The organism is Pseudomonas protegens, assembly GCF_013407925.2.
GTDB classification, from domain to species: Bacteria; Pseudomonadota; Gammaproteobacteria; order Pseudomonadales; family Pseudomonadaceae; genus Aquipseudomonas; species Aquipseudomonas fluorescens_AP.
Genome location: NZ_CP060201.1, coordinates 3,272,919 through 3,386,215, shown reverse-complemented (window position 1 = coordinate 3,386,215; position 113,297 = coordinate 3,272,919). Strand labels below are relative to the sequence as shown.

At 64.9% G+C, this 113,297-nt stretch carries 101 protein-coding genes and 2 pseudogenes (1 of these 103 only partly in view); 51 read left to right on the top strand and 52 right to left on the bottom strand.

The annotated features are described in order from the left end of the window. The 10 genes from GGI48_RS15600 to GGI48_RS15555 form a co-directional block, all read right to left on the bottom strand. Positions 1–825 carry the 5' portion of a peptidoglycan DD-metalloendopeptidase family protein gene (locus tag GGI48_RS15600; RefSeq protein WP_103740613.1) on the bottom strand. Its footprint begins 72 nt before the window's first position, so 825 of the gene's 897 nt are visible here — the first part of the coding sequence; its start codon is at positions 823–825; the stop codon falls past the left edge of the window. Between the two features lie 61 nt (positions 826–886). Continuing rightward, positions 887–1,201 carry a helix-turn-helix domain-containing protein gene (locus GGI48_RS15595; RefSeq protein WP_016964955.1) on the bottom strand — a complete coding sequence of 105 codons (315 nt, stop codon included), beginning with the start codon at positions 1,199–1,201 and terminating at the stop codon, positions 887–889. Further along, positions 1,194–1,529: a type II toxin-antitoxin system RelE/ParE family toxin gene (locus tag GGI48_RS15590; RefSeq protein ID WP_047306656.1), complete on the bottom strand. Its 336-nt coding sequence runs from the start codon at positions 1,527–1,529 to the stop codon at positions 1,194–1,196. The genes GGI48_RS15595 and GGI48_RS15590 overlap by 8 nt, the downstream gene beginning before the upstream one ends. A gap of 452 nt (positions 1,530–1,981) precedes the next feature. Continuing rightward, a complete protein-coding gene (locus tag GGI48_RS15585; protein WP_179599073.1) occupies positions 1,982–2,932 on the bottom strand; it encodes a response regulator in 951 nt (316 codons plus the stop codon). Positions 2,933–3,098: 166 nt separating this feature from the next. After that, positions 3,099–3,860: a phosphate signaling complex protein PhoU gene (gene phoU, locus GGI48_RS15580; protein WP_016964958.1), complete on the bottom strand. Its 762-nt coding sequence runs from the start codon at positions 3,858–3,860 to the stop codon at positions 3,099–3,101. Positions 3,861–3,974: 114 nt separating this feature from the next. Continuing rightward, on the bottom strand, positions 3,975–4,808 hold the full coding sequence (gene pstB / locus GGI48_RS15575; RefSeq protein ID WP_016964959.1) for a phosphate ABC transporter ATP-binding protein PstB: 834 nt from the start codon (positions 4,806–4,808) through the stop codon (positions 3,975–3,977). 180 nt (positions 4,809–4,988) lie between these two features. Further along, positions 4,989–6,659, bottom strand: a complete 1,671-nt coding sequence (gene pstA / locus GGI48_RS15570) for a phosphate ABC transporter permease PstA (protein WP_016964960.1) — start codon at positions 6,657–6,659, stop codon at positions 4,989–4,991. A gap of 15 nt (positions 6,660–6,674) precedes the next feature. Next, a complete protein-coding gene (locus tag GGI48_RS15565; RefSeq protein ID WP_179599071.1) occupies positions 6,675–8,960 on the bottom strand; it encodes an ABC transporter permease subunit in 2,286 nt (761 codons plus the stop codon). Positions 8,961–9,182: 222 nt separating this feature from the next. Continuing rightward, positions 9,183–10,166 carry a phosphate ABC transporter substrate-binding protein PstS gene (locus tag GGI48_RS15560; protein WP_016964962.1) on the bottom strand — a complete coding sequence of 328 codons (984 nt, stop codon included), beginning with the start codon at positions 10,164–10,166 and terminating at the stop codon, positions 9,183–9,185. A 261-nt stretch (positions 10,167–10,427) separates the two neighbouring features. After that, the gene (locus tag GGI48_RS15555; protein WP_181956979.1) at positions 10,428–11,726 is read right to left on the bottom strand and encodes an MFS transporter; all 1,299 of its coding nucleotides are present in this window, start codon (positions 11,724–11,726) and stop codon (positions 10,428–10,430) included. Positions 11,727–12,120: 394 nt separating this feature from the next. Here GGI48_RS15555 and GGI48_RS15550 point away from each other — a divergent pair, with 394 nt between their 5' ends. Further along, positions 12,121–12,525, top strand: a complete 405-nt coding sequence (locus tag GGI48_RS15550) for an acyl-CoA thioesterase (RefSeq protein ID WP_003229628.1) — start codon at positions 12,121–12,123, stop codon at positions 12,523–12,525. Positions 12,526–12,583: 58 nt separating this feature from the next. Next, on the top strand, positions 12,584–13,483 hold the full coding sequence (locus GGI48_RS15545) for a D-hexose-6-phosphate mutarotase (protein WP_179599069.1): 900 nt from the start codon (positions 12,584–12,586) through the stop codon (positions 13,481–13,483). Positions 13,484–13,698: 215 nt separating this feature from the next. On the opposite strand, the gene GGI48_RS15540 is transcribed toward GGI48_RS15545, so the two are convergent. The 5 genes from GGI48_RS15540 to GGI48_RS15520 all read right to left on the bottom strand — a co-directional run bounded on the left by GGI48_RS15540 (position 13,699) and on the right by GGI48_RS15520 (position 17,644). Then, positions 13,699–14,235: a DUF3299 domain-containing protein gene (locus GGI48_RS15540; protein ID WP_047306661.1), complete on the bottom strand. Its 537-nt coding sequence runs from the start codon at positions 14,233–14,235 to the stop codon at positions 13,699–13,701. A gap of 140 nt (positions 14,236–14,375) precedes the next feature. Next, the gene (locus GGI48_RS15535; RefSeq protein ID WP_016967062.1) at positions 14,376–14,621 is read right to left on the bottom strand and encodes a GlsB/YeaQ/YmgE family stress response membrane protein; all 246 of its coding nucleotides are present in this window, start codon (positions 14,619–14,621) and stop codon (positions 14,376–14,378) included. Positions 14,622–14,729: 108 nt separating this feature from the next. After that, on the bottom strand, positions 14,730–15,812 hold the full coding sequence (locus GGI48_RS15530) for a 5-(carboxyamino)imidazole ribonucleotide synthase (RefSeq protein ID WP_016967061.1): 1,083 nt from the start codon (positions 15,810–15,812) through the stop codon (positions 14,730–14,732). Between the two features lie 11 nt (positions 15,813–15,823). Further along, the gene (purE, locus tag GGI48_RS15525; RefSeq protein WP_016967060.1) at positions 15,824–16,315 is read right to left on the bottom strand and encodes a 5-(carboxyamino)imidazole ribonucleotide mutase; all 492 of its coding nucleotides are present in this window, start codon (positions 16,313–16,315) and stop codon (positions 15,824–15,826) included. 414 nt (positions 16,316–16,729) lie between these two features. After that, positions 16,730–17,644, bottom strand: coding sequence for a LysR substrate-binding domain-containing protein (locus tag GGI48_RS15520; RefSeq protein WP_179599067.1), 915 nt, complete (start codon positions 17,642–17,644; stop codon positions 16,730–16,732). Positions 17,645–17,825: 181 nt separating this feature from the next. Between GGI48_RS15520 and aspA the strand changes: the two genes are divergently transcribed. The 19 genes from aspA (at position 17,826) to GGI48_RS15425 (ending at position 40,735) form a co-directional block, all read left to right on the top strand. Beyond that, on the top strand, positions 17,826–19,250 hold the full coding sequence (gene aspA, locus GGI48_RS15515) for an aspartate ammonia-lyase (protein WP_016967058.1): 1,425 nt from the start codon (positions 17,826–17,828) through the stop codon (positions 19,248–19,250). 481 nt (positions 19,251–19,731) lie between these two features. Continuing rightward, positions 19,732–20,085, top strand: coding sequence for a DUF6124 family protein (locus GGI48_RS15510; protein ID WP_016968693.1), 354 nt, complete (start codon positions 19,732–19,734; stop codon positions 20,083–20,085). 631 nt (positions 20,086–20,716) lie between these two features. Beyond that, positions 20,717–21,070, top strand: coding sequence for a DUF6124 family protein (locus tag GGI48_RS15505; RefSeq protein WP_016968693.1), 354 nt, complete (start codon positions 20,717–20,719; stop codon positions 21,068–21,070). A 184-nt stretch (positions 21,071–21,254) separates the two neighbouring features. Next, on the top strand, positions 21,255–21,980 hold the full coding sequence (locus GGI48_RS15500; RefSeq protein WP_179599065.1) for a hypothetical protein: 726 nt from the start codon (positions 21,255–21,257) through the stop codon (positions 21,978–21,980). 98 nt (positions 21,981–22,078) lie between these two features. Then, positions 22,079–22,738: a hypothetical protein gene (locus GGI48_RS15495; RefSeq protein ID WP_179599063.1), complete on the top strand. Its 660-nt coding sequence runs from the start codon at positions 22,079–22,081 to the stop codon at positions 22,736–22,738. A 35-nt stretch (positions 22,739–22,773) separates the two neighbouring features. Next, complete coding sequence (locus tag GGI48_RS15490; RefSeq protein ID WP_179599061.1) at positions 22,774–23,793, top strand: beta-ketoacyl-ACP synthase 3; 1,020 nt, start codon at positions 22,774–22,776, stop codon at positions 23,791–23,793. Beyond that, positions 23,793–24,800: an NAD(P)-dependent oxidoreductase gene (locus tag GGI48_RS15485; protein ID WP_179599059.1), complete on the top strand. Its 1,008-nt coding sequence runs from the start codon at positions 23,793–23,795 to the stop codon at positions 24,798–24,800. The genes GGI48_RS15490 and GGI48_RS15485 overlap by 1 nt, the downstream gene beginning before the upstream one ends. Next, the gene (locus tag GGI48_RS15480; RefSeq protein WP_179599057.1) at positions 24,797–25,651 is read left to right on the top strand and encodes an MBL fold metallo-hydrolase; all 855 of its coding nucleotides are present in this window, start codon (positions 24,797–24,799) and stop codon (positions 25,649–25,651) included. Before GGI48_RS15485 ends, GGI48_RS15480 begins: the two co-directional genes overlap by 4 nt. Continuing rightward, positions 25,641–26,999 (top strand): F390 synthetase-related protein, encoded by a 1,359-nt coding sequence (locus tag GGI48_RS15475; RefSeq protein WP_179599055.1) that lies wholly within the window; start codon positions 25,641–25,643, stop codon positions 26,997–26,999. Before GGI48_RS15480 ends, GGI48_RS15475 begins: the two co-directional genes overlap by 11 nt. Next, complete coding sequence (locus GGI48_RS15470) at positions 26,987–28,141, top strand: ATP-grasp domain-containing protein (protein WP_179599053.1); 1,155 nt, start codon at positions 26,987–26,989, stop codon at positions 28,139–28,141. Before GGI48_RS15475 ends, GGI48_RS15470 begins: the two co-directional genes overlap by 13 nt. Beyond that, the gene (locus GGI48_RS15465) at positions 28,138–29,277 is read left to right on the top strand and encodes a hypothetical protein (protein ID WP_179599051.1); all 1,140 of its coding nucleotides are present in this window, start codon (positions 28,138–28,140) and stop codon (positions 29,275–29,277) included. Before GGI48_RS15470 ends, GGI48_RS15465 begins: the two co-directional genes overlap by 4 nt. Beyond that, a complete protein-coding gene (locus GGI48_RS15460) occupies positions 29,274–30,290 on the top strand; it encodes an aromatic ring-hydroxylating dioxygenase subunit alpha (RefSeq protein WP_179599049.1) in 1,017 nt (338 codons plus the stop codon). Before GGI48_RS15465 ends, GGI48_RS15460 begins: the two co-directional genes overlap by 4 nt. Positions 30,291–30,720: 430 nt before the next feature. Continuing rightward, positions 30,721–32,160, top strand: coding sequence for an alanine/glycine:cation symporter family protein (locus GGI48_RS15455; RefSeq protein ID WP_016967122.1), 1,440 nt, complete (start codon positions 30,721–30,723; stop codon positions 32,158–32,160). 104 nt (positions 32,161–32,264) lie between these two features. After that, the gene (locus GGI48_RS15450; RefSeq protein WP_179599047.1) at positions 32,265–33,266 is read left to right on the top strand and encodes an asparaginase; all 1,002 of its coding nucleotides are present in this window, start codon (positions 32,265–32,267) and stop codon (positions 33,264–33,266) included. Positions 33,267–33,417: 151 nt separating this feature from the next. After that, positions 33,418–34,410 (top strand): AraC family transcriptional regulator, encoded by a 993-nt coding sequence (locus GGI48_RS15445; RefSeq protein ID WP_179599045.1) that lies wholly within the window; start codon positions 33,418–33,420, stop codon positions 34,408–34,410. Between the two features lie 71 nt (positions 34,411–34,481). Beyond that, positions 34,482–36,404: an ankyrin repeat domain-containing protein gene (locus tag GGI48_RS15440; protein ID WP_260620666.1), complete on the top strand. Its 1,923-nt coding sequence runs from the start codon at positions 34,482–34,484 to the stop codon at positions 36,402–36,404. Between the two features lie 100 nt (positions 36,405–36,504). Next, positions 36,505–38,427, top strand: a complete 1,923-nt coding sequence (locus GGI48_RS15435; protein ID WP_409565390.1) for an ankyrin repeat domain-containing protein — start codon at positions 36,505–36,507, stop codon at positions 38,425–38,427. Positions 38,428–38,590: 163 nt separating this feature from the next. Further along, positions 38,591–39,622: a histone deacetylase family protein gene (locus GGI48_RS15430; protein ID WP_179599043.1), complete on the top strand. Its 1,032-nt coding sequence runs from the start codon at positions 38,591–38,593 to the stop codon at positions 39,620–39,622. A gap of 12 nt (positions 39,623–39,634) precedes the next feature. Next, complete coding sequence (locus GGI48_RS15425; protein ID WP_016967117.1) at positions 39,635–40,735, top strand: polyamine ABC transporter substrate-binding protein; 1,101 nt, start codon at positions 39,635–39,637, stop codon at positions 40,733–40,735. Positions 40,736–40,905: 170 nt separating this feature from the next. Here the strand turns inward: GGI48_RS15425 and GGI48_RS15420 are convergent, their stop codons facing one another. Together GGI48_RS15420 and GGI48_RS15415 are read right to left on the bottom strand one after the other, a co-directional pair. After that, positions 40,906–42,117 carry a YeeE/YedE family protein gene (locus tag GGI48_RS15420; protein WP_179599041.1) on the bottom strand — a complete coding sequence of 404 codons (1,212 nt, stop codon included), beginning with the start codon at positions 42,115–42,117 and terminating at the stop codon, positions 40,906–40,908. 40 nt (positions 42,118–42,157) lie between these two features. Beyond that, on the bottom strand, positions 42,158–43,696 hold the full coding sequence (locus GGI48_RS15415; protein ID WP_179599039.1) for a PLP-dependent aminotransferase family protein: 1,539 nt from the start codon (positions 43,694–43,696) through the stop codon (positions 42,158–42,160). A gap of 104 nt (positions 43,697–43,800) precedes the next feature. Here GGI48_RS15415 and GGI48_RS15410 point away from each other — a divergent pair, with 104 nt between their 5' ends. Genes GGI48_RS15410 through GGI48_RS15400 form a run of 3 tightly spaced genes read left to right on the top strand, consistent with a single transcriptional unit; the run spans position 43,801 to position 45,592 of the window. Continuing rightward, complete coding sequence (locus tag GGI48_RS15410) at positions 43,801–44,424, top strand: FMN-binding negative transcriptional regulator (RefSeq protein ID WP_179599037.1); 624 nt, start codon at positions 43,801–43,803, stop codon at positions 44,422–44,424. A gap of 30 nt (positions 44,425–44,454) precedes the next feature. Next, positions 44,455–44,901 carry a GNAT family N-acetyltransferase gene (locus tag GGI48_RS15405; protein ID WP_103740634.1) on the top strand — a complete coding sequence of 149 codons (447 nt, stop codon included), beginning with the start codon at positions 44,455–44,457 and terminating at the stop codon, positions 44,899–44,901. 19 nt (positions 44,902–44,920) lie between these two features. Further along, positions 44,921–45,592 (top strand): GNAT family N-acetyltransferase, encoded by a 672-nt coding sequence (locus GGI48_RS15400; protein WP_179599035.1) that lies wholly within the window; start codon positions 44,921–44,923, stop codon positions 45,590–45,592. A 66-nt stretch (positions 45,593–45,658) separates the two neighbouring features. Here GGI48_RS15400 and GGI48_RS15395 read toward each other — a convergent pair whose 3' ends face one another. Next, positions 45,659–46,558 carry a homocysteine S-methyltransferase family protein gene (locus GGI48_RS15395; RefSeq protein ID WP_179599033.1) on the bottom strand — a complete coding sequence of 300 codons (900 nt, stop codon included), beginning with the start codon at positions 46,556–46,558 and terminating at the stop codon, positions 45,659–45,661. Positions 46,559–46,668: 110 nt separating this feature from the next. On the opposite strand from GGI48_RS15395, the gene GGI48_RS15390 reads away from it, so the two are divergent. Continuing rightward, on the top strand, positions 46,669–47,490 hold the full coding sequence (locus GGI48_RS15390) for an ABC transporter substrate-binding protein (RefSeq protein ID WP_179599031.1): 822 nt from the start codon (positions 46,669–46,671) through the stop codon (positions 47,488–47,490). Continuing rightward, the gene (locus GGI48_RS15385; protein WP_016966288.1) at positions 47,487–48,323 is read left to right on the top strand and encodes an amino acid ABC transporter permease; all 837 of its coding nucleotides are present in this window, start codon (positions 47,487–47,489) and stop codon (positions 48,321–48,323) included. Before GGI48_RS15390 ends, GGI48_RS15385 begins: the two co-directional genes overlap by 4 nt. Before the next feature lie 80 nt (positions 48,324–48,403). Here GGI48_RS15385 and GGI48_RS15380 read toward each other — a convergent pair. From GGI48_RS15380 to GGI48_RS15365, 4 genes and pseudogenes are all read right to left on the bottom strand, one after another. Then, positions 48,404–48,670, bottom strand: a pseudogene (locus GGI48_RS15380) (helix-turn-helix domain-containing protein); the annotation flags it as partial. Further along, on the bottom strand, positions 48,667–49,941 hold the full coding sequence (locus GGI48_RS15375; protein WP_179602013.1) for a HipA domain-containing protein: 1,275 nt from the start codon (positions 49,939–49,941) through the stop codon (positions 48,667–48,669). The gene GGI48_RS15375 and the pseudogene GGI48_RS15380, both read right to left, overlap by 4 nt. A 270-nt stretch (positions 49,942–50,211) precedes the next feature. Then, on the bottom strand, positions 50,212–52,020 hold the full coding sequence (gene oadA / locus GGI48_RS15370; RefSeq protein WP_047306687.1) for a sodium-extruding oxaloacetate decarboxylase subunit alpha: 1,809 nt from the start codon (positions 52,018–52,020) through the stop codon (positions 50,212–50,214). A gap of 98 nt (positions 52,021–52,118) precedes the next feature. Continuing rightward, a complete protein-coding gene (locus tag GGI48_RS15365) occupies positions 52,119–53,534 on the bottom strand; it encodes an acetyl-CoA carboxylase biotin carboxylase subunit (RefSeq protein ID WP_047306688.1) in 1,416 nt (471 codons plus the stop codon). A 190-nt stretch (positions 53,535–53,724) separates the two neighbouring features. On the opposite strand from GGI48_RS15365, the gene GGI48_RS15360 reads away from it, so the two are divergent. Next, a complete protein-coding gene (locus tag GGI48_RS15360; RefSeq protein ID WP_179599029.1) occupies positions 53,725–54,687 on the top strand; it encodes a LysR family transcriptional regulator in 963 nt (320 codons plus the stop codon). Here GGI48_RS15360 and GGI48_RS15355 read toward each other — a convergent pair. The 3 genes from GGI48_RS15355 to GGI48_RS15345 form a co-directional block, all read right to left on the bottom strand. Beyond that, complete coding sequence (locus GGI48_RS15355) at positions 54,629–54,841, bottom strand: PA3496 family putative envelope integrity protein (protein ID WP_016966283.1); 213 nt, start codon at positions 54,839–54,841, stop codon at positions 54,629–54,631. The two genes, GGI48_RS15360 and GGI48_RS15355, sit on opposite strands and share 59 nt — an antisense overlap. A gap of 185 nt (positions 54,842–55,026) precedes the next feature. Beyond that, positions 55,027–55,893 (bottom strand): transcriptional regulator HexR, encoded by an 867-nt coding sequence (gene hexR / locus GGI48_RS15350; protein ID WP_011064325.1) that lies wholly within the window; start codon positions 55,891–55,893, stop codon positions 55,027–55,029. A gap of 167 nt (positions 55,894–56,060) precedes the next feature. Next, positions 56,061–58,925, bottom strand: a complete 2,865-nt coding sequence (locus GGI48_RS15345) for an EAL domain-containing protein (protein WP_179599027.1) — start codon at positions 58,923–58,925, stop codon at positions 56,061–56,063. A 247-nt stretch (positions 58,926–59,172) separates the two neighbouring features. On the opposite strand from GGI48_RS15345, the gene uvrD reads away from it, so the two are divergent. The 4 genes from uvrD (at position 59,173) to GGI48_RS15325 (ending at position 63,515) form a co-directional block, all read left to right on the top strand. Next, positions 59,173–61,356 carry a DNA helicase II gene (gene uvrD / locus GGI48_RS15340; protein WP_016966281.1) on the top strand — a complete coding sequence of 728 codons (2,184 nt, stop codon included), beginning with the start codon at positions 59,173–59,175 and terminating at the stop codon, positions 61,354–61,356. Positions 61,357–61,473: 117 nt separating this feature from the next. Further along, positions 61,474–61,914 (top strand): EamA family transporter, encoded by a 441-nt coding sequence (locus GGI48_RS15335; protein WP_047306691.1) that lies wholly within the window; start codon positions 61,474–61,476, stop codon positions 61,912–61,914. A 181-nt stretch (positions 61,915–62,095) separates the two neighbouring features. Then, positions 62,096–62,971: a Tim44 domain-containing protein gene (locus tag GGI48_RS15330; RefSeq protein ID WP_047306692.1), complete on the top strand. Its 876-nt coding sequence runs from the start codon at positions 62,096–62,098 to the stop codon at positions 62,969–62,971. A 136-nt stretch (positions 62,972–63,107) separates the two neighbouring features. Further along, on the top strand, positions 63,108–63,515 hold the full coding sequence (locus GGI48_RS15325; protein ID WP_007927598.1) for an SMI1/KNR4 family protein: 408 nt from the start codon (positions 63,108–63,110) through the stop codon (positions 63,513–63,515). Positions 63,516–63,568: 53 nt separating this feature from the next. Here GGI48_RS15325 and GGI48_RS15320 read toward each other — a convergent pair whose 3' ends face one another. After that, positions 63,569–65,332: a cation:proton antiporter gene (locus GGI48_RS15320; protein WP_016966279.1), complete on the bottom strand. Its 1,764-nt coding sequence runs from the start codon at positions 65,330–65,332 to the stop codon at positions 63,569–63,571. Between the two features lie 287 nt (positions 65,333–65,619). Here GGI48_RS15320 and GGI48_RS15315 point away from each other — a divergent pair, with 287 nt between their 5' ends. Together GGI48_RS15315 and GGI48_RS15310 are read left to right on the top strand one after the other, a co-directional pair. Beyond that, positions 65,620–66,105, top strand: a complete 486-nt coding sequence (locus GGI48_RS15315; RefSeq protein WP_016966278.1) for an acyl-CoA thioesterase — start codon at positions 65,620–65,622, stop codon at positions 66,103–66,105. Between the two features lie 264 nt (positions 66,106–66,369). Further along, on the top strand, positions 66,370–67,764 hold the full coding sequence (locus GGI48_RS15310; RefSeq protein WP_016966277.1) for an APC family permease: 1,395 nt from the start codon (positions 66,370–66,372) through the stop codon (positions 67,762–67,764). Between the two features lie 21 nt (positions 67,765–67,785). Here GGI48_RS15310 and pdxY read toward each other — a convergent pair whose 3' ends face one another. Next, on the bottom strand, positions 67,786–68,658 hold the full coding sequence (gene pdxY / locus GGI48_RS15305) for a pyridoxal kinase PdxY (RefSeq protein ID WP_016966276.1): 873 nt from the start codon (positions 68,656–68,658) through the stop codon (positions 67,786–67,788). A gap of 117 nt (positions 68,659–68,775) precedes the next feature. Between pdxY and GGI48_RS15300 the strand changes: the two genes are divergently transcribed. After that, entirely contained in the window at positions 68,776–69,168 is a 393-nt protein-coding gene (locus GGI48_RS15300) for a DUF3301 domain-containing protein (protein ID WP_060841807.1), read from the top strand. A 7-nt stretch (positions 69,169–69,175) separates the two neighbouring features. Here GGI48_RS15300 and GGI48_RS15295 read toward each other — a convergent pair whose 3' ends face one another. The 4 genes from GGI48_RS15295 to dksA form a co-directional block, all read right to left on the bottom strand. Beyond that, a complete protein-coding gene (locus tag GGI48_RS15295) occupies positions 69,176–70,138 on the bottom strand; it encodes a GTP-binding protein (protein ID WP_179599025.1) in 963 nt (320 codons plus the stop codon). A 106-nt stretch (positions 70,139–70,244) separates the two neighbouring features. Then, a complete protein-coding gene (locus tag GGI48_RS15290) occupies positions 70,245–70,952 on the bottom strand; it encodes a DUF1826 domain-containing protein (RefSeq protein ID WP_016966273.1) in 708 nt (235 codons plus the stop codon). Further along, positions 70,952–72,160, bottom strand: coding sequence for a zinc metallochaperone GTPase ZigA (gene zigA, locus GGI48_RS15285; protein ID WP_016966272.1), 1,209 nt, complete (start codon positions 72,158–72,160; stop codon positions 70,952–70,954). Before zigA ends, GGI48_RS15290 begins: the two co-directional genes overlap by 1 nt. Before the next feature lie 30 nt (positions 72,161–72,190). Continuing rightward, entirely contained in the window at positions 72,191–72,595 is a 405-nt protein-coding gene (dksA, locus tag GGI48_RS15280) for an RNA polymerase-binding protein DksA (protein ID WP_103740644.1), read from the bottom strand. A 120-nt stretch (positions 72,596–72,715) separates the two neighbouring features. Here dksA and GGI48_RS15275 point away from each other — a divergent pair, with 120 nt between their 5' ends. Beyond that, a complete protein-coding gene (locus GGI48_RS15275; protein ID WP_047306698.1) occupies positions 72,716–73,096 on the top strand; it encodes a hypothetical protein in 381 nt (126 codons plus the stop codon). A 116-nt stretch (positions 73,097–73,212) separates the two neighbouring features. Here GGI48_RS15275 and GGI48_RS15270 read toward each other — a convergent pair whose 3' ends face one another. Further along, a complete protein-coding gene (locus GGI48_RS15270) occupies positions 73,213–74,436 on the bottom strand; it encodes an N-acetylmuramoyl-L-alanine amidase (RefSeq protein ID WP_179599023.1) in 1,224 nt (407 codons plus the stop codon). A 128-nt stretch (positions 74,437–74,564) separates the two neighbouring features. On the opposite strand from GGI48_RS15270, the gene folE2 reads away from it, so the two are divergent. From folE2 to GGI48_RS15235, 7 genes are read left to right on the top strand one after another with little or no spacing between them, the layout of a single operon-like run. Beyond that, on the top strand, positions 74,565–75,458 hold the full coding sequence (gene folE2, locus GGI48_RS15265) for a GTP cyclohydrolase FolE2 (RefSeq protein WP_103740647.1): 894 nt from the start codon (positions 74,565–74,567) through the stop codon (positions 75,456–75,458). Beyond that, positions 75,458–76,126 (top strand): metal ABC transporter ATP-binding protein, encoded by a 669-nt coding sequence (locus GGI48_RS15260; RefSeq protein ID WP_179599021.1) that lies wholly within the window; start codon positions 75,458–75,460, stop codon positions 76,124–76,126. Before folE2 ends, GGI48_RS15260 begins: the two co-directional genes overlap by 1 nt. Then, entirely contained in the window at positions 76,126–76,992 is an 867-nt protein-coding gene (locus tag GGI48_RS15255) for a metal ABC transporter permease (protein ID WP_179599020.1), read from the top strand. The genes GGI48_RS15260 and GGI48_RS15255 overlap by 1 nt, the downstream gene beginning before the upstream one ends. An 11-nt stretch (positions 76,993–77,003) precedes the next feature. Beyond that, positions 77,004–77,888: a metal ABC transporter substrate-binding protein gene (locus tag GGI48_RS15250; protein WP_179599018.1), complete on the top strand. Its 885-nt coding sequence runs from the start codon at positions 77,004–77,006 to the stop codon at positions 77,886–77,888. Beyond that, on the top strand, positions 77,885–78,328 hold the full coding sequence (gene hisI / locus GGI48_RS15245; RefSeq protein WP_016966265.1) for a phosphoribosyl-AMP cyclohydrolase: 444 nt from the start codon (positions 77,885–77,887) through the stop codon (positions 78,326–78,328). The genes GGI48_RS15250 and hisI overlap by 4 nt, the downstream gene beginning before the upstream one ends. Then, a complete protein-coding gene (locus tag GGI48_RS15240) occupies positions 78,318–78,878 on the top strand; it encodes a DapH/DapD/GlmU-related protein (protein ID WP_016966264.1) in 561 nt (186 codons plus the stop codon). The genes hisI and GGI48_RS15240 overlap by 11 nt, the downstream gene beginning before the upstream one ends. 2 nt (positions 78,879–78,880) lie before the next feature. Further along, positions 78,881–80,215: a dihydroorotase gene (locus GGI48_RS15235; RefSeq protein WP_179599015.1), complete on the top strand. Its 1,335-nt coding sequence runs from the start codon at positions 78,881–78,883 to the stop codon at positions 80,213–80,215. Positions 80,216–80,290: 75 nt separating this feature from the next. On the opposite strand, the gene GGI48_RS15230 is transcribed toward GGI48_RS15235, so the two are convergent. Beyond that, positions 80,291–80,815: a DUF3617 domain-containing protein gene (locus GGI48_RS15230; RefSeq protein WP_016966262.1), complete on the bottom strand. Its 525-nt coding sequence runs from the start codon at positions 80,813–80,815 to the stop codon at positions 80,291–80,293. Positions 80,816–80,947: 132 nt separating this feature from the next. On the opposite strand from GGI48_RS15230, the gene cls reads away from it, so the two are divergent. Further along, complete coding sequence (cls, locus tag GGI48_RS15225; RefSeq protein ID WP_179599013.1) at positions 80,948–82,387, top strand: cardiolipin synthase; 1,440 nt, start codon at positions 80,948–80,950, stop codon at positions 82,385–82,387. 19 nt (positions 82,388–82,406) lie between these two features. On the opposite strand, the gene cfaB is transcribed toward cls, so the two are convergent. The 8 genes from cfaB to hflK (GGI48_RS15185) all read right to left on the bottom strand — a co-directional run bounded on the left by cfaB (position 82,407) and on the right by hflK (GGI48_RS15185) (position 91,694). Continuing rightward, entirely contained in the window at positions 82,407–83,594 is a 1,188-nt protein-coding gene (gene cfaB / locus GGI48_RS15220) for a C17 cyclopropane fatty acid synthase CfaB (RefSeq protein ID WP_047306704.1), read from the bottom strand. A gap of 84 nt (positions 83,595–83,678) precedes the next feature. Continuing rightward, positions 83,679–84,467, bottom strand: a complete 789-nt coding sequence (locus tag GGI48_RS15215; RefSeq protein WP_179599011.1) for a DNA-binding domain-containing protein — start codon at positions 84,465–84,467, stop codon at positions 83,679–83,681. Next, positions 84,458–85,303 (bottom strand): DUF692 domain-containing protein, encoded by an 846-nt coding sequence (locus tag GGI48_RS15210; protein WP_179599009.1) that lies wholly within the window; start codon positions 85,301–85,303, stop codon positions 84,458–84,460. Before GGI48_RS15210 ends, GGI48_RS15215 begins: the two co-directional genes overlap by 10 nt. Before the next feature lie 66 nt (positions 85,304–85,369). Continuing rightward, entirely contained in the window at positions 85,370–85,621 is a 252-nt protein-coding gene (locus GGI48_RS15205) for a hypothetical protein (RefSeq protein ID WP_179599007.1), read from the bottom strand. 139 nt (positions 85,622–85,760) lie between these two features. Continuing rightward, positions 85,761–87,662 carry a cation-translocating P-type ATPase gene (locus GGI48_RS15200; protein WP_103740654.1) on the bottom strand — a complete coding sequence of 634 codons (1,902 nt, stop codon included), beginning with the start codon at positions 87,660–87,662 and terminating at the stop codon, positions 85,761–85,763. Continuing rightward, positions 87,659–88,717, bottom strand: a complete 1,059-nt coding sequence (hflK, locus tag GGI48_RS15195) for a protease modulator HflK (protein WP_179599005.1) — start codon at positions 88,715–88,717, stop codon at positions 87,659–87,661. Before hflK (GGI48_RS15195) ends, GGI48_RS15200 begins: the two co-directional genes overlap by 4 nt. Next, positions 88,714–89,754 (bottom strand): protease modulator HflC, encoded by a 1,041-nt coding sequence (gene hflC / locus GGI48_RS15190; protein ID WP_016966254.1) that lies wholly within the window; start codon positions 89,752–89,754, stop codon positions 88,714–88,716. Before hflC ends, hflK (GGI48_RS15195) begins: the two co-directional genes overlap by 4 nt. Beyond that, the gene (gene hflK / locus GGI48_RS15185; RefSeq protein ID WP_179599003.1) at positions 89,751–91,694 is read right to left on the bottom strand and encodes a protease modulator HflK; all 1,944 of its coding nucleotides are present in this window, start codon (positions 91,692–91,694) and stop codon (positions 89,751–89,753) included. The genes hflC and hflK (GGI48_RS15185) overlap by 4 nt, the downstream gene beginning before the upstream one ends. 245 nt (positions 91,695–91,939) lie before the next feature. On the opposite strand from hflK (GGI48_RS15185), the gene GGI48_RS15180 reads away from it, so the two are divergent. The 6 genes from GGI48_RS15180 to GGI48_RS15155 are packed head-to-tail and all read left to right on the top strand — an operon-like array spanning position 91,940 to position 97,689. Beyond that, positions 91,940–92,563 carry a CDP-alcohol phosphatidyltransferase family protein gene (locus tag GGI48_RS15180; protein ID WP_016966252.1) on the top strand — a complete coding sequence of 208 codons (624 nt, stop codon included), beginning with the start codon at positions 91,940–91,942 and terminating at the stop codon, positions 92,561–92,563. A gap of 10 nt (positions 92,564–92,573) precedes the next feature. Then, on the top strand, positions 92,574–94,331 hold the full coding sequence (locus GGI48_RS15175; protein ID WP_179599001.1) for a bifunctional alpha/beta hydrolase/class I SAM-dependent methyltransferase: 1,758 nt from the start codon (positions 92,574–92,576) through the stop codon (positions 94,329–94,331). After that, positions 94,331–95,677: a phosphatase PAP2/dual specificity phosphatase family protein gene (locus tag GGI48_RS15170; RefSeq protein ID WP_103742453.1), complete on the top strand. Its 1,347-nt coding sequence runs from the start codon at positions 94,331–94,333 to the stop codon at positions 95,675–95,677. The genes GGI48_RS15175 and GGI48_RS15170 overlap by 1 nt, the downstream gene beginning before the upstream one ends. Further along, the gene (locus GGI48_RS15165; RefSeq protein WP_179598999.1) at positions 95,667–96,122 is read left to right on the top strand and encodes a hypothetical protein; all 456 of its coding nucleotides are present in this window, start codon (positions 95,667–95,669) and stop codon (positions 96,120–96,122) included. The genes GGI48_RS15170 and GGI48_RS15165 overlap by 11 nt, the downstream gene beginning before the upstream one ends. A 9-nt stretch (positions 96,123–96,131) precedes the next feature. Beyond that, positions 96,132–96,755: a lysophospholipid acyltransferase family protein gene (locus GGI48_RS15160; protein ID WP_016966248.1), complete on the top strand. Its 624-nt coding sequence runs from the start codon at positions 96,132–96,134 to the stop codon at positions 96,753–96,755. A 1-nt stretch (position 96,756) separates the two neighbouring features. After that, entirely contained in the window at positions 96,757–97,689 is a 933-nt protein-coding gene (locus GGI48_RS15155) for a phosphatidate cytidylyltransferase (RefSeq protein WP_179598997.1), read from the top strand. 185 nt (positions 97,690–97,874) lie between these two features. Here GGI48_RS15155 and GGI48_RS15150 read toward each other — a convergent pair whose 3' ends face one another. Then, positions 97,875–98,348: an Lrp/AsnC family transcriptional regulator gene (locus tag GGI48_RS15150; protein ID WP_016966246.1), complete on the bottom strand. Its 474-nt coding sequence runs from the start codon at positions 98,346–98,348 to the stop codon at positions 97,875–97,877. 160 nt (positions 98,349–98,508) lie between these two features. On the opposite strand from GGI48_RS15150, the gene GGI48_RS15145 reads away from it, so the two are divergent. Next, the gene (locus GGI48_RS15145; RefSeq protein ID WP_181957158.1) at positions 98,509–99,123 is read left to right on the top strand and encodes a LysE family translocator; all 615 of its coding nucleotides are present in this window, start codon (positions 98,509–98,511) and stop codon (positions 99,121–99,123) included. A 171-nt stretch (positions 99,124–99,294) separates the two neighbouring features. Here GGI48_RS15145 and GGI48_RS15140 read toward each other — a convergent pair whose 3' ends face one another. The 9 genes from GGI48_RS15140 to GGI48_RS31070 form a co-directional block, all read right to left on the bottom strand. Continuing rightward, a complete protein-coding gene (locus GGI48_RS15140; protein WP_179598995.1) occupies positions 99,295–101,445 on the bottom strand; it encodes a hypothetical protein in 2,151 nt (716 codons plus the stop codon). Further along, the gene (locus GGI48_RS15135; RefSeq protein ID WP_179598993.1) at positions 101,432–102,634 is read right to left on the bottom strand and encodes a DUF3142 domain-containing protein; all 1,203 of its coding nucleotides are present in this window, start codon (positions 102,632–102,634) and stop codon (positions 101,432–101,434) included. Before GGI48_RS15135 ends, GGI48_RS15140 begins: the two co-directional genes overlap by 14 nt. 182 nt (positions 102,635–102,816) lie before the next feature. Beyond that, complete coding sequence (locus tag GGI48_RS15130) at positions 102,817–104,856, bottom strand: pyridoxamine 5'-phosphate oxidase family protein (protein ID WP_179598991.1); 2,040 nt, start codon at positions 104,854–104,856, stop codon at positions 102,817–102,819. Positions 104,857–104,879: 23 nt separating this feature from the next. Continuing rightward, complete coding sequence (locus GGI48_RS15125; protein WP_016963510.1) at positions 104,880–105,509, bottom strand: glutathione S-transferase family protein; 630 nt, start codon at positions 105,507–105,509, stop codon at positions 104,880–104,882. A gap of 126 nt (positions 105,510–105,635) precedes the next feature. Next, entirely contained in the window at positions 105,636–106,538 is a 903-nt protein-coding gene (locus tag GGI48_RS15120) for a LysR family transcriptional regulator (RefSeq protein WP_016963509.1), read from the bottom strand. Between the two features lie 42 nt (positions 106,539–106,580). Further along, on the bottom strand, positions 106,581–107,903 hold the full coding sequence (locus GGI48_RS15115; protein ID WP_016963508.1) for an AAA-associated domain-containing protein: 1,323 nt from the start codon (positions 107,901–107,903) through the stop codon (positions 106,581–106,583). Positions 107,904–107,917: 14 nt separating this feature from the next. After that, entirely contained in the window at positions 107,918–109,660 is a 1,743-nt protein-coding gene (locus GGI48_RS15110; protein WP_179598989.1) for an ABC transporter permease subunit, read from the bottom strand. Positions 109,661–110,212: 552 nt separating this feature from the next. Next, positions 110,213–110,533 carry a hypothetical protein gene (locus GGI48_RS15105; protein ID WP_179598987.1) on the bottom strand — a complete coding sequence of 107 codons (321 nt, stop codon included), beginning with the start codon at positions 110,531–110,533 and terminating at the stop codon, positions 110,213–110,215. Between the two features lie 894 nt (positions 110,534–111,427). Further along, on the bottom strand, positions 111,428–111,802 hold the full coding sequence (locus tag GGI48_RS31070) for a hypothetical protein (protein WP_218872806.1): 375 nt from the start codon (positions 111,800–111,802) through the stop codon (positions 111,428–111,430). A 296-nt stretch (positions 111,803–112,098) separates the two neighbouring features. Here GGI48_RS31070 and GGI48_RS15095 point away from each other — a divergent pair, with 296 nt between their 5' ends. Beyond that, positions 112,099–112,281 carry a hypothetical protein gene (locus tag GGI48_RS15095; protein ID WP_179598983.1) on the top strand — a complete coding sequence of 61 codons (183 nt, stop codon included), beginning with the start codon at positions 112,099–112,101 and terminating at the stop codon, positions 112,279–112,281. A 126-nt stretch (positions 112,282–112,407) separates the two neighbouring features. Here the strand turns inward: GGI48_RS15095 and GGI48_RS31530 are convergent. After that, positions 112,408–112,563: pseudogene (locus GGI48_RS31530) on the bottom strand (hypothetical protein); the annotation flags it as partial. Positions 112,564–113,297: the final 734 nt, after the last annotated feature.

The window sequence follows — 113,297 nt, the reverse complement described above, 5'->3', positions numbered from 1 at the left end:
CCCCAGCCCGGTATTGCGCTGCACCACGAAATGCAGGTGCGGCCCGCTGCTGTTGCCGGTGTTGCCCGACAACCCCAGCGGGCTGCCCACCGCCACCCGCTGCCCTTCCCGCACGCTGACCGAACCTTGCTTGAGGTGCAGGTACACGCCCATGGTGCCGTCATCGTGCAGTACCCGGACGAAGTTGCCCGCCGGGTTGTCGCCCCGCCCGTTCTGGGCATTCTCGGTCTTGACCACCACCCCGCCACGGGCGGCAATGATCGGTGTACCCACCGGCATGGCGATGTCCATCGCGTAGCGGCTCCTGGGCCCGAAATGGCTGTATTGGCCATTGGCCCCCTGGGTCAGGCGAAACGGCCCGCCACGCCAGGGCAACGGGTAGCGGTAGGCCTGGGTGGCCTCTGCCGGGTCGCCCAGGGAGTAACGGAACCGGGGCACATAACTCAGGGGCTGATCGGCGTTAATCGCCGTGAGCAGCGCCAGACGCTGCCTGCTGCGGGCCGGCAGCACCTGACGGATGGGGCGCCCGGGTGCACCCTTGACGTTGCGCAGGGCGGCAAAGCCCAGCTCGATCTCCACCGGCGCATACAGGTCATTGCGTACATACAGCGCATCCACGCCCTTTTGCTTGTGGATATCCAGGCGCACCTGACGCTCCAGGTGCTCTTCCATACGGTCGTGAAACACGAACGCCTGGGCTCCCGGCGAAGGCCGGTCGCTGTAGGACACCACGCCATCGGCGTCGACGGATTTGTAGACGGTCATCGCCGCCAGCGACGTGGCCAGCAGGGACAGTCCGCACAACAGCAGCAGGCGCACAAACATTGGGCAGCTTCTTGGCAGGTGATGCAGCCACGCTAACAGCCGGATATGCAGCTTGTGTGAATCAGGCCGGCACCAGGGGTTCCAGGCCTGGCCCATCGAAGCGCAGATCCACCCCCAGATGGGCCGCCTCCGAGAGGTTGACCAGGGCATCGAGGGAGAACTTGTTGATCTTGCCGCTGAGCACGTCGTTGAGCCGTGGCTGGGTGATATTGAGACGCTTGGCGGCCTCCTTCTGCGAGAGGCCCCAGGCTTGCACGGTCTTGCCCAGTTCGAGCATCAGCTTGGCCCGCAGGCGCATGTTGGCGGCTTCCTGGGGAGTGGCCTCAAGGGCATCCCAGACACTGGTGAACCGCTGAGTAACCGGTGAATCAGTCATGGCGTGAACCTGCTTCCTGATATCTGGCGCGAGCCAGTTCGATATCCCGCGCTTCGGTCTTGCGGGTGGTCTTGCGCACCGCGTGCAGCACATAGATGGCCGCGGGCCGCCTGACCACATAGAACACCCGAAACGCCCCTGAATCCTCATGGATCCTGATCTCGAAAACGCCCGGGCCAATGGTTTTCACCGACCTGCAATCGTAGGGCTGTTCACCCTGCTGCAGCAGATCCAGCTGGAAACCGGCGGCCCGCCGGGCATCTTCAGGGAACGCCCTGAGATCCCGCAGCGCGCTCCCGACAAACACCACATCCTTGTGCCTGGGCATCGAACCTCTCCTGTTAATGACCAGGAACAAGGCTAATCAACATGGCCAGGACCGGCCGCGCCGGGTTGTTTCAAGGCATGGCCGCAAGCGCTGAAAGACACGGAGCGCTCTGTGCAATCTATATCCAAACAGATATAAATCAAGAGCAAAAAGATCAATCGGACGTACGGCAGAAAGTACCGAGGGGTACGGCGAGGGCCTTGTGGCTTGAGGGTTACGGCCTAGGTTGCGAGTGGTTCGCTCGATAGCGGGATGGCGCGGCAGGCCGCCTCAGCGCAAGGCAAAAATCCGCAACGGGAAAAGTGTTTTCCGCAGGTTTCCGCAGCCTCGATCCTCGGAGGAGCCGGCTTGCCGGCGAAGAGGCCCACAAGCCTTGTGTTGCTCTTGCGGACGCTTTCGCTGGCAAGCCAGCTCCTACAGCAAGCCAGCTCCGACAAAGCGGACTGGGAGGATCAGGCGCCGGGAACGAAATGCTTCTGCGCGGTGCCGCGGGCGATCAGGCGCGAGATGTAGTCGAGCTTTTGTGCGTCCTGGTCGACGAAACGGAAGGTCAGCTGCAGCCACTCGCTGTCCGGCTTGGGCTCCAACGCCACCACCGCATGCAGGTAGCCATTGAGCCGCGCCACTTCGGCGTTGTCGCCCTGCTCCAGGTCCAGCACCGCGCTTTCCAGCACCTGCGGCAGGCTGTCGGTGCGCTTCACCACCAGCAACGCTTCCTTGATGCTCAGGGCCTTGATCACGCACGGCTGGTTGCCGCTGGACAACCGCAGTTGACCCTGGCCACGACCGCCACTGGCCGCTGCCGCGGGCGTCGGGGCCTTGACCGGAGGGCTATTGAGCAAGCCGCGTGCCGGTGCCGCGGCGGTGGCCGGCGCTGCGGCCGCTGGTTTGGCGAACGGATTGACCGGAGCGGAAGCCGCCCCCACCGCCGCCGGCTTGCCACCGGTCAGGGCGCTCAGGGAGTCATTGCCGAAGGCCGAGTTCATCTTGGTCGGCGCGCTGTTCATCAAGGTGTCGAGCTTGCCGACCTTGTTCAGCGCCTGCTTGACCTTGGTCAGCAGCTGTTCGTTGGTGAAAGGCTTGCTCACATAACCGGAAACCCCGGCCTGGATCGCCTGCACCACGTTTTCCTTGTCGCCCCGGCTGGTGACCATGACGAACGGCATGGACTTCATGGACTCTTGCTCACGGCACCAGGTCAGCAGCTCAAGGCCGGACATTTCCGGCATTTCCCAATCGCACAGGACCAGGTCGAAGGCTTCGCGGGCGAGCATCGCCTGGGCCTTCTTGCCGTTGATCGCGTCTTCGATCTTGATGCCAGGGAAGTAGTTGCGCAGGCACTTCTTCACCAGGTCACGAATGAACGAAGCGTCATCCACCACCAACACACTTACCTTACTCATCGACCACCCCTTTAAAAATCCCGGCAAGCATAACGCTGGCTGATGGCACTTTGCCAAAACTCTTCAGTCACGCCGGGACTTTTCGTTCGCGGGTGCTGCTTTTCAATTTTGAGGCGCCCAAACAAAAACGCCCGGCCAAAGGGCCGGGCGCTCTTCTAGGGCACTCTTACTTATCGTCAGCTTGATCCGGAACATTAGCGGATTCGCCACTTGTGCCTTCAACTTCTTCCTTCATGCGCTTGAGTCCCAGATGGCGCACATCGGTGCCGCGCACCAGGTAAATCACCAGCTCGGAAATGTTGCGCGCGTGATCGCCGATCCGCTCCAGCGAGCGCAGCACCCAGATAATGCTCAGAACCCGCGAGATAGAGCGCGGGTCTTCCATCATGTAGGTGGCCAGCTCGCGCAACGCGGTCTTGTACTCGCGATCGATGATCTTGTCGTACTGGGCCACGGAAAGTGCCAGGTCGGCATCGAAGCGGGCAAACGCGTCGAGGGCGTCGCGCACCATGTTGCGCACCTGGTCGCCGATGTGCCGCACTTCCACGTAGCCGCGCGGGGCCTCGCCCTCTTCGCACAGCTGGATGGCCCGGCGGGCGATCTTGGTGGCTTCGTCGCCGATGCGCTCCAGGTCGATCACCGACTTGGAGATGCTGATGATCAACCGCAAGTCGGAAGCCGCCGGCTGGCGACGGGCGAGAATGCGCAGGCATTCCTCGTCGATATTGCGTTCCATCTGGTTGATCTGATCGTCGATCTCGCGCACCTGCTGGGCCAACCCGGAGTCGGCTTCGATCAGCGCGGTGACCGCGTCATTGACTTGTTTCTCCACCAGCCCGCCCATGGCCAGCAGGTGGCTGCGCACCTCTTCCAGCTCGGCATTGAACTGCTGGGAGATATGGTGAGTAAGGCCTTCCTTCGAAATCATCGTGTTCGCTCCGCGAAAGTTGCAAGCTTCAAGCCGCAAGCTTCAAGCAGTTAAATATTGATCCGGATACCGCCGCTGTCTTGCCGCTTGAAGCCTGCGGCTTGCAGCTGCTTTCTAGCCGTAACGCCCGGTGATGTAGTCTTCGGTCTGCTTCTTCGCCGGGTTGGTGAACAGGGTGTCGGTATCGCCGAATTCCACCAGCTTGCCCATGTACATGAACGCGGTGTAGTCGGACACCCGCGCCGCCTGCTGCATGTTGTGGGTCACGATGACGATGGTGAACTTGGATTTCAGCTCGTAGATCAGCTCTTCGACTTTCAGGGTCGAGATCGGGTCCAGGGCCGAGCAGGGTTCGTCCAGCAGCAGCACTTCCGGTTCCACGGCGATGGTCCGGGCAATCACCAGACGCTGTTGCTGACCGCCGGACAGGCCCAGAGCCGAGTCGTGCAGGCGGTCCTTGACCTCATCCCACAGCGCCGCACCCTTGAGCGCCCACTCCACGGCTTCGTCGAGCACGCGCTTCTTATTGATGCCCTGGATACGCAGGCCGTAGACCACGTTTTCGTAGATGGTCTTGGGGAACGGGTTGGGCTTCTGGAACACCATGCCGACCCGACGACGCAGCTCGGCCACGTCTTCGCCCTTGCGGTAGATGTTGTTGCCGTAGAGGTTGATGGCACCCTCTACGCGGCAGCCGTCCACCAGGTCGTTCATGCGGTTGAAGGTGCGCAGCAGGGTCGACTTGCCGCAACCGGACGGGCCGATGAAGGCGGTCACGCGCTGCTTGGGGATGTTCATGCTGACGTCGAACAGCGCTTGTTTCTCGCCGTAGAACAGGCTCAGGCCGGGCACTTCGATGGCCACGGTTTCCTGTTCCAGGCTCAGGCTCTGCTTGTCGCGGCCCAGGGCGGACATGTTGATGCCATGGGTATGAGTTTCGTGTTGCATGGGCTCACTCCGTTCGTAGCTGCAAGTTGCAAGCTACAAGCTTCAAGTTGTGCGCAAGCTGCTGATCGCGGCTTGCCGCTTTGGGCTCGCTACGCTGGTAGCCGCAAGTTGCAGGCTACGAGCTTCAAGTTACACGCAAGCGGTTTGCCGCTAGAGGCTTGCCGCTTGCCACTGTTCTTCTTAGCTGTCCAGCGCCTTGTACTTCTCGCGCAGGTGGTTACGGATCCACACCGCCGACAGGTTCAGGGTGGCGATCACCAGCACCAGCAGCAGCGCGGTGGCGTACACCAGCGGCCGCGCGGCCTCGACGTTGGGGCTCTGGAAGCCGACGTCGTAGATGTGGAAGCCCAGGTGCATGATCTTCTGGTCCAGGTGCAGGTACGGGTAGTTGCCGTCCAGCGGCAGCGACGGTGCCAGTTTCACCACGCCCACCAGCATCAGCGGCGCCACTTCACCGGCGGCGCGGGCCACCGCGAGGATCATGCCGGTCATCATCGCCGGGCTGGCCATCGGCAGGACGATCTTCCACAGCGTCTCGGCCTTGGTCGCGCCCAGGGCCAGGGAGCCTTCACGCACGGTGCGGGGAATCCGCGCCAGGCCTTCCTCGGTGGCCACGATCACCACCGGCACCGCCAGCAGCGCCAGGGTCAGCGAGGCCCAGAGCAGGCCCGGGGTGCCGAAGGTCGGCGCCGGCAGGGCTTCGGGGAAGAACAGGCGGTCCACGGAACCGCCCAGCACGTAGACGAAGAAGCCCAGGCCGAACACCCCGTAGACGATGGCCGGAACCCCCGCCAGGTTGTTCACCGCGATGCGGATCACCCGGGTCAGGGCGTTCTGCTTGGCGTATTCGCGCAGGTAGACCGCCGCCAGCACGCCGAACGGGGTGACGATCATGGCCATGATCAGGGTCATCATCACGGTGCCGAAAATCGCCGGGAAGATGCCGCCTTCAGTGTTGGCTTCACGGGGGTCGTCGCTGAGGAATTCCCAGACCTTGCTGAAGTAGAAGCCGATCTTGGTGAACGTGCCCATGGCGTTCGGCTGGTAGGCGTGCACCACCTTGCCCAGGCCGATCTCGATTTCCTTACCGTTGGCATCGCGAGCGGTCAGGCTGTCGCGGTTGAACTGGGCGTGCAGGTCGCTCAGGCGTGCCTCGATCTCCTGGTAACGGGCATTGAGCTCGGCGCGCTCGGCGTCCATGTCGGCCTGGGCGGCGGGGCTCATCTTGCCGTCCAGTTCCAGCTTGCGACCGTGCAGGCGGATACGTTCCAGACCGGCGTTGATGGCACCGATGTCGGATTTTTCCAGGGTCTTGAGCTGGGCCGCCAGCTGGTTCACGCGGTTGATCCGCGCTTGCAGCTCGGGCCAGGCGGCTTCGCCTTCGGCGATCACCTTGCCGCTTTCCTTGACGTTGACCAGGTAGCCGTAGAAGTTGCCCCACTCACGGCGCTCGATGGCCATCAGCTCCTTGGGGTAGCTCTGGTTGGTCAGCCACTCGCCGACGATCCAGGTGAAGTCGTTGCCGTTCAGGTCACGGTTGCCGACCTTGATCAGCTCGCGGGTCATGAACTCCGGGCCCTGGTCGGGCACCGGCAGGCCGGCACTCTTCAGGCGCGCCCGGGGCACTTCTTCCTTCTGCACCACTTCACCGATGACCAGGTGGTTGGCCTGGCCCGGCACGTCATAGCTGGCGTGCACCAGGTCGGCCGGCCAGAAGTGGCCGAGGCCGCGCACGGCGATCACCGCCAGCAAACCGATGGTCATGATGACCGCGATGGACACCGCGCCACCGCTGATCCAGACGCCCGGGGCGCCGCTCTTGAACCAGTCTTTTAGGGAGTTCTGTTTCACAGACTTCTACCTTTCTTAAAGCGACGAGTATTTCTTGCGCAGACGCTGACGGATCAGCTCGGCGAGGGTGTTCATGACGAAGGTGAACAGCAGCAGCACCAGCGCCGAGAGGAACAGCACGCGGTAGTGGCTGCCGCCGACTTCCGATTCGGGCATTTCCACCGCGACGTTGGCGGCCAGGGTGCGCAGGCCTTCGAACAGGTTCATTTCCATGACCGGGGTGTTGCCGGTGGCCATCAGCACAATCATGGTTTCGCCCACGGCGCGGCCCATGCCGATCATCAGTGCCGAGAAGATGCCCGGGCTGGCGGTGAGGATCACCACCCGCGTCATGGTCTGCCACGGCGTGGCGCCCAGGGCCAGGGAGCCCAGGGTCAGGCCGCGCGGCACGCTGAACACGGCGTCTTCGGCGATGGAGTAGATGTTCGGGATTACCGCAAAACCCATGGCCAGGCCGACCACCAGGGCGTTGCGCTGGTCGTAGGTGATGCCTAAGTCATGGGAGATCCACATGCGCATGTCGCCGCCGAAGAACCAGTTCTCCATGAACGGGCTCATGTACAGCGAGAGGAAGCCGACGAAGATGATCACCGGGATCAGGATCGCGCTTTCCCAGCCGTCCGGCACTTTCAGGCGCAGCGACTCCGGCAGGCGGCTCCAGGCGAAACCGGCCACCAGGATGCCGATCGGCAGCAGGAGCAGCAGGCTGAAGATGCCCGGTAAGTGGCCCTCGACATAAGGCGCGAGGAACAGCCCGGCGAAGAAGCCGAGGATCACCGTCGGCATCGCTTCCATCAGCTCGATCACCGGCTTGACCTTGCGGCGCATGCCCGGGGCCATGAAGTAGGCGGTGTAGATCGCCGCCGCCACCGCCAATGGCGCCGCCAGCAGCATGGCGTAGAACGCCGCCTTCAGGGTGCCGAAGGTCAGCGGCGAGAGGCTCAGCTTGGGTTCGAAATCGGTGTTGGCCGCGGTGGATTGCCAGACGTACTTAGGCTCGTCGTAGTTCTCGTACCAGACCTTGCTCCACAGCGCGCTCCAGGACACTTCCGGGTGCGGGTTGTCGAGCAGCAGCGGTTGCAACTTGCCGCCGGCCTCGACGATCACCCGGTTGGCCCGTGGCGACAGGCCGAACAGGCCCTGGCCGTCCACCACCTGGTCCACCAGCAGGGTGCGATGGGCGGTGCTGTGGAACACCCCGAGCTTGCCGGCGGCGTCCAGGGCGACGAAGCCCTTGCGGCGCTCTTCGGCGGTGATTTCCACGATCGGCGCGGTGCCCATCTGGAAGGTGCGGATCTGCTTCAGGCGCAGCTCGCCGTCCGGGTCGCGGGCCATGAACCATTGGGCCAGGCCGCCCTTGGAAGTACCGATGATCAGCGAGATGCCGCCCACCAGCTGGGTGCTGGCGGTGACTTCAGCGCTGGCGTCTTCCAGCAGTTTGTAGCGACCGTTGAGGCTCTTGTCGCGCAGGCTGAACACGTCGGCCTGGGCCCGGCCATTGATCACATACAGCCATTGCTGGCGCGGATCGATGTACATGGCCTTGACCGCCTCGGTCATCTGCGGCAGCTCGATGCGGTTCTGCTCGCTGGTGACCTCGCCGGTCATCATGTTCTCTTCGCGGGTCAGCTTCAGCACATGCAACTGCGCACCGGTGGAACCGGCGATGATCAGCGACGAATCGGTGGCGTTGAGATTGACGTGCTCCAGCGCGCCACCCTGCTCGTTGAGGGTGATCGGGGTGTCGCCGTAGGGGTACTCGATGGCCGGCGAGATGGTCTTCTTGCCGTCCGGGTAGCTGACCTTGTAGGTGTGACGGAACACCAGGGCCTGGCCGTTGGACAGACCGACCACCACCAGCGGGTTGCCGGGCTGGTCCTTGCCGATGGCGGTGACGCTGGCGCCTGCAGGGATCGGCAGGTCGACCTTGCGCAGCTCGGCGCCGCTGTCGATGTCGAAGAACAGTGCCTGGCCCTTGTCGGAGACGCGCATGGCCACCTGATTCTGCTCTTCCAGGGAGAACATCAGCGGCTTGCCGGCGTCCTGCATCCAGGCGGGCGTCAGCGGGTCCTTGGCGGTCAGCTCGGCGCCCTGGAACAGCGGCGCAACGACGTAAGCGAGGAAGAAGAAGATCAGGGTGATCGCGCCCAGTACGGCCAGGCCGCCAACAAGGACGTACCAGCGGGTCAGACGGTCTTTGAGCGCGCGGATGCGGCGCTTGCGTTGCAGCTCAGGCGTATTGAAGTCAATGCGCTTGGGGGGAGAAGTCGTAGTCATGGTGGAGTTGGCCAGATCATTCATGCGCACACCCTAGCGATCCTGTATGACAGAAAGATGACAATGCAGTGACGCAACAAATCCGCCGCATAGCAGGGCTGGCAGCGGACAGAAAAATGAGGTTGCAGGAGCCGGCTGGCCGGCGCACCGACCTTGAGCCTGGGTCGCCCTTTCGGGCGCTTTCGCCGCCCGGCCAACTCCTACGAAAACGAGAAGGTCCGGGGAGCCCGGACCTTCGGCGGCGACTTATGCGCCTTCTTTCAGGCCCAGGTCAGCCAGGGCCTTGGCGGCTACCTTGGCTGGCAGTGGGATGTAGCCGTCTTTGACCACTACTTCCTGACCCTGCTTGGACAGGACCAGTTTCACGAACTCGGCTTCCAGCGGGGCCAGAGGCTTGTTCGGGGCCTTGTTGACGTAAACGTAGAGGAAGCGCGACAGCGGGTACTTGCCGTTCAGGGCGTTTTCTTCGGTGTCTTCGATGAAGTCGCTGCTGCCTTTCTTGGCCAGGGCCACGGTCTTCACGCTGGCGGTCTTGTAGCCGATGCCCGAGTAGCCGATGCCGTTCAGCGAGGAGCTGATGGACTGCACCACCGACGCCGAACCAGGTTGTTCGTTGACGTTAGGCTTGTAGTCGCCTTTGCACAGGGCTTCTTCCTTGAAGTAGCCGTAGGTGCCGGATACCGAGTTGCGGCCGAACAGCTGAACCGGCTTGTTGGCCAGGTCGCCCTTCACGCCCAGGTCGCCCCAGGTCTTCACTTCTTCTTTAGCGCCACACAGACGAGTCGAGGAGAAGATCGCATCGACCTGTTCCATGGTCAGGTGCTGGATCGGGTTGTCCTTGTGCACGAACACCGCCAGGGCGTCCACGGCCACCGGGATAGCGGTTGGCTTGTAGCCGTACTTCTGCTCGAAGGCCGCCAATTCGGTGTCCTTCATCTTGCGGCTCATCGGGCCGAGGTTGGAGGTGCCTTCGGTCAGCGCGGGTGGCGCGGTGGCGGAGCCGGCGGCCTGAATCTGAATGTTGACGTTCGGGTATTCTTTTTTGTAGTTCTCGGCCCACAGGGTCATCAGGTTCGCCAAGGTATCGGAACCGACGCTGGACAGGTTGCCCGACACACCAGTGGTCTTGGTGTAGCTCGGGATAGCAGGGTCAACAGCGGCAACCGCGTGGGCAGTCGCAACGCCAGCGGCGACAAAGGTCATTGCCGCCATCAAACGCTTCAGTTTCATGCCTTACTCCTAGCAGATAGGGTGTGTTAAGTCGGGGCCAAGTATCTGTAGGCCGTGTGAACACTCTATGTCCGGAATATGACAATTAGATGAAAGGCCAGCACTCCTGAACGCAAGCTGGCCTTTCTTTATAGGGCGCTAAAAACCTCTGTAGCCGCTGCCGCAGGCTGCGATCGACCCGCAGGGTCGCGACGCACTTCGGCGCACAGCAGGGCCTGCGCCCTGTCGCCGCCTGCGGCAGCGGCTAGAAGATGGCTAGGCTCAGCGGCCCTTGACCCACAGGTACAGCCCCACCAGCAGGCCGATGCCGCAAATGATTGCCACATAGTAGGCCGGGCCCATCGGGCTTTCCTTGAGCAGCCAGGTCACCACCATCGGCGTCAGGCCACCGAAGATCGCGTAGGCCAGGTTGTAGGAAAACGACAGGCCGCTGAAGCGCACCACCGCCGGGAACGCCTTGACCATCACGTAGGGCACCGCGCCGATGGTGCCGACAAACAGGCCAGTCAGGGCATACATCGGGAACAGCCACTGCGGGTTGTCCAGCAGGCCGTGATAGAAGGTCCAGGAGGTGGCCAGCAGCAAGGCGCTGCCGAACACGAACACCTTGCCGGCGCCGAAACGATCCGCCAGAACCCCGGAGATCACGCAGCCCAGGCTGAGGAACACAATCGCCACGCTGTTGGCTTCCAGGACGGTGATGGCGGGGAATTTATAGGCCGTCTGCAGCACGGTCGGGGTCATCAGGATCACCACGATGATCCCGGCGGACAGCAGCCAGGTCAGCAGCATGGAAATCACGATGGCGCCGCGATGATCGCGCAGCACCGCGCGCAGCGGCAGCTCTTCGGCCAGGGCCTTGCGCTGCTGCAGTTCGGCGAACACCGGGGTTTCGTGCAGCAGGCGGCGCAGGTACACCGAGAACAGACCGAACACCCCACCCAGCAGGAACGGGATCCGCCAGGCGTAGTCGGCCACTTCCACCGGGGTATAGATGCTGTTGATGGCGGTGGCCACCAGCGAGCCCAGGAGAATCCCGGCGGTCAGGCCCGAGGTCAGGGTGCCGCAGGCATAGCCGATATGCCGCTGCGGCACGTGCTCGGAAACGAAGACCCAGGCGCCGGGCACTTCACCGCCGATGGCCGCGCCCTGGATCACCCGCATCAGCAACAGCAGGATCGGCGCCCACAGGCCGATCTGCGCGTAGGTCGGCAAGAGGCCCATGATCAGGGTCGGCACCGCCATCATGAAGATGCTCAGGGTGAACATCTTCTTGCGCCCCAGCAGGTCGCCGAAGTGGGCCATGACGATCCCGCCCAGGGGGCGGGCCAGGTAACCGGCGGCGAAGATGCCGAAGGTCTGCATCAGGCGCAGCCACTCGGGCATGTCCGCCGGGAAGAACAGCTTGCCGACCACGGTGGCGAAGAACACGAAGATGATGAAGTCGTAGAACTCCAGCGCCCCGCCCAGGGCGGACAGGGACAAGGTCTTGTAGTCACTACGGGTCAGCGGACGGGCGGGTTGCGCAGATTGCGCGGCGCTCGCAGGCACAGTGGTCATGGCAAGGGCTTCTCTTATTAGTCGGTTCTGGAAGCCGCAACAGCGCTGGTTGGGGCCTGGCAGGTTCGGCACGATAGCAAATTGTTCGAATGCGTACACAGCAGCGCACAAATGACTCACAAATTTGCGAACCGAGTGGGTCGTCGCGGAGTCTATCGACCGATATACTCGCAAACCTCGGAGCGCAAAGCCGCTCCTGGCAAGGGTTGCTGTGCGAAAACGCTGCTGCGCGCCCCAGTCCCTGGACAGTGCCAGTCGATTTCGCAGAGTTTCCCTTTAGCACGCCTTAGAAAGAACGTGACGAACGCAGTGTGTTCGGGCTGAATCGTTTTTCCTGAAGACGGCTATTCACCTGAAGTACCTAAGAAGCGTCACGGGTCAGAGGCCCCTCGGCATGATAGAGCTCGAACAAGAAGATCCAATCCCGCAAGGCGACCTGGCCCTGCAAATCACCGCCTTGCCCCGTGAAACCAACGGTTTTGGCGATATTTTCGGCGGCTGGCTGGTGGCGCAGATGGACCTGGCGGGCACCGCCATGGCCAGCCGCGTCGCCGGTGGCCGGGTGGCCACGGTGGCCATCGACCGCATGGCGTTCCTGGTGCCGGTAGCAGTGGGCGCGCAGCTGTCCTTCTATACCCAGACCCTGGAAATCGGCCGCAGCTCGATCCAGATGATGGTCGAAGTGTGGAGCGACGACCCGCTGTCCAGCGAATGGCGCAAGGTCACCGAGGCGGTGTTCGTGTTCGTCGCCATCGACGGCAGCGGCCGCACCCGCTCGGTTCCACCCCGCGCACGTTAAACCTGGAGGCGGTCATGCGCGCCATGACCGCCCAAACCTTGCGAACGAGAACAGCAGCATGCCTACGCCCCAGGTCGAAACGGTCAAACTGGATGAACTGAACTGCTGGCGCATCCGCCACGGTGACGCCGAACTGCTGCTGGCCCAGCAAGGCGCGCACATCCTCAGTTATCAAGTGGCCGGGCAACCGCCGCTGATCTGGCTCAACGACGAGGCCGTGTTCAAAAGCGGCAAGAGCATCCGCGCCGGAGTGCCGGTGTGCTGGCCCTGGTTCGGCAACCTGGCGCGCAACCCGCAAAGCGTGCAGGCCATGCGCCAAAGTGCTGAACCGGCACCGGCCCACGGCCTGGTACGCGCCACCGACTGGGAACTGCTGGGTATCGAAAGCGACGGCGACAGCCTGCTGGTGGAACTGCGCCTGCCCTGCCCAGCTGACGGCTTTCCCGGCTGGCCCCATACAGTGGAACCGCGCCTGAGCATCCGCCTCGACCAGCAACTGCACATCAGCCTCAGCAGCCACAACCTGGGCACTGAAAGCGTGAGCATCAGCCAGGCGCTGCACAGCTACTTCGCGGTCAGCGATGTACGCAACGTGCAGGTGGAGGGCGTGGATGGGCTGAACTACATCGAGACCCTGGAAGACTGGACCACCAAGGTCCAAAGCGGCGCCCTGCACTTTAGCGGCGAGACTGATCGCATCTACCTGAACGTACCGGCGCAGCTGGAGATCGTCGACCCCGAGTGGCAGCGGCGGATTCGCCTGAACAGCGCAGGCTCGCGCACCGCAGTGATCTGGAACCCCTGGATCGACCGCGCCGCGCAATTTGGCGACATGGCCGACGACGGCTGGCAGCGCATGCTGTGCATCGAAACCGCCAACGTGATGGACGACATCGTCACCCTGGCCCCCGGCGCCCGCCACACCCTGAGCGTGAGCATCAGCGCCGCCCCGCTCTGACCCATGCTTGCGGCGATGGGCCCTGTGTTTAAGCCGGATGTGGCGAGGGAGCTTGCTCCCGCTGCAAGGCGCAGCCTTCCCAAGGCCTGAATCTGCGGTCTGTCAGGCAGATCGCGTACTCGGCTCTTGCGGCCGCTACGCGCCCGAGCGGGAGCAAGCTCCCTCGCCACAACAGCCCTCCTGGCCGCAAATTCCTGACTGATCACCTGTCCCGATTACAGGTCCGACTCCTGCACCACCCGCACCTTCGCCGCATCCAGGGCGTAGGCCGCGTCGGCCAGGTCATTGCTGACCTTCTCGATCTTCAGGGTGCCGGTCACCCACAGCGGGGTGTAGATGTCATCCAGCTTCACGCCCTTGGGAAAGCGCACCAGCACCAGCTGGTTGGGCGGCGGTGGCGGCACGTGGATGCAGGCCCCCGGGTACGGCACCAGGAAGAACAGCGTGCTGCGCCCCTTGGCATCGGCTTCCAGCGGCACCGGATAGCCGCCCAGGCGAATCTGCTTGTCGTTCATCGCCGGTACGGTCTTGGTGGAATACATCACCGCCGGCAAGCCCTTGCTCTGCTTCAGGCCGCCCTTTTCGGTGAAGGTGCCATTGGCTTCGGGGGAGTTGTGGTCGATTTCCGGCATCTGCTCCAGGGCCTTCTGGTCCGACTTGGGCATCAGCTCCAGCCAGTCGGTTTCCGGCAGTTCGCCAGCGTGGGCCAGGCCGCAGCCCAGCAGAACAAAGGTCAATAGAAGACGGCGCATGAGAGGGTGGCTCGGTCAAAAAGAAAGGACGGAAAAAACCCGCGCATTCTAGTGCGCAACACGTCGGCTGCGTTGAAGTTTCAGATGAACAAAGGGGCTCCCCTCCGCCCGAGCGGCAGAGGGGGTTTGCAGGGGGGGAATCAGCTTTTCTTGACGAAGCCGTAGATCACCAGCAGGACGATCGCGCCCACCAGTGCACCGATGAAACCGGCGCCCTGGCCCGCGTGGTAGATACCCAGCGCCTGACCGCCATAAGTGGCGGCGAAGGAGCCGGCGATACCCAGCAGGATGGTCATGATCCAGCCCATGCTGTCGTCTCCCGGCTTGAGGAAACGCGCCAGCAGACCAACGATCAAGCCGATGAAAATGGTTCCGATAATGCCCATGGCTGTTCCTCTGTAAGGGGGGGATCAAGCCAAAGCCTAGTCAGCGCTCTGGCCTCCCGCTATCAGAGATCGGCGGGAAACGAAGGTTCCCGCCAGCCGGTGGATTTGTTACTCGGCGATCAGCGCCTGCACCTTGAGGATCTGCGCTTGCAGGGTCGCCTGATCGGCGCAACGCAGGTTGGCGTGGCCGACCTTGCGCCCGGCCTTGAAGGCCTTGCCGTAGTGATGCAGGTGGCAGTCGTCGATGGCGATGACGTGGTCCACCGGCGGCACTTCGCCGATGAAGTTGATCATCGCGCTCTCACCCACCTTGGCGGTGGAGCCCAGGGGCAGCCCGGCCACCGCCCGCAGGTGGTTTTCGAACTGGCTGCACTCGGCGCCTTCGGTGGTCCAGTGCCCGGAGTTGTGCACCCGCGGAGCGATCTCGTTGGCCTTGAGGCCACCGTCCACTTCGAAGAATTCGAAGGCCATGACGCCGACGTAATCCAGTTGCTTGAGCACGCGGCTGGAGTAGTCCTCGGCCAGGGCCTGCAACGGGTGGTCGCTGCTGGCCACCGACAGGCGCAGGATGCCGCTGTCGTGGGTGTTGTGCACCAGCGGGTAGAAACGGGTTTCCCCGTCGCGGGCACGCACGGCGATCAGCGAGACTTCGCCGGTGAAGGGCACGAAGCCTTCCAGCAGGCAGGGCACGCTGCCCAGTTCGGCGAAGGTGCCTTCGACATCGGCGGCGCTGCGCAGGACCTTCTGGCCCTTGCCGTCGTAACCCAGGGTGCGGGTCTTGAGCACGGCCGGCAGGCCGATGCGCGCCACGGCGGCGTCGAGATCCGCCTGGGACTGGATGTCGGCAAACTCCGGAGTAGGAATCCCCAGGTCCTTGAACATGCTCTTCTCGAACCAGCGATCGCGGGCGATGCGCAGGGCTTCGGCACTCGGGTAGACCGGCACGAACTGCGAGAGGAAGGCCACGGTTTCCGCCGGCACGCTCTCGAATTCGAAGGTCACCAGGTCCACTTCATCGGCCAGCTGGCGCAGGTGGTCCTGGTCGCCGTAGTCGGCCCGCAGGTGTTCACCGAGGGCGGCGGCACAGGCGTCCGGCGCCGGGTCGAGGAAAGCGAAGTTCATTCCCAGCGGAGTCCCCGCCAGGGCCAACATGCGGCCCAACTGGCCGCCACCGATTACACCGATCTTCATCGTCAACAACCTCAGGCGACGCGCGGGTCTGGATTGTCCAGGACGCTGTCTGTCTGTTCAGCACGGAATTTTTTCAGCACCGCATGAAACTGCGGGTGCTTGGCGCCCAGGATGCTCGCCGAGAGCAGGGCCGCGTTGATCGCGCCCGCCTTGCCGATGGCCAGGGTGGCCACGGGGATGCCGGCGGGCATCTGCACGATGGACAGCAGCGAATCCACGCCCGAGAGCATCGACGACTGCACCGGCACGCCCAGCACCGGCAGGTGGGTCTTGGCCGCGCACATGCCCGGCAAGTGCGCCGCGCCACCGGCACCGGCGATGATCACCTCGATGCCACGCGCCTCAGCCTCTTCGGCGTACTGGAACAGCAGGTCCGGGGTGCGGTGTGCGGACACCACCTTCACCTCGTAAGGGATGCCGAGCTTTTCCAGCATATCGGCGGTGTGGCTAAGGGTGGACCAATCGGACTTGGAGCCCATGATCACGCCAACCAGTGCACTCATCGTCGTGCCTCTTCTCTCTGGGCGCCCGCGGGCGCGTCAAAAACAACAAGCCACGCGAAAATGCGTGGCTTGACTGTACGAATGATGGCCGGACGAACCGGCCGAAGGCCGCGCAGTATACCGAAAAAGGTGCGTTAAACGCACTTTCGCCGACCATCTGTCGAACAAAGTATTTCCGGCGCAAAACCCCGGTTTTATTGACTCCCAGGTCAATCCCGTACCCCTCGTAGAAGCTGGCTTGCTAGCGAACAGGCCCACCCTGCAATCACCCCCACCCGGCCGACGTTTTCGCCGGCAAGCCGGCTCCGACAAAAAACCCAGCCCCTATCTCCCGTAGGAGCTGGCTTGCCAGCGAAGAGGCCAGCCCTGCGATCACCACCCTCCCGACCGACGCTTTCGCCGGCAAGCCGGCTCCTACGTGGCCGCGGCTTGTGCAGCGGCGCCTTCCAGCTTGCGCCAGAGCAAGCGCACGTTGGCCTTGCGCACCAGGGCGCAGCGGTACAGGCGGATCTCCAGCGGCACATGCCATTGCGCGCCGCCGCACACCACCAGTTCACCCCGGGCCAGTTCGGCGCGCACGCTCAGTTGCGGCACCCAGGCAATCCCCAATCCTTCCAGGGCCATGCTCTTGAGGCTGTCGGCCATGGCAGTTTCATAGACGGTGGTGAAACGCAGATTGCGCTGGCGCAGCAGCAGGTTCACCGAACGCCCGAGAAAGGCCCCGGCGCTGTAGGCCAGCAGCGGCACGCTGGATTCGCCTTCCAGATCGAACAGCGGCTTGCCCTGAGGATCGGCGGCGCACACCGGCAGCATCTCGGTGTGCCCCAGGTGCAGCGAGGGGAAGATTTCCGAGTCCATCTGCAAGGCCGCGTCCGGGTCGTAGAAGGCCAGCATCAGGTCGCAACCGCCTTCGCGCAGGGCGTGCACCGCATCACCGACGTTGGTGGCCACCAGCCGCGTGGCAATGTTCAGTCCCTCATTGCGCAGTTGCGCGATCCAGCGCGGGAAGAAACCCAGCGCCAGGGAGTGGGCCGCCGCCACCTGCATCACCTCGCCCTGCCCGCCTTCCAGGTGGTGCAGGTGCCGCACCACCTCGCCAAGCTGTTCGACCACGGTGCGCGCGGTAACCAGGAACAACTGCCCCGCCGCCGTCAGTTCCACCGGCGTGTGCGAGCGGTTGACCAGGGTCAGGCCCAGGGCCGCTTCCAGGCTGCGGATGCGCCGACTGAAGGCCGGCTGGGTCACGAAACGTCGCTCGGCAGCCTGGGAAAAGCTGCGGGTGGCGGCCAGGGCACTGAAGTCCTCGAGCCATTTGCTTTCCAGATTCATCACGTCCTCCCGGACACGCACCATTTTAGGTCACACGCTCGCCGGCAAAGCGGCGTCACACCGGCATTATGCCGAATATGCATAGCCCAGTGTTTAACAGCATTGGCCCAAAAATTCCCTTCGGCCTAGGATTCGCAGCGTTCCCGGCACAGACCGGGTCCCTACCGAGATGATCTCCGTCATGTCCTCCGCTGCATCTTTCCGCACAGAAAAAGACCTGCTTGGCGTACTCGAAGTACCGGCTCAAGCGTATTACGGCATCCAGACCCTGCGAGCGGTGAACAACTTCCGTCTCTCCGGCGTTCCGATTTCGCACTACCCAAAACTGGTCGTGGCCCTGGCAATGGTCAAGCAGGCAGCTGCTGACGCCAACCGCGAACTGGGTCATCTGAGCGAAGCCAAGCATGCGGCCATCAGCGAGGCCTGTGCCCGTCTGATCCGTGGCGACTTCCACGAAGAGTTCGTGGTGGACATGATTCAAGGCGGCGCTGGCACTTCGACCAACATGAATGCCAACGAAGTCATCGCCAACATCGCGCTGGAGGCCATGGGCCACAGCAAGGGCGAATACCAGTACCTGCACCCGAACAACGACGTGAACATGGCGCAGTCCACCAACGACGCCTACCCGACCGCGATCCGCCTGGGTCTGCTGCTGGGTCACGACGCCCTGCTGGCCAGCCTCGACAGCCTGATCCAGTCGTTCGCCGCCAAAGGTGAAGAATTCAGCCACGTCCTGAAAATGGGTCGTACCCAGCTGCAAGACGCCGTGCCGATGACCCTGGGCCAGGAATTCAAGGCCTTCGCCACCACCCTGAGCGAAGACCTGGCTCGCCTGAAGACCCTGGCGCCGGAAGTGCTGACCGAAGTCAACCTGGGCGGCACCGCCATCGGCACCGGCATCAACGCCGACCCGCGCTACCAGGCCCTGGCCGTACAACGCCTGGCCACCATCAGCGGCCAGCCGCTGGTACCGGCCGCCGACCTGATCGAAGCCACCTCCGACATGGGCGCCTTCGTGCTGTTCTCCGGCATGCTCAAGCGCACCGCGGTCAAGCTGTCGAAGATCTGCAACGACCTGCGCCTGCTGTCCAGCGGCCCACGCACCGGCATCAACGAAATCAACCTGCCAGCGCGTCAGCCCGGCAGCTCGATCATGCCTGGCAAGGTCAACCCGGTGATTCCGGAAGCGGTCAACCAAGTGGCGTTCCAGATCATCGGCAACGACCTGGCCCTGACCATCGCGGCCGAAGGCGGCCAGCTGCAACTGAACGTGATGGAGCCGCTGATCGCCTTCAAGATCTTCGACTCGATCCGCCTGCTGCAACGCGCCATGGACATGCTGCGCGAGCACTGCATCACCGGCATCACCGCCAACGAAGCCCGTTGCCGCGAACTGGTGGAGCACTCCATCGGCCTGGTCACCGCGCTGAACCCGTACATCGGCTATGAAAACGCCACCCGTATCGCCCGCATCGCCCTCGAAAGCGGCCGTGGCGTACTGGAACTGGTGCGCGAAGAAGGCCTGCTGGACGACGCCATGCTCGACGACATCCTGCGTCCGGAAAACATGATTGCCCCGCGTCTGGTTCCGCTGAAAGCCTGACCGCCGCGACCCCGAAACATGCAACACCGCTCACCAGGTTGAGGGACTAGACACCTCTCACCTTTTGAGGGCTTGGAGATACGTCTCCAGGCCCTTTTTTTTGCCTGGAGAAAAGCAGAGATTGTCAGGCGATGCCGCCCCGCAACGAAGCAGAATCTCTTTGTTTTGTAGGGCAAATCCGAGAGAATCCCCAACGCCTTTGAGCGCCTTGTACCCCTTCGAACGATCAGGCAGTCTCCCGGTGCCGCTGCCAAATCAGCGGCCCGGATGTGGAAGTCTGGGATAAAGGACGTGCAGTCGTCTCATTCGAACACCCTTGCCGATGCGGCTTGGGTGAACTCGATTTATGGCGGCTGTGCGTAGGGCACCTTCGGGTGCGCCGGTTCCTTTAGCCCGGTCTTCCACACCTGCGCACGGCTGCCACCCTCTCATGTGGAAGTGAGATCCGGCGGTTTCTTAAATTGCTAAAGGAACCAGTCTCATGAAAAAGCTCGTCCCCGATCCACCCTTGCCCACCGATCGTCCGCGCCGCGACCCGGAGCTGGACCGCGCCAACGCCAACCTGCTGGCCGCCTTGCACGGCACCCGCCATCGCCCCTTCGGCCTGCGCGACGCTCAAGGCCACCCGCTGTTCGCCGTGCAACCCCAGGTAAATGCCGAAGACGCGCTGATGCACGTTTCCTTGCTGCTCAAATGCGCCGAAGAGGTGTCCGATGAAATCACCGAACGGGCCAGCGGCATCGAACGCGGACTGATCTGGTCCATGGTGCATTCCGTGGAAATGGCCCGCGCCGTGGTGGACGCCCTGCTCGACGGCGCCCGCCCCGGCCCCTGACGCCCTGTAGCCGCTGCCGAGCTCGCGAGGCTGCGAAAAGGTCCGCAGGACCTTCAACGACCTTGAGAACCCTGCGTCCCTTCGGGCCGTTCGCAGCCTGCGGCAGCGGCTACACCACCCAACCTGAACTGCACCCGCGACCTCATTTGTAGCCGCTGCCGAGCCCGCGAGGCTGCGAACGGCACCGCAGGGGCCGCAAAACCTGCCAGCACACGCTGACTGCCCTACCCCACTCGCACATTCAACAAAGCCCCTATCCCCCCTGCCCAGCACCCGATTTGTCAGGGAATACCGCCCAGTGCCAGAGCCGTTTCGCTTTGTTTTGTAGGGCAAATCCGAGAGAATCCCCCACGCCTTTGAGCGCCTTGTACCCCTTCGAATGATCAGGCAGTCTCCCGGTGCCGCTGCCAAATCAGCGGCCCGGATGTGGAAGTTCGGACCTGGGTAAGCATGAGCGCTCATGAGCATGGCTCGACGTATTTTCGTTGGCATCGCTTTATGGCGGTTGTGCGCGGGACACCTTCGGGTGTGCTGGGTTACTCAGTCCCGGTCTTCCACACCCTCGCACAACTGCCACCCCTCATGTGGAAGTGAGCTCGGCAGTCCGTTAACTACTGAGTGAGTGACCGTCATGAAAAAGCTCGTCCCCGATCCACCCTTGCCCACCGATCGTCCGCGCCGGGACCCGGAGCTGGACCGCGCCAACGCCAACCTGCTGGCCGCCTTGCACGGCACCCGCCATCGCCCCTTCGGCCTGCGCGACGCTCAAGGCCACCCGCTGTTCGCCGTGCAACCCCAGGTAAATGCCGAAGACGCGCTGATGCACGTTTCCCTGCTGCTCAAATGCGCCGAAGAGGTGTCCGATGAAATCACCGAACGGGCCAGCGGCATCGAACGCGGGCTGATCTGGTCCATGGTGCATTCCGTGGAAATGGCCCGCGCCGTGGTGGACGCCCTGCTCGACGGCGCCCGCCCCGGCCCCTGACGCCCTGTAGCCGCTGCCGAGCCCGCGAGGCTGCGAAAAGGTCCGCAGGACCTTCAGCGACCTTGAGAACCCCGCGGCCCTTCGGGCCGTTCGCAGCCTGCGGCAGCGGCTACAGGTTTTGCCCGGCGCGGTGGATAATCAGCCTCCCGCCGCAGCCGGCAATGACTATCAAGGCACCATGTCGATGGACCCGACGCACACCCAGGCCCTGCAACAGCTACGCAAGCTGATCCCAATCGGCCTGCGCCATGCCCAGGCCCTGCTCGCCCGTTGCGCCAATAATCCGCAGCAAGCCGCCGAGCTCTACAAAGCCGAGCTGTTGCAGGTGCTGGTAGACAAATCCGGCCTGCCCGCCGAGCAAGCCCGGGAACACTTGCTCAACGCCGGTTACGACCTGAACCGCGCCCTGCACGCTATAGAAGAAGCGCGTTTCACCCTGACCCAGCGCATCCTGCGCAAGCATCACCGGGACAAGGGCCAGGCCCTGGACCTGATCGCCCAGGCCATCGAAACCGCCGAGCAACTGCCGCGTCAGTACTGGCTGGATTTCGCAGCGCTGGAGCAACTGCCCCCGGCACTGCGCTGCTTCATGGTCCTGCACGAATGGTTGGCCTATGAGGGCTGGGAAGGCTTCGACAGCGCCCTGCACTTTCATCTACCCCAGGCCATCGCCCAATTGCGCCACCTGCAACTCGATACCCTGGCGGACACCCTGGAACAGGCCGATCAGCGCCAGCAGCAGCTACGAGCCGCCCACGCTGGGAGCGAAGGCCCCATCGAGCTAGCCCTGCGCATCAACCAGGACCCGCTCTTCAACCGCTGCCAGGACCACTTCAACCAGCAGCGGCCGCAACTGGACGAGCGCCTGTACCAGTGGGTGGAGCAGCATCTGAAACAGTTTCCAGCCTGAACAGCCGCTTGGCGTTGGCGCACACGCCGCTGCTCACCACACCCCAGAAGCCGGTAGACTGCCGCCCTCACCGAACACGGACCTCGGATTCAGCCCCCATGGAATTGCACTACCGCATCACCCCCGCCCACACCGAAGCCTGGATTGCCGAACCGCTGAAGCAGGAATTGCTCAAGGATGATCAACAGCATGTCCGGGTCATGAGCACATTTGCCCGGTGGCAAAGCCGCTTGATCGGTCCCGTGATGTTCACCCTGTGCCTGATCGGCGGCTGCCTGTCGATCTACTTCCCCGAGCGGACCTTCACCCCGGAGAAGGTCATCGCCATGGTGGCGTTCGCCTTGATCTTCATCCCACTGTGGTGGCGCTTTTCCGGACGCTGGATCAAGCACCTGCAAGCCCGGATTGCCGCCACCCCGATCAAACCCCAAGCGCCGCTGCGCGGCCTGAACCAGCGCCTGATCGAAGCCCGCCTGCGGGCGCCATTGAAGGCCACCGAAGGCACTTACACCCTGACATTCGACGACCAGGGTTTCACCCTGAGCAAACTCCCACGCGCCAAGAGCAGCCTGACCTGGGAGCAGGTCGTGTACCTGCGTGAAGCGGCCCACTTCTATGACGTGGCCAGCGCCGAGATGCAGCGCAAGGGCCAGGCCTGCCGCATCGCCAAACACAGTGAACTGATGGACGACGAGGCATATCAGCAAGGGCTGCAAGCCTTTCTGAGCCACTGCCCGGTCGCGCCGTCCGCCACCTGATCAAGCTCCCCCAACGCGTCACAAACGGAATTTGCATGCACACATCAGCGTCCTCCCCCCGCCCGGCCCGTGCGCTGGCCATCCTCGGCACCGGCCACGCCCTGCCGCAGCGGGTGGTCACCAGTGCCGAGCTGGACCGCCAGCTCGGCCTGGAAGCCGGCAGCGTGGCGCGCATCAGCGGGGTGCAGCAGCGCCACGTCGCCGATCCTGCGGACACCGCCGCCAGCCTCGGTGCCAGTGCCGCGCGCCAGGCCCTGCACGCGGCGGGCCTGGCGCTGGATCAGTTGGACCTGATCGTCTGCGCCAGCGGCACCCAGGACCAAGGCATGCCCTGCAACGCCGCGCTGCTGCAACGGGAGTTGGGCCTGGGGCAGTCGGGCATCCCGGCCATGGACATCAACGCCAGCTGCCTGGGCTTTATTGCCGCCCTGGACACCCTGTCCTGGCCGATCCAGGCCGGGCATTACCGGCGCGTGCTGCTGGTGTGCGCCGACATCGCCTCCTGCGGCCTGGACTGGCAGCAGGTGGAAGTCTGCGGCATCTTCGGCGACGGCGCGGCAGCGGTGGTGCTGGAGGCGGGCGACGGCGGCCCGAAGATCCTCGCCTCGCGCCTCAAGACCTACGCCGAAGGCGCCGCGCTGTGCCAGATCCCCGCCGGCGGTTCGCGCTTTCATCCGCGGCGCATCCAGGTGCCCTTCGAGCCCCTGACCAGCTTCGCGATGCAGGGCAAAGGCGTGTTCCGCCTCGCCGCCAAACACCTGCCGGACCTGATGGACGATCTGTTACTGCAAGCCGGGGTCTCCCTTGCGCAGATCGACTGGATCATCCCCCATCAAGCCAGCCAGCAGGCCATGCAGCATGCGGCCAAACGCCTGAGCCTGGGGCCGGAGAAAGTCATCGATATCTTTGCCCAGCATGGCAATCAGGTAGCGGCGTCCCTGCCCACCGCTCTGGATATCGCGGTGCGCGACGGGCGCATTCAACGCGGGCAGACCCTGATGCTGATCGGCACCGGCGCGGGCCTGTCCCTCGGCGGCCTGATCCTGGAGTTTTGATGAAGATCCTGGTCACCGGCGGCACCGGTTTTATCGGACGGCATCTGGTCTGGAAGCTGGCCGCCGAAGGCTGCGAGGTGCAGTTCAGCGGGCGCAACCCCGAGGCGGCGGCCGAGGTGATGGCCCACAGCCCGGCGCCGGTGCGCTGGCTGCCCCTGGAGCACGGCAGCCCGTTGGCCAAACGCCTGCTGGCCGATGCCAGCCGCGAGCATGACGCCATCGTGCATTGCGCCGCCTTGTCGTCACCCTGGGGTTCGCCCCAGGCGTTTGCCCGGGCCAACCTCGACTCCACCGCCGAGGTGATCCACGCCTGCGGCAAGAACCGCATCCCGCGGCTGGTGCATATCTCCACCCCGAGCCTGTACTTCAATTTCAGCGACCGCCTGGGCATCCGCGAAGACCAGCCGCTGCCACCACCGGTGAATGACTACGCCCGCAGCAAGGCCCAGGCCGAAACCCTGCTGGCAGACGCCAAGCTGCCCGAATGCGTGATCCTGCGGCCCCGGGCGGTGTTCGGCCCCTGGGACGCAACCCTGATGCCGCGCCTGCTGCGGGTGATGCAACGCGGGGCGATTCCGCTAATGCGCGGCGGCCAGGCACAGCTGGACCTGACCTGCGTCGACAATCTGGTGCACGCGGTGTGGCTGGCCCTGACCCGGCCCCTGCCGCGCCCGCTGTGCGTCTACAACCTGAGCAACGGCACACCCCTGGCCTTCAAGGACCTGCTGCAACAGATGGCCGAGCACTTCCGCCTGCCGCTGCGCACCCGCCGCCTGCCCTGGCCTCTGGTGCATGGCGTGGCGCGCCTGCTGGAGCTCAAGGCACGGCTGGGCAACGGCGCCGAACCCTTGATCACCCGCTACGGCGCAGGCGTCCTGGCCTTCAGCCAGACCCTGGACATCAGCGCCATCCAGCGCGAGCTGGGCTATCGCCCGGTGATCAACCAGGACCAGGGCATCGCCCAGCACGCCCAATGGTGGCTGGCCCAACAGAGACAAAAACCATGAGCCGCAGCGTGAGCTTGAAGATCCTGCGGGCCGGCTGGTGCCAGCACCTGGAATGCATGGCCGACCGTGGCGGGCGCCTGGCGCCGGTGCAGTTTCCGGCGCTGTGCGGGCTGATCCAGCACCCGGAGCACGGCTGGATTTTGTACGACACCGGCTACGCCGAGCACTTCTTCCAGGCCACCCGCGCCCTGCCCGAGCGCCTGTACCGCAGCGCAGTGCCGGTGCAGTTGCCGGTGGTCGAGCAGTTGGGGGCGCAGCTGCATGAGCTGGGCATCGGCCCGGGGGATATCCGCCATGTGATCATTTCCCACTTCCACGCCGACCATATCGCCGGGCTGCGGGATTTTGCCAATGCGCGCTTTATCGCCCTGGAAGCCGACTACCGGCATATCGACAGCCTGCGCGGCCAGCGTTGGCGCGCCACCTTGGGCGGCCATCTGCCGGGCCTGCTGCCGGACGATTTCAGCGCCCGCCTGCGCCTGGCCGAAGCCAGCCCCAGCTGTGCGCTGCCAAGCTGGATGGCGCCCTTCGAGCAAGGCCTGGACCTGTTCGGCGATGGCAGCCTGATCGGCGTGCCGCTGCCAGGGCACAGCAAAGGCCAGTTGGGCCTGTTCATCCCCGATGCCCAGGGCCGGCCGGTGTTCCTGGTGGCCGACGCCTGCTGGTCGGTGCCGGCCTGCCGCGCCGAGCGCCTGCCCGCTGCACCGGCACTGTGGTTTGCCAGCGCCGACCGTCAGCAATATGTGCGCACCTACAGCGGCCTGGGCCAGCTGATCCGCCGCGAACCGGCGGTGGCGGTGCTGCCGTCCCATTGCACCCAGGCCTGGGAGGCCTTCGCCAATGAACAGTGAACGCCTGCTGGGCACCCTGCGCAGCATCGGCGCCTTCGTGTTCAGCCGCTACGCCCTGCGCTTTCGCCGCCGCGAGCGGCTGGAAGCCTGGCAGGCCCGGCGCCTGCGGCACTTCATGGCCAAAGTCCTGCCCCGTGGCCAGCGCTTCAACGGGCTGACCCACGACGGCCTGCACAGCTTGCCGCTCATGGACAAAGCCACCCTGATGAGCGACTTCGCCGCCTTCAACACCCGCGCCCTGAGCCTGGAACAGGTGTTGCCGGTGGCCCTGCAGGCCGAGCGTTCCCGGGACTTCAGCCCGACCCTGGGGGACATCACCGTGGGCCTGTCCAGCGGCACCTCGGGGGCTCAGGGGGTGTTCCTGGTCAGCAGCGTGGAACGCCAGCGCTGGGCCGGCATCCTGCTGGCGCGCACCCTGCCCCGGGCGCTGTTGCCCCGGCTGCTGTGCCCCTGGCTGGCGCCGCTGCGCATCGCCTTCTTCCTGCGGGCCAATAGCCGCCTGTACACCACCCTGGCCAGCCGCCGCATCGACTTCGCCTTTCATGACCTGACCCTGGGCCTGACCGCCTCCCTGAAACGCCTCAACCAGCAGAACCCGGACGTGCTGGTGGCCCCGGCCACGGTGCTGCGCGGGCTGGCCCAGGCGGCCCTGGCCGGGCAGCTGACGATCCGCCCACGGCACATCCTGTCGGTGGCCGAAGTGCTGGAAAGCACCGACGCCGAGCTGGTGCAGCAAGCCTTCGGGCGCAAGCCGCAGCAGATCTATCAGGCCAGCGAAGGCTTTCTCGGCTACACCTGCGAGGCTGGCACCCTGCACCTGAATGAAAGCCACCTGCACATCGAGCCGCAATGGCTGGACCCTGAGCGCACGCGCTTCCAGCCGATCATCACCGACTTTTCCCGGCGCACGCAGTTGATCGTGCGTTATCGCCTCAACGACATTCTGCGGGTCGCCAGCGCGCCCTGCCCCTGTGGCCGTGCGGAGCGGGCCATCGCCGCCGTGGAAGGCCGCGCCGACGAGATCCTCTGGCTGCCGCGGCTCGACGGCCAGCAGCTGGCGCCGCTCTACCCGGATGTACTGCGCAGGGCCCTGCTGATGCTCGGGGCGGAACTGGAGGAATACCAGATCCAGCAGCGCGGGCTGCTCTGGCAGGTCAACCTGCGTGCCTCGGGCGACTACCACGGGCTGTGTCAGCGCTTGCGCGAAGCCCTGGCCGAACTCTGCGCGCAACAAGGGCTGCAGACGCCGGATCTGAGCTTCGGCCACTGGCAGGCACCGCCGCCACAGACGAAAAGACGCCGCCTGCTGATGCTGCAACCACCCGAGGGACTGCCATGCGTGTATTGATTCTCGGCGCCCGGGCCCCGGCCTGCCTGGAGTGGGCCCGGGCCTTTGGCCAAGCCGGCTGGACGGTGACCGTGGCCGATTCCCTGGCCCAGCCCCTGAGCCGTTTCAGCCGCGCCGCCGAGCACTTCGTGCGCCTGCCGGAGCCGCGCCACGACCCGGAGGCCTGGATCGAAGCCCTGGCCGGGGTCATCCGCCAACAGGCCATCGACCTGCTGCTGCCCACCTGCGAAGAGGTGTTCTACCTGGCCCACGGCCTGGAGCGCTTGCGGCCTTTGTGCCGGGTGTTCACCAGCGATTTCGAGTTGCTGCACCGCCTGCATCACAAGGGCGATTTTGCTGCCATGACCCAAGGCTGGGCCGTGGCCGCGCCGCCAACCCAAGTGCTGCATGACCCGGCTGCGGTGCAAGCGCTGGCGGCGGAGCACGACGCCCTGGTGTTCAAGCCGGCCTATTCGCGCTTCGCCTCCCAGACCCTGATCCGCCCGAGCCCGGCGCAACTGGCCAAGATCCGCCCCAGTAGCGATGCGCCCTGGGTGGCCCAGCAGTTCGTCCCCGGCCAGGAATATTGCAGCTTCAGCGTGCTGGTGGACGGCCAGTTGCGCGCCCACAGCAGCTACCAGCCGCGCTACCGGGTCGGGCGCGGCTCGGGGATCTACTTCCACAGCTGTGCCCCAGCGCCGATTCGCGCCTTTCTGGAGCAGTTCGGCCAGGCCACCGGCTACACCGGGCAGGTGGGTTTCGACTTCATCGAAGACCAGCAGGGCCGCTTCCATGTCCTGGAGTGCAACCCCAGGGCCACCAGCGGCGTGCACCTGTTCGACGATCAGCGGGTGCAACTGGTGGCAGCGCTGGGCAGCGAAACCGACGCAGCGCTGGAGGCGACCCTGGAACCGCGGATGATCGCCCTGGCCATGCTGCTTCTGGCGGCGCCGCAACGGGCCTTGAGCCGCACGTTCTGGCACGACTACCAACAAGCCCGGGACGTGATCGTGCAGGACGGCGATCGCGGCCCGCTGACCGCCCAACTGCTGAGCCTGAGCGAGATCATCGGCCGCGCCCTGACCCGCCGCTGCGGGCTGCTGGCCGCCTCCACCGCCGATATCGAATGGAACGGCCAGCCCCTGGGAGCACCGCGCCCATGAAGCTGCTGCTGCCCGAGCAACTGGCCCTGGAGCCCCCGAGCGCTGGCGACAGCCACGCCCGGCAGTACGTGCGCACCTGCGCCGGCGGCGCGCTGATCGGCAACGTCAGCACCGCCCTGGCCCTGCTGGACACCGGCCATCATCAGTTCCCGGTGAGCATCAACCACGGCCACGACCCTGTGGATAACTGCTACGTGGTGTCGCCGCAGACCGCCTACAGCGGTTATGCCCGGGAAGAACTGCAGCGCCTGCAACGGCCCTGGCTGGCCTGGCCCTTGAAGCTGCTGACCCAGGGCGTGGACCGGCTGCTGAGCGCGGCCAAGGTCGACCGTTTGGTGCAGGTCAATAACTGGCTATTGTCGACCAACCTGTACCCCGCCGATTGGGATGGTTCGGATTTGCCGGCGATCACCGAACTGCTGCGCCGGCAGTTCCCCGACCACGGCTTTGGCTTTCGCTCGCTCAACGACTTCAGCAACCGCGCACTGCGCAAGCGCCTGCAAGCCCTGGGCTACCTGGCGATTCCCAGCCGCCAGGTGTACCTGTTCGACGGCCGCGAGGGCGAGAATTCCGCCTTCCTGCGTCACCACAACACCCGCCTGGACGCCACCCTGCTGCGCCGCAGTCCGTATACGGTGGTGCCCGGCAGCGAGCTTAACGAGGCCGACTTCCAGCGCATCGAGCAGCTGTACAACCTGCTGTACCTGGACAAATACAGCCGCCTCAACCCCCACTACAGCGCCCAATGGCTGCAACGCGGGCAGGCCGAAGGCTGGCTGGAGGTGCGCGCCCTGCGCAACGCCGAAGGACGCATCGACGGTGCCCTGGGCTGGTTCGCCAACAGCGCCCTGATCAGCACCCCCATCGTCGGCTACGACACCGCCCTGCCCCAGCGCGCCGGCCTGTACCGGCAACTGACCCGGCTGTGCCTGCAAGAAGCGGTGAACCGCCGTCAGGTGCTCAACTTCAGCTCCGGCGCCGCCGCCTTCAAGCGCCTGCGCGGCGGTGAGCCGCAGATCGAATACAGCCTGATCCACATCGCCCACCTGCCCTGGTCGCGGCGCCTGGTGTGGCAACTGATGGGCCTGCTGCTGCAACGGATCGGCGTACCGCTGATGAGGAAGCTCAAACTGTGAACAGTCACTCGGGCTGGTGGCCCGTCGCCCTGAGCCGGCAGCTGCACAAGCAGCCCCTGGCCTGCACCCTGCACGGCGTGCCGCTGGTGCTGTTTCGCGACGCCGACGGCGCCGCCGCGGTGCTGCCGGACCGCTGCCCCCATCGCTTTGCGCCGCTGAGCGCCGGGCGGGTGCGCGACGGGCAGATCCAGTGCCCCTACCACGGCTGGCGCTTCGATCCCCAGGGCCGTTGCACTCAGCTGCCCGGCCAGGAGCAGCAGCGGTGCAGCCAACCCTTGCTGCAACCTGTGCACAGCTGCGAAGCCCAGGGGCTGGTGTGGGCCAGCCTCGCCAGCGAACGGCCGAATGCCCCGCCGGTAGCCGCCGCCGAGCAGGCCCAGGCGCTGGATGTGTTCTGGATCAGCGACCGGGTGCAGTGCAGCTTGCAGGACGCCGCGGAGAACTTCCTCGACGGCTTCCACACCCATTTCGTGCACGCCGGCTGGATTCGCCACGACCGCCAACGCCAGCGGATTCACGCCTGGGTGCATCAGCTGGAAGACGGGATCGAAGCGCAGTACAGCGAAGAAGGCACCCAGTCCGGGCTGATATCGCGGCTGTTCGAAGGCGAACGCGGCCTCAGCATGGGGCGCTTTCGCCTGCCGGGGCTGGCGGAAATCGAATACCGCGACCGCCAGGGCCGGCTCAACCTGCTGGTCAGCGCCTGGCTGAGCCCGGCCGCCGAGGGCCAACTGCGGCTGTTCGCGCGCATCGCCACGGCCCGCGGCCGCACCCCGGGCTGGCTCAAGCGCGGCGTGCTGCAGCCTTTGTTCAAGGTGATCCTCAAGCAGGACCGGCAGATCCTCGAACAGGTCAGCGCCAACCAGCAGCGCTTTGCCCGGGTGCCGCTGCGCTGGCAGCGGCCCACCCCTCTGGACAGCTCGCTGGATCTGCTGGGGCCGTGGATCCGGCAGTTGCTGGAGCAGGGGGAACTGAAGGACTTCCAAGAGCGCCGAGAGCAATTCTGGCTGTAATCCCGTAGCCGGCTTGCCGGCGAACAAGCCCTCAAGACGGCCACCCCTCAAACGGGCCCCTTCGCTGGCAAGCCAACTCCTACGACTTGGCGGCGATTTCGAGGGGATGATGCGGGCCTCTGCTCGCGGGGCTTTGCGGGCCATGACAAGAACCGTTTCAGCCTCCCGCCCGACCTGCCGTTCCTCGGCTCGACGCGCAACATGCAGACGGCGAGCCCGCGCACCGGTATAGTGCGCCCCCTCTTCACGTGGACAGCCGTCGGTAACGAGGCTCAACCCCACGGGAAACCCGAACTAATAACAACCCGCGAAATATAGAACCGGGACGAACGCTCGCCCCACCGCCTTGCCGTGCGTGCAATCAGCGGTGTAACAGAATGTTTCCGTCCGCTCTGCTTTTGCCTACACAAAAAACAGCGAGGAATAATCCATGCTCGAAGTCATCAACGACTTCCTCTCAGGGAAAGTACTGATCGTGCTCATTGTCGGGCTCGGCAGCTACTTCACGATCCGCTCGCGTTTCGTTCAATTGCGCCATTTCCTCCATATGTTCGCGGTGTTCCGCGACAGCCTGAAAAGCAGCGGCGGCCAGCTCAGCTCGTTCCAGGCGCTGATGCTCAGCCTCGCCGGCCGAGTGGGCGCGGGCAACATCGCCGGCGTCGGCATCGCCGTGACCCTGGGTGGCCCGGGCGCGGTGTTCTGGATGTGGGTGACCGCGCTGGTCGGCATGTCCAGCAGCTTCTTCGAATGCACCCTGGCCCAGGTCTACAAGCGCGCCGACGGCGACGGCCTGTACCGTGGTGGCCCGGCCTACTACATCCAGCACGGCCTGAAGCTCAAAGGCATGGCGGTGGTGTTCTCGATCCTGCTGCTGGTCACCTACGGCTTCGCCTTCATCGGCCTGCAGTCCTACACCGTGACCCACTCGCTGCAGGACGCCTTTGCCTTCGCCCCAAGCCACACCGGCATCGTCCTGGCGGTGCTGCTGGCCATCACCTTCATCGGCGGCATCAAGCGCATCGCCGCGGTGTCCGACCTGCTGGTGCCGGTCAAGACCCTGGCCTACATCGCCGTGACCCTGTACGTAATCGGCACCCAGATCGAACACGTACCGGCCATGCTGGAAACCATCATCAAGAGCGCCTTCGGCCTCGACCCGGCCTTCGGCGGCCTGCTCGGCAGCGCCATCGTCATGGGCGTGAAGCGTGGAGTATTCGCCAACGAAGCGGGCCTGGGCAGCGCGCCTAACGTCGCCGCGGTGGCCGCGGTGAAGCACCCGGGCGCCCAGGGCGTGGTCCAGGCGTTCAGCGTGTTCCTCGACACCTTCGTGATCTGCACCTGCACCGCGCTGCTGATCCTGCTGTCGGGCTTCTACACCCCGGGCTTCGAAGGCGACGGCATCGTCCTGACCCAGAACTCGCTGGCCGCCGTGGTCGGTGACTGGGGCCGCCTGTTCGTCAGCGTCGCGCTGTCGTTATTCGTCTTCACCTGCATCCTCTACAACTACTACCTGGGCGAGAACAGCCTGCAGTTCCTCACCCGCAACCGCGCGGTGCTGATGCTGTTCCGCGGCCTGGTGCTGGCGCTGGTGGTCTGGGGTTCGATGCAAGACCTCTCGACCGTGTTCGCCTTCGCCGACATCACCATGACCTGCCTGGCCTTCGTCAACCTGGTGGCCCTGGCCATGCTGTTCAAGGTCGGCCTGCGGGTGATGCGCGACTACGACGAACAGCGCCGCGCCGGGGTCGACCAGCCGGTGTTCGACTCGCGCAAATTCGCCGATCTGGACCTGGACCTGAAGGCCTGGCCTGCCGAACCTTCGGCCGCCACCCAGGCCGAGCCGCAAGGCGTGCCCGCAGCGCAACGCTGACGGGTGAACGACGGGCGCGTCCTCTGCGCCCGTCGGTTACAGTGCGATAAATGTGGCCGCGGGCTTGCCCGCGGCCACAGGTACTCACCGTTTCGGAGAATCCCATGAACCCTTCGACCTACCCTGCCGCCCAGCACGTCATGGTGCTCTACACCGGTGGCACCATCGGCATGCAGGCCAGCGCCGACGGCCTGGCCCCGGCTTCGGGTTTCGACGTACGCATGCGCGCCTACCTCGACAGCCAGCCCGAACTGGTGGTGCCGGCCTGGCGCTTTCGCGAGATGGCGCCGCTGATCGACAGCGCCAACATGACCCCCGACTACTGGCAGCGCCTGCGTGCAGCGGTGGTCGAAGCCGTGGACCAGGGCTGCGACAGCGTGCTGATCCTCCACGGCACCGACACCCTGGCCTACAGCGCCGCCGCCATGAGCTTCCAGTTGCTGGGCCTGCCGGCGCCGGTGCTGTTCACCGGCTCGATGCTGCCGGCCGGCGTGCCCGACAGCGACGCCTGGGAAAACCTCAGTGGCGCCCTGTTGGCCCTGGGCCAGGGCCTGGCACCGGGGGTGCACCTGTACTTCCACGGCGAACTGCTGGCACCGACCCGCTGCGCAAAAATCCGCAGCTTCGGCCGTCACCCCTTCGCCGCCCTGCAACGCAATGGCGGCGGCGCAAAGGCCGAAGCGCTTCCTGCTGCGCTGGACTACCGCCAGGCCAGGCAGCTGGCCAAGGTCGGCGTGCTGCCGCTGTTCCCCGGCATCGGCGCCGAGCTGCTGGACGGCGTGCTCGACAGCGGCATCCAGGCCCTGGTCCTGGAATGCTTCGGCAGCGGCACCGGGCCCAGCGACAACCCGGCGTTCCTCGCCAGTCTCAAGCGCGCGCAGGAGCAAGGCATCGTCGTGGTGGCGGTAACCCAGTGCCATGAAGGCGGGGTGGAGCTGGACATCTACGAAGCCGGCAGCCGCCTGCGCGGCGTGGGCGTGCTGTCCGGTGGCGGCATGACTCGCGAAGCGGCGTTCGGCAAGCTCAACGCCCTGCTCGGCGCCGGGCTGGCCAACAGCGAAGTGCGGCGCCTGGTGGAACTGGACCTGTGCGGCGAACTGGCCTGATCCATCCGTAGGAGCCGGCTTGCCGGCGAAGGCGGTCTTGAGGGCCTCTTCGCTGGCAAGCCAGCGCCTGCAACCAGCTCCAGCACCTGCAGATGCAGGGCGGCATGCAACTTGCTCCGGTTAAGGGTCTTTCCCTGGCTGGAATCTGCGCATGCTGCACTCGCACCTCACCACCCTCAACGCCGTTTCCCTGGTGCTCAACACCTTCAAGGAACAGGGCCAGGACAGTGAAGCCCTGCTGGCCGGCAGCGGCATCAACCCCGCCGACCTGAGCCGCGCCGACACTCGCATCACCACCAACCAGGAAATGCTGGTCTGTGCCAATGCCGTGGCCCTGCAACGGGACATCGGCCTGGAACTGGGCCGGCGCATGCACGTTTCCTCCTACGGCATGCTCGGCTATGCCCTGCTCACCAGTGCCACCTTAGGTGACGCTTTGCGCCTGGCCATGCGCTATCCGGCGCTGTTGGGAACACTTTTCGAACTGAGCCTGGAAGCCGACGGCCCGCGCATCTGGTTCACCGCCGCCGGCTACCGCGAAAACCCGGCCCTGGCGGCGTTCAATACCGAGTTCTGCCTGGTGTCGCTGAAGGTCATCTGCGACGACTTGCTGGGCCACCCGTTGCCGCTGCTGGGGGCGCGCTTCGACTACCCGGCACCGGACTATCAACAGCGCTACCGCGAAGCCTTCGACTGTCCGCTGCAATTCAACGCCAGCAGCAACGCCTTCGCCTTCGACCAGCAATGGCTCGAACACCCCCTGCCCCTGGCGGACGCCATCACCCACCAGGCCATGGCCGAACGCTGCCGCAAGCAGAACACCGAGTTCACCGGGCGCCAGGCCTGGCTGGGGCGCATCCGCCAGCTGCTGGCGGCGCAGCTGGACGCCGCGCCGGGGCTGGAGGGGCTGGCGGAACAGATGAACTGCTCGGCCCGGACCCTGCGCCGCCATCTGCGCGACCTGGGCTGCAGCTATCAGGAACTGCTGGACGAGCTGCGCTTCGAGCGGGCCAAGCAGATGCTCTGCGAAGACCAGATGCCCATCTACCGCATCGCCGAGGCCCTGGGCTTCAGCGAAACCGCGAGCTTTCGCCATGCCTTCATCCGCTGGAGCGGCGTGGCGCCGAGCCAGTTCCGGCCCTGAGACAAACCCCGGCATAAAGCTGCGGATTGCATTACATTGCCGACCTTTGACACCGGCAAGGGACTGCAAGCTTGAACCCAATCACAGGCGCCATCGCCCGGCGCATCGGTATTCGCGGGCTGTGTCTGGCACTGACGCTGCTGACCGGCGGCCCCGTCGCCCAGGCCTTCGAGCTGTCGAAAATCCGCTGGTGGGAGTTGCAGAGCAGCATCCTGCTGGACGATCCGGAAACCGCCACCCTGCAACTCGAACCCTTTCCCCTGCCCGGGCTGGCCCAGGCGCCGGCACGGGTGATCCTCAGCCAATACCACGGCCTGTTCTATCTCAATGGCTATGCGGATGGGCAGTACCGGCAGCGGGTCTACAAGTCGCCGCCCATGCCGCTGTTCGATGCCCAGGAACTACAGGCCTGCGTGCCCGAGCAGCGCCCCGTTACGGCCACCGACAACTGGCCACCGAGCAAGCAGCTGGAAGCCGCCCTGAGCCTGACCAAACTGAGTTTCGACTGCCAGAGCCCGGGCTGGGAGTTGAGCAATCGCTACCTGCTGGTGGACAGCCGCGATCCCCAGCGGCCGTTGCTGGCCATCGGTCAGCGCCAGGGCGAGGCACGGATCGACTTCACCCCGCAGCAACCGATCAGCGCCGAGGTCCAGCAGCAATGGCTGCAAGCCCTGCAGAAGTACCCGAAGCTGCTGGCACCCTTTGACGCCAGCAGCGGCCAGCTGAGCGTCAAGCCCTATGCGCCGGAGCTCGGCGCGGAGCAGGTCTGGGCGCAGTTTCGCCAGTTGCACGCGCAACTGCGCGACGCCAAGGACAAGGCCCCGGGCATCGTCCGGGTGCAAGCCTTCTTCACCCGCCATGACTTTCGCGCGATCGCCCCCGAGCGCAGTACCTACCCCGGCCTGCTCAACGACATCGCCTATTGGGCCACCGAGGCCGGCCAGTTGCAGAGCGCCCGGCCCTGGCTGGCCTATGTACTGCGCCGCGACCCGGGACGCATGCCGACCTACCTCAATCTGGCGGACCTGGATTGGCGCCTGTACGAGCAGCAGCCGGGAGACTCCAGGCACCTGGGCCGGGCCATGGAGAACTATCGGCTGTATTGCGGGCTGCGCCTGCAACGCCAGCTCGGGGTCCCCGCCAGGGTCACCCAGCGCCTGGGCCTTGAGGCACCCAGCGAACTAGCCTGCCAAAGCGCCTGGCCGCTGGTGACGGCGGTGGACCAGGGTGACGCGGGCGAAGTCCGGCGCCTGCTGGAGAACGGCCTGCGCGGCGACGTGATCGCCGCCGATGGGCGCCCGGCGCTGTTGCACGCCCTGGATAAGCCCGACCTGGAGATAGCCCGGCTGTTGCTGGCCCATGGCGCCCGCCCCCAGGGCCAGTACAACGGCCGCACCCAGGTGTTCCTGGCCATGCGCCGCGACCTCAAGGACAACCCGGACCTGAGCCAGGCCAAGCGCTTGAACTTCCTCCTCCAGGCCGGCGCCGCCATCGATGAACAGGATGTCCAGGGCGGCACCGTGCTGCAGGCCATGGCCAAGGAACGCGACGACATCGAGCGCTTCAACTGGTTGCTGCAACACCCGCAAGACCTCGACAAGCGCAGCGGGCCAGACGGCGAAACCGCGCTGTTTCTGGCGCTCAGGGGCGGCAACTACGCCGCTGCCAGAAAACTGATAGAGGCCGGTGCCAACCTCAACCTGAGCTACGGCCGCGGTTTCTGCGCACAGCAGCCGGTTCGCCAAAGCCTGCTGATGATCGTCGCCGAACAGGGCTCGCCCGAGGTCATCAATCCCTGGGTCAGCCAGCAACAGAGCCTGGACATGTTCACCCTGCTGCTGGAAAAAGGCGCCGATCCCAACGTCGGCCGCTACTGCAAGAACAACGGCTACACCTGGCTGCTGGAGATCATGGCCCGGCGCAAGCGCGACGACATGCTCAAGGTGCTGCAAGGCTTTGCGCCGCCACCGCCGGCGACGGCGTTTCGTCTTTGAGGCGTGGCGCCGAACCCGCTGCGCCCCTGCAACAAAGCCCGGCACAACGGCGCCGATTGCATTACATTGCCGGGCTTTCTACCGGCAAGGGACTGCACACGTGAACCTATTGACCGCCATCGCCCGGCGCAACGGCATTCGCGGGCTTGGCCTGGCGCTGGCACTGCTGGTTGCCGCCCCCGCGGCCCAGGCCTTCGACGTGGACCTGGCCTGGTTCAAATGGTCGGGAATGCGCCGCAACTTCGTCCTCGACTCCCCGGAAACCGCCACCCTGGAGCTCAAGCCTTTCCCCCTGCCGGGCCTGGCGCGGATGCCGCTGCGGATTGTCCTGAGCCAGTACCGCGGGCTGTTCTACTTCAATGGCTATCAGGACCTGCAGTACCGGCAGCGGGTCTACAAGTCGCCGCCGATGGTCCTGTTCAGCCCTGAAGAGCTGCGGGCCTGTGTGACCCCGGGCGATGACATCCAGGTCAGCGATATCTGGCCCACGAGCAACAGCCTGGCCCCCGGCATCACCCTGACGCCCCTGGGCTTTCAGTGCAAGGAGCCATCCGAGTGGCAACTTAGCGGGCTCTACCTGCTGATCGACCAGCGCGATCCGCAGCACCCGCTGCTGGCCATCAGTCACCGCCAGGACCTTAGCCAGATGGAATTCACCCCGTTGCAACCCATCAGCGAGGAAACCGGGCGGCAGTGGTTGCAGGCCCTGGAGACATTCCCGCCGTGGTTCCGCCCCTTCACCCAAGGCAGCGGGCCGATCACCGTCAATGCCTTTGTGCCTGCGCCAGCCTCGACCCCGGACAGCCTCTGGAAAGAGTTCCGCGCGCTGCACGAACAACTGCGCACGGCCAAGGACAAACTGCCGGGCATCCGCAAAGTGGAAGACTTTTTCGTCACCCATGACTTTCGCAGCATCGCCACCGAGCGCCGCGAATACGCTGGCCTGCTCAATGACATCGCCTTCTGGGCCAGCCAGGCCGGGCAGCTACAAACGGCTCGCCCCTGGCTCCAGGAAGTGCTGCGCCGCGACCCGGGGCGCATGCCGACCTACCTCAACCTGGCGGACCTGGACTGGGCGCTATTCGAACAGCGGCCGCTGGACAACGCCCATCAGGGCCGGGCCATCGAGGGCTATCGGGTGTATTGCGGCCTGCGCCTGAAGCGCCAAATGAGCATCCCGCCCCGAGTGCTGCAGCGCTTGGGCTTGAGCGCCGCCAACCCCCAGGCGTGCCAAGCCTTCTGGCCGCTGGTGGCCGCCGCGGATGCCGGCGACCTGGGCGAAGTGCAGCGGCTGCTGGCCAGTGGCATCAGCGGCGAGGTCATGGCCGACGATGGCCGCAGCGCGCTGTTGCACGCCCTGGACGCACCGCACCTGGACATCGCCCGGCTGCTGCTGGAGCACGGCGCCCACACCCGCGGCCTGTACAACTGGACCACCCTGGCGACCCTGGCCATGCGCCGCGACCTGGGCGACAGCCCCGACCTGAGCCAGGGCGGGCGCCTGAAGTTCCTCATCGAGGCTGGCGTGGCCATCGACGAACCCGACAGCCAGGGCGTGACACCACTGATGCAGATGGCCGAGAACAAGCGCAGCCTGCAAGGCTTCAGCTGGCTGCTGCAGTACCCGCAAAACCTCGACCTGCGCAACAAGAATGACGGCGAAACCGCACTGTACCGGGCCTTCTCGGGCAACAACTACGTGGCCATGAAGCAGTTGATAGCGGCCGGCGCCAACCTCAACCTGAGCTACGGCCGTGCCGTCTGCAATAACCAGCCCGTGGGCGAAAGCCTGCTGACCCTGGTCGCCGACAAGACCTCCGCCGAAGCCCAGTCACCCTCCGTCAGCCAGCAGGACACCCTGGAACTGTTCACCCTGCTGCTGGAAAAAGGCGCCGACCCGAATGTCGGCCAGCACTGCGAGAAAAAGGGCTACACGCTGTTGCTGGAAGCCATCGCCCGGAAAAAGCGCGAGGACATGCTCAAGGTGCTACAGCGCTACGTTCCCACTCCGCCCGCCGGCTGAAACCCGTGGCGCCCCGCAATGGGGCGCCGCGCCTCCTTAAGGGGCGAATTTCGGTCAAACACTTTGGCCAGATCAATCCCCTTTTGGCCGCTCCTGCCGTTCTCCGAAACCCCGCGCCCCGCAAGACTGTGATCCACCGAATCAGCCTACGGAGAACAAGAAAATGCTGACGATCTACTCGGACGATCACCACCTGCACCACGGCCGTTGCGAACTCATCGACGGGCAACTGATGCCCTGCTTCGAAATGCCTTCCCGGGCCGACCACGTGCTGGATCGGGTGAAACATCAAAACCTGGGGCCGGTGCAGGCGCCCAAGGATTTCGGCCTGGAGCCCATCGAACGCATCCACAGCCGCGCCTATCTGGACTTCTTCAAAGGCGCCTGGGAACGCTGGGCGGCCCAGGGCATCGACGGCGACCTGCTGCCCTACACCTGGCCGGCGCGCACCCTGCGCAGCGTGATTCCCACCAGCCTCCATGGCCAGCTGGGCTACTACAGCTTCGACGGCGGCGCGCCGATCACCGCCGGCACCTGGCAGGCGGCCTACAGCGCGGCGCAAGTGGCGCTGACCGCCCAGGCCCATATCCAGAATGGCGCCCACAGCGCGTTTGCCCTGTGCCGGCCACCAGGACACCACGCCGCCAGCGACTTGATGGGGGGCTACTGCTACCTGAACAACGCCGCCATCGCCGCCCAGGCCTTCCTCGACCAGGGCCACAAGAAAGTCGCGATCCTCGACGTCGACTACCACCACGGCAACGGCACCCAATCGATTTTCTATGAGCGCAGCGACGTGCTCTTCACCTCGATCCACGGCCACCCGGAAGCCGAGTTCCCATTCTTCCTGGGCTATGCCGACGAATGCGGCGAAGGCGCCGGGGAAGGCTTCAACTTCAACTACCCACTGGCCGCCGGCAGCGGCTGGGATGTGTGGAGCGCGGCCCTGGAGCAGGCCTGCAACCAGATCCAGCGCTATGACGCCGACATCATCGTGGTGTCCCTGGGCGTGGACACTTTCAAGGACGACCCGATCTCGCAATTCAAACTCGACAGCCCGGATTACCTGGCCATGGGCAAGCGCATCGCAGCCCTCGGCAAGCCCGTGCTGTTCGTCATGGAAGGCGGTTACGCGGTAGAGGAAATCGGCATCAACGCCGTCAACGTTCTCGAAGGTTTTCAAAGCGCCCAGTGAGGGATTCGCACCATGAACAGACTCCAACGCTTTATCGCTCCGGCCCTGTGCGCCAGCCTGCTGGGCACCGCCGCCCACGCCGAGGAACGCACCCTGCGGGTGTACAACTGGTTCGACTACATCACCCCCAAGGCCCTGGAAGACTTCAAGGCGCAGAACAGCCAGGTGAAGCTGGTCTACGACATCTTCGACACCAACGAAGCCCTGGAAGCCAAGCTGCTGACCGGCAACTCCGGGTATGACGTGGTGGTGCCGTCCAACGTGTTCCTGGCCAAGCAGATCGAGGCCGGGGTGTTCCAGCCCCTGGACCGCAGCAAGCTGCCCAACTGGAACCACCTGGACCCCAAGCTGATGAAGCTGATCGAGGCCAACGACCCGGGCAACCAATTCGCCGTGCCCTACATGTACGGCACCATCCTGATCGGCTTCAACCCGGACAAGATCAAGGCCGCCCTGGGCGACAAGGCGCCGGTGGACAGCTGGGACCTGATCTTCAAGGAAGAGAACATCAGCAAGCTCAAGCAGTGCGGCGTGGCCCTGCTGGATTCGCCTTCGGAAATCCTGCCCCTGGCCCTGCAGCACCTGGGCCTGGACCCCAACAGCAAGAAGCCGGCGGACTACGAGAAGGCTGAAGCGCTGCTGATGAAGATCCGGCCTTACATCACCTACTTCCACTCGTCCAAGTACATGGCCGACATCGCCAACGGCGACATCTGCGTGGCGGTGGGCTATTCGGGGAGCTTCTCCCAGGCCGCCAACCGCGCCAAGGAAGCCAAGAACGGCGTGATCGTGGACATGCGCCTGCCCAAGGAAGGCGCGCCGATCTGGTTCGACATGCTGGCGATCCCCAAGGGCGCCAAGGACCCGGAAGATGCCTACACCTTCATCAACTACCTGCTGCAACCCCAGGTGATTGCCCCGGTCAGCGACTTTGTCGGTTACCCGAACCCGAACAAGGACGCCACCGGACTGGTGGATCCTTCGATCCGCAACAACCCCAACCTGTACCCGACAGAAGCGGCGATGAGCACCCTGTACACGCTGCAACCGCTGCCCCGTGATGCAGAGCGGGCGCGGACCCGGGCCTGGACCAAGATCAAGTCCGGCACCTGACCCTCATCCAGAACGGGAACCGCGCTCCCTGTGGCGAGCGAGCTTGCTCGCGCTGGATTGCGCAGCAAGCCCAAAGGCGGTTCCCCGGTTCTGCCTGATACACCGCGACAACCGGCTTGACGACCGCTGCGCGGCCGAGCGGGAGCAAGCTCCCTCGCCACGACAAGTGCTCAGCAGCCGGTGAGGCCTTGGGGGCTGCGTTCTTCGGTGAAGAACCAGGGCCGCAGGCGCACGCCGACACCGTTGCCGATAAAGGCCGCCACCAGCCACAGCCAGCCGTGCAGGCTGCCGGAGGCGATGCCGCTGAAGTAGGCGCCGATGTTGCAGCCATAGGCCAGGCGCGAACCGTAGCCCAGCAGCAGCCCGCCAATCACCGCCGCCACCAGGGAACGGGTGGGGATCTTCAGGCTCGGGGCAAAACGTCCCGCCAGCCCCGCTGCCAGCAAGGCCCCCAGGACGATGCCGATGTCCATGACGCTGGTGATGTCCTGCCACACCGGGGCGGCCAGGGCCTTGGCGTTCGCCGCGCCCTGCCAGAACACCCAACTGCCCACGTCCACGCCCAAGCCACTGGCGACTTTCGCGCCCCACAGGGCAAAGGCCGAGGTGATGCCCCACGGGCGCCCGGCCAGGGCCAGGGTGGCGAAGTTGAGCAAGGCCAGGGCCACCGCGCCCCAGACCAGTGGCCAGGGACCGCGCAACAACCGGCGCCAGCCTTGGTGCTGGCTGGCGACCGGGGCTTCGAGGCTGCCATGGCGGCGTTTTTCCAGGGTCTGGGTGAGCAAGGCGATCAGCGCGAACAGGCACAGGCTCAAACCCAGCGCCGGGCCGACGCCGAAGCTCTGGACGATGGAGATCGGCGGCAGCGACGGCAGGGCAAACCACCAGTGCACATGCTGTGTGGCAAGCAGCGAGCCGCAGATGAAGAACGCCAGGGTCACCAGCATCCGCGCATTGCCGCCGCCGACGGTGAACAGGGTGCCCGAGGCGCAACCGCCCCCCAGTTGCATGCCGATGCCGAAAATGAAGGCACCGACGATCACCGACACCCCGGCCGGCGCCACCAGCCCCACCACCGGCTGGCCGAACAGGCTGCCCGCCCCCAGCGCCGGGAAGAACAGCAGCACCGCCAGGGCCAGCATGACCATCTGCGCCCGCAGGCCGGCACCGCGCCGATCGCGGATAAACACCCGCCAGGCCGAGGTAAAACCAAAAGCCGCGTGGTACAGGGTCAGCCCCAGGGCGGCACCGAGCAGCAACAGCAGCACCTGTCGCGCGCCCACCTGGGCCTGCAGGAACAAGGCGCCGGCCAGCAGTAGCAGCAAGGCGAACAGGGGGGCGCCGAACGTGCGTTGCGGCGCCATGGGAAGGGTCTGGCTCATGAGCTATCTCGGGCGAGGAAATGGCCGCGAGTATACCCGGTCAGACCCGCCAGGCCTGGCGCAGGCGGCCCAGGGCGGCCTGGATATCGGCCTCGGGCACCGCGGCGAAGCCCAGTACCAGCCCGGCCCGTTGGTCCTCGGGCAACCGGGTTTCCGGCAGCCAGTAAGTGCTCAAGCCATTGACCTCGACATCGACGCTGGCCGCCTGCTCCAGCAGTTGCTGCTCCCGGGCCAGGCTGTCCACGCGCACCGTCAGGTGCAGCCCGGCGGCCACCGTGGGCAGCGGCCCGACGCCCGGGATCGCCTGGGGCCAAGCGGCGAGCAAACGGTTGAGCCGGCTCTGCGCCGCGCGGCGCATGCGCCGGATATGCCGCTGGAAGTGCCCGGCGGCCATGAACTCGGCCATCACCGCCTGGGTGCTGACTTCGGAATGGCGCACGTCCACCGCCCGGCGCCGGGCAAAGGCCTGCACCAGATCCGGCGGCAACACCAGGTAGCCCAGGCGCAGCGCCGGGAACGCCACCTTGCCGAAGGTGCCGACGTAGATCACCCGGCCCTGGCGGTCCAGCGCCGCCAGCGGGGCCAGGGGCGCGCCGCTGTAGCGGTACTCGCCGTCGTAGTCGTCCTCGACGATCCAGCCGCCGCTGCGCTCGGCCCAGGCCAGCAGCTCCAGGCGCCGGGCCAGGCTCATGATCACCCCGGTGGGGTACTGGTGGGACGGGGTGACATAGGCCAGGCGGCACTGGTCCATCTGCTCCAGTTGACGGCAGTCGATGCCCTCCTGGTCCACCGCCACGCCCTGCAGTTGCGCCCCGGCCACGGCAAAGGCGTGACCGGCCGCCCGATAGCCGGGGTTTTCCACAGCCACCACGTCGCCGGGCTCCACCAGCAGCTGTGCACAAAGGCTGATGCCCTGTTGCGCGCCACTGGTGATCACAATTTGTTCAGCGCTGCATTGCAGCCCACGGGCGCTGCGCAGGTAAGCGGCGATCAGGCTGCGCAGCCGCGAATCGCCGTAGCACAGCTGATGCAGGTTCGGCCTGCGCCAGAAAGCCGCATTCAGCTTGGCCCAGACCTCGAACGGGAACAGATCGAAAGCCGGCACGCCGACCCGAAAAGCCCGCGGCGGGCCACCGGGTGGCGTGCTCAGATGATGCTTTTGCAGGCGCTGCAGACCACTGCTGTGGATAACTTTACTGGATGGATAACCAGTTATTTCGGTCGATTTTGTGGATAAACCTGTGGGTAAGCCTGTTGGCAAGCCTGTGGATACTTTTGTGGATAATTTTTTGATGGGTAAGCGGGTTTCCGGCAATTGGGCCACGTAGGTGCCATCGCCGACCCGGCCTTCGATAAAACCCTCGGCATACAGCTGGTCATAGGCGCGCACCACGCTGTTGCGGGAAATCCCCAGCGCCGCCGCCAGATCACGGCTGGCCGGCAAGCGCGTGCCACTGGCCAGGCGCCCGTCCAGCACCCGCAGGCGCAGGGCCTGGTACAGCTGGCGACTGAGGCCCTGGCGGCGATCCAGCTCGATCCCGGCAGGGTTGAAAGACAGCGGAGGCAACGCACTGTTCATCGCGGGATCTCCCAGGAATTGGACCTATGAAATAGACCAGAGATGGCTCTTACAACGAACCATTAGCCTGCCTAGGATGCAGCCACTCGCCAAGGATTTTTTCCATGTACCTACCGCGCGCTTTCGTCGATGAAGACCTCCCCCGCCTGCAGGGCGTGATCCAGCACAGCCGCCTGGCCACCCTGGTGACCTGGGGCGCCCTGGGCCTGCAGGCCAGCCACGTGCCACTGCTGCTGGACCCCGCACAGGGGCCCAATGGCACCCTCTACGGACACCTGGCCAAGGCCAACCCGCAATGCGCCGAACTGGCCAGCGGCGCCGAGGCCCTGGTGATCTTCAGCGGCGAAGACGCCTACGTCAGCCCGTCGTTCTATCCGAGCAAGGCCGAACACGGCAAAGTGGTGCCCACCTGGAACTACGTGGCGGTGCACGCCTATGGCCAGCCGGAGGTCTTCACCGATCCGCAGCGGCTGCGGCAGGTGGTCGAGGGCCTGACCGAGCGCCACGAGGCCGGTCGCCCGCAGCCGTGGAAAGTCGCCGATGCCCCGGCCGACTACATCGACGGCATGCTCAAAGCGATTGTCGGTTTCGCCCTGCCGATCCAGCGCCTGGAGGGCAAGCGCAAGCTCAGCCAGAACCGCAATGCCGAAGATATTGCCGGGGTCCGCGACGGTCTGGCGGCCAGCGCCGACCCGCGTGACCAACAACTGTCGCAACTGATGGGCTGAGTGCCCGCCCAGAACAATAAAGGAGCCTTCATGAGCCAGATCCAGATCCGCCCCGTCACCGCTGCCGACCATGCCGCCTGGCTGCCGTTGTGGCAGGCCTACCTGCGCTTCTACGAAACCGAACTGCCGGACGCCGTGACCCAGAGCACCTGGCAGCGCTTTCTCGATACCCGCGAACCGACCCACGCCGCCCTGGCCTGGGACGGCGAGCGCGCCGTGGGCCTGGTGCATTTCATCTACCACCGCTCCAACTGGAGCATCGAGAATTCCTGCTACCTGCAGGACCTGCTGGTGACCCCGGAGCAGCGCGGCACCGGCGTCGGCCGCCAGCTGATCGAGTTCGTCTACGCCCAGGCCAAGCAGGACGGCTGCGCCAAGGTGCACTGGCTGACCCACGAAACCAATGCCACGGCCATCCAGTTGTATGAGCGCATCGCCGAGCGCCCGGGCTTCATCCAGTTCCGCAAACCCCTCTGAACCCGCAAGGAGCCACTGCATGTCGATTTCTCTCGCCGATTGGAAAGGCGTCCCCGCCCCTTCGGCCACCCTGCTGGAAGGCCGCTTCATCCGTCTGGAAAGGCTCGACCCGGCGCGCCACGGCGATCAGCTGTTCCAGGTGCTGCAAGGCCCTGGCGCCGACCCTGTGCTGTGGGACTACCTGCCTTATGGTCCCTTCCCCGAGCGCGCGGCGTTCGATGCCTGGCTCGGTAACCACGCCCTCGCCAGCGACCCGTATTTCTTCACCGTGATCGACCGCGCCAGCGGCCAGGCCCAGGGCCTGATCAGCCTGATGTCCATCGTCCCGGCCCAGGGTCGCATCGAGATCGGCCACGTGACCTTCGGCGCGCCGATGCAGCGCTCGCCCAAGAGCACCGAGGCGGTGTACCTGCTGGCCAAGGAAGCCTTTGCCCTGGGCTACCGGCGCCTGGAGTGGAAGTGCAACAACGCCAACGCCCGCTCGCGCTATGCCGCCGAGCGTTTGGGTTTCAGCTTCGAGGGGGTGTTTCGCCAGCACATGGTGGCCAAGGGGCAGAACCGCGATACCGCGTGGTTCTCGATTCTGGACGGTGAATGGCCGGCGATTGCCAAGGGCTTCGAGCAATGGCTCAGCGATGCGAACCAGAGCGGTTCGGGGCAGCTCAAGTCGCTGGCGGAGTGTCGCGGGTAAGCGGGATTTTCGCCGGCAAGCCGGCTCCTACAAGCCTATGTAGGAGCTGGCTTGCCAGCGAAGGACTCAACCGAGCTTCTGCGCCAACACCGCAATATGCTCAGGCCCGATGCCGCAGCAACCGCCGACATGGCTGGCACCGCGCTGGTGCCAGTCCGCCACCCAGTGCAGATAACCCGGCGGATCCAGGTCTTCGCGCAGCGGGCACAGGCCGTCGTTGGCGGTGGCATCCTCGGGCTGCGGCGGGAAGGCGTTGGCGTACACGCCAATATGGATCTGCACCCCCAGGCGCTCGAAGGTCTCGCGAGCCGCATCCACCGCCGCACCAATCACCTCCGGCTGGCTGCAGTTGAACAGCAGGGTCTGCACGCCCAGTTGCGCCGCCACCGCCGCCGCTTCGGCCACCGGCTCGCCGGAACGCAGGCGCGGCACTTCATCGACATCTTCATCCTTGAGGGTAAAGGACAGCCAGAACGGCTTGCCGTCCTTGGGCAGTCCGGCGTGGATGGCCCGGGCCTCGGCGATCGAGCTTTGGGTTTCCGCCAGCCACAGGTCGACAAAGGGCGCCAGCCCTTGCACCAGCGGGTTCAGGAGTTCCTCGACGCGGGAGGCATCGAACAGGTCCGGGCGATAGGAGCCGAACAGCGGCGGCAACGAGCCCGCGACCCGCACCGGCTTGCCGGACGCCTCCACCGCGCGACGGGCCAATTGCCCGGCCAGGGCCGCCAGGGCCTGGCCTTCAGCGGCAAAACGCTCTTCACCGATGTGGAAAGGCACCACCGCGTAGCTGTTGCTGGTGATCACGTTGGCGCCGCTGTCGATATAGGCCGCGTGCACCGCCTCCACCGCCTCGGGCGCTTCGCTCAGGGCCAGTGCCGACCATTCGGGCTGCCGGAACGGCGCCCCGCGACGCTGCAGTTCACGCCCCATACCGCCATCGAGAATTACCGTATTGCCTGCGCCCATATGCTTTTTACTCATATGCTTATGAAAATAACTCACTACCGGAGTCGTTCTTATAACTATTAAATACGCACCATCCGGTTAATAACAACTCTTTTTCAGTCAGGATTCCGATGAATTTCAAACCGCTGCTGGCCCTCGGCCTGACCCTTCTCGCCGCCTCTTCCCAAGCCTTCGCCGGCGCCACTCTGGAGCGTATCGAGCAGAAAAAGGAGCTGGTGGGGGTGCTGATGGAAAGCTACCCGCCCTTCTCCTTCCTCAATGAGCAGAACCAGCTGGACGGCTTCGACGTCGACGTGGCCAAGGCCGTGGCCGACAAGCTCGGGGTCAAGCTGCGCCTGGAAACCCCGTCCTGGGATGTGATCGCCGCCGGACGCTGGAGCGGGCGCTACGACATCTGCATCTGCTCCATGACCCCGAGCAAGGCCCGCGCCGAAGTCTTCGACTTCCCGGTGCAGTACTACGCCTCGCCGGCGGTGATCGTGGTCAACGCCAAGGATGAGCGGATCCACGGCGCCAAGGACCTGAGCGACAAGAAGGTCGGCCTCACCGCCGCCTCCAGCTACGAGAGCTACCTGAACAAGAACCTGGTGATCGAAGGCGCCGAGGACACCCAGCTGCAATATCCTTTCGAGAACGTGCAGATCGCCCCCTACGACACCGACAACGTGGCTTTCCAGGACCTCGGCCTGGGCCCGGGCGTGCGCCTGGATGCGATCCTCACCAACCTGGTCACCGCCCAGCCGCGGCTGACCCAGGATGCGCGCTTCAAGCTGGCCGGCGAGCCGCTGTACGCCGAGCCCAACTCGGTGGCCATCGAGAAAGGCGATGCCCAGTGGAATGCCAAGGTGCGTGAAGTCTTCGCCCAGTTGAAGCAGGACGGCACCCTGAGCAAGCTGTCGCAGAAATGGATCGGCGCCGACATCAGCCAATGACTGCCTACACGCCACCGCCTCGGCCACCGCAACCGGTGGCTGAGCCGCTGCTCAAGCGCCTGCTGGGCTTTCGCACCCGTCTGTACCTGACCTGGGCGGCGCTGCTGGGGCTGTTCACCGGGTTCTTCCTGAGCTTCGACCTGAAGTTCTCGATCATCCTCGACAAGCTGCCGAACCTGCTGGGGCTGCACCTGTCCCCCAGCGGTTTTCTCCAGGGCGCGGCGCTGACCCTGTTCCTCTGCGCCTGCTCCATCGTCGCCTCGTCGCTGCTGGGCTTTGTCACCGCCCTGGCACGCCTGTCGTCCAGCGCCGTGGCCTTCGGCATCGCCAGCTTCTACGCCTCGTTCTTTCGCGGCACGCCGCTGCTGATCCAGATCCTGCTGATCTACCTCGGCCTGCCGCAACTGGGGGTGGTGCCGGGCGCCATCACCGCCGGGATCATCGCCCTGTCGCTGAACTACGGCGCCTACCTCAGCGAGATTTTCCGCGCCGGCCTCCTCGGCGTGGCCCACGGCCAACGCCAGGCGGCCTTGGCCCTGGGCATGAGCGACAGCGTGATCTTCTGGCAGGTGACCCTGCCCCAGGCCATGCGCACCATCATTCCGCCGGCCACCAACCAGTTCATCTCGATGCTCAAGGACTCGTCGCTGATCTCGGTGATGGGGGTCTGGGAGGTGATGTTCCTGGCCCAGTCCTATGGCCGCTCCAGCTACCGCTACATCGAGATGCTGAGCACCGCGGCGCTGATCTACTGGCTGCTGTCCATCGGCCTGGAACTGATCCAGGCGCGGATGGAAAGGCATTACGGCAAGGGCTACGCCAAGCGCGGTTGAGGTTCAAGCGAGGGCCCGGGAGCACCCGGGCTTCTTGCCGAACGCTCAAGCTCATCGAGCAGCGAACGGGCGCGGCTGGTTCTCTGCACTTTCACCACCCCCATCTGCAGGCCGAATGGCTTGAACACCGCGTTCAGTGACTTGAGGGTCGGGTTGCCGTCACCGTGTTCGAGATGGATCAGGGTACGCAGGGAAATCCGGCACATCCTGGCGAACTGGCTCTGATGCAGTCCGGTGACTTCGGTGCGCAGGCGCTTGACCGCATCGCCAATCGACAAGCGACCGCCGGCCATTTCCTGCTGGATGTCGTCGATCAGGGCGCCGCGTTCTTCCACAGTCATGTTCATCGCAATCCCCACTCCTGCAGGCGTCGGTCCAGATCGCGCAGGTGAATGCGCGGGTGATTGAAGGTGGCTTCGGGCAAGCCGCCGGCACTTAGCAGGTCCGGCAGGGCCCGCAGCTGTTCGGCATCTGCGCGCAGGCGCGTCAGGGCGGCTTCAGGGTCGAGCAGCGGCTTGAGGCTGGCGCATACCAGGCGCCAGTCGACGTCACCGGCCACCTCCATGCGTCCGGGCCATTTGGTGGTGCGGGCAATCCCCTGGTCATCCATGACCTTGGGCGCCAGGTCATGGATCGGGGCCAGGCGCACCTGTGTATCCGTGCGAACCACCGCAAGCGTGCGGCCATGATTGTCCGTGTTGCCGAGGATCCTGTTGAGCAGATCGCGCCGCAGATAGTCCGCCACCAGCTCGGGGATCAATGCCTCCTGGCCGGTGGCGCGCCAAAGTTCGGCGAGGATCCCCAGGACCTCGGTATGGCGCATGCCCAGGCCATGGCCCACCAGCCCGGCCAGGGAGTAGATCGACTCCACCGCCAGACGCTCGACTCCGGCGGGCGTCAGCCGACGATCAAAACGCTGCATCCACAGGCTTGGCCGACGCCCCTCCTCCAGCGCCAGCCCAGGCGCCGGGAACGTCTCGATACCCAGCTGCTGCAGCGCCCGGTAATAATGGAACTCGCTTCTGAGGATGTCGCAGGCATTCGGCGAAGCCGGGTGACGGGGGAGCTTCACCCACCAATGACGCGCGGCATAAGCGTCATCGAGCAGCGCATCGGGGTACAACAAGCCCTCGCGGTTTTCTGTCAGCAACAGCTTGGGCGCTTCGTCGCCGATGCTCGCCGTGCCACCCAAGGCCGCCGCCTGTTCATGGGCGTATTCAAGAAAACGGTTATCCAGGGTCACCACCTGTTCCCGGGTGAAGCCCAGGGCCGGACGCCTGTGCAGCCCTGCCAGGGATTCCTTGATCCGCAGATGGCCAATGGGCGCCGCGGTGCTTCGGGCCAGGAGGAACAACTCGCTGCCCATGCCATCGGGCCGCTCATGGCCGATCTGCCGGAGCAAAAAGCCGCGCGTCGCCGGCGTGGCGACCAGGTCATAAAGAAAGGCCGGCGCCCGGTCCTCTCGCCAGGGCTCCCATCCCAGAGGTATCTGGGCACTGACCGAACGGCCCAGCGGGCTGGCAACAGCGTCCAGGTTGTCCACCAGGTACTGCGGGACATAACCGAAGCTGCACGGGCTGGCAAAGCCCTCTTCAGGGTTGTCGAAACTCAGGGTCATGGCATCGGCCCACGCGCCTGCGCAGTAGAGCTGCAACGTCAGCCGGAGCATTGGGGTACCTGTCATTTGCTGCACTTCAAGAGATGTTCCGCTTCAATCATCCGTGCATTATATTGCAGTTTTTCCAAGCTAATACGCCTATAAGTACATCAAAATGCATTTCAATAAAATATTCCTCCCAAAAAATGCATTAAATGACACTTCAGAAAAGCAAAAAAAAGGGGAGCCGTAGCTCCCCCGAGGTAAACCGTTGCAGCTGAGGGCCTGAATTCAGCCCTCGATTTCGATGAGGATTTCGCCCGGGTTGACCCGGTCGCCCTTGGCCACGTGGATCGCCACCACCTTGCCGGCGACGGCTGCCTGGACTTCGGTTTCCATCTTCATGGCTTCGGTGATCAGCACCGCCTGACCTTCCTTGACCACGTCGCCTGCCTTGACCAGCACATCGACGATATTGCCCGGCATGGTGGTGCTGACATGGCCCGGCGCGCTGGCCTGCTTGCGCTTGCTGCCACCGCCGCCGACGAACTCGTTGAGCGGCTCGAACACCACTTCTTCCGGCATGCCGTCGATGGACAGGTAGAAGTGGCGCTTGCCTTCGGCCTTGACCCCGACGCCGGTGATGTCGACGCGGTAGGTTTCGCCGTGGACGTCGATGACGAACTCGGTCGGCACGCCTTCACCGCCCGGCTTGCTGACGCCGCCGGCTTCAGGAATCGGCAGCAGCGCTTCCGGAACCAGGGTGCCGGCCTCACGCTCTTCGAGGAATTTGCGCCCGATGTCCGGGAACATGGCGTAGGTCAGCACGTCTTCTTCGGAATGCGCCAGGGCACCGATTTCGCCGCGCAGCTTGGTCATTTCCGGCTTCAGCAGGTCGGCCGGACGCACATCGATCACATCCTCGCTGCCGATGGCCTGGCGCCGCAGGTTTTCGTCGACCTGGCCCGGGGCCTTGCCGTAGCCGCCCTGCAGATAGAGCTTCACTTCGTTGGTGATGGTCTTGTAGCGCTCGCCGGCCAGGACGTTGAAGAACGCCTGAGTGCCGACGATCTGCGAGGTCGGGGTCACCAGCGGCGGGTAGCCCAGGTCGTGACGCACCCGCGGAATCTCGGCCAGCACTTCGCCCATGCGGTTCAGCGCGCCCTGCTCTTTCAACTGGTTGGCCAGGTTGGAAATCATCCCGCCCGGCACCTGGTTGACCTGCACTCGGGTGTCGACCGCGGTGAATTCGCTTTCGAACTGGTGGTACTTCTTGCGCACGGCGTAGAAGTACAGGCCGATCTCTTGCAGCAGCTCCAGGTCCAGGCCGGTGTCGAACTCGCTGCCTTTAAGGGCGGCGACCATGGACTCGGTGCCCGGGTGGCTGGTGCCCCAGGCGAAGCTGGAGATGGCGGTGTCGATATGGTCGGCACCGTTCTCGATGGCCTTGAGCTGGCACATCGCGGCCAGGCCGGCGGTGTCGTGGGAGTGGATGAACACCGGCAGCGACAGCTCGGCCTTCAGCGCCTTGACCAGCTCGCCGGTGGCGTAAGGGGTCAGCAGGCCGGCCATGTCCTTGATCGCGATCGAGTCGCAACCCATGGCTGCCATCTGCTGGGCCTGGGCCACGAAGGCTTCGATGGTGTGCACCGGGCTGGTGGTGTAGGCGATGGTGCCCTGGGCGTGCTTGCCGGCGGCCTTCACCGCTTCGATGGCGACCCGCAGGTTACGCACGTCGTTCATGGCGTCGAAGATGCGGAACACGTCGATGCCGTTGACCGCCGCCTTGGCCACGAAGGCCCGGACCACGTCGTCGCTGTAGTGGCGGTAGCCCAGCAGGTTCTGCCCGCGCAGGAGCATTTGCAGGCGGGTGTTGGGCAGCGCCGCGCGCAGTTGGCGCAGGCGTTCCCAAGGGTCTTCCTTGAGGAAGCGCACGCAGGCGTCGAAGGTCGCGCCGCCCCAGACTTCCAGCGACCAGTAGCCGACTTTGTCGAGCTTGTCGCAGATCGGCAGCATGTCTTCGGTGCGCATGCGGGTGGCCAGCAGCGATTGGTGGGCGTCGCGCAGGATGGTGTCGGTAACGAAGATCTTTTTAGTCATTGGTATCTCCTCATAGCGGCAAGCTCCAAGCTACAAGCCGCCAGTAAAAGCCGATCGGCGTCTACTTGCAGCTTGCCGCTGACAGCTTGCGGCTGCATTCAAAGGCCTGCGTGGGCGGCGATGGCGGCGGCGATGGCCAGGGCCAGCTCTTCGGGTTTGCGCTTGATCGAGTAGTTGGTCAGTTCCGGGTGGCTCTCAACGAAACTGGTGTTGAACTGACCGCTACGGAATTCCGGGTTACGCAGGATTTCCTGGTAGTAGGCGGCGGTGGTCTTGACCCCTTGCAGGCGCATGTCGTCCAGGGCGCGCAGGCCACGGTCCATCGCCTCTTCCCAGGTCAGGGCCCAGACCACCAGTTTCAGGCACATGGAGTCGTAGAACGGCGGAATGGTGTAGCCGGTGTAGATCGCCGTGTCGGTGCGCACGCCGGGACCGCCGGGCGCGTAGTAACGGGTGATCTTGCCGAAGCTGGGGAGGAAGTTGTTCTTCGGGTCTTCGGCGTTGATGCGGAACTGCAACGCGAAACCACGGTGGTGGATGTCTTCCTGCTTCACCGACAGTGGCAGGCCCGAGGCGATGCGGATCTGCTCGCGGACGATGTCGATGCCGGTGATTTCCTCGGTGATGGTGTGTTCCACCTGCACCCGGGTGTTCATTTCCATGAAGTACACCTCGCCCTCGGCGAGCAGGAACTCCACGGTGCCGGCGTTCTCGTAGCCCACGGCCTTGGCCGCACGCACCGACAGGTCGCCGATGTAGGCGCGCTGTTCGGGGGTCAGCTGCGGGCTCGGGGCGATCTCGATGAGCTTCTGGTTGCGGCGCTGGATCGAGCAGTCGCGCTCGAACAGGTGCACCACGTTGCCAAAGCTGTCACCGAGGATCTGCGCTTCGATGTGCTTGGGATTGACGATGCACTTTTCCAGGAACACTTCCGCCGAACCGAAGGCCTTGGTGGCTTCGGAAATGACTCGGGGGAAGGCCTGCTCCAGCTCTTCGCGGCTGTTGCAGCGACGGATGCCACGCCCGCCACCACCGGAGGTGGCCTTGAGCATCACCGGGTAGCCGATGCGGTCGCCTTCGGCCAGGGCTTCGTGGATATCCGCGACGTTGCCTTCGGTGCCCGGGGTCACCGGTACGCCGGCCTTGATCATGCTGCGACGGGCTTCGGTCTTGTCGCCCATGCGGCGGATCACTTCCGCCGACGGGCCAATGAACTTGACGCCGCGTTCGGCGCAGATGTCTGCCAGTTCGGCGTTTTCCGAAAGAAAGCCATAGCCGGGATGCAGGGCATCGCAGCCGGTTTCCACCGCCAGGTTCACCAGTTTGCGCGGGTTCAGGTAGCCGGCCAGCGGCTCGGCGCCAATGCTGTGGGCCTCATCCGCGCGCTTCACATGCAGGGCATGGCGATCGGCGTCGGAGAAGATCGCTACCGAACGGATGCCCATCTCGGCGCAGGCACGCACGATTCGCACGGCGATCTCACCACGGTTGGCGATCAGGATCTTTTTTATCACTTGGAGGTTCCCTTGAGCCGTTGGAACAAACGACCCGCTAGACCGAGTCGGCGCGTGACCAAATGTTTCAGGTCAGTCGCCGCGTCACACTAGCTCTGAAGAGGGATTAACAAAAATCAATAATTATTGGGTTGGGCATAAGTAAAGACTTATAGTCACGCCACCAGCCCTTGGCGCGAGCACTCCACAAATGCGTAAGTCCTTGATGAGAATGACATTACGTCAGTTGCAGATTTTCAATGAAGTCTGCGATCTACGCTCCTACAGCCGCGCCGCCGATGAAATGAATCTCACCCAGCCCGCGGTCAGCCTGCAGATCCGTCAGTTGGAGGAACTGATCGGCCAGCCGCTGTTCGATTACGTCGGCAAGAAGCTCTACATGACCGAAGCCGCCGAGGCCCTGCAACGGGCCAGCCGCGACATCTTCGGGCGCCTGGAAAACCTCGACATGCAGCTCTCGGACATGCAGGGCTCGCTGCAGGGCCAGCTCAAGCTGGCCATCGAATCCAGCGCCAAGTACTTCGTGCCGCACCTGTTCGCCGCCTTCAAGCGCCAGCATCCGGAAGTGCATTTGCAACTGACGGTGGTCAACCGCGCCCAGGTGATCCGCCGCCTCTCGGACAACCGCGACGACCTGGTGATCATGTCCATGGTGCCCCAGGACATGGAGCTGGAATTCCTGCCGTTTCTCAACAACCCGATCGTCGCCGTGGCGCCGCCGGACCACCCGCTGAGCCACATGGGGCCGCTGCGCCTGCAGGATCTGGAGCCCTACACCCTGGTGCTGCGCGAGCCGGGCTCGGGCACGCGCCTGGCCTGCGAGGAGTACTTCAAGGAGAAGCGCGTGCACTTCACCCAGATCCTCGAAGTGTCGTCGGCGGAGGCTCAGCGTGAGTGCGTGCGGGCGGGTCTGGGCGTGGCCTTGCTGACGCGCCACGCCCTGAACCTTGAGTTGGCGACCGGCGGGTTGATCGAGTTGCCGGTCGAAGAGCTGCCATTGCTTCGCAGCTGGTGCCTGGTGCAGGCCAAAGCCAAACGCCTGTCACCGGTAGCGCATGCGTTCCTGGGATTCATCCGCAGCGAACGGGTGCAGATCAGCGGGCTGGTTGAACGCTTCGACGGGAAGCCGCGGGTGCCGCCTGCCAGTAATTGACGGCCTCAAGCTCGGGGTAATCGTTGATTTCCTGCTGCAACTGACGCAGCTCGAAGCGGTGTTCGATCGCACGACGAAATTCCATGCGGCGCTGGTCTTCCTGCTGACGACGGGTCTTGACGGCGCTGTTACTCTCTTCGTAAGGCCGGGCCATTTCGAGTCTCCCAATGCGAGTACGGAAGCTTCACGATGGACGTCGGCGGTTACGGTTTGGCGGCGGGTCGGTTACAGGACGATGAACATTCACAGCGCCCAGCTCTCTGTAGGAGCTGGCTTGCCAGCGCAGGCGTCCGTCAGTGCGATGCGCAGCCCAGAGGCCTTATCACCGGCCAGAGAGGCTCAGTCGTCCAGGGCTTTGACCGACTTGGGCGACAGACGCAGGCTGCGCAGACTGCGCTTGACGCTCTTGAGGTGGTTGACCAGGCTCGGCCCGCGGGCCATGGCCACGCCCATGGCCAGCACGTCGATCACCACCAGGTGAGCGATACGCGAGGTCAGCGGGGTGTAGATCTCGGTGTCTTCATGCACATCGATGGCCAGGTTGACCGTGGACAACTCGGCCAAGGGCGTCTGGCTCGGGCACAGAGTGATCAGCGAGGCGCCGCTTTCACGCACCAGATTGGCGGTGATCAGCAGGTCCTTGGAACGCCCGGACTGGGAAATGCAGATGGCCACGTCGGTGGGCTTGAGGGTCACCGCCGACATCGCCTGCATGTGCGGGTCGGAATAGGCCGCCGCGGTCAGCAGCAGGCGGAAGAACTTGTGCTGGGCGTCCGCTGCCACCGCGCCGGAAGCGCCGAAGCCGTAGAACTCGACGCGCTGGGCCTGGGACATGGCGGTCACCGCCTGCTGCAGGGCCACCGGGTCGAGCTTCTCGCGCACTTCCATCAGGGTGTGCAGGGTGGTGTCGAAGATCTTCAGGCTGTAGTCGGCGACGGAGTCGTCTTCATGGATCGCGAACTGGCCGAAGCTGGCACCAGCGGCGAGGCTCTGGGCCAATTTGAGCTTCAGGTCCTGAAAACCGGAGCAACCGATGGCCCGGCAGAAGCGCACGATGGTCGGTTCGCTGATGCCCACGCTGTGGGCCAGATCCGCCATGGAACTGTGCATCACCGCCGCAGGATCAAGGAGCACGTGATCGGCGACCTTGAGTTCCGATTTGCGTAACAGATGACGTGACTGAGCGATGTGCTGCAACAGGTTCAAAGGGCTGGACTCATTGTTATTGGCTGACGCCGGAGATGTAGCAAGCTTGTAGTTATACTACAGGAATCGTCTTTTTGCCTGCTCAATGCATCACGAAGTTGCCGTCCTACCCCCCATTTTCAGCCGGGTACGCCTTATGTAGCCGTTGTGGCGAACGCCGATAAAGGCTAGCGGGTCTGGGCCTGCAACAGCAGCGCCAGGCCTTCGGCGTTCACCGGGCGACTGATCAGATAGCCCTGCACTTCATCGCAGTGTTCGGCCCGCAGGAACGTCAGTTGGCCGGGCTCTTCAACGCCCTCGGCCACCACCTTCAGCGACAGCCCATGGGCCATGGCAATGATCGCCCGGGTGATGGCGGCATCCTCGCCTCCGTCGGCCAGCCCACGGATAAAGGCCTGGTCGATCTTCACGTAGTCCACCGGAATCCGCTTGAGGTAACTCAGGGACGAGTAACCGGTGCCGAAGTCGTCGATGGCCAGCTTCACCCCCAGGGCGCGCAGTTGCCGGAAGGTGGCGATGATGTGCTCGACACTGTCCAGCAACTGGCTTTCGGTCAGCTCCAGCTCCAGCAGGTGCGGCTCCAGACCGGTCTCCTCCAGCACCTGGCGCACCAGGCTCACCAGCTTGCCCTGGCGCAGCTGATACACCGACAGGTTGACCGACACGCGAATCGGCTCCAGGCCCTGGCGCTGCCATTCACAGGCTTGCCGGCAGGCCTGGCGCAAGACGAATTCGCCAATGGGGCCGATCAGCCCGGTTTCTTCCGCCAGACCGATAAAGTCGCCCGGCGGCACCCGGCCCATGGTCGGGTGATCCCAGCGCACCAGGGCCTCGGCAGCATTCAGGCGGCCCGTGGCCAGGCACAGTTTGGGTTGGTAGAAGACCATCAGCTGGTCTTCTTCGATGGCCTTGCGCAGCTGGTTCTCCAGTTGCAGCCGCTCCAGGGTGCTGGCTTGCAGGCTTTCGGTATAGAACTGGAAGTTGTTGCCGCCCAGGTGCTTGGCATGGGCCATGGCCATGTTCGCCTGGCTGACCAGGGCGGCGATCTCCCGGGCACTGTCCGGCAGCATGCTGATGCCCATGGAGGCGCTGACCACCAACTCGTGGCCCTCGACGGTGATCGGCAGGCGCAACTTGCTCAGCAAGCGGGTCGCCACCCGGGTCAGGCTCGACAGGCTGCCGTAGGCATCGAACAGCACGGCGAACTCGTCCCCGGACAAGCGGGCGATGGTGTCGGCTTCCGGTAGCGCGTTGACCAGCCGCCGGGCCATTTTCTGCAACAGCTGGTCGGCCACTTCATGGCCGAGGCTGTCATTGAGCAGCTTGAAGCGATCCAGATTGATGTGCAGCAAGGCCAGGCTGCGGCTGCCCTGGCGCACCCGCTGATGGGCCTCGCGCAGGCGCTCGCGGAACAGCGAACGGTTGGCCAGCCCGGTGAGCTCGTCGTAGTGGGTGAGGTAGCGCATGCGCTCCTCGGATTCACGTCGGGCTGACAGATCGGCGAAGAAGCCCACGATATGCCGGACTTTCCCCCGCCTGTCGCGCACGACGTTCAGTTGCAGCCACTGCGGATAAAGCTCGCCATTCTTGCGGGTTTCCACCAGTTCGCCCTGCCAGCTGCCGTGCTGCTCCAGGGCCTGATGAATCATCGGATAGTGACGACGGGCGTCGCGGCTGCAGGACAGCTCCACCACGTTGCGCCCGAGCATGTCTTCGACCTGATAGCCGGTGACCAGACTGAAGGCCTGGTTGGCGGCGATCAGGGCGTAATCGGGGTCCAGGATGACAATCCCTTCGCTGGCCGCCTCGAACACCGTGGCGGCCAGGTCGCGCTGCGCTTCGAGCTCCTTGTCGGCACTGATGTCGCGCCGCGTGCCCACCATGCGCAGCACCCGTCCGTCGGGGCTGCGCTCCACCGCCCGACCACGGTCCTCGATCCACACCCAGCGGCCATCGCCATGGCGCACCCGGTATTCCACCTGATAGTCCTCGCTGCGGCCCTTGAGGTGTTCCACCAGGGCACGCTTGAGCACGGGCAGATCCTCGGGATGCAGACGCGGCTTGAGGTGGCTGAGCATCGCCGTGACGTCCTCCGGCTCCAGGCCGAACAGCTCCTTGAGCTGGGTGTGATGGACCTCGTCGGTCTGCAGGTTCCAGTCCCACAAACCCAGTTCGCTGGCATCCAGGGCCAGGGCCAGGCGCGCCTCGCTCTTGCTCAGGGCCTGGTTGGCCGCGTCCAGCTCCAGGCTGCGCTGAGCCACCCGCTGCTCCAGTCCGGCCTGGGCCTCGCGCAATTGCTCCTCGGCGCGACGGCGTTGTTCCACTTCCCGGGCCAGCTCTCGGTTGAGCTGGTTGCTGCGGCTCTGGGCGTCCTGCAGGTGCTCGATCAAGGCCTGATTCTGAAAGCGTCGCAGCAAGCCGCGCTGGATCAGGCGATTGACCTGCCAGGCCACCACGCTCAGGGACACCAAGAGAATCAGCCCCAGCCAGCCCCAGCCCCGCTGCTGCTCGTCACCGCCCCAGAACAGGTAGGCAATCGCCGGCAGCAGGCAAGGCAAGGTGAAGGAAAGAAAGGCTTGCAGGCTGACCGCATAGGCCACGCTGGCCGAAAGAATGGCCGCGCCGATCAGGCCGAAGACCCAGGCCTGCTGGAGAAAGTTGTCGGTGGGCACCAGGGCAATGCCGGCGCAGGCCAGGGTCAGGCCACTGACCGTCGAGCCCAGGAGAAACATGCGCTGCCAGACCGGCTGTGCCTGGCGACTGGGGATTGCCGAATCGAAAGCCGCTACCTGAATCACCCGCAAGGCCACCAGGGCCAGCAGCCAGACCATCCACACACTGAGCAACAGATAGCGCGCCGGGCTCCAGAGCAGCCAGGTGCACACCAGACCATTGAGCAACATGAACAGGGTCGGCAGCAGCGAGCCCTGATACAGCAGACGCGTGCGTTCCACCGCTATCTCTACGGCGTAGCGCAGAAGAATAACCCGCGGCTCCACCAGGGGTCCGGACAGGTCGGGATTATGGGTCATAGGCAGTGTTCTTATAATGGTTGAGCCCGAAACGTCGGCGGAGCATACACAAGCAAAGGCGCGAGCCAAACTGCTCCAAGTCATAAAATCGATAAAACCGATCCCCCAGCAATCCACGGCGCAACAGCCCGGACTTGAAGCGCCGAAGGCTGCGACCTGTGACCGACCGGTCGTCACCCGCGGTTGTTTTATCGGCTAATGCAAAGCCGGGTTTGCCCGGGGTGGCGCGGCCCCCTAGAATGCCCCGATGCGCGATGATCTCTCCCTCCTGTTGAACTCCCTCAACGATGCCCAACGCCAGGCCGTAGCCGCCTCCGTGGGTCGTCAGTTGGTCCTGGCCGGTGCTGGCTCCGGCAAAACCCGTGTGCTGGTGCACCGTATCGCCTGGTTGATCCAGGTCGAGAACGCCTCGCCCCACTCGATCCTGTCGGTGACCTTCACCAACAAGGCCGCCGCCGAGATGCGCCACCGCATCGAGCAATTGCTGGGCATCAACCCGGCCGGCATGTGGGTCGGCACCTTCCACGGCCTGGCGCACCGCCTGCTGCGGGCCCACTGGCAGGAAGCCGGCCTGAGCCAGACCTTCCAGATCCTCGACAGCGACGACCAGCAACGCCTGGTCAAGCGGGTGATCCGCGAGCTGGGCCTGGACGAGCAACGCTGGCCGGCCCGCCAGGCCCAGTGGTTCATCAACGGGCAGAAGGACGAAGGCCTGCGCCCACAACATATCCAGGCCAGCGGCGACCTGTTCCTGGCCACCATGCGCAGCATCTATGAGGCCTACGAGGCCGCCTGCCAGCGCGCCGGGGTCATCGACTTCTCCGAACTGCTGCTGCGCGCCCTGGACCTGTGGCGCGACCACCCGGGCCTGCTGGCGCACTATCAGAAGCGCTTCCGCCACGTGCTGGTGGACGAGTTCCAGGACACCAACGCCGTGCAGTACGCCTGGCTGCGACTGCTGGCCCAGGGTGGCGACAGCCTGATGGTGGTGGGCGACGACGACCAGTCGATCTACGGCTGGCGCGGGGCGAAAATCGAGAACATCCATCAGTATTCCGCCGATTTCCCGGACACCGAAGTGATCCGCCTGGAGCAGAACTACCGCTCCACCGCCGGCATCCTCAAGGCCGCCAACGCCCTGATCGCCAACAACACCGGGCGCCTGGGCAAGGAGCTGTGGACCGACGGCGGCGACGGCGAAGCCATCAACCTGTACGCCGCCTTCAACGAGCACGATGAAGCCCGCTATGTGGTGGAAACCATCGAAAGCGCGCTGAAGACCGGCCTGGCCCGCAGCGACATCGCCATTCTCTACCGCTCCAACGCCCAGTCCCGGGTGCTGGAAGAGGCCCTGCTGCGCGAGCGCATTCCGTACCGCATCTATGGCGGCCAGCGCTTCTTCGAGCGGGCCGAGATCAAGAACGCCATGGCGTACCTGCGCTTGCTGGAAGGCCGTGGCAACGACGCGGCCCTGGAGCGGGTGATCAACGTGCCGGCCCGGGGCATCGGCGAGAAGACCGTCGAAGCCATCCGCGAACACGCGCGCCACAGCGATGTGTCGATGTGGGAAGCGATGCGCCAGCTGGTGGCCAATAAAGGCCTGACCGGTCGCGCGGCCAGCGCCCTTGGGGCCTTTATCGAACTGATCGAGAACCTCGCCGCCAAGACCCTGGAAATGCCTCTGCACCTGATGACCCAGACGGTGATCGAGCAGTCCGGGCTGATCGCCTACCACGAAGCGGAAAAAGGCGAGAAAGGCCAGGCCCGGGTGGAAAACCTTGAGGAACTGGTGAGCGCCGCGCGCAACTTCGAGAACAGCGAAGAAGACGAGGACCTGACGCCCCTGGCGGCCTTCCTCGGCCACGCCTCCCTGGAAGCCGGCGATACCCAGGCCGACGAGCACGAAGACAGCGTGCAGCTGATGACCCTGCACAGCGCCAAGGGCCTGGAGTTCCCCTACGTGTTCCTGGTGGGCATGGAAGAAGGCCTGTTCCCGCACAAGATGAGCCTGGAAGAGCCCGGCCGTCTTGAGGAAGAACGCCGCCTGGCCTACGTGGGCATCACCCGGGCCATGCAGAACCTGGTGATGACCTATGCGGAAACCCGTCGTCTATATGGCAGCGAAACCTACAACAAGGTGTCGCGCTTCGTCCGCGAGGTGCCCAAGGGGCTGATCCAGGAAGTGCGCCTGTCCAACAGCGTCAGCCGGCCTTTCGGCGGTGGCCAGTCGCAGAGCACCAGCAGCCTGTTCGGCGGCAGCGAGATTCCGGACACCGGCCTGAGTCTCGGCCAGGCCGTGCGCCATTCGGTGTTCGGCGATGGGGTAATCCTCAACTTCGAAGGCGCCGGCGCCCAGGCCCGGGTCCAGGTCAACTTCAGCGAAGGCAGCAAATGGCTGATGCTCGGCTACGCCAAGCTGGAAGCCATCTAACCCCACACGATCCGTAGGAGCTGGCTCGCCAGCGAATCTCACTGGCGAAGATCGGCTCCCGGGCCTCTTCGCCGGCAAGCCGGCTCCTCCAGTTGGTGCAGAAAAGGCAGCGCGAACATGGGTTCAGGCTTTTTTTCTTCGTGGACATTCTGGGCGCTGCTCTCGGCCACTTTCGCCGCTTTGACGGCTATCTTCGCCAAAGTCGGGATAGAAAACGTCAACTCGGATTTCGCCACCCTGCTGCGCACCGTGGTGGTACTGGTCAGCCTGGCCTTGATTTTGTACGCAACGGGCCAATATCAGTCCCTGGGATCGATTTCCGCCAAGAGCTATCTGTTCCTGCTGCTGTCCGGGCTGGCCACCGGGGCCTCCTGGCTGTGCTATTTCCGTGCCCTGAAACTTGGCCCGGCTTCCCTGGTAGCACCGGTGGACAAGCTCAGCGTGGTGTTCGTGGCCCTCATTGGCGTGGCCTTGCTGGGAGAGAAACTCGATCTGCGGCAATGGGGCGGAATCGGCCTGATCACCGCCGGCGTCGTGCTGCTGGCACTGCGTCGCTGAACGGCGGCGGGATTGAACCAAAGCCGCGTCCTTGAGGACCAAAACCCTAGCGGCGAGCATGCCGGCGAACGGAGCTGAACCGAGCCTGTCAGGCAAAAGCCCGAAACATTATGCCGCTCGCCACTGACACTTGACCTGTGCAATATGGCGCGCGTGCCATCCACAAATGGGAACCCCCTTTATGAAACGTTTTCTTAGCATCGCCATGGCGCTGTGCATCGGCCTGACGATGAGCCTCGACGCCAACGCCAAGCGCTTCGGTGGCGGCAAAAGCGCCGGCGCTGCCCCAACCCACCAGACTCGCCAGGCGGCCCCGGCCACTCCGGGCGCGCCTGCCGCTGCCGCCACCGCTGGCGCAGCCGGTGCTGCAGGTGCCGCGGCCAAGGCCGGTGGCGCTTCGCGCTGGCTCGGCCCTCTGGCCGGCATCGCCGCCGGTGGTCTGCTGGCCTCCATGTTCATGGGCGGCGGCTTCCAGGGCATGCAGATCTTCGACATCCTGATCATGGCGGTCATCGCCTTTGTGATCTTCCGCTTCATCGCCGCACGCCGTCGCAAGCAGCAGGAGCAGTTCGCTCCAGCCGGCCACGCGCCCATGCAGCGCGAGGCGTTCGAACCTCAGCAACCCGCTGGCGGCTCGATCTTCGGTGGCTCGGCAGCACCTGCCGCACGTCCTGTGATCAACGCTCCGGCCTGGTTCAACGAAGAGCGCTTCATTGAAGCGGCGCGCAACCACTTCCAGTCCCTGCAGCAACACTGGGACGCCAATGAAATGGACAAGATCGCCGAGTTCGTGACACCGCAGATGCTGCAGTTCCTCAAGCAGGAACGTGCCGATCTGGGCGACGGCTTCCAGTCGACCTACATCGACAACCTGCAAGTGCAACTGGAAGGCGTGGATGACCGTGCCGACAAGACCATCGCCACCCTGACCTTCAGCGGTGTGTCGAAGACCTCGCGCTTCGACCAGGGCGAAGTGTTCAGCGAAAGCTGGAACATGGAACGCGCCCAGGGCGACAACCAGCCATGGCTGGTGGCAGGTATCCGCCAGAACGGTTGATTCATGCCGTTGTCACAGCAGTAAGGCAAAACCCCGACTCAAGTCGGGGTTTTGCATTTCACGATTGCACTTATAGCGAGCTACTGTATAAACCGCCGTCAAACAACCGCGCCATAGAGCTAAGAGGACCCAGGCCGTGGAAGAAGTCATCGAACAACTCCGAGAAGCCAACGAACCGGTACCCGTCCCCCTGGAACTGCCGGACGAAGACCTGCTGGTGGAAATTGAGGAACAGCTGTTCATCAATATCCCGTTCGTCTTCAAAGAGTTCCTGTTGACCGTCAGCGATGTGGTTTACGGCAGCCTGGAGCCGGTCACCGTCACCGACCCGCAATCCCACACCTACCTGCCGGAAGTGGCCGCCACCGCCTGGGACATGGGCGTGCCGCGGGAGCTGATCCCGATCTGCCAGGACGGCGACGACTACTACTGCGTCGAGGAAGACGGCACCGTGGTGCTGTGGTCCGGCGAAGAAGAGCTGATCACCGAAGAATCCTGGGAATCGGTGTGGCACTGGGCACGGGACGTCTGGCTGGAAAGCTGAGTCGACTGCAGCGACGGACAGGCTCGCCAGCGCTCTGCTGGCGAGCGGCAAGGTCAATGCCCGCCGTTGTCCTTGCTGTGATCGAAGGTTTCGATCAGCGCCACCTGCATCCGCGTGTGCACGCGGATGAACCAGCGCCACAACACCGCGGCCACCGCCGCCGCCACCACCGCAATCAGCACCAGCAACTCCAGGGTCGGCAGGATGCTCGACGACAGCGCCGCCAGCAGCAGAAAGATCACCAGCAGCGACAGGATCGGAATCACTTCGGCGATCACCCGCCGCACCCGCTGGGTATGGCGCCCGGCCATCTCCGCCTTGACCCCCATTTCCGCCAGCAGCATCGACAGCGCCTTGAGCTTGCGATAGGCGGCGATCAGGAACGGCAGTGACAGCAGCAGGGCTGCGCCCCAGATCAGCGCCTTCTGCCAGCTCGGATCGCTGACCCAGACCTCCAGATAAGCGCCAATGCGCCTGGCGAAATAACCGCCGGCAAAGAAGATCGCCACCACCAGCGCCAGATTCACACCCACCTGCAGCAGGATCTTGCGGATCATCGATGCCAGCAAAGCGCCCTCACCCTGGGGCTGGATGCTGCGCAGCCACTCGCCATACATCCCCAGCACCCGGCTCAGGCGCTGGGGCACAACCCCCGCCAACTTCGACGACAAAGGATCGGCCGCGCGGATCAGATAGGGCGTGAGCAAGGTGGTAATGGCGGATACCGCCACCGCCACCGGGTAGAGAAAGTCGCTGGTGACCTGCAAGGTCATGCCCAGGGCGGCGATGATGAAAGAAAACTCGCCAATCTGTGACAGGCCCATCCCCACGCGCAACGAAGTTCGGCCGTCGTTGCCGGCGATAAAGGCACCCATGCCGCAGGAAAACAGCTTGCCCAGGACCACCGCCACGGTGATCACCGCAATCGGCCAGGCGTATTGCAGGAGGATCTGCGGATCGATCATCAGACCGATGGCGACGAAGAAGATCGCGCTGAACAGATCGCGAACCGGCTCGATCAAGCGCTCGATCTTCAGCAACTGACGGGACTCGGCCATGATCGCGCCAATCAGGAAGGCCCCCAGGACCATGCTGTACTCCAGCTTGACCACCAGCAGGCAGAAACCGAAACACAGCCCCAGCACGGTGATCAGCAGCATCTCGTTGCTGTCGAACCTGGCCACGTAGGCCAAGAGGCGCGGCACCAGCAGAATGCCCACCACCAGGGCCACGATCATGAACAGCGAGAGCTTGCCGACCGTGGAAAACACCTCGCCGGAGCTCACCGTGCCGCTGACCGCGATGCTCGACAGCAAGGCGATGATGCCGATGCCAAGGATGTCCTCGACGATCAGCACGCCGAAGATCAGTTGGGCGAAGCGCTCGTTCTTCATCTTCAGGTCGTTGAGTGCCTTGACGATGATGGTGGTGGAGGAGATGGCCAGGATCGCCCCGAGGAACAGCGAATCCATGGTGCTCCAATCGAACCAGCGACCGATCTCATAGCCGATCCAGATCATCAGGACAATTTCCAGAAAGGCCGCGATAAAGGCCGTGGCCCCCACCTTGAACAGCTTGCGCAGGCTGAATTCCAGCCCCAGGCAGAACATCAGGAAGATCACCCCCAGCTCGGCCAGGGTCTTGATGGTCTGTTCGTCGTGGATCAGGCCGAAGGGCGGCGTGTGCGGGCCGATGAGGAAGCCGGCGACGATGTAGCCCAGCACCACCGGTTGCTTGAGTCGATGAAAGAGAATGGTCACCACGCCTGCGACCAACATGATCACGGCCAGGTCCTGAATGAAGCTGATGGCATGCATGGCCAGGGTTCTCCTTGAAAGCTGGGCGGCGCAGATCGCCTAATTAGAAAGCTCTGATCGGCAGTAGGAAAAATCCTTAAGGAGTGTCGGAAAAAGCCCTGGAACGGGTGTTTTGCAGGTTAACACCGCGACTTCCGGCGGCAAGGCGGTGCAATATTAGGAAACAGATCCCCCGGGGCGTGACGGCGTGGCCCGGCCCGGCGTCCCGTTATCGATGGTTTGAAAACCTTGAACCCAGCACCCGCAGAGGTGCTCCAGCAACCCCTGCCCAGAACCGTGAGCGTGCTATGGAACCCGGAAACGCCCAGCTGTCGATGACGGTATTGATGACCCCTGACATGGCCAATTTCTCTGGCAATGTGCACGGCGGCACCCTGCTCAAATACCTCGATGAGGTCGCCTATGCCTGCGCCAGCCGTTATGCCGGTCGCTACGTGGTGACCTTGTCAGTGGACCAGGTAATCTTTCGCGAGCCGGTGCATGTCGGCGAACTGGTGACCTTCCTGGCCTCGGTCAACTACACCGGCAACACCTCCATGGAAGTGGGGATCAAGGTGGTGACCGAGAACATCCGCGAGCGCTCGGTGCGCCACACCAACAGCTGCTTCTTCACCATGGTGGCGGTGGACGACCAGCGCAAACCCGCCCAGGTGCCGCCCCTGCAGCCCGAAACCGCCGACGGCAAGCGGCGCTTTATCCAGGCCCAGCAGCGCCGGCAGATCCGCCAGGAACTGGAAAAGCGCTACCAGGAAATCAAGGCCGACGGTCCTTGATCCCCCCGCTGCATCGCTGATTCAGCAGGACCACGGACGGTCCTCCCCGCGTCACCCTCCCCAGCGCCTTCAGCGCTCTGCTGCCTGCCCTCACGCACTTTCCAGCAGGCTTCTGCGGTCATCCCGAATGGCCAGATCCATCCCTTTTTGACCACATAGAGAGTTATGCCCCAGGGGCACCGCTGCCAGAATCGATGGGCAAGGCACAAGCGCACTCCCCGTTTGGGGAGCCTTCGAACCCACGAACGCGTGAGAACAATAACAATGCCCAGCGCCAATACACTCTCCGACAATCCCGCCCTCGCCCCCGGCGATTTCACCCACAGTGCCCAGGGCACCTCGTTGCGACGCATCCTCGGGCTGCCGGCCCTGGTGTTCTTCGGCCTGGTGTACATGGTCCCGCTGACCGTCTTCACCACCTACGGCGTGGTCACCCAGATCACCGGCGGACGCACCGCCGCTGCTTACGTGGTCACCCTGTTGGCCATGCTCTTCACCGCCCTGTCCTACAGCGTCATGGTCAAAAAATACCCGATTGCCGGCTCGGCCTATTCCTACGCCAGCCTCAGTTTCGGCCCGGGCATCGGCTTTCTTGCCGGCTGGTCGCTGCTGCTGGATTACCTGTTTCTGCCGATGATCAACTACCTGGTGATCGGTCTGTTCCTCAACCTGGCCTTTCCCGCCGTGCCGGCCTGGGTCTTCGTGGTGGCGACCATCGGCCTGGTGACGCTGCTGAACATTCGCGGCATCGGCTCGGTGTCGAGCATGAGCAACCTGATCGTCTGTGCGCAGATGGTCTTCGTGGTGGTGTTCGTGGCCCTGGTGATGCGCCAGTTGGCCGGGGCCGAGAGCCTGGACCTGAGCGCGCCCTGGGTCGGCGACGGCAGTCAGGGCGGACTGTTGCCGCTGATGGCCGGGGCGGCGGTGCTGTGCCTGTCGTTCCTCGGCTTTGACGCGGTATCGACCCTGGCCGAGGAAACCCGCGACCCGCGCCGGGACATCCCACGGGCGATCGTTATCACCACCCTGGGCGCCGGCCTGCTGTTCATCCTGCTGGCCATGACCAGCCAGTTGGCCTTCCCCGGCAGCAGCTTCAAGGACGCCGACTCGGCGGCCAGCGAGGTGATGCTGCACGCCGGCGGACGCTTCCTGGAGATGTTCTTCACCGCCACCTATGTCGCCGGCGCCGCCGGCTCGGCCCTGGCGTCACAGGCCTCGGTGTCGCGCATCCTGTTCAGCATGGGCCGCGACGGCATCCTGCCACGACGGGTGTTCGGCACCTTGTCCGAGCGCTACAAGACCCCAGTGGTGGCAATTGTCCTGGTGTCGCTGGTGTCATTGCTGGCGGTGGTCATCGACCTGACCACCCTGGCGTCGATGATCAGCTTCGGCGCGCTGGTGGCGTTCTCGGTGGTCAATCTGGCGGTGATCAAGAGCCATCTGGGCCAGGGTCAGCCGCGCACCGGGGCACGACTGCTGCAATACGGCCTGCTGCCGTTGATCGGCTTTGGCCTGATCGTCTGGCTGTGGACCAGCCTCTCGGCCCTGACCCTGGGAATCGGCCTGGCCTGGTTCGCCCTGGGCGTGCTGTACCTGGCGGCGCACACCCGGGGCTTCCGGCAGCCGGCGCCGACGGTGCAGTTCTCCGAGCAGGCCTGAGTCACTGCACGCCGGTCGCCATCAGAAGCCGATCGGCGTCGCTTCAAACCGCACCCGTGGATGGGCAATGCGATCCTGGGCCCGCACCAGCTCCAGCTCGTAGCTGGCGCAGGCCTGGGTTTCCAGCAGCACTTCATGCACCGCCGCGGCGGTGAATTCGAACGCCGCCACCAGGCTGTCGCCCAACAGCACCCGGGCCAGGAACAGCCCGGAAGTCAGGTCGCCCACGCCCACCGGCTGCCGGGGGAACGCCAGCAACGGACGCCGCAAGTGCCAGCTGCCCTCGGCGGTCACCAGCAGCATCTCGAAGCCTTCCGCCAGCTTGCCAGGGTAGTCCAGGTGCTTGACCAGCACCGCCTTGGGGCCTTTCTCCAGCAGCGAACGGGCCATGCCCAGGCAATCGAACAGCGATTGCGGCTTGCGTCCGCAGAAGCTGTCCAGCTCCAGCTGGTTGGGGCACAGCAAGTCGGCCATGGCCACCGCCTCGTCCAGCAGGAAGTCGCTGACCTCCGCCGGCACGCTGCAGCCCTTTTCCGGATGCCCCATCACCGGGTCGCACAGATAAAGGGCCCGGGGATTGACCGCCTTGATCCGCGCCACGCCGCTGAGAATCGCCCGGCCCTGGGCCGCGCTGCCCAGGTAGCCGGAGAGGATCGCGTCGCAGTTGCCCAGCTCGCCAATGGCGGCGATGCCTTCCACCAGCTCGGGAATCTGCTGCGGCGCCAGCACTTCTCCGGCCCAGTGACCATACTGAGTGTGGTTGGAAAACTGTACGGTATTCAGGGGCCAGACATTCACCCCGACCCGCTGCATGGGAAACACCGCAGCACTGTTACCGGCGTGGCCGAAAACCACATGGGACTGGATCGCAAGCAGGTGGGGCGTACGTTTCATGCAGGATTTTCCATAAAACCGGTGGAATTCAAGCCGCGCAGTATGCGACTAAACGCAGCCTGTACGACAGACCGGAGACGCAGTTAAGCTGATGCCACTTCGTTGGAGCAAACCTTCATGCTGACCCTTGGAAACATCTTTGTGCTGATGCTGCTGGCGACCGGCGCCGCCTGGCTGTGGCACAACCACGGCCTGCGCGAGCGGGCGCTGGAGCGGGTCAAGCAGCACTGCGCGCGGCTGGATATCGAGCTGTTGGACGGCAACGTCGCGCTCAAGCGCATCGGCCTGGTCAAGGACGCCAATGGCCGCCGGCGCCTGGCGCGCATCTACAACTTCGAGTTCACCGTGACCGGCGAAACCCGTCACGCCGGAACCATCACCCAGTTCGGCGCCCACAGCGCCCATATCGAGCTGGCGCCTTATCCGTTCGAGGCCAAGGAGCCGCTGCCCAGCGCCGAGGTGATCGAGCTGAGCCAGTGGCGCGAAGAGCATCGCAAGTTCAAGCCGTGAGATACGCCTACAGGCGGCAGGCAGCGAGGCTGGCTTGCAGGGCCGCCATGTCCTGAGGGGTGCTGAAGATCAACTCCAGGCGTGAATCCCGGCGCCATTCGCTGGGCAGCCAGTTCAGCGGTGAATTATCCAGGCCATTGCCCGAGCGCCAGCCTTCGTCGCTGTGGATCACCAGCTTGGCCCGACGCCAGTCGAGGTTCTGCAGCCAGTGCTCGACCCGGACCAGATCGAAGCGCTGGCTCGGGTGCCAGCGCCAGCCAATGCTCCAGCCATCCTGCTGAGACTGACTGAGGCAGATCGGCTGCTGTGGATCGCTCCACAACGCCGGTAACTGTGCCAGTCCCTGAGGAACATCCAACTGTTCCAGCGCCGCCCCGGCGCTGGCCTCCAGGCCCGGCAGCTCGGCCAGGGGCAAGGCGGCGTGGCGGGTCCAGAACAGGGGAATATCCGGCAACTGCTCCAGCACCCGCAGCCGATCGCTGTCGCTGAGCAGTTCGTCCTTGTTCAACACCAGCAAGCCGGCGCTGGCCAGGGCGTCCTGCTGAGCCTGGGGCAGCGCTTTGCCGGCGGCCAGGGCCTGGGCATCCAGCACCAGCACACAGGGCTGCACCGCCAGCACGCCTTGCCAGGGCGCAACACTCAGTTGCTTGAGCAATTGCGCCGGGTGGCCGAGGCCGGACGGCTCGATGAACAGCCGATCCGGCTTGGCCTTGCGCAACAGTCGCCCAAGCCCAACCTGAAACGGCGCGCCGTTGACGCAGCACAGGCAGCCACCGGCGACCTCGCCGAGGGCGATGCCGTCTTCATCGCGAGTCAGCAAGGCCGCGTCCAGGCCAATCTGGCCGAACTCGTTGATCAGCACCGCCCAGCGCTCAGCGGCCGGGCGCTGGCTCAGCAGATGACGGATCAGGCTGGTCTTGCCGGCGCCCAGGGGGCCGGCGATCACGTGGGTGGGAATGTTCTGCAGCATGGGAAGGGGGTCCGGAAAGCCTGTGAGGTGATGCTACGCCCTTCCCGGTCGTGACGAAAATCCGCCGACCGCCGTAGCAGCGGGCTTGCCCGCGAACGCTGGCGGGTCATCCCAGCCAATCAAGGGTGAGGATCAGCCGCCGCTCCCCCGGCGCCGGTTGCGGCGAACGGTGAATCAGGCCGAAGCCCTGGTTGCCATGCCACTTCTCACCCTTGAACAGTGCCACCTCACCAGTGCCGATCTGCTGGATCAATGCCGGGTCCCTGGGTTCGGCCGCGGCCTGCCCCAGTTGGCGGCGATCCATCGCGCCCTCGCGCAACCACTGGCTGCCAATCCCGGCGTAGGTGGTGATCAGGCGCACCGGCACATGGTCGACGTGAAAACGCGGACACATGGCCTTGTCCAGCACCCGCAGGCGCAACCCGACGCGCTTGGCGCCCAACAGGCAGGCAAAGGCGCTGACCAGCCAGGAAACGTCGGCGATAAAGCCGTTATAACCGTGCAAATCGCGGAAGCCCGACGCCAGGCCCTGCAGGTTCGGTGGGCAATCCTCATCCGGCAGTTCCAGGGACAGGGACTCGGCCAATGGCTCATTGAGGGACAACAGCAACTCGCCGAAATCCTCGATGTGCGCCGGCAACTGGCGCTGCCACAGACCGAGGTTGACCTCATCGTCCAGCACCTCGGCCAGCACTGCCGGGGTCTGGCCAATGGCCGCGCGCCGCGAAACCTGCGGCACCGCACAAGGCCGCAGCAAACTCTTGGCCGTCAATGGAAGGCGCAGTGGAGTCACCGGGGAACTCAGGGTCAGCATCAGGCCGCCTCCTCTTCATGCCAGGAGCCGAAAGGGTCGCTCATCAGGCTCCAGCCCTCGACCCCCAGGGCCATTTCATCGTCATCCAGCAGGCACAGGTCGAGCTCGGCACAGAGCCGGGCGAAGTCGATGTTCTGGCCGATGAACACCAGCTCCTGGCGGCAGTCGCCGGTGTCCGCCGTCCAGTTGTGCAGGATCGCGGCGGTGCTTTCCTCGTCCTGGGGCCAATGCTGCTTGGGCACGAAGCGCCACCAGCGCCCAGCGAAACCGTGGCGCATCAAGCCCCCGGCCTGGGACCAGCTACCCGCCTCCTGGTACTTGCTGGCCAGCCAGAAGAAGCCCTTGGAGCGCAGCAGCTTGCCGTTGACCCAGGGCCGGTTGATGAAGTCGAAGAAGCGTTGCGGGTGAAAGGGTCGCCGGGCGCGGTAGGCCGTGGAAGCGATGCCGTATTCCTGGGTTTCCGGCACATGCTCGCCGCGCAGTTCCTGCAGCCAGCCCGGCGCCTGGGCCGCCCGTTCAAAGTCGAAACGCCCGGTATTGAGGATCTTGGCCAAGGGCACCTGGCCCATGACCATGGGGATGATCTCCGCCTGGGCATTGAGCCGCGCCAGGATCGCCAGCAGTTCCTGGCGTTCGGCGCTGCTGATCAGGTCGATCTTGCTGACCAGGATCACGTCGGCGAACTCCACCTGCTCGATCAGCAGGTCGGTGATCGAACGCTCGTCCTCCTCGCCCAGGGTTTCACCGCGGCTGGCCAGGCTTTCCGCGGCCTGGTAGTCCAGCAGGAAATTCATGCCGTCGACCACGGTGACCATGGTGTCGAGACGGGCAATATCGGCCAGGCTCTGGCCCGATTCGTCGCGAAAGGTGAAGGTTTCCGCCACCGGCAACGGCTCGGAGATCCCGGTGGATTCGATCAGCAGGTAGTCGAAACGCCCGTCGCGGGCCAGCTTGCCCACCTCTTCCAGGAGGTCTTCGCGCAGGGTGCAGCAGATGCAGCCGTTGCTCATTTCCACCAGTTTTTCTTCGGCGCGGTTGAGGCTGACATCGCGCTGCACCTCGCTGCCGTCGATGTTGATCTCGCTCATGTCGTTGACGATCACCGCCACCCGCAGGTTGTCGCGATTACGCAGGACGTGATTGAGCAGGGTGCTCTTGCCGGCGCCGAGAAAGCCGGACAGCACGGTAACGGGAAGTCGCTCGGTCATGGGTGTTTCCTCATCAGGTTCGCGGCGGGGTCAAAGCGCCCGTTGGTGGCGTTCGCGCAGCTCTTGGCGTTCTTTGGCTTCGATGCACAGGGTGGCGGTGGGCCGCAGCAGCAGGCGCTGCAGGCCAATGGGTTCGCCGGTGTCGGCGCACCAGCCGTATTCCCCACGGGCCAGGCGCTCCAGGGCCTCGTCGATCTTGTCCAGAAGCTTCTTCTCCCGCTCCAGCAGGCGCAGTTGCCATTGCCGCTGTTCTTCGGCGCTGCCGATGTCGGCGGGATCGCTGTGGGGTTCCTGTTCGCGCAGTAGGTCGAATTCCGCGGCGATGCGTTCCTGCAGCTCAGTGCGCTGGGCCAGCAGCCGTTCGCGGAAGAAGCCCTGTTGGGCGTCGTTCATGTAATGGGCTTGGGGTTCGGCGAGGAGCTCTTGTTCAGTCATGGCGGGTCACGGATCAGGCTTTATTTAATGTTATATTATAACAACACAAATTAGCCAACCCTCCCTTGCCGCCCGCGACGAAGGGCGCGATGCTGGGTCCCTGCCATCACGAGAATCGCCATGCGCCTCGCCCTGCCGCTCCTGCTTTCAAGCCTGATCCTGACGTTTGCCGGTCACGCCGGTGCCGCCGTGCCCAACCCCCTGGCCACCTGCACCCGCAGCGCCACCCTGCTGGCCTGCGTCGATCCGTTGGGCAATGCCTACAGCGTCGCCACGGCAGGCAGCACCACCTACTTGCGCGGGTTCGAGGTGATCGGCAAACGCTATTGGGTGCAGACCAACAGCCGTTACGGGCAACTGACCTTCTTCACCGGCCTGGCTTCCGATGGCGAGGCCTGGGTGGGCTACAGCCAGCGTGTGGGCTGGACCACCCGCAACCGCTTCTCCAGCTCCGGCGGCAGCCGCGCCCAGTTCACCTGCAGCCGCATCAGCGGTTGCTAGCCGCCCCAACACCGCGCCAAGTACAGGCGCCGGCGGCTGTAGGAGCTGGCTTGCCAGCGAAGGCATCCTTGGAAACGGCGCAACATTCACTGACCTGTTCGCCGGCAAGCAGGCTCCTACACGGGGCGGGTGATCCTGGTTTCCTGCAGCCAGGCCAGGTAGCTGTTGGCCGGCGGGTTCTTTTCGAAGTAGCGCTGCAGGCCGTTGAACAGGCCATCGGCAATCGCCTGCTGGTGACGCGCGGTGACCAGGCGCTGGCTGTCGCGGCTGTTGGAGATGAAGCCGGTTTCCACCAGGATCGACGGTACGTCCGGTGACTTGAGCACCGCAAAACCCGCCTGTTCCACACGCTTCTGGTGCAAGGTGGTGACCCCCGACAGGCTGTCCAGCACGGTGCTGCCCAGTTGCAGGCTGGCGGCGATGGTGGCGTTCATCGACATATCCACGATCACCCCCGCCAGCATCGGGTCCTTGTCCTTGAGGTTGAGCAGCGTGGTCGCCCCCAGCAGGTCGGCGCCGTTTTCCCGCTGGGCCATCAAGCGCGCGGTGGCCGACGTCGCGCCGCCTTCGGACAGGGCGTACACCGAAGCACCGGACGCCGTGAGACGCGGCGCCGCGTCGGCATGCACCGAGATGAACAGGTCGGCCTGGTGCTTGCGGGCTATCTCCACGCGCTTGCGCAGCGGCACGAAGAAGTCGTCGTTGCGTACCAGCTTCACGTCGAATCCCTTCTCGCGCTTGAGCCGCTTGGCCAGCAAGCGGGCGATGGCCAGCACCACATCCTTCTCCCGCTCGCCCTTGGCCCCGACCGCGCCCGGATCCTTGCCGCCATGGCCGGGGTCCACCACCACCATGATGTCGCGCTTGGGATGAGGCTTGCCCGGCGCCGCCTCGGGCTTGGCCAGGGCTGTGCTGGCCGCAGCGATCGGCAGCGCTGCCTTGCCGGGGGCGGACAGGTCCAGCACCAGCCGGTGCCCCTGCCCATCCTGGGGCGGCAGGAGAAAGCTGTTGAGCTGCAGCGGCTGAGTCAGGTCAAGGACGATCCGCGTGTCGCCCTGGCCAAAAGGCCCGGAGCGGATCGCGCGAATCGGTGTGTTGGCCAGGTTCAGCTGGCTGAAGTCGCCCCCCAGGCGAGCGCTGCTGAGATCGATGATCAGGCGTTCCGGGGCGCTGAGACTGAAGGTCTTGTAGTGCACCGGCCCGCTCAGATCGAGCACCAGGCGCACTTTGTCCGCCGAGTTCCACAGCCGGGCATTGCGAATCTGCGCGGCGCTAACACTCCAGGGCAACATCAGGGCCGTACTGGCCAACAGCAGGTTGAGCAATTGACGTCTGTGCATGGCAAACACCGCAAAAAAGGAGCGTCCGTACTCACAAGGCAGGATGAACAACCGTCGAGGAAAAACTTCCCATCGAACGCATTGTTATAATATAACATGTCGAATTATTTCCCACGACGGACCTGTCCATGAACGCGCTGACTCTGCCGGATATCGCCGCGCAGGCCTCAAGCCAAGCCTTGCCTCTGGAATGGGTGGGCATGTGCGGCATTGCCTTACCTGTAGTGATCGACGGCCAGCGAACCGCGGCCAAGGCCGACGCCGGTGTCAGCCTCGACGATGGCGAAGCGCGGGGCATTCATATGTCGCGCCTGTACCTGGCCCTGGAAATGCTCGAACAGGAAAACCTCAACCCGGCACTGTTGCGTCGGCTCTTGCAGCGTTTTCTCGACAGCCATGACGGCCTGGCTCACAGCGCCTACCTGCGCCTGCACGTGGATCTGCTGCTCAAACGCCCGGCCCTGGTCAGCCCTTTGGCCGGCTGGAAGCGCTATCCGCTGAGCATCGAGGCGCGCTTGAACAACGCGATGTTCCACGTGGAACTAAAAATCGACGTGCCGTATTCCTCCACCTGTCCCTGCTCGGCAGCCCTTTCGCGGCAATTGATCCAACAGCAATTTGTCGAGGACTTCGCCAACCGGCCGCTGCAGCACGCAGATGTCCTGGCCTGGCTCGGTTCGACCCAAGGCATAGTCGCCACGCCCCACAGTCAGCGCAGCAATGCCCACTTGCGCCTGCGCCTGGACGATTTCCTCGATGAGCTGCCTTTGATAGCGCTGATCAACGACGCAGAAAGCGCCCTGGGCACCGCCGTGCAGACCGCGGTCAAACGCGCCGATGAACAAGCCTTTGCCCTGGCCAACGGACAGAACCTGATGTTCTGCGAAGACGCCGCCCGCCGCCTGCACCTGGCCTTGCGCCGCTCCCCCGGCATCAACGCCTTCCACCTGCGGGTGGTGCATGCCGAAAGCCTGCACGCCCATGACGCCGTGGCGGAAAGTCGCTGGAACTGGGAGGCCTGATGCTGCGCTGCCACGCTTTGCTCTGGGGCGCGCCGGGCCAGCCGTTGACCCCGCCCCTGGATCTGCACCTGCCCGCCGGCAGCCTGAGCGCGGTGATCGGTGCCAACGGCTCGGGCAAGAGCAGCCTGCTGAAAGTCCTGGCCGGGCTGCAAAAGCCGTTGGCCGGCAAGGTCGAACGGGCCATTCCGCAACGGGGTGGCCTGGCGTTCGTGCCGCAACAGCAAACGCTGGACCGGCAATTTCCCATCAGCCTGCAAGAGCTGGTAGCCGCCGGGTTCTGGGGCCAGCGCGAGCCCGCGAAAAGCCGCCGGGACAAGCTCCAGGCCGCCCTCGCCGCCTGGCACCTGAGCGGTTTGGAACAACGCCCTTTGATGGCCTTGTCCGGCGGCGAATTGCAGCGCGCGCTGCTGGCACGGATGAGCCTCACCGACGCCCCCCTGCTGCTTCTGGACGAACCCCATGCCGCCCTCGACGAAGCGGGCCAGGCCCTGCTCTGGCAGCAACTGCACGCCTGGCATGCCCAGGGCCGGACCCTGCTGCTGGTCTGCCATGACCTGGCCGCGGTCCGCCAGCACATCCCCCAGGCCCTGCTGATCAGAAGCACCGGCTGCGTCTACGCGCCGAGCCGCGAACTGATTGCCGCGCCCGTCCAGACGCAGGTGGCTTGATGCAGTTCGCCGCGCATTTCTGGCAGCCCTTCAGCGAGTTCCTGTTCATGCGCCGGGCGCTGCTCGGCGGTCTGGTCCTGGCCTGCAGCATCGCGCCTCTGGGGGTGTTTCTGATCCTGCGGCGCATGAGCCTGATCGGCGACGCCGTGGCCCACGGCATTCTCCCCGGTGCGGCCCTGGGCTTCTGGTTGGCCGGCCTCAGTCTGCCGGCCCTGACCCTCGGCGGACTCGGCGCCGGCCTGGGCATGGCCGGGCTGGCCGCCTGGATCACCCGCCGCACCGGCCTGCGGGAAGACGCCAGCATCGCCGCCATCTATCCCATTTCCCTGGCCAGCGGCGTGCTGCTTCTCGGGCTGGCGGGCAAACGCCTGGACCTGCTGCACCTGCTGTTCGGCTCGGCCCTGGCGGTGGACGGCCCGACCCTCAACGCCATGCTCCTGGTTTCGGCCTGCAGCCTGCTGGCCCTGGCCCTGATCTACAAGGCCCTGTTGCTGGACACCCTCGACCCGTTGTTCCTGCACAGCGTGAGCCGCCTGGGCCCGCTGGCCCACGGCCTGTTCCTGACCCTGGTGGTGCTCAATCTGGTGATGGGTTTCCAGGCGATCGGTGCGCTGATGGTGGTCGGCCTGATGATGCTGCCGGCCGCCGCCGCGCGCTTCTGGAGCCGGCGCCTGCCGAGGCTGCTGGGCATCGCCGCCGTGCTCGGCTGCCTGTCGGTGTGGCTCGGCCTGTTGCTGTCGTTCCATTACTCGTTGCCCAGCGGCCCGGCCATCGTCCTGGTGGCCGGCGGCCTGTACCTGCTGTCCGTGGTGTTCGGTCCGGTGCACGGCCTGTTGCACCGCCCGCCTTTGCTCACATCCCCATGAGGTGTTTCCCGATGCGCGCTCTACTCGTGTTGTTCAGCCTGCTGCTGCCATTGTCGTGGTCCAGTGCCCAGGCCGCGGACAAGCTGGCCGTGGTCACCAGCTTCAGCATCCTTGCCGACCTGACCCGCCAGGTCGGCGGCGAGCATGTACAGATCACCAACCTGGTAGGCGCCGACGAAGACGCCCACACCTACGAACCCACGCCGGACGATGCCAAGGCCCTGCTCAAGGCCCGGCTGATCATCAAGAACGGCCTGGGCTTCGAACCCTGGCTGGATCGTCTGGTGGCCAGCTCGGCCAGCCAGACGCCGGTGATCACCGCCAGTCGCGGGGTGATTCCACGCACCCTGGACGAAGACGGCGAACAGATTCCCGACCCGCACGCCTGGCACAACCTGGCCAACAGCGAACTCTACGTGCGCAACATCACCCAGGCGCTGATCGCCGCCGACCCGGCTCACCAGGCCGACTATCAGCGCAACAGCCAGGCCTACCTGCAACAGATCTACCGCCTGCTGGCCGAGGCCAAGGCCAAGCTCGGCGCCCTGCCTGCGGGCAACCGCAAGATCGTCACCTCCCACGACGCCTTCGGCTACCTGGGCCAGGCGTATGGCATCGACTTCATGGCGCCCCAGGGCCTGTCCACCGAACGCGAACCCTCGGCCGCCGAAGTCGCGGCGCTGATCACCCAGATCCGCAACGCCAAGGTCAAGGCAGTGTTCATGGAAAACATCAAGAACCCGCGCCTGCTCCAGCAGATCGCCGACGAAAGCGGCGCCCACATCGGCGGCACCCTGTACTCCGATGCCTTGGCGGCCACGGGCCCGGCCAGCACCTTCATCGGCTTGTTCGAACACAACCTCAACACCCTGTACGACGCCTTGAGCCAGCAATGATCCAACGCCCTGCGCTATCGCTGCTGGACCTGGAAAGCGCTGCCCTGGGCAGTCGCTGGCCACTGACCGCGGTGCTCGACGCCCTGCCCTGGAACAGCGACGGGCTGATCGCCGCCATCGCCCAGCAGCACGACAGCGGCGAGGTGCTGATGCTGGCCTGGATGAACCGCCGGGCCCTGGCCGAAACCCTGGCCAGCGGTCAGGTCTGCTACTGGTCGCGCTCGCGCCAGTGCCTGTGGCGCAAGGGCGAAAGCTCCGGCCATCGCCAGCGCCTGATCGAAGCGCGCCTGGACTGCGACGGCGATGCCGTTTTGCTGCAAGTGGATCAGCACGGCCCGGCCTGCCACACCGGCCGCCCCAACTGTTTCTACAACGCCATTCGCGATGGCGCGGTGGAAGTCATCAGTTCCCCCTTGAAGGACTCGCGTCATGATTCGTAAAAACCCTTCCGGCGATCTGCCGGTGATCGCCGAATCCGCCTACGTCGACAAGACCGCCATCATCTGCGGCAAGGTGGTGATCGGCGATAACGTATTCGTCGGCCCCTACGCGGTGATCCGCGCCGATGAGGTGGATGCCAGCGGCCAGATGCAAGCCATCACCATCGGCGCCAACTCGAACATCCAGGACGGCGTGGTGATCCACTCCAAATCCGGCGCGGCGGTGACCATCGGCCAGCACACCTCCATCGCCCACCGCTCCATCGTCCACGGCCCGTGCGTGGTCGGCGATCGAGTATTCATCGGTTTCAACAGCGTGCTGTTCAACTGCGAGGTGGGCGACGGCAGCGTGGTCCGGCACAACTCGGTGGTGGACGGTCGCGACCTGCCGCCGGGCTTCTATGTGCCCTCCACCACCCGCATCGGCCCCAACACCGACCTGGCGCAGTTCCCTCCGGTGAGCATCAGCGCCTCGGAGTTTTCCGAGGACGTGGCCCGCACCAACGTCGATCTGGTGCGTGGCTACAAGGCCCTGCAGAACGAGTTTTGAGCATGGGCCGAATCCTTATCCGCAATGCCCGGCTGGTGAACGAAGGTCGCGAGTTCGACGCCGATCTGCTGGTCAATCACGGGCGCATCGAGACCATCGGCAGCCTCGACCACCTCAGCGCCGACCTGGAAATCGACGCCCAGGGTCAATGGCTGCTGCCGGGAATGATCGACGATCAGGTGCACTTTCGTGATCCCGGCGCGCCGGAAAAAGGCAGCATCCATAGCGAGTCCCGCGCCGCGGTGGCCGGAGGCATCACCAGCTTCATGGACATGCCCAACACCTCACCGGCGACCCTGACCCTGGCCGCCCTGGCGGACAAGAAGCGCCGCGCGGCGATCGCCTCGGTGGCCAACTACGGCTTTCACTTCGGTGTCAGCAACGACAACCTGGACACCGTCGCCGCTCTGGACCCGACCCAGGTCGCCGGGGTCAAGGTGTTCATGGGCGCCTCCACCGGCAACCTGCTGGTGGACGATCCCCAGGTGCTGGACCGGCTGTTTCGCCAGGTGCCCACCCTGCTCCTGGCCCACTGCGAACACACCCCGAGCATCCAGCTCGCGCAACAACGCTGGCAGCAACTGTATGGCGAACAGATTCCCGCCGCCGCCCATCCACGCATTCGCGACGCCGAGGCCTGCTACCGCTCCTCGTCCCTGGCGGTGGAACTGGCGAAGAAACACGGCACGCGCCTGCACGTGCTGCACCTGACCAGCGCTCGGGAACTGGCCCTGTTCGAGGACCGGCCCCTGGCCGAAAAGCGCATCACCGCCGAAGTCTGCCTGCACCACCTGCTGTTCGATGACCGCGACTATCCGCGCCTCGGCCACCTGATCAAATGCAACCCGGCGATCAAGACCCAGGCCGATCGCGATGCCTTGCGCCAGGCCCTCAACAGCCAGCGCCTGGACGTCATCGGCAGCGACCACGCGCCTCACACCTGGGAGCAGAAACAGCAGCCCTACACCCGCGCGCCCGCCGGCCTGCCCCTGGTGCAGCACGCCCTGCCGGCCCTGCTGGAGCTGGTGGCCGACGGGGTCCTGCCGCTGACCACCCTGGTGGCCAAGACCAGCCATCGGGTGGCCGATCTGTTCGCCATCCCCGACCGCGGCTACCTGCGCGAAGGCTACTGGGCCGACCTGGTGCTGATCCGTCCCGAGCCCCAAGGGCTGGCCGTGGACAGCCAGCCGATCCTCGCCCAATGCGCCTGGACGCCATTTGCCGGCCGGCGCTTTCGCCACAGCGTCGCCACCACCCTGGTGTCCGGCCAGCTCGCCTGGCACCAGGGTCGCCTGTACGACCACTGCCAGGGCCTGCCCCTGCGCTTCGATCGCTAGCCCCCCAGCCCAAGGTCGCCGGAGCCTACTGACGCGGCGCCGCCAGCAACGTAGCGCGGCGGCGGCGACGCGGGATCAGGAAGCCCGCGGCTTGACCGTGCCGCAGTCCTGGCCGAGCCACACGGCGCGGGTGTCCATGCTGCCTTTTTGCTGTATGCCGGTGGCATTGAAGGTGCCGATCACGTTGGTGGTGAATTCGCGATCACTGATGAACCTGGCCACCCCGTTGCCCTGGGCCTTGGGACAACTGAAGCGGAACTTCCATTGGTTGCCGTTGCGCTCGGTGACCTGCTGCTGGCAGCCCGACTGCGGGTCCTGCAGCGGAATGGTGTCGGACTTGACCTGATCCGGCGTCAGGCACACGCGAATGCCCTTGCCGCCCATGGTCACCCCCTGTTTCTCCAGCATGGCCCGTTGTTCCGGGGTCATTTGCTGTTGCAACTGGCCGAGGATCAGCGACAGATCCGGCAGGTTCTGGTCATCGACCTTCATGTTGCTGCTGGTCAGTTCCCACAAGCCCGGTTGCAGCATCTGCGCCTGCGCCGCCAGTGGCAGCGCCATTCCCGCCGCCAACGCCCAACCCAGTAAACGAAGTTTCATCGAATGACTCCTAGACAATAGTGGCCGTTAGACTTCGAGCAAGGCACGGCGTTGCATGCAGAATAAAATAGCGACATTCGCCGTGGAACATGGTCTGTTAGGCATTGAATCTTCAGGAGCAAGGCTGCCCCCATGGATTATTTTGGCCCGCACCTCTTTGGCTACCTCATCGCACTGCTGCATTTTCTCGGGCTGATCGCCGCGATCCACGCGGTGTTCACCGTCAGGACCGCCCAAGGCGCCATTGCCTGGGCCCTGTCGCTGATGTTCATCCCCTACCTGACCCTGATCCCTTACCTGGTGTTCGGCCGCAGCACCTTCGATGCCTACATCAAGGCCCGGCGCCAGGCCAACGTGGAAATGCACAAGGCCATCAACGAGCTGAACTGGCGCCCCTGGGTCGAAGAAGCCCTCGCCGCCCGGGCCTCCCAGGCCTATGCCGCGCTGCGGGCCATGCCCAAGCTGGGGCGCATGCCGTGCCTGGCCAACAACCAGGTGCGCCTGCTGGTCAATGGCGATGCCACCTTCGAAGCGATCTTCAACGCCATCCGCCGTTCCCACAGGGCGGTACTGATCCAGTTCTTCATCATTCACGACGACGAGCTGGGCCGGCGCCTGCAACGCCTGCTGCTGGAGAAGGCCGCCGAAGGGGTGTCGATCCACCTGCTCTACGACGGTATCGGCAGCCATTCCCTGCCCGCCGCTTATGTGCAGACCCTGCGCGACGCCGGGGTCCAGGTGCACGCCTTCGCCACTCGCAGTGGCTGGCTCAACCGCTTCCAGGTGAACTTCCGCAATCACCGCAAGATCGTCGTGGTGGACGGCTTGCTGGGCTTTGTCGGCGGGCACAACGTCGGCGACGAATACCTGGGCAAGAAGCCGCCCCTGGCGCCCTGGCGCGATACCCACGTGCAGGTCAGCGGCCCGGTGGTGGCCTGCCTGCAGGAGTCCTTTGCCGAAGACTGGTTCTGGGCAGCCCGGGAACTGCCGCCGCTGATCCTTCCGGACACTTACCCGGACGACGGCGTGCTCTGCCAATTGCTCGCCAGCGGCCCCGCCGACGCCTACGAAACCTGTTCGCTGTTCTTCGTCGAAGCGATCCACGCCGCCACCGAACGGGTGTGGATCACCAGCCCGTATTTCATTCCCGACGAGGCGGTGTTCGCCGCCCTGCGCCTGGCGGTGCTGCGGGACGTGGACGTGCGCATCCTGCTGCCGGCGCGCCCGGACCATCGCATCGTCTACGCCGCCTCCAGTCTCTATGCCTTCGAGGCGGTGCGCGCCGGGGTCCGGGTGTTCCGTTATCAGCCCGGGTTCCTGCATCAAAAGGTGGTGTTGATCGACAACGAGATCAGCGCCATCGGCAGCGCCAACCTGGACAACCGCTCCTTCCGCCTGAATTTCGAAGTGATGTTGCTGACCGTGGACGACGACTTCGCCACCGAGGTGGAGGACATGCTCAAGGCCGACTTCGCCAAGGCTCGGGAAATCGCCAAGGAAGACAGCCGCCAGACCCACCGCATGCAACAACTGGGCATGCGCGTCGCGCGGCTGATTTCGCCGATTCTGTAAGCTGCCGGTCAGGGTCGGCCTAAGGGTGATAGAGGTCGTCGCGGGTCCAGGGCAACTCATGGCTGCCATCGGCATGGGTCTTGACCGCGAGAATCTGGTGCAGGTTGATCCAGCCCTTGGCGAAGGCATAGGCGCAACCCGCCAGGTACAGCCGCCAGATCCGTAGCGCCTGCTCGGGAACCTGGCGGGCGGCGGCCTCCAGGTTGTCTTCCAGGCGTTCGCTCCAGTGGTCCAGGGTCCGCGCGTAATGCAGGCGCAGGCTTTCGACATCGACGATTTCCAGCCCGGCGTCGCTGATCTGCGCGGAGATCATCGCCAGGTGCGGCAGCTCGCCATTGGGGAACACGTAACGCTCGATGAAATCACCGGCGCCCCGGCCCACGGGACGTCCATCGATGTGCTTGGCGGTGATCCCGTGGTTCATCACCAGGCCGCCTTCGCGCACCGCGTTGAACAGGGTCCGGCAATACTGCGCCAGGTTGGCGTGGCCCACGTGTTCGAACATGCCGACGCTGACCACCTTGTCGAAGCGGCCATCCTGGGGCAGATCGCGATAGTCCAACAGCTGCAGTTCCACCAGATCGTCCAGGCCCTCGGCACTCACCCGTTCCCGCGCCAGGGCCAGTTGCTCCTTGCTCAAGGTGATGCCAAAGACCCTGGCGCCGAACTCGCGGGCCGCGTAGCGGGCCAGTCCGCCCCAGCCGCAACCCACGTCCAGCAGGTAGTCCCCCGGTTGCAGGCGCAGCTTGCGGCACAAATGGCGGAACTTGGCTTGCTGGGCCTGCTCCAGGGACTCGCTGCCGGTCTCGAAATAAGCGCAGGAATAGGCCATGTCGCTGTCGAGCCACAGCTGGTAGAAGGCATTGGAAAGGTCGTAGTGATAGGAAATGGCGGCCGCGTCCGTGGCCTTGTCGTGCAGGGTGCGCACTGGCTGATTATCGTCGTCTTCATCCAGCAGGGCTTGGCTCAGCTCGTCGCAGACCCGGATGACTTCGCTGATGGAACCTTCGAGTTCCAGTTTGCCTTCGACAAAGGCGCCCCCCAGCGCATCGAGGCTGGGATGGGTGAATTGCGCCACCAGCTGCGGGTCCTTGACCACGATGGTGACGCTGGGCTCTGGCCCAAGGTTGAATTCATGGCCATTCCAGAGCCGCAGGCGTAAGGGTAATTGCAGATTCTGTAAGGCCGGTGGAAGTTGCGCGAGCATGAAAAATCCCCCCTGTTTCAGACGTCTGAAATGAGGGTAGACCATCTTGAAAAAATAGCTGGCTATCGAATTTCCAGCGTTTTTTCAGGATTCGCGGCGAACCACCAGGCCCTCTTCGACCCACTGTTTCAGCCAGGTAACCGCCTGCAACGGGGCCCCCTCGGCATAAGTGACGGCCAGCTCGGCGCAGAGTTCCGCGAAATTCCACTGTTGCTCGATCATGCCCCGCAGTGCCGCGGCTTCTTCGGCGGTCAGGCTGCGATACCGGCAGACCCGCTCCGCTCGCCAGACCAGGCACACCTGTTGCTGATCGAGTAAGGCACTGTCGGGGAAATCCCCCTGCTCCTTGACCGCGCGCCACTGGGCCAGGCTGTTGTAGCGACAGTCGAGCCACTGCACACAGGGCGCCAGGCGCAGTTGCAGCAGCGGCCATTGTTCAGCCTCCAGCCCGGCCATGGCTTCCACCGTCAGCACCTGGGCTTCGGCGGCATCGAAGGCCAGGGTGAAGGCCCATTCCAGGCGCGCCAGTTCCGCCAGGGGCGCGCCCTGCTCCGGCACCAGATGGCCCTGGATAAACTCGGCAAAACCCTGCCCCAGCCAGCGCAGGCTGAAATGCCGGGACGGGCATTGGCGAATATAGGCGCCGGTCAGTGCCTGGAATTCAGCGTCCCCCAGCCAGTGCCAGATGGCCGGGAAGTCGCTGCCCATGACCTCCTGCAGCCGGGCCAGGTAGGCGTTGTGATAGATCGCCAGGCCCGTCTCGACATCCAGGGTCGGGCCACCGATCAGGCTCTGTTGCAGGGCCGCGCGGGCCTGGGCCTGTTCGCCCAGCAGATAGCGTTCGAAAGCCAATTGCCAGTCATTCAGGCGCATCGCTGCCTCCCGGCCAGAGCCTGTTGCCCGAGCGCGCGGGCCTTGTGCAGTTCGGTGAGCAGCTCGTGCAAGGGTGGAAAATGATCGTCGCGCTCCAGCAGGGTCGCCACCGGACCCAGGTGTTCAAGGGTGCGTTGATACAGTGCCCAGACCGGATCGCACACCGGATGGTCGTGGGTGTCGATCACGTAATCGCCGTAGTCCTGGTGCCCGGCCAGATGCAGTTGCCGCACCCGCTGCGCCGGCAGCCCCTGGATGAACTGCCAGGGATCGAAACCGTGATTGCGCGAACTGACATAGACGTTGTTCACGTCCAGCAACAGCTCGCAGCCGCTGAGCTGGCTCAAGGCCGCGAGAAACTCCCATTCGCTGAATTGATCGGCCGCGGCGCGCACATAACTGGAGACGTTCTCCAGCACCAGGGGCCGCTCCAGCACCTCCTGCACCTGCCGCACCCGACCCGCCACGTATTCCAGGCTCTCCTCGGTGTAGGGCAAGGGCAGCAGATCGTGCAGTTGATGAGCGTTGCCCCGGCTCCAGCACAGGTGATCGGAGATCCAGGCCGGGTCCACCCGTCGGGCCAGTTGCTTGAGTTGCTTGAGGTAGTCCAGGTCCAGGGCATGGGGACCACCAATGGACAGCGACACCCCATGCATCACGATGGGGTAACGCTCGGCAATGGCGTCCAGGTAATACAGAGCCTTGCCGCCCTCGACCATGAAGTTCTCGGACACCACTTCAAACCAGTCGACGTCCGGTGCTTCATCGAGAATCTGCTGGTAGTAGGCGCTGCGCAAACCCAGGCCGTAGCCCAGGCAGGAAGAAAGGTCAGACATCGCGAACTCCTCGCAACGTGGCCGCAGTGGTCGTCAGTCGCCACTGCGGCAGCACGGATTCGCCGCTTACTCGCCGACTTTGCCGCCGGCTTTTTCGCACGCCGCCTGGGTCATGGCCTTGAAGCCCTGGCCTTTGCAAGCGCCCATGCCTTTGCAGGCGTGGTCCTTGGTCTTGCAGTCGTTCTGGCCTTTGCAGGCGTTGACGCCGTAGCAGTGCACCTGGGCATCGGCAGCAGACACTTGAGTCACGACACTGGCAAACATAGTGGCGGCAGCGAAGGCCAGGGCAGCACCGGCAGCGGTTTTCTTCATGTTCATTTTTTATTCCTCAATAGTCGCAAGGGGTCGACGGGCAGCTTGTGCAATCCCGTCATAGCACTAGAGAGAGGAGGCATCCCGGCGTTACAGCCGGGATGAAAAAAAACTGCACAGCCGCGTTTCGCCGGCAAGCCAGCGGCTACAGCTTGAGCAACGGCTCCTGGAACCGCAGCAGGCGCCCGGCATTGCCCAGCACCAGCAAGGTGCTGAGGTTGTGCAGCAGCGCAGCAATCATGGCCCCCGCCGCTCCCAGCCAGCCAAAGGCGGCAAAGGCGACGATGGCCAGGGTCCAGCCCAGGCCGATGATCACATTGACCTGCAAGGTGCGCCGGCATTCGCGGCTCAGGCGCACGCAGGTGCCCAGGCGGCGCAGGTCGCTGCCGATCAGCACCACGTCCGCCGACGCCAGGGCGATGTCCGCGCCACCGGCGCCCATGGCCACGCCCACCACCCCGGCTTTCAGCGCCAGGGAATCGTTGATGCCGTCCCCCACCACCATCGGCCGGAAGCCCTTGTCGATTTCCCCCAGCACGCGCTTGAGTTTGTCTTCCGGCAGGGCCTGGGCCTGGACATCGCTGATCCCCACCTCCAGGGCCAGAGTGTCGGCCACGCTCTGCCGGTCGCCGGTGAGCAGCAACTGCCGCCCCAGCCCCAGTTCGCGCAACTCCGCCAGTGCGTGCTGAGCCTCCGGCTTGACGCTGTCGGCCAGGAGCAGCCAAGCGCGGAACTGGCCATTGAGCGCAAGCCCGGCAATCGGTCCGTCATGCTCCGGCACCGGGCTGGTAGTGATGCCCAACTGGCTGAACAGCTCCGGGCGACCCAGGGCCGCTTCGCCCTGTCCGGTACGGGCCACCACGCCCAGGCCCTGGCGTTCATGGATGTCGCTGAGCGGCCATTGGTCTTCCTGGGGCACCAACCCGGCCAGGGCCCGGCTGACCGGGTGACTGCTGGCCGAGCCGAGGCTGGCGGCCAGGTTGAGCACGCCGTGCGGGTCCGGCTCGGGGCTGTCGATGGCCTGCAGGCGCAAGGTGCCGAACGTCAGGGTGCCGGTCTTGTCCACCACCAGGGAGGTCAGGTCCGCCAGTTCTTCAAGAAAGGCCGAACTGCGGATCAGGATGCCGTGGCGCGCGGCCACGGCGATCCCGGCGATGGCCGTGGCCGGGGCCGAGAGCACCAGGGCACAGGGACACGCCGCCACCAGCACCGCGAGCATGGCCTGGGCATCGCGGGTGATGAACCAGGTCACCGCCGCCAACAGCAGCACCAGCACCAGATAACTGCCGGCATAACGCTCCAGCAAACGGGTGATGGGCGGCTTGGCCCGCTCGGCGCTCTGCATCAGGCCGATGACCTTGCCCAGGGTCGACTCCTCACCGGTGCGGGTCACTTGCAGCCGCAACAAGCCGTCCAGGTTGATCGCCCCGCCGAATACCTGCATGCCCACCGTGGCTTCCAGGGGCACCGACTCGCCGGTGATCGGCGCGGTGTCCAGGCTGGCCTGACCGGACAGCACCAGGCCGTCGGCCGGCACGCGGTCACCGGCGCGCACCTCCACCCGATCACCGGCCTTGAGGCTGGCGTTGTCCACTTCCAGCACGCTGCCGTCGGCCTGGACCTTGCGCGCCAGGCTGCGGGTCAGACGGCCCAGGGCGTCGATGGCTTCCTGGGAGCCGATCACGCTGCGCTCCTCCAGCACGTGGCCGAAGATCATGATGATCGGCAGCAAGGCGGCGGTCAGTAGATCGCCGGTGGCCCAGGCACCGAGCATGGCCAGGGCGATCAGTTGATCGGTGATGCCGTGCAGGCTGGGATAACGCAGGCTGAACCAGGCCGAACGCATCACCGGCACCGCCACCAGCAAGGACGCCACCCCCAACAGCAACTGGCTCACGCCCTCCTGCTCCGGGGCCTGCCAGCGCCACAGCAGGCCCAGCCCCAACAGCCCCAGGGCCAGCATGGCCAGGGTCAGTTGGCGCGCGGCGCTGCGTTGCTCGGCGCTGGTCAGCATGCTGGCGGGGGCCGCCTGGGTTGAAGCAGTCATTGTTCAGCTCCCTGAATGATCAGGCGGGAATCGTCTTTGGGGTTGACCGTGGTCACCGAGCCGGCCTGCCCGAGAATCTTCGGCAGGCGTTCGCGATAGATGCGCAGGAGCATTTGCGGATCGGTGCCATCGCGTTGTGCCTGGGCCAGGCTCTGCACCGTGGCGGTCTGGGCCCGGGCCAGGGCCAGGCGTTCGCTGGCCTGGGCATGGGCCACCTGCAGGCTGTGATCGGCTTGCTGGTTGGCGCTCTGGGTCAGCTTCTCGGCCTCGGTGCGGGCATTGGCCACCGCCTTGTCGGCTTGCTGGCTGGCGGTCAGCACCGCGTTGAAGGCACTCACCGCCGGTTGCGGCAGGCTCGACTGCACGTCCACCCGCGTCACTTCCAGGCCAATGCCCTGGCCGCTGGCGCTCAGTTGCGCCAGCCGCTGGTTGATGCTTTGCAACAGATCGCCGCGCAGCCGTTCACGACGTTCGGCGGCCTGATTGTCAGTGCCCATCAACTCCGGACGCGCCACCAGGATGGTGTCCAGATCACGGGCGGCGGTCAGGGCCAGGGCGCTGCGGGTGACCAGGCGATCCAGGGCCGGCAGCACATGGTCGCCCTGCAGCACATAGGCGAAGGGGTCACTGACCTTGTAGAAGACCCGCACATCCAGCTGCACCACCCCGGCATCGCCGGTGAGCAGATAGCCCGAACCGGCCAGGGTATCGTTCAAGGGCGTGGCCAGACTCGCCACCCGATCCCCTTCCAGGGCGGCATCGGAACGCAGCAAGCCTTCGACCCGCCGCTCCAGCACCCGGTCGGCGGCGGGCAACAACACCACCTGCTCGAAGGGCTGCGGCCAGGCCAGGAGCAAACCGGCGTTCTGCACCCGCTGCAGAGCGCCAAAGTGCAACACCAGGGCGCGGTTCTGTGGATCGATCTGCCGCACATTGGATACCGCCCAGGCCACCGCCGCCAGCACCGTGACCACGTACAGCGCGATAAAGGCCAGACGTCCGGCCTGAATCCACGGGCTGCTTGATTCATGTGTTCCACGTGGAACCTTATTCATGGCTGCGACCCGGAAGCTTTACCCGGCAGGCTCGGCGGGCCGTCCACCAGCACCCGGAATGGCGCGGCATCGGTGCGCAGAATCAGCTTGGTGCCCGGCGTCACCACGGTGCCCAGGGTGTCCAGGGAGCGCAGCAGGTTGTACAGCTGTGGCGAACTGGCGTAGGCGCGGCCATAAATCTGCGCCGCTTCCACCCGCGACTGGGCTTCGATATCCGCAGCCTTCACCGAGGCATCGGCCTGGACAATCCGCGCATCGCGCTCGGCGGCGGAGCGGATCTGCGCCGCCTCGCGCTTGCCAATGGCGGTGCGTTCGGTGGCGATGGTTTCCCGCTCGGCGCGCATGCGATCCACGGTGGCGGTGAGGGTCACCGACGGCAGGGTCAGGCGCTCGATGCCCACCTGCACCACCTGCACGCCATAAGTGGCCAGCAGTTGCTGATCGATCTGCTTGCGCAATTGCCCTTCGAAATCGGCGATCCGCACCTTGCCGGCATCGGTGTTCACCAGATTGGCCAGGTCGAAACTGCTGGCCGTGGTTTCCAGCGCCGAGCCGACGAAGGTGCGGATCTGCCGCGCCGCTTCATCGGGCTGGTTCTGCACGGCACGCATAAAGCGCTGCACGTTGTCCGGGTCGCCCTGCACCCGCCACGCCACATAGGCCTGGACGATGATGCGCAAACCGTCGCGGGTGCCCACATCCTGCAAACCGCTGGAGGTGGTGCGCAGACGCAGATCCACCGGAATCGCCGCTTCGAATGGCGCCGGCCAGCGCCAGCTCAGGCCCGGTTCCAGCAGCACCCGCGCCGGGTTGCCGAAACGGGTGATCACCGTGGCCTCGCCGGAGCGCACCTGCACCAGGCTCGCGGCGGCGACGGCGAACAGCACCAGCAGCAATGCCCAGCTCATGCGCCGCCAGGGGAAGGGCCCGGCCTCGGCCGGCGCGCCGTGATGGTGGTGGTGATGACCGTGATGGTGATGATGGCCGTGCCCATGGTCATGAGCGGGGTGATCGTGAGAGTGGGCAGACTGGCTCAATGGACGGCTCCTGGCTGAGCGGCTTTGCCCCGCGCCACAGGGTCGGCGGGCGGGGTGAATGTACGCAGATCGAGGGTCGGCGCGCTGTCGCCCCCCAGACGATGATCGAGAATCAGCAGCCGGGCCTGGCTCAGCCCCTGGCTCAGTTGGCTCAGGTACTGCTCCAGGACAAAGGCCTGACCGGCGCTGGCATAGGCTTTTTGCTCGGCGCCAAAGCGCAGGTCGGCGGCCTGGGCCGTGGCCTGGACCTCCCGGGCGCTGGCCCGGGCCTGGTCATTCGCCACACTGGCCTGCAATTGCGCCTGATTGGTTTGTTCGGCGGCGGCGCCACGCTCCCGGGAGATCAGCGCCTGGGCCGCAATCTGCGCCGCTTGCACACCGTGATAGGCATTGGCGGCGCCGGCCGGCGGATGGATGGCTTCGACCACGGTGGCGAGGATTTCCACACCGCTGTCCAGCTTGTTCAGATCGGCCTGCACGGCCTTGCCGATGTCGTCCGCCAGCCCGGTTCGGTCCTCGCCCAACAGACCGTCGAGGGTGCGCGAAGCGAAGTCGTGCACCAGCACCCGGCTGGCGGTGCTGCGGATCAGGGTCGGCACATCGCTGCTGTTATAGGTCGCGGCCAGCGCCGCCTTGTCGTCCAGGCCGATGCGGTAGACGAAGCGCACGTCCATGTTGACGATCTGGAAGCTCTGTTGCTGGTCGCTGCCACTGGCGATGACCTGGGATTTGTCATTCACGTGGCTGGCGTCCCACAGGCGGTTGGCAAGCGCCGGCGCCGGTGCTTCGGCGGCCGCCGGCAGCGGCGCTTGCGGGCTGTCGCCGACGCTGGTGGCCAACTCGTGGACCACGCCGTTTTCCACCCTGATGACCCGGCCCAGCGGCCAGGGCAGGCCCACATGCAGCCCCGGCCCAAAGACCTGCACCGGCTTGCCGAAACGCTCATAAATGCCGCGACTTTGCAGCGAAAGTTCATGAACGCCGGTCAACAGCCAAGCGATTGCCAGCACCACCGCGAGCACCGGCAGCAGCGCCCGGCGCATGTAGGTAAAGGCCCAGATCTGCCGCAGATCGATGCCGAACCGGTTGTGCAACTCATGCTGCAGACTGAGCAGCGGCTGCGGCGGCCAGCGCAGCATATCGGCGATCACACTGTGGGCCAGCAAGCGCGGCTCAAGCTGTTCACGCTGCGGGCTGAACAGCGACAACAGCGCCCGCAGCAGCAACTCCCCCGCCACCAGCGCCGGCAGCAGGCCGGTCAGCACCGCCAGGCGCACCGGCCACAGCGCCGTGTCGCTGCTGAACAACAGGCACAGGGCACTGACCAGCAGGCACAGGATCGACACCCGCAACAGTTGCGCCAGGGCGCCGGCCTCCGGCCACTCCAGGGCCGGTTCCTGGGCCAGTTGGCGTTCCAGCACCAGCAGGGCGAAGGCCAGCAGCAACGCCAGCACCGCGCCGACACTGGCACTCAGGCCCAGGGCCGTGGCGGGCAAGGCCAGGTTGAACACCTGCGACAGGCTGTACAGGATCAGCAGCGACCAGCCGCCGAGCCACAAGGTCGGGGCGCCGATCTGCCGCAACAGGCGCCGCCAGCGCAGTGCCAGGACCGCCGAGAGGCCGGTGCGTGGCGGCTCCTCCTCGGGCAGCGCCGCCAGCGGCACAGGGTTGCTCGCCTCTTCCCGCCAGCGACTGAGCCAACAGGCCGACTGCAGGCCCGCCACCGCCACCAGCAAGGCGCAGGACAGGTTCACCAGCAGCGCCGGCCAGATCGTCTGCGCGGCGAACAGGTCGACGAACACCGCCGACACCAACCCCAGCAGCGCCAGCCCGAGCAGGCCCACACCCCAACGCTGCAAGCGCCCGGCGTGAACCGCCGCCCGCTGAAACCGTGGCAAGGCGGCCACGTCGGCGCCCTGTGTCTGAAGATCGACTTGCATACCACCCCGCCGCTCTGGCCCGACCCTGTGGATAAACCCCGGGCCGAAAGAAGTTGAAACAATTCGTTACTGTATAACCCATCGAGTGAAATTTTTGTCGCACGTCATGCCTTTTCATCTATAGCGCGCGTCGAAGACACAACTGGCAGCCATTTGCTGGAGCAGAAACTTCTGATGTCAGCCCCCTGGCATTTATGGCAATAATCCAGCCCTGCTCACCGCGTGCGACAAGGAACCGTCCCATCATGCTCTCGATTTACCAGCTCAAACCGCGCTTTCAGAACCTGCTGCGGCCGTTGGTGCAGCGCCTGTACGACAACGGCACCACGGCCAACCAGATCACCGTCCTGGCCGCCGTCATCTCACTCCTGGTCGGCACCGTCATCGCCCTGTTCGCCAGCCACGCCTGGCTGTTCGCCCTGATTCCGCTGTGGATGATCCTGCGCATGGCGCTCAATGCCATCGACGGCATGCTGGCCCGGGAATTCGGCCAGCAATCGCGCCTGGGCGCCTACCTCAATGAACTCTGCGACGTGGTCGCCGACAGCGCGCTGATCCTGCCCTTCGCCCTGCTCCCGGGCGTCAGCCTGCTGCTGGTGCTGGCGGTGACCCTGCTGGCGCTGTTCAGCGAATACGCCGGGGTGCTCGGGCCGATGGTCGGCGCCTCACGGCGCTACGACGGGCCCATGGGCAAGAGCGACCGTGCGTTCATCCTCGGCGTGCTGGCCACCGGCATCGCTCTGGGCTGGCTCGGCGCCCTGTGGATCAACGGCGTGCTGGCACTGGTTGCCGCCTTGCTGGTCTACACCCTGATCAATCGGGTCCGTCAGGGCCTCAAAGAAGTTCAGCACAACGCTCCCTCTGCATAAGGAAATGGCAATGCGCGACGCTCAACACCAGACGTTCCGGACCCATGACGGCGTCGAACTGTTTTACCGCCACTGGCCGGCCACTGAAGTGGTGCCCGGCGAACCGCGTCAGGCGGTGCTGCTGTTCCATCGCGGGCACGAACACTCCGGGCGCATTGCCCACCTGGTGGACGAGCTGAACCTGCCGCAGTTCGACTTCTTCGCCTGGGACGCTCGCGGCCACGGCCAATCCCCGGGTGCCCGGGGCGATAGCCCGAGCTTCGCCACCAGCGTGCGCGACGTGCAGACCTTCTGCGACCACCTGGGCAGCGCCCACGGCATCGACGAAGAAAACATCGCCGTGGTGGCCCAGAGCGTCGGCGCGGTGATCGCCTCCACCTGGGTCCACGACTACGCGCCGCGCATCCGCTCCCTGGTACTGGCCTCGCCGGCGTTCAAGGTCAAGCTGTACGTGCCCTTCGCCCGCCCGGGCCTGGCGCTGATGCGGCGTTTTCGCGGCAACTTCTTCGTCAACAGCTACGTCAAGGCGCGCTTCCTGAGCCACGACCCGGAACGGGTGCGCAGCTACGACGCCGACCCACTGATCACCAAGGCCATCTCGGTCAACGTGCTGCTGGGCCTGTATGAAGCAGCCGACCGGGTGGTGGCCGACGCCCAGGCGATCCAGGTGCCGACCCAATTGCTGATTTCCGGCGCCGACTTCGTGGTGCACCGCAAGCCCCAGGAGCAGTTCTTCGAGCGCCTGGGCAGCCTGCACAAGGAAAAGCACATCCTCCCCGGCTTCTTCCACGACACCCTGGGAGAAAAGCACCGCGCCCCGGCCATGGCCAGCATCCGCCGCTTCATCCTGCAGAACTTCGCCCGCCCGCTGAACCGCCCTGCCCTGCTGGACGCCGACCGCCTGGGCGTGACCTGCGCCGAATCCGAGGCCCTGGCCGCACCGCTGCCGCACAACTCCCTGCGCGACCTGTACTGGCGCGCCACCCGCGCCAGCATGCGCCTGGGCAGCCAGCTGTCGGCGGGGGTCAAGCTGGGCTTCGACACCGGCTTCGACTCCGGCAGCACCCTGGACTACGTCTACCGCAACCAGCCCACCGGGCATTCCGCCCTGGGCCGGTTGATCGACCAGAACTACCTGAACTCCATCGGCTGGCGCGGCATCCGCCAGCGCAAGCTGCACGTGGAAGAACTGCTGCGCCTGGCCATGGAAAAACTCCGTGAGCAGAACAGCGAAGTGCGCATCGTCGACATCGCCGCCGGCCACGGCCGCTACATCCTCGAAGCCCTGCAAGGGGTCAGCCCACTGCCGGAATCGATCCTGCTGCGCGACTACAGCGACATCAACGTGCGCGACGGCAGTGCCCTGATCCAGGAAAAGGGCCTGGGCGAGATCGCGCGGTTCGTCAAAGGCAACGCCTTCGACCGCGAGGACCTGGCGGCCCTCGATCCCAAGCCGACCCTGGCGGTGGTGTCCGGGTTGTACGAGTTGTTCGCCGACAACCAGATGGTCGGCGGCTCCCTGGCGGGGCTGGCCAGCGCCGTGGAACCCGGCGGCTACCTGGTGTACACCGGCCAGCCGTGGCACCCGCAGCTGGAACTGATCGCCCGCGCCCTGACCAGCCACCGCGAAGGCCAGGCCTGGGTCATGCGCCGCCGCACCCAGGCGGAAATGGACCAACTGGTGGAAGCCGCGGGCTTTCGCAAGATCACCATGCGCGTGGATGAATGGGGGATCTTCAGCGTATCCCTGGCGCAACGGGTGCAATGATGAGCGCAGCTGCCTTGCCAGCGCGGGAGCCGGGCCTGCTGAAACCGGCGGTGCTCTGGCTGCTGCTCCTGGCGCCGCTATTTTTCAGCACCTACGGCTTCGCCACCTGGGTCACCGCCCAGCGCGACGACGTCGGCAGCCTGGTCTTCGACTGGGAGCGGCACATGCCGTTCTGGGCCTGGACCATCGTGCCCTACTGGTCCATCGACCTGCTCTACGGCTTCTCCCTGCTACTGCCCCGCAGCCGGGACGAGCTCAAGCGCCACGCCCTGCGCCTGCTCAGCGCCCAGTTGATCGCGGTCAGTTGCTTTTTGCTCTGGCCGCTGCGCTTCACCTTCCCCCGGCCGGAGCTGGACGGGGTGTTCGGCTGGCTGTTCGAGGTGCTGGCCGGCTTCGACAAACCCTTCAACCAGGCACCGTCGCTGCACATCGCCCTGCTGGTGGTGCTGTGGGTCTGCTACGCCCGGCATAGCCAGGGCTTCTGGCGCTGGCTGGTGCATGGCTGGTTCGGCTTGATCGGGGTGTCGGTGCTGACCACTTATCAACATCACTTTGTCGATGTGCCCACCGGCGCCCTGGCCGGCTGGCTGTGTGTCTGGCTGTGGCCGCTGGATCGCCCCAGCCCGCTGTTCAGCGCACAACCGGCCCGTGACCGGCGACGCCGCCAGCTGGCCGGACGCTACGGTCTGGGCGCGGCGCTATTGGCGGTGGCTGCCTTCACCTGGGGCGGCACCGGGCTGTGGCTGATCTGGCCCGCCGTGGCGCTGCTGCTGGTGGCCCTGAACTACGCCCTGCTCGGCGCCACAGGGTTCCAGAAGCGTCAGGACGGCCGCCTGAGCCCGGCCGCCCGCTGGCTGCTGGCCCCTTACCTGGCGGCGGCCTGGATCAACTCGCGGTTGTGGACAAAAAACCATCCACAGCCGGATCAGGTTGTGGATAACGTCTGGCTCGGCCGCCTGCCCACCCCGGTGGAGCTCAGGGACAGTCCGTTTGTCGCGGTGCTCGACCTGTGCGCCGAGCTGTCCCTGGACAGCCGCGGCTTGCAGGCCTATCAGAGCCTGCCGGCACTGGACCTGTGTGCCCTCAGCGCCGAACAATGCCTGGCCGCGGCGCAAGCGGTGGAACGCCTGCGCCGGCAAGGCCCGTTGCTGGTGTGCTGCGCCCTGGGCTATTCGCGCAGCGCCACGGCGATTGCCGCCTGGCTGCTGCACAGCGGGCGCGCCGCCACGGTGGACGCGGCCATCGTGCAGATCCAGCGGGCCCGCCCGCAGATCGTCCTGCAAGCGGCCCAGCGCCAGGCGCTGCAGACCCTGATCCCCGCCAAGAGCCCGGCCCATGTCCAGTGAAATGCAGCTGTACAGCGTAGCCAGCCTGCTGCGCCGGGGCCGGGCCCTGGATCAGTTATCCACAGGCCTGACCCTGCTCGGCGCGCTGTATGGCCTGGGTCAGTACCTGCTGGCCAGCGTCACCCTGGGTGGGCTGATCGTCAGCCTGGCCCTGCTACTGCTAGGGCTGGTGGAAAAGTACCTGGCGCTGCGGGTGGCCTTCGACGCCGACCTGTTCCAGCGCGTGGCCGATGGCCCCGCGTCCCTCGAACACAGCACCCAGGCCCTGGACCAGGCCCTGAGCGCCCTCGGTCTGCAGCCCGCCCAGCGCGGTGGCCGGCCCTGGAACGAACGCAGCCGCGGGGCCCTTGGCCTGCTGCGCCGTCAGGCGTTGCTGCTGGCGGCCCAGGTGCTGGTGCTGTTGAGCTTGATCCTGGCCAGCCCCTGGCTGACCTTCGCCGGATAAGGAATGCCCATGTTCGAACCCCTGGTTGCCAATCTCATCACCTCCGCCGCCCGCAGCATCACCGGGGCCCGCAGCCTGTGGCTCGGCTCCGCGCCGCGACCGGTGCAGCGGATCTACTTCGCCAACCACAGCAGCCACGGCGACTTCGTGCTGCTCTGGGCCTCGCTGCCGCCGGCCCTGCGCAGGCTGACCCGGCCGGTGGCCGGTGCCGACTACTGGCAGAAAAGCGCCCTGCGCCGCTACATCATCAACCGGGTGTTCAACGGCGTGCTGATCGACCGCGAGCGCAAGGAGGCTGTGGATAACAATCCCTTGCAGCCGATGCTCGATGCCCTGGACCAGGGCGACTCGCTGATCATCTTTCCGGAGGGCACACGCAACCCGGAAGACGGCCTGCTGCCGTTCAAGAGCGGGATCTACCACCTGGCCAAACGTTATCCACAGGTGGAGGTGATCCCGGTGTGGATCGCCAACCTCAACCGGGTCATGCCCAAGGGCCGCTTCCTGCCCCTGCCGCTGCTGTGCACCACCAGCTTCGGTGCGCCGCTGAGCCTGGAAGAAGACGAAACCAAGGAACACTTCCTCGAACGCAGCCGCGCCGCGCTGCTGGCCCTGGCCCCGGAGCACGCCTGAGATGGATAAGCAGACCCTGATGTTGTTCGGCGGCATCGGCGCCATTCTGGTGCTGGCCTCGCTGATCGGTTTCATCCTCCAGTGGCGCACCCGTGGCACGCCCAACCCGGTGATCGACAACCTCAATGCGCGGATCAACGCCTGGTGGGTGATGGTGCTGGTGATCGGCATCGCCTTCTGGCTCGGCACCGCGGCGGTGATCCTGCTGTTCTATGCGGTGTCGTTCTACGCCCTGCGCGAGTTCCTCACCCTGACCCCGACCCGGCGCAGCGACTATCCGGCCCTGGTGGCCGCCTTCTACCTGGCCCTGCCCCTGCAGTACCTGCTGATCTACTCCGACTGGTACGGATTGTTCTCGATCTTCATCCCGGTCTACGTGTTCCTGCTGTTGCCGATCCTGGCGTCCCTGGGCGGCGACAGCACGCACTTCCTGGAACGCGCCTCCAAGGTCCAGTGGGGCCTGATGATCGCGGTGTTCTGCGTGTCCTTCGTGCCGGCCCTGCTGACCCTGAACATCGATGGCTACGAAGGCCGCAACCTGCTGCTGATCGCTTACCTGGTGATCGTGGTGCAGCTCTCGGACGTGCTGCAGTACGTCTGTGGAAAACTCTTCGGCAAGCGCAAGATCGCCCCCAACCTGTCGCCGTCCAAGACCGTGGAAGGCTTTGTCGGCGGCATCCTGCTGGCGTCGCTGATCGGCGGCGCGCTGTTCTGGATCACCCCGTTCAATGTCTGGCAGTCGTTCCTCATCGCCCTGCTGATCAACCTGCTGGGCTTTGCCGGCGGCATCGTCATGTCGGCGATCAAGCGCGACCGCGGGGTCAAGGACTGGGGGCACATGATCGAAGGCCACGGCGGCATGCTCGATCGCCTGGATTCGGTGTGCTTCGCCGCGCCGATCTTCTTCCACCTGGTGCGCTACTGGTGGACCTGAGCCCCTGTGGCGAGCGAGCTTGCTCGCGCTGGGCTGCAACGCGGCCCCAGGCCCGGCCAACGCAAAGTACCTGACACCCCGCGTAGCCAGATTCTGCGGCCGCTGCGCGACCGAGCGGGAGCAAGCTCCCTCGCCACAGTAGCTAGAGCATGCCGGTGAGGCGCTGCCCCGGCTGGCCAGGATCATCAGCCGGGCAAGTGCCCCAATGGCAAGGGCCCTGGGGTTTTCACCGTGTGAATGGCGAAGTTGCTGCGGATGTCGCTGACCCCGGGGATCTTCAGCAGGCAGCCGGTGAGGAAGCGGTCGTAACCGCGCAGGTCCGGGACCACCACCTGCAGCAGGAAGTCCGACTCGCCGGACACCAGGAACGCCGAGATCACCTCCGGCAACTGCAACACCGCCTGGCGGAAGGCTTCGGCCTCGGCGTCGTTGTGCCGTTCCACCTTGACCCCGACGAACACCGTCAGCCCCAGCCCCACTTCGTCGCGGTCCAGGGTCGCCTGATAACCGCGAATCACCCCGGCCTCTTCCAGCATGCGCACCCGGCGCAGGCAGGGTGACGGCGACAGGCCGATCTCCTCGGCCAGTTGCACGTTGCTCAGGCGGCCATCGCGCTGCAGCGCGGCGAGAATCTTGCGGTCGTAGGCATCGAGTTTCATCTTTGGCATATCTGGCTGGTCATCGCAGTGAAAGCTGGAAGGTTATGCCAATTTTCGCCATTTTGCTGGCTGATTACGCAAGCACCTGCCCGCCCCTGTGGCCCTAAACTGGGCGCACCGACTCGACAACGAATGGGGGTGCAAGGTGGCGCAACTGTGGATGTATTTCCTGGCTCTGGCGGTGGTCTACCTGCTGCCCGGCCCCGACATGATCCTGCTGCTGCAGACCGGCGCCCGCCAGGGCAAGGCCCAGGCACTGGCCACGGCCCTGGGGCTGGCCATCTCCCGCGGCTGCCACGTGGCCCTGGCCGCCCTGGGCCTGGCGGCGCTGTTCAAGGCCGCGCCCTGGACCTTCGACCTGGTGCGCCTGGCGGGCGCCGCCTACCTGTTGTGGATCGGCATCCAGTGCCTGCGCGCCAACCTGCTGCCCAACCTCGACGGCGGCGGCGCGGCAGCCACGCCCCTGCGCTGGCGCCAGGCGATCCAGCGCGGTGTGCTGACCAACCTGCTGAACCCCAAGGCGCTGTTGTTCTGCTCGGTGCTGTTGCCGCAATTCATCGATCCCCAGGCCGGGGCAGTGGTCCCGCAGTTCGTCACCCTGGGGGTGCTGCTGGTGGCGGTGGGCGGGCTGTTCGACTGCTGCTACGCCCTGGCGGGAGCCGGGCTGGGCCGCTGGATGCAACGCAGCCGGTCGGCGCAACGGGTGCAGCAATGGCTGTTCGGCAGCCTGCTGATCGGCTTCGCCCTGCGCCTGACCTTTGTCCAGCAAGCCTGACGGTTCTGTAGCCGCTGCTGAGCCTCGGCGAAGCTGCGCAAAGGTCCGCAGGACCTTGCCTGGCGATCCCCGAAAAATGTGCGCCCCAGAGATCGCCGCGACCGCTGCGTCGGAGTGCCGCCCAGCTCGTGCGCAGCCTGCGGCAGCGGCTACAGGGTCCGGGGCACGCCTTTATGTCGCCTTGTGCGAGGACACCGCGCGGCGGCGGCGGAACAGGTAGGCCGCCCCCAACAGCAGTACGCCGGCACCGGCGCCGGCAACCAGCCTGTGCTCGGCCACCGCGGAACGGGATGCGTCCAGCCACTGGGTCAGGTAGCGCTTGTTGGCGCTGCCGAAGTCCGGCTCCTGGCAGTTCATGCCGAAGTTGCCGGCCCATTCCACAAAGGGACCGTTCTCCACGTAGCGCCGGTAGTAGTCGATCTCGACATCGCTGCCGCGGGTCCAGCGCGCCGCCTTGCACAGCACCGCGGCATAGGCCTGGCTGGTGTGTGGCAGGAAATCCGCCGCCCGGTTGCCCAGTTCCCCGGCCACGTAGCGGTAGTGGTAGCGCACGTCGGGCTCGGCGGTGGTGGCCTGCTGGCGCTGCACTTCATCGGCACTGATCAAGGGCCCGGCCTGCACCGGCGGGATATCCAGGCTGTAGCTGCCCCACAGGCTGTGGTAGTCCGGGCCCATTTCGTAACCCAGGATCTCCATTCCAGAGGTCCGCGCCAGCTTGCCGGCCTGGTAATAGGCCTCGGCCCGGCGGGTCGGCAGCCACGCCGACTCGGCGCGGCGTCGGTACTCGCCGTAGGCCTTGGCGATGGCCTGGCGCTCGGGGCTGTCGAAGTAGCCCCAGCCCTCTTCGTAGCGGCCCTCGCGCAACAGCCGCCGGCCCAGCAGTTCGCGCAACTGGGCGGCAATCGGCAGGCTCTCGTAGTAGGCATCGGGTTGCTTGGGCGTCGGCGGCGGCGCGGGCACTTGGGTGTCGACGAACTGCTTGAGCTCATCCAAGGTCAGCACCCGCTCCGCCACGGTCGCCGCGTCGTGCCAGTAGATGTCGCCACTGCGGTAGAGCAGCTCGAATGCCTGCACGTAGTCACCCCGATCCAGGGCCAGCACGGCACTTTCGCCGTCGACCCGGCAGCCCGGCTTGAGGTCTTCATAGTTGCCGTCGTAGTCGCCGCGAAAGCCCCAGCTCTCGTCCCGGGGAAAGGCCGCGGCGGCCTTGGCGTAAGCAGCAGCAGCCGCCGCCTTGTCGCCATCGCGCACGGCCAGCTTGGCCCGCAGCCACCAGGCCAGGCCGCCGTCGCCGGCATGCTCCAGCAGCATCCGGGTGGTGGCGAAATCGCCGTTCTGGTAATTCAGCGCCGCCAGCCGGTCGGCGTTGTCGAAGCTGCCGGCGGTGCCCTGGCTCAGCAGCTTGATCAGTTTCACCTCGGACTCGGGACGCTCGCCGAAGGACCAGCCCTGGTGCGAGATCAACGAAGCCGTGAGCAAGCGCGCCACCGAAGGCTGCTTGAGCTGCTCCAGCAATTGCGCGTCCGACAGGCCGCCCAACTCGCCCACCACCTGCTTCAGCGAGCTGTAGCCGACCTCCGAACCCGCCAGGTTCTGGCTGGCATACAGGTCGATGGCCTCACTCCAGTGGTTCTGGTTCTTCAGGATGCGCGCCTCTTCGCCGAGGCTGGCGACGGCCAGTGCCAGGGGGTCGCTGAAGCCGTCGATGCTCAGTTGACGGGTCTGGCCGAAGGCCTGGCGCGCCGCCAGCAGGGTGTCGCTACGCCCCTTGTCGTCCAGCGCGTTGGCTTCTTCACTGATGGCCTGCAGGGCCCGACCCAGGGAATAGGCGGCCCAGGTGCTGCGCAGGGCGCGCTGCTCGGCGGGCAGCGCCAGCACCTTGCGGAAATACTCCGCCGCCAGCTCATGATCCCCGGCGCTGAAGGCCACGGCGCCCGCGGTGTAGAGGTTGATCTCCGGCGGCAGGCTGGCGCCTTGTTGTTCCGCCACGCGCCCGTCACTGAGTTTGCGCAACTGCCCGACCAGGGCTTTCTGGGCGTCGTCCAGCCCTTGCTGTTCGGCCCAGTTACGCTCTTGCACCTCGTAGCTGTCAGGCAGGTTGTAATCGCGAGTGAAGGCGTTATTGACGACTGGCTTGAGCCCGACGATGGGCTTGCCCAGGCGGCTGATTTCGAACTGGAAGCTGCCTTCGGGCAACTGCGCCAGGGTCTGCGGGCGATCCCCCAGCAGGCGCATGGGGAACGTCGGCCCGCAGGCCAGGGCCGGGGCCAAGGGCAGGCACAGGCTCAGGCACAGCAGGTAGCGGGATCTAGGGACGAACATGTGCAGCTCCTTGGTCAATTTTTGTACAGCGGGCCCAGCCCACGGCCCGGGTGCCACCCGCCGCCAGCCGGCCGGCCTGCTGGCGGGTCAATAACAGCTGGCCGTCACGCCACTCGGCGGAATACCCCCCCAGCCCGTCGAATCCGGCGCATTGGGCAACGGCCAGGGTCAATTGTTCAGGCAGGGGCCGGTCGAGGTTGCCCGGGTTGCTCAGGTAGATATCGAAAAGACCGTCCTGCTCCTGCAGGCTGATGCCCAGTCGGCTGTCCAGAACATCGCCCCGAGCCACCGCGCGCAGGGTGTCCAGGCTCCAGGCGCGGACATCGCCCTTGAGCGGCAGGCGAAACCAGATCAGCCCGGCCAGATGGGCTGGCGGGTCATGGCGCAGGGTCATGGCCAGTTGGCGCAGTTGCTCGGGGTCGGCCATCAGTTCACGGCGCTCGCCAGCGCGGGCAATGGGCGCTTCGCTTTCGACCACCGGAGCACCCGTGGCGCTGGGCAGCAAGGCCACGCCGTAAGCCGGCAGCGCCAGGTAAAAGGGTTTGTCGCTGATCTTCGCCCAGCGCCTGGCCCACTGTTCAGCCTGGCGCGGATCGAACAGCCCGCGCCGGGGATCGCTGACCGCGTGCACCTGGAGCACGCTGCTATCGACCTGGGCCAGCAGCCCGGGCAGCTCGCGGCTGTCGAGCCAGGCGGGCAGCGCGGTAATGCTCAGGGCCAGGTGCTGCGGCAGCACCCCGCGCAGCCGCTGCAAAAGCGCGGCGTAGGCTGGCAAGCGGGCGCTGCCGGCGTCGTGGTCAATCTCGATGCCCGCCAGGGTCAGGCCCTGCCCCTGCCAGTCGGCCAGCACTTGCTGCACCTGCTGGAGGATTTCGTCCTGGTTCAAGGACGGCAACTGGCCGTCCAGGCGCACCACGGCGATCAGCGGGCGGCCATCCTGCTTGAGCAGCTCGGCATCGATGCGCGCGCGGCTCCAGCCAGCCTGTGGAAAAGCCTGCAGGGCCAGCACCCGGACTGTGGAAAAGTCCGCCCGCGAGCCCGCCAGGGCATCGGCGTGAGCCGGGGTCCACTGGCGTTGCCAGATATAGAGTTGCTGGTCGAGCGCAGGCGCGTCTTCATTGCGGCAGGCGTTGAGCAACAGCCCGCAGAGGAGCAAGGCACAGAGACGGAGCAAGACCCGGGGGAGCATGAATCGTTGATTCCCTTTAACGCTGAAAGCCCTCGACTGCCTGGGCCGAGGCCATTGATCGATGGGCCCGCAGGGTTGCCCTCGGTGGCGTCTGGCCGGCTGGGCAACGGCTGTAGAATGCACGCCAGCCTACGCAGAGGCCGCCTTGGCGGCAATCGCCGGGAAGGACTTTTTTCCGTGCCTTAAAGGTCCAGCACCAGCGCGTGTGCAAGGTTATCCACAGCTGCGGGCACAGCGCAGCAAATCAGCACCTGACCCGGCTCAGGCACCTGCGCCGGCACCTGTGGATAATTCACCTGACCACTGATCAAGCGCGTCTGGCAGGTGCCGCAGGAACCGCCGCGGCAGCTGAACGGCGGATGCAGGCCGGCGCTTTCTGCCAGTTGCAGCAGGCTGCCACTGGCCGGCTCCCAGGACAGCTCCCGGCCGGCCTGCTGCAAGCGCACCCGCACCGCCTGGGTGGCGGCCGGCGGTTGGCTGAATGGCACCGCCTCGGGATCCGGCCGACGGCGCAAGGTCGAGGGGCCGAAAGTCTCGGCGTGGATCTGCCGGTCCTCGATGTCCAGGTCCCGCAGACTGTCGTACAGGCCCTGGGTAAAGGCCCCGGGGCCGCAGAGCACGAAGTCCGCGCTATCCCAATCCAGGTCCGGCTGCGCCAGCAGCACCTGCGCATCCAGGCGTCCGCAGTGCTCGAAGTCCTGACCCGGCCGGGCTTCGGCTTCCGGCTGGCTGAGCAGGCGCAGCAGCCGCAGTGAATCCCCGGCCTGTTCCCGCAAGGTCTGCAGCTCGCCAGCAAAGGGCTGCTCGGCGAGGTTGCGCGCGCCCTGAAACAGCCAGGTGGGCCGAGTACGACGGGTGCGCAGGCCCTGGTACAGCACCTCGCGCAACATCGACAGCAACGGCGTGATGCCCACCCCCGCCGCCAGCAGCACCAGTGGCCGGGGCGACAGCGGATCGGCCGTGAAACGCCCTTGCGGGGCACGGGCCTGCAGCAGATCACCGACCTTGAGTTGCTGGTGCAGGTAACTGGAAACCCGGCCTTCGCGCTTGACGCTGATGCGCAGGAAACCATCGGACGGCGCGCTGGACAGGCTGTAAGTGCGAATCAGCGGCTGGCCGTCGAGCATGACCTGCACCGGCAGATGCTGGCCGGCCAGGAAGACCGGGGCAGCCGCGGCATCCGCCGGCTCCAGGTAGAAGGAACGGATGCCCAGGCTTTCGTCCACGATCCGCGTCACCCGCAACGGCCGCCATTGCTGGCCCAGGGCAGCGGCCCGCAGGCGAGCCTCGGCTTGTGGCCAGTTGCCGGTCAGCAGGCTGTTGGGGGAAATGGCCTGCAATTGCCAGCGCAGGGACAGGGCCGCCGGACGCCGTACCAGATGCTCCACGGTAAAGCGCCAGAGCCGCTCGGCACCCTGAAAGGCACTGACCAGCGGCCCGTCGAGAATGATCTCGGTACGACCGCTCAGTTGCAGCAATTCACCGCTGTGAAAATCGATGAACAGCAAGCCGGCCCGGGGGTTGAGCAGCAGGTTGCCCAGGGTATTGAAATACAGGTTGCCGGCGAAATCCGGAATGGTCAGGCAGTTGCCCTCGACCCGGACGAACCCGGCCTGGCCGCCACGGTGGGACACGTCCACCGAGCGTTGCCCTTGCAGGTCGACGTAGCTGGCGACAAAGAAGGTATCGGCAGCGCCGATCAGGGCCTGGGCCGCAGGGTCCAGACTTTCGCGGTGCTCGGCCGGCCGGCTGGCCGGGTCGCTCAAGGGCTGCTGTTGCAGCTCGCGCAGCTGGATATATTGCGGGCAATTGCCGAAGGACTGCTCGACGCTCACGCTGAAACCGTCGCGGTCGAGGCTAGTGATCCGCCCATTCAGGCGATTGCGCCGCCGGGTGTGCAGTTCGATGCCCAATAGACCCAGCGCCGCGCCGTCCTGCAACTGCAGCGGATCGTCCGCGGCAGGCAGGCTGTCGATGCGCAGCAGGGTCGCCTGGGGCGCCTCGGCAAAGCCCGGAGGCCCTTCGAGAATGCTCGCCCAAGGGTTGCCCGCGGCGTCCACCGCGCCCAGCAGGATGAACGGCAGCTGGCCGTAGAACTGCCGGTGCTGGTCGGGCATGGCCTGGCGGATGGCCTGGCCGCCGAAGGCTTGCATGCGTTCGGCGACCCCGGCCAGGGCCTGTAGCTGCCGTTCGCCGGCGTGCCAAGGAGAACGGCTGCTCATGATGGCTCCTTTCTAACCAGGCCTCAGGCGCTTTTCAGCCCCGCCGCCGTGGACGGCATGGGCACGAAGCCCGGCAAGGCTTCGATCCGCGCCAGCCAGGCCCTTACGTTGGGGTAGTCCGCCAGCGACACGTTGCCTTCCGGAGCGTGGGCAATGTAGCTGTAGCCCGCGACGTCGGCGATGGTCGCCTGCTGGCCCACCAGGAACGGCCGCCCCGCCAGCTCCTGGTCCATGACCTTGAGCAGGGCATGGGCACGGGCGATGACTTCCTCGGCGTTGAAGGTGGCGCCAAACACCGTGATCAGGCGCGCCGCCGCCGGGCCGAAGGCAATCGGCCCGGCGGCCACCGACAACCAGCGCTGCACCTGCGCCGCGCCGACCGGGTCGCTGGGCAGCCAGCGACCGCCGCCGTAGCGTTGCGCCAGGTACACCAGGATCGCATTGGAGTCCGCCAGGACTGTGCCCTGGTCATCGATCACCGGGACTTGGCCAAAAGGGTTGAGGGCCAGGAACTCGGGCTGCTTGTGCGCGCCCTTGGCCAGGTCGACGAAGATGTTTTCAGTGGGCAGGTCCAGCAGCGACAACATCAGCTCGACGCGATGGGCGTGGCCGGACCGGGGAAAGTTGTAGAACTTGATCGGAAGCAGGGACATGTTGGACTCCGCAGGCAGGAACGCGGTGCAAGTGCCGCGCTGGCCGAGCCATCTTGATCCCTGCCGCAAAACAACAGAATCACCAGAAAACGCAATCCGGCATTTCATCCAGCGCAATAAAGCGGATCACGCATTGAGCGCTGGATGCTCGCGCAAGGCCTGCACGGCGAAGTCGACAAAGCTGCGCACCCGCGCCGGCGCCTTGCGCCCGCCCTGGTACACCACGTGGATCGGCAGCGGCGGCAGCTCGAAATCCGCCAGCACGATCTGCAACTGGCCAGCGGCCACCTGGTCGGCCACCTGATAGGACAGCACCCGGGTCAACCCCAGCCCCAGGCAGGCGGCACTGATCGCGGCCTGATTGGCACTTACCAGCAAACGCGGTTCGGGGCGGATGCTCAGGGCACGGCCGGCGTCGTTGAATAGCCAGTGGCGCGCCTGCCCGGTGGAAGACGGCGCAATGACCGGGGCCTGGCGCAGGTCATCAGGGTGTTGCGGGCAACCATGGGCAGCGAGAAACCCGGGAGCCGCGCACACCACTCGACGCACCTCGCCGACCCGAATGCCGTGCTGGCCGCTGTCGGGCAATTCGCCAATCCGCACCGCCACATCGACGCCCTCCTCGACCATGCTCACCACCCGGTCCACCAGCAGGGCGTTGACGCTGACCTGTGGATAACTGTCCAGGTAGCGCACCAGCAGCGGCGTGACGAACAGCTCACCGAACAGCACCGGCGCGGTCAGGGTCAACAGCCCTCGGGGCTGGGCGTGGAGCCCGGCAGCCGAGGCCTCGGCGTCCTGGACCTCGGCGAGGATGCGCCGGCAGTCCTCCAGGTAACGCTGCCCGGCGTCGCTCAGGTGCACGCTGCGGGTGGTGCGCACCAGCAGTTGGGTGCCGATGCGCTGTTCCAGGGCCGCCACCGCGCGGGTAACGCTGGCGGCCGACAGGCTCAGGCGCCGCGCGGCAGCGGCAAAGCCCTGCTCCTGAGCGACGCAGACGAATACCTGCATTTCCTGAAATCTATCCATGGGCCGGCTGCCATTGGCTGAAAAAACTGCTGGCGGCAGAGGTTACAGGCTGCCTTCGACATCCTCCAGGCTGAACGTCTCGGTGTTGTCGTCGTAGGAAAAGATTTCGGCGTAGCGCCCCCAACTGATCACCGACTCCAGGGTTTCCTCCACCGCCGAGTCATTCAGCGAGTCCTCCAGCTCCTGTTCGAAACGCACCCGTGGCGCCCAGTGCCCGCGCCGCTCCTGCAACACCCCGCGAATCCGCGCCGCCAGCGGCACATAGCGGATCAGGTGCTCGGCAAACAGGGTCTTGCGCTCCTGGGTGCCGTAGTCGGCGAACAAGCGGCCGGCGTCGGTGAGGTGGATGTCGGCGCCCTTGAGCTCGACGAACCCCAGGTGTTCGAGGATCTCGGTGACCGGGAACAGGTCGTCGACCTCCAGCAGCAGGCGCTCGGCCACGCTGGAGAGCCCGGCCTGGCCATGGTAAGGCTCGGCGGCCAGGGCGCCGATCAAGCCGGCCATCAGGTTGGTGGAGACTTCCGGCAGCGGGCTGCCCACTTGCAGCTCGGCCTTGCCACTGCCCGGGTCGGCGCTGCGGCGGTCGGTCATCAGCGCGTAGATGTCATCGACCATGCGCCGGAACGCCGGGTCCAGGCGATTGCGCGGCTGGGCGAAAGGCACGGTGATCTGCGCCACCACCCGCCCGGGATTGGACGACAGCACCAGGATGCGGTCGCACATCAGCACCGCTTCCTCGATGTTGTGGGTGACGATCAGGATCGACTTGATGGGCAACTGGCCGCCACTCCACAAGTCCAGCAAATCGGTCCGCAGGGTTTCCGCGGTGAGCACATCCAGGGCCGAGAACGGCTCGTCCATCAGCAACAGGGTCGGGTTGACCACCAGGGCCCGGGCGAAGCCGACCCGCTGGCGCATGCCGCCGGACAGCTCCCGGGGATAGGCGTTTTCAAAACCGTCGAGGCCGATCAGGTCGATGGCCGCCAACGCCCGCTTGCGCGCCGCCTTGGGCTCGACCTGCAAGGCCTGGAGCCCGGCCTCGACGTTTTCCAGCACCGTCAGCCAGGGGAACAGGGCAAAGGTCTGGAACACCATGGCCACGCCCGCCGCAGGCCCGGTGAGCAGCTCGCCGTTGTAGCGCACCTCGCCGGACGACGCCTGGATCAGCCCGGCGATGATCCGCAGCAACGTGGACTTGCCCGAGCCGGAGCGCCCGAGCATGCCGACGATCTCCCCTTCCCGCAGCGTCAGGTCGACATCACTCAACACATGCAGCTCGTCCTTGCCCTTGCCGAAGCCATGGCTGACGTTGTTCAGCGAATAGATTTCCCGCGCTGGGGTGTTTTTTTCGGTATGGCCATTCATCGGATCGCTACCCATCAGTCCAGTCGCAGCTTGTTCTCCGCCATGGCATACAGCGGCCGCCACAGCAGACGATTGAAGGCCACGACAAAAAACGACATGACCACCACCCCGAGGGTGATTTTCGGAAAGTCGCCGGCCGCCGTGGTCTGGGCGATATAGGCGCCCAGGCCGTGGGCGACCACTTTGTCCTGCCCCCAGGAAACGAATTCGGAAACGATGCTGGCGTTCCAGGCCCCGCCGGAAGCGGTGATCGCCCCGGTGATGTAGTAGGGGAAGATCCCCGGCAACATCACCTGGCGCCACCATTGCCAGCCACGGATGCGGAAGTTGGTCGCGGCCTCGCGAAAATCATTGGGAAAGGCGCTGGCCCCGGCGATCACGTTGAACAGGATGTACCACTGGGTGCCCAGCACGATCAGCGGGCTGAGCCAGATATCCGGGTTGAGCTGGTAATGCAGGATGAAGATGACGAACACCGGGAACAGCAGGTTGGCCGGGAACGCCGCCAGGAACTGCGCCAGCGGCTGGATCTTCTCCGCCAGGTGCGGACGCAGGCCGATCATCACCCCCAGCGGCACCCAGACCAGCGATGCCAGGAAAATCAGCAGCACCACCCGCAACAAGGTGATGCAGCCCAACCCCAGCACGTGCCACAGCTCGCCTAAGGTCACTTCGGTGCCGACGTAGAGCACGATGTGGTACAGCGCATAGAGCGTCAGCAAGGCGATCCCGGTGCCCCACAGCCAATCGATCAGCCGCGACGCCCGCGGGCTGGCAAGCCGCGACCGGTGCGAGGTGCGCGCAGCGCCCAGGCGCAGATTGCCGATCCGCGCCAGGCCACGGGTCAGCGGGCGCAACAGGCGCTGCACGACCCGGGTACGCTGGATCAGGTTAAGCACCCAGGACTCTGGCGCACCGCCCTGGGAGGCGGTGTTTTCCATGCGGAACTTGTCGGCCCAGGCCACCAGCGGACGGAACAGGAACTGGTCGTAGATCAGGATCACCACGATCATGGTCAGGATCACGTAGCCCACGGCGTGCAGGTCACGCTGTTCGATGGCCGTGGCCAGGTAGGCCCCGACGCCGGGCAAGGTGATGGTCTTGTCGCCGACGGTGATCGCCTCCGAAGCCACCACGAAGAACCAGCCGCCGGACATGCTCATCATCATGTTCCACACCAGCCCGGGGATGGCGAACGGCGCATCGAGCTTCCAGAACTTCTGCCAGCTGGACAATTGCAGGTTGCTCGCCACCTCCTCCAGGTCCCGCGGCAACGTGCGCAGGGACTGGTAGAAGCTGAAGGTCATGTTCCATGCCTGGCTGGTGAAGATGGCAAAGATCGCCGCGCACTCGGCGCCCAGCACCCGGCCGGGAAACAGCAGCAGGAAGAAGGTCACGGTGAACGAGATGTAGCCCAGCACCGGCACCGACTGGAGGATGTCCAGCACCGGCACCAGCAGCTTGCCGGCGCGCCGGCTCTTGGCCGCCAGGGTGCCGTAGACCAGGGTGAAGATCAGCGCAGCGATCATCGCCGCCAGCATGCGCAAGGTGGTGCGGATCGCGTATTCGGGAAGGTTGGCCGGGTCCAGGGAAATGGCCTGGGTTTCCAGGGTCGAGATCGGCGCCCAGGTCTGATGCGCCCCGATGGAAAAGAACAGCAGGAAACCGATCACCAGCGGCATGGCGATCAGGTCCCAGCGGTTGGGCAGCAAGCGCCGGGTGCCAGCCGGTATGTAGTGACGCAATACCCTGTTCATGATCAGTCAGGTTCCCGGTACGTTCAGGAGGGCGCACCTGCGGCATAACCCGATCCGCGACCGCAGCGCGCTACCTACACTCTAGCGGGGCAGCGAAACCATGGAGGGAGGCTGGGCAGGGAAATATCGGCAGGTGGGTCGAGCGCAAAACCAAAAACGGCGCAAGCCGGGTTTACCCGTTTGCAGGACCAGGGCGAGTATAGGTTTCAAAATATTACAAAGGGATAAAACTGACGTAACTTTTACCCAGTCACGCCGGCCTGTGGATAGCTCGCCGAGTCACCGAAACAAACGAGCAAAGATGGATTTCACCTCCGCAGGAAACCTTTGCGCGACAGCATTCGGGGCAGTACTTCCCGCTGATGCTGGCAGCGGCATGGCGCCGAGATGGACTTGCCAATCTGGCAACCCATCACAGTAGAGAGAAACCTGATATGCCCACTTTGGATCCTGCAATCACGCTGGTCGGCGAACACCACCCGCTCGCTGCCACAGTGAGCACCGGCATGTGGTTATCCACAAGCACCGGCAGCAAGATTCATGACCGGAGTTTCAGGGTCGGCACCAGGTGCGCACGTCGTGCCTGTCGAAACCTGGGCAGAGGTTGTCCCTGGCGATCAGCTGATACGGCTGATCCTCGGCGTAGGAAAAATAGAAGTAGTGCTGCCGGTCTTCGCCGTACAGCCAATAGGAAGCTGCCCCCTGGTTGATCAGAGTCGGCTCAAAGGTCCAGATCGAGGATTCGGCGGGAATGAAGTTGTCCCGGTCCATCAGCAGCAACAGGCTATTGGACAGCACCGGCGTCAGCCCGCCCAGCAGCAGGACCACCAGGATCAGGGCAATCGTCCATCCATGAATCAAGCGCAGCTTCATAGGTTTTCCACAGCTCAATAAAAAAATCCCGGCCTGTGCACAAGCCGGGACTTCCTTGGGTGATGGGGTTACAGCTGTCTTGTGGGATGAAAATAAAGTCCCATCCTAAGGTTAAGAGCCGAGAGAGGCCTGGCCGCTCGAAAAAATCTATAAGAATCAATGTACTAACTAGAGAATCATTTGTGGCAAAGCACTTGGCCAGGCATTTTCTAAGATGATCGTGAAAGGCGCTAAAGTATCATCTTAATTTTCGATCAACGTCGAAAATCGCCGAAAACTATAAAAATAAAGTTTCATCTCTTTTGAGGCTGGGGGGGGGGCTTACTAACTGCTGCGCCTAAGGAGGCGCTGGCCGCAGACGATCAAGCCAAAAGGCGCAGACGCCCCCCCAGCCCCTGGTAGATCTATCCCTCAAATAAGACTTGGCCGATACCATTAGGTCTCGTGACTAGATGAGACTGAATCCCAACCAGCCATCAGTATCAGGGAGAGATCAACAAACTGGAGCTGGTACAGGAGAGTCTACTAAACGCCCAGCAATTGGCTGCTGGAAGAACAGCTGGCAAAGCTCAGGCAGCCGTAATCGAAAAACGGCTATAACAGCCGTCCTAGCCGGCGACGCCGCTGGCTGGGATCTCTATGGCGCATAGCCTCTCTGAGGCGCTCAGTTGCTTCCGCCAAGACCGCCGGGTCTGCCTCTCGGATAGCTTTTATCAGTTCTTCGCGTCGGCGAGCCTTGCCCTCAATGATCTCGGCAAAGCTGCTATCTGTCTGATGAAAACTGCTCATTTGGATTACCTCATGAATCCAGCGATATTCTGAGCGTACCACACAGACTGACTGGCGAAGATGGTGGTCTAGAACAGCCGATATTGAGTAGGTCAAAGGCGAAACTTACTCCTTGGCAGCAAACACAGCGCTCAAGATTTGGCCATACACCATCTCATAGAATTTCTCAGGCATGCTCCACCATATGGCGTGGGCAAAATGTATGCGGCTAGTCCCTCCTGCCTGTATATCTTGGAGAAGCGGCTCGTACCCTTGCAACGCCACGAAATACTCCAACATCCGGTCGCTAATGAAATAGAAACGCTCCTTATCGAGCCCTCGATCATCGGCGTCGGCCGCAAGGCGTCCATAGAGATAAGCCATTTCATCCTGGTCATCGCCACCACGCGCGTTGAGCGGCTCGCTCTTTAGTGGTCGGCCATTGAATTTCGCATGCAGAGATTTGTGGCATCCGTGACATAGGGTGATGCCGTTGCCCAACTCATACTTTCCATGAGGGAATGTGACTCGACGGAAAATATGGTGCGCTTGGATCTTTTGCACTGACTCACAATGCACACATCGGTAGCCATCACGCATCCGGATGAAGCGCCCCCATAACGCCAAACACCACCGCTCCGAGCGCTGGGCCGTGACAGCTCGCATCAATGCCGCCCTTGCAGCCTCCAAGTGTTCAATCGCCGGAGATATGCCGCGAAATGCCTCTCTCGGAATCATCAAAGGTTGGCTCGTATGAGTGCTGCTAGAACGCTTGGCGGAAAGGTTCGCCAAATTTCATGAGCGATTCTCAGTCGGCTGTACTTTCCGCACTCCAAAAATTTACGCATGTGCTCGCACTGCTGCAGACGCATGAAGAAAAACAGCATGTGATCGTCTATGTAATAGAACTCGTCGTGATCATGTCCTTGAATGTTCGCGGACCTAATCAAGCAATCGAAATAGACGAGCGCTTCATCTAAGTTGTCCCCACCTTCCGCATCCATCGGCAGATTCATATTTGGCCGGCCATTGAAGGTAGAGTGCTGTCGCTCATGGCACTCATGACAAAGCGTGATGCCATTACCCGTCTGATACCAACCGTACCGATACACCGACCTACGAAAGATGTGGTGGGCCTGAGTACGACCATCCGAAGAGCAAACGACGCATTGATGGCCATCTCTAGCCTTGATGAAGTGGCTCCATAGCCTGAGACACCACCTATCGGACCGACCTCGCTTCACTGCGAGTATCAAGCGCATCTGTTTGTCGATGAGATCTAGCCGGTCCAGCTTCATAGCAGCTCCATGCTTGCTTCTGACAGGGGCATTCCACTATTGCAAGATTGCATCCAGCCACTGACCATTGAATTATTGGACTCTTAGAGTCGAGACCATGGAAGAACCTACCCATCAATCCCAATCCAACCCTGCCCTGCCTGGACCCGAGATGAGTTGATTCTCGCGCTTGACCTTTACCTGAAGTATCGTGATTCACTGCCCACCAAACACCTGTCCACAAGGTAGTTGATTCCTTCTAGGTAGGAGCAGACAAGCCAGCTAGCTGGTCTAATAAGCGCTGATTTTTATGACCGAAAAGATATTGAGTTTCGACGCTAAAAGCGAGTTGATCGCGCTCCGCCAGCAAATCCGTCTGAAGTTACTGATTTGACGAAAAAGCGTCATCTAGAACCATTTGGCAGAAGCGGATGATGATTCCAGTAAGAATCGGATAGTCTGCACTGTATATGAAATTCGCGATCTTCGTTCTGTGCGTCACTTCATATTCATAGACGGTAATATCCGTAATAGTTACGTACTCACTCAAACCTATTTAGTTTTAGTCTATCTTAATAGCACCACTTGATTGAAGCGCCCTCAGAAATTTCCCCCGCCTGGATTTCTAGATGCCCAATACGTGTGGGGGATACTCCTTGCGCCGGGTAGGCAAATGCCCACTGATGTCGCTGCAATCTCTCAATAACCTTCCACCTATC

Excerpts from the sequence above, each read along its gene's own strand:
- GGI48_RS15430 (WP_179599043.1), top strand. The coding sequence starts at position 38,591 with ATGCTGACGATCTACTCGGACGATCACCACCTGCACCACGGCCGTTGC.
- phoU (WP_016964958.1), bottom strand. The coding sequence starts at position 3,860 with ATGATTTCGAAGGAAGGCCTTACTCACCATATCTCCCAGCAGTTCAAT.
- GGI48_RS15145 (WP_181957158.1), top strand. The coding sequence starts at position 98,509 with ATGTATTTCCTGGCTCTGGCGGTGGTCTACCTGCTGCCCGGCCCCGAC.
- GGI48_RS15235 (WP_179599015.1), top strand. The coding sequence starts at position 78,881 with ATGGGCCGAATCCTTATCCGCAATGCCCGGCTGGTGAACGAAGGTCGC.
- GGI48_RS15385 (WP_016966288.1), top strand. The coding sequence starts at position 47,487 with ATGACTGCCTACACGCCACCGCCTCGGCCACCGCAACCGGTGGCTGAG.
- GGI48_RS15310 (WP_016966277.1), top strand. The coding sequence starts at position 66,370 with ATGCCCAGCGCCAATACACTCTCCGACAATCCCGCCCTCGCCCCCGGC.
- folE2 (WP_103740647.1), top strand. The coding sequence starts at position 74,565 with ATGAACGCGCTGACTCTGCCGGATATCGCCGCGCAGGCCTCAAGCCAA.
- GGI48_RS15475 (WP_179599055.1), top strand. The coding sequence starts at position 25,641 with ATGAACAGTGAACGCCTGCTGGGCACCCTGCGCAGCATCGGCGCCTTC.
- pdxY (WP_016966276.1), bottom strand. The coding sequence starts at position 68,658 with ATGAAACGTACGCCCCACCTGCTTGCGATCCAGTCCCATGTGGTTTTC.
- GGI48_RS15565 (WP_179599071.1), bottom strand. The coding sequence starts at position 8,960 with ATGAATGATCTGGCCAACTCCACCATGACTACGACTTCTCCCCCCAAG.
- GGI48_RS15345 (WP_179599027.1), bottom strand. The coding sequence starts at position 58,925 with ATGACCCATAATCCCGACCTGTCCGGACCCCTGGTGGAGCCGCGGGTT.
- GGI48_RS15295 (WP_179599025.1), bottom strand. The coding sequence starts at position 70,138 with ATGCTGCAGAACATTCCCACCCACGTGATCGCCGGCCCCCTGGGCGCC.
- GGI48_RS15150 (WP_016966246.1), bottom strand. The coding sequence starts at position 98,348 with ATGAAACTCGATGCCTACGACCGCAAGATTCTCGCCGCGCTGCAGCGC.
- GGI48_RS15095 (WP_179598983.1), top strand. The coding sequence starts at position 112,099 with ATGAGCGATTCTCAGTCGGCTGTACTTTCCGCACTCCAAAAATTTACG.
- GGI48_RS15210 (WP_179599009.1), bottom strand. The coding sequence starts at position 85,303 with ATGTCTGACCTTTCTTCCTGCCTGGGCTACGGCCTGGGTTTGCGCAGC.
- GGI48_RS15595 (WP_016964955.1), bottom strand. The coding sequence starts at position 1,201 with ATGACTGATTCACCGGTTACTCAGCGGTTCACCAGTGTCTGGGATGCC.
- GGI48_RS15275 (WP_047306698.1), top strand. The coding sequence starts at position 72,716 with ATGCGCCTCGCCCTGCCGCTCCTGCTTTCAAGCCTGATCCTGACGTTT.
- GGI48_RS15230 (WP_016966262.1), bottom strand. The coding sequence starts at position 80,815 with ATGAAACTTCGTTTACTGGGTTGGGCGTTGGCGGCGGGAATGGCGCTG.
- GGI48_RS15420 (WP_179599041.1), bottom strand. The coding sequence starts at position 42,117 with ATGAGCCAGACCCTTCCCATGGCGCCGCAACGCACGTTCGGCGCCCCC.
- GGI48_RS15395 (WP_179599033.1), bottom strand. The coding sequence starts at position 46,558 with ATGGGCGCAGGCAATACGGTAATTCTCGATGGCGGTATGGGGCGTGAA.
- purE (WP_016967060.1), bottom strand. The coding sequence starts at position 16,315 with ATGAGTGCACTGGTTGGCGTGATCATGGGCTCCAAGTCCGATTGGTCC.
- GGI48_RS15175 (WP_179599001.1), top strand. The coding sequence starts at position 92,574 with ATGCGCGACGCTCAACACCAGACGTTCCGGACCCATGACGGCGTCGAA.
- GGI48_RS15250 (WP_179599018.1), top strand. The coding sequence starts at position 77,004 with ATGCGCGCTCTACTCGTGTTGTTCAGCCTGCTGCTGCCATTGTCGTGG.
- GGI48_RS15270 (WP_179599023.1), bottom strand. The coding sequence starts at position 74,436 with ATGCACAGACGTCAATTGCTCAACCTGCTGTTGGCCAGTACGGCCCTG.
- GGI48_RS15290 (WP_016966273.1), bottom strand. The coding sequence starts at position 70,952 with ATGCTGACCCTGAGTTCCCCGGTGACTCCACTGCGCCTTCCATTGACG.
- GGI48_RS15540 (WP_047306661.1), bottom strand. The coding sequence starts at position 14,235 with ATGCGCCGTCTTCTATTGACCTTTGTTCTGCTGGGCTGCGGCCTGGCC.
- GGI48_RS15425 (WP_016967117.1), top strand. The coding sequence starts at position 39,635 with ATGAACAGACTCCAACGCTTTATCGCTCCGGCCCTGTGCGCCAGCCTG.
- GGI48_RS15490 (WP_179599061.1), top strand. The coding sequence starts at position 22,774 with ATGCACACATCAGCGTCCTCCCCCCGCCCGGCCCGTGCGCTGGCCATC.
- GGI48_RS15125 (WP_016963510.1), bottom strand. The coding sequence starts at position 105,509 with ATGTCCCTGCTTCCGATCAAGTTCTACAACTTTCCCCGGTCCGGCCAC.
- GGI48_RS15330 (WP_047306692.1), top strand. The coding sequence starts at position 62,096 with ATGAAACGTTTTCTTAGCATCGCCATGGCGCTGTGCATCGGCCTGACG.
- GGI48_RS15450 (WP_179599047.1), top strand. The coding sequence starts at position 32,265 with ATGAACCCTTCGACCTACCCTGCCGCCCAGCACGTCATGGTGCTCTAC.
- pstB (WP_016964959.1), bottom strand. The coding sequence starts at position 4,808 with ATGCAACACGAAACTCATACCCATGGCATCAACATGTCCGCCCTGGGC.
- GGI48_RS15130 (WP_179598991.1), bottom strand. The coding sequence starts at position 104,856 with ATGAGCAGCCGTTCTCCTTGGCACGCCGGCGAACGGCAGCTACAGGCC.
- zigA (WP_016966272.1), bottom strand. The coding sequence starts at position 72,160 with ATGACCGAGCGACTTCCCGTTACCGTGCTGTCCGGCTTTCTCGGCGCC.
- oadA (WP_047306687.1), bottom strand. The coding sequence starts at position 52,020 with ATGACTAAAAAGATCTTCGTTACCGACACCATCCTGCGCGACGCCCAC.
- GGI48_RS15390 (WP_179599031.1), top strand. The coding sequence starts at position 46,669 with ATGAATTTCAAACCGCTGCTGGCCCTCGGCCTGACCCTTCTCGCCGCC.
- GGI48_RS15400 (WP_179599035.1), top strand. The coding sequence starts at position 44,921 with ATGTCGATTTCTCTCGCCGATTGGAAAGGCGTCCCCGCCCCTTCGGCC.
- GGI48_RS15115 (WP_016963508.1), bottom strand. The coding sequence starts at position 107,903 with ATGAATGGCCATACCGAAAAAAACACCCCAGCGCGGGAAATCTATTCG.
- GGI48_RS15470 (WP_179599053.1), top strand. The coding sequence starts at position 26,987 with ATGCGTGTATTGATTCTCGGCGCCCGGGCCCCGGCCTGCCTGGAGTGG.
- hflK (WP_179599005.1), bottom strand. The coding sequence starts at position 88,717 with ATGAATAAGGTTCCACGTGGAACACATGAATCAAGCAGCCCGTGGATT.
- GGI48_RS15155 (WP_179598997.1), top strand. The coding sequence starts at position 96,757 with ATGGATAAGCAGACCCTGATGTTGTTCGGCGGCATCGGCGCCATTCTG.
- GGI48_RS15205 (WP_179599007.1), bottom strand. The coding sequence starts at position 85,621 with ATGAACATGAAGAAAACCGCTGCCGGTGCTGCCCTGGCCTTCGCTGCC.
- GGI48_RS15500 (WP_179599065.1), top strand. The coding sequence starts at position 21,255 with ATGGACCCGACGCACACCCAGGCCCTGCAACAGCTACGCAAGCTGATC.
- aspA (WP_016967058.1), top strand. The coding sequence starts at position 17,826 with ATGTCCTCCGCTGCATCTTTCCGCACAGAAAAAGACCTGCTTGGCGTA.
- GGI48_RS15170 (WP_103742453.1), top strand. The coding sequence starts at position 94,331 with ATGAGCGCAGCTGCCTTGCCAGCGCGGGAGCCGGGCCTGCTGAAACCG.
- GGI48_RS15480 (WP_179599057.1), top strand. The coding sequence starts at position 24,797 with ATGAGCCGCAGCGTGAGCTTGAAGATCCTGCGGGCCGGCTGGTGCCAG.
- GGI48_RS15510 (WP_016968693.1), top strand. The coding sequence starts at position 19,732 with ATGAAAAAGCTCGTCCCCGATCCACCCTTGCCCACCGATCGTCCGCGC.
- GGI48_RS15215 (WP_179599011.1), bottom strand. The coding sequence starts at position 84,467 with ATGCGCCTGAATGACTGGCAATTGGCTTTCGAACGCTATCTGCTGGGC.
- GGI48_RS15505 (WP_016968693.1), top strand. The coding sequence starts at position 20,717 with ATGAAAAAGCTCGTCCCCGATCCACCCTTGCCCACCGATCGTCCGCGC.
- GGI48_RS15455 (WP_016967122.1), top strand. The coding sequence starts at position 30,721 with ATGCTCGAAGTCATCAACGACTTCCTCTCAGGGAAAGTACTGATCGTG.
- GGI48_RS15410 (WP_179599037.1), top strand. The coding sequence starts at position 43,801 with ATGTACCTACCGCGCGCTTTCGTCGATGAAGACCTCCCCCGCCTGCAG.
- GGI48_RS15315 (WP_016966278.1), top strand. The coding sequence starts at position 65,620 with ATGGAACCCGGAAACGCCCAGCTGTCGATGACGGTATTGATGACCCCT.
- dksA (WP_103740644.1), bottom strand. The coding sequence starts at position 72,595 with ATGACTGAACAAGAGCTCCTCGCCGAACCCCAAGCCCATTACATGAAC.
- GGI48_RS15405 (WP_103740634.1), top strand. The coding sequence starts at position 44,455 with ATGAGCCAGATCCAGATCCGCCCCGTCACCGCTGCCGACCATGCCGCC.
- GGI48_RS15240 (WP_016966264.1), top strand. The coding sequence starts at position 78,318 with ATGATTCGTAAAAACCCTTCCGGCGATCTGCCGGTGATCGCCGAATCC.
- GGI48_RS15375 (WP_179602013.1), bottom strand. The coding sequence starts at position 49,941 with ATGACCCTGAGTTTCGACAACCCTGAAGAGGGCTTTGCCAGCCCGTGC.
- GGI48_RS15200 (WP_103740654.1), bottom strand. The coding sequence starts at position 87,662 with ATGACTGCTTCAACCCAGGCGGCCCCCGCCAGCATGCTGACCAGCGCC.
- GGI48_RS15530 (WP_016967061.1), bottom strand. The coding sequence starts at position 15,812 with ATGAAGATCGGTGTAATCGGTGGCGGCCAGTTGGGCCGCATGTTGGCC.
- uvrD (WP_016966281.1), top strand. The coding sequence starts at position 59,173 with ATGCGCGATGATCTCTCCCTCCTGTTGAACTCCCTCAACGATGCCCAA.
- GGI48_RS15465 (WP_179599051.1), top strand. The coding sequence starts at position 28,138 with ATGAAGCTGCTGCTGCCCGAGCAACTGGCCCTGGAGCCCCCGAGCGCT.
- cls (WP_179599013.1), top strand. The coding sequence starts at position 80,948 with ATGGATTATTTTGGCCCGCACCTCTTTGGCTACCTCATCGCACTGCTG.
- GGI48_RS15550 (WP_003229628.1), top strand. The coding sequence starts at position 12,121 with ATGATAGAGCTCGAACAAGAAGATCCAATCCCGCAAGGCGACCTGGCC.
- GGI48_RS15485 (WP_179599059.1), top strand. The coding sequence starts at position 23,793 with ATGAAGATCCTGGTCACCGGCGGCACCGGTTTTATCGGACGGCATCTG.
- hflK (WP_179599003.1), bottom strand. The coding sequence starts at position 91,694 with ATGCAAGTCGATCTTCAGACACAGGGCGCCGACGTGGCCGCCTTGCCA.
- GGI48_RS15360 (WP_179599029.1), top strand. The coding sequence starts at position 53,725 with ATGCGTAAGTCCTTGATGAGAATGACATTACGTCAGTTGCAGATTTTC.
- GGI48_RS15415 (WP_179599039.1), bottom strand. The coding sequence starts at position 43,696 with ATGAACAGTGCGTTGCCTCCGCTGTCTTTCAACCCTGCCGGGATCGAG.
- GGI48_RS15335 (WP_047306691.1), top strand. The coding sequence starts at position 61,474 with ATGGGTTCAGGCTTTTTTTCTTCGTGGACATTCTGGGCGCTGCTCTCG.
- GGI48_RS15320 (WP_016966279.1), bottom strand. The coding sequence starts at position 65,332 with ATGCATGCCATCAGCTTCATTCAGGACCTGGCCGTGATCATGTTGGTC.
- GGI48_RS15165 (WP_179598999.1), top strand. The coding sequence starts at position 95,667 with ATGTCCAGTGAAATGCAGCTGTACAGCGTAGCCAGCCTGCTGCGCCGG.
- GGI48_RS15555 (WP_181956979.1), bottom strand. The coding sequence starts at position 11,726 with ATGACCACTGTGCCTGCGAGCGCCGCGCAATCTGCGCAACCCGCCCGT.
- GGI48_RS15535 (WP_016967062.1), bottom strand. The coding sequence starts at position 14,621 with ATGGGCATTATCGGAACCATTTTCATCGGCTTGATCGTTGGTCTGCTG.
- GGI48_RS15120 (WP_016963509.1), bottom strand. The coding sequence starts at position 106,538 with ATGGATAGATTTCAGGAAATGCAGGTATTCGTCTGCGTCGCTCAGGAG.
- GGI48_RS15255 (WP_179599020.1), top strand. The coding sequence starts at position 76,126 with ATGCAGTTCGCCGCGCATTTCTGGCAGCCCTTCAGCGAGTTCCTGTTC.
- GGI48_RS15300 (WP_060841807.1), top strand. The coding sequence starts at position 68,776 with ATGCTGACCCTTGGAAACATCTTTGTGCTGATGCTGCTGGCGACCGGC.
- GGI48_RS15545 (WP_179599069.1), top strand. The coding sequence starts at position 12,584 with ATGCCTACGCCCCAGGTCGAAACGGTCAAACTGGATGAACTGAACTGC.
- GGI48_RS15260 (WP_179599021.1), top strand. The coding sequence starts at position 75,458 with ATGCTGCGCTGCCACGCTTTGCTCTGGGGCGCGCCGGGCCAGCCGTTG.
- cfaB (WP_047306704.1), bottom strand. The coding sequence starts at position 83,594 with ATGCTCGCGCAACTTCCACCGGCCTTACAGAATCTGCAATTACCCTTA.
- GGI48_RS15180 (WP_016966252.1), top strand. The coding sequence starts at position 91,940 with ATGCTCTCGATTTACCAGCTCAAACCGCGCTTTCAGAACCTGCTGCGG.
- GGI48_RS15445 (WP_179599045.1), top strand. The coding sequence starts at position 33,418 with ATGCTGCACTCGCACCTCACCACCCTCAACGCCGTTTCCCTGGTGCTC.
- GGI48_RS15105 (WP_179598987.1), bottom strand. The coding sequence starts at position 110,533 with ATGAAGCTGCGCTTGATTCATGGATGGACGATTGCCCTGATCCTGGTG.
- GGI48_RS15585 (WP_179599073.1), bottom strand. The coding sequence starts at position 2,932 with ATGAGTAAGGTAAGTGTGTTGGTGGTGGATGACGCTTCGTTCATTCGT.
- GGI48_RS15590 (WP_047306656.1), bottom strand. The coding sequence starts at position 1,529 with ATGCCCAGGCACAAGGATGTGGTGTTTGTCGGGAGCGCGCTGCGGGAT.
- GGI48_RS15110 (WP_179598989.1), bottom strand. The coding sequence starts at position 109,660 with ATGAACAGGGTATTGCGTCACTACATACCGGCTGGCACCCGGCGCTTG.
- GGI48_RS15135 (WP_179598993.1), bottom strand. The coding sequence starts at position 102,634 with ATGCTCCCCCGGGTCTTGCTCCGTCTCTGTGCCTTGCTCCTCTGCGGG.
- GGI48_RS15495 (WP_179599063.1), top strand. The coding sequence starts at position 22,079 with ATGGAATTGCACTACCGCATCACCCCCGCCCACACCGAAGCCTGGATT.
- hisI (WP_016966265.1), top strand. The coding sequence starts at position 77,885 with ATGATCCAACGCCCTGCGCTATCGCTGCTGGACCTGGAAAGCGCTGCC.
- GGI48_RS15160 (WP_016966248.1), top strand. The coding sequence starts at position 96,132 with ATGTTCGAACCCCTGGTTGCCAATCTCATCACCTCCGCCGCCCGCAGC.
- GGI48_RS15560 (WP_016964962.1), bottom strand. The coding sequence starts at position 10,166 with ATGAAACTGAAGCGTTTGATGGCGGCAATGACCTTTGTCGCCGCTGGC.
- GGI48_RS15520 (WP_179599067.1), bottom strand. The coding sequence starts at position 17,644 with ATGAATCTGGAAAGCAAATGGCTCGAGGACTTCAGTGCCCTGGCCGCC.
- GGI48_RS15140 (WP_179598995.1), bottom strand. The coding sequence starts at position 101,445 with ATGTTCGTCCCTAGATCCCGCTACCTGCTGTGCCTGAGCCTGTGCCTG.
- GGI48_RS15355 (WP_016966283.1), bottom strand. The coding sequence starts at position 54,841 with ATGGCCCGGCCTTACGAAGAGAGTAACAGCGCCGTCAAGACCCGTCGT.